This window comes from Brevibacterium sediminis, from assembly GCF_024895295.1.
Lineage (GTDB): Bacteria > Actinomycetota > Actinomycetes > Actinomycetales > Brevibacteriaceae > Brevibacterium > Brevibacterium sediminis.
On record NZ_JAHQRN010000007.1, the window covers coordinates 1 to 115,343 of the forward strand.

A 115,343-nucleotide genomic window follows, 5' to 3' on the forward strand; every position below is an offset into this window, starting at 1 on the left:
CAGTCCAACTATTGGGGACCACTCCAGCGCGAGGTTGCTGCGCCGCCGTCAGGTAGTAATTAGGGGGTTGGGCGGAGGGTTCTTGCCAGCTCGCGGCGCTTCGCCTGCTCCTTCGGGTCCGGGACCGGCAGTGAGGCGATGAGGCGTTTCGTGTAGTCCTCCTGCGGCGCACCGAGCACCTGCTCACCCGTGCCCTCTTCGAGCAGCTCGCCGTGGAAGAGCACCCCGATGCGGTCGGAGAGCATATCGACCACGGCGAGGTCGTGGCTGATAAACAGGGCCGCGAAGTCGAAGCGGTTCTGCAGCTCGACGAAGAGCTCGAGCACCTTCGCCTGCACGGACACATCGAGCGCCGAGGTCGGCTCGTCGGCGATGAGCAGCTCCGGATCGAGCGCCAGTCCGCGCGCCAGGGACGCCCTCTGCCGCTGACCGCCGGAGAGCTCATGCGGATACCGCGCCGCATACGCCTTCGGCAGCTGCACAGAATCGAGGAGTTCGGCCACTCGCTGCGACCGGTCGTTCGCACTCATCTCCCGGCGATGGATCGCGAACGGTTCGGCGATGCACTCCCCGATCGACAGATGAGGATTGAACGAGGCCGCCGGGTCCTGGAACACGAACCCGATCCGTCGCCGGATCTTCGAGAACTCACGCTCCTTGAACCCGACCATCTCGTGCCCGAGGACGGAGAGGCTGCCGCCGCTGGCCCTGGTCAGGCCCGCAATCGCGCGTCCGATCGTCGTCTTGCCCGACCCCGACTCACCGACGAGCCCGTAGACTTCGCCGGCCTTGATATCGAAGCTCACCTTCTTCACCGCGTGGAAGTCCGACTTGCCGATCCCGCCCGGATAGACGATATCGAGCTCGCGCGCGGTCACGATCGATTCGCGTGCGTCCCCGTCCTTCGCCGAGGCGGCTCCCTCCTTCGCCGAGGCACCCCCGTCCGACGTCTCCCCCGCCGAGGCACCCCCGTCCGACGTCTCCCCCGCCGAGGCGACCCCACCCGAGGCCTCCCCCGTCGAGTCAGTGCGCGCTGAGGCGGCGGCCGCCTTGCGGCTTCCGGCCACGGTCGACCCGATCCGCGGCACCGCGGCGAGGAGTTCGCGCGTGTACTGCTCCTGCGGATCGTTGAAGAGCTGCTCGACGGTCGAGACTTCGACGAGGTCGCCGCGCAGCATCACGGCCACTCGATCGGCGAGGTCGGCGACGACGCCCATGTTGTGGGTGATGAGAACGATGGCAGTGCCCGTCTCGTCTCGCAGATCGCGCAGCAGGTCGAGGATCTCTGCCTGCACGGTGACGTCGAGTGCGGTGGTGGGCTCGTCGGCGACGATGAGCTTCGCCCCGAGAGCGAGGGCCATGGCGATGACGATGCGCTGCTTCTGCCCGCCCGAGAACTGGTGCGGGTAGTAGTCGAAACGGCTTTCGGCATCGGGGATCCCGACCTGCCGCATGGCCTTGACTACGCGCGCCTTGAGGTCGGCCTTGTTCGCCTTCCTATCGTGCGCGCGCAGACCTTCGGCAATCTGCCACCCGACCGTGAAGACGGGGTTGAGCGCCGTCGACGGCTCCTGGAAGACCATCGCCACATCCCGGCCGCGCATGGCCCGCAGCTCATCGGCGGAGACGCTGAGCACGTTCGCGCCGGAGATGACGATGGCCCCGGTTCGCTGCGCCGTCTCGGGAAGCAGACCGAGGATGGATCGGGCGGTCACGGTCTTGCCGGACCCCGACTCACCCACAATCGCCAGCACCTCACCGGGCGAGACGCTCAGCGACACGTCCTTGACCGCGTGGACGTCCCCGCCGTCGGTGGAGAAGGTGACGTCGAGCCTGTCGACATCGAGGATGCTGCCCGTCGCCGAGGCGGTCCGCTCGTGTTTCTGCTTGCTCATGCCGTGACCTCCGCGGGCTTGACGTTCTTGACCTTGGCTTTGCGTCGCACGCGCAGACGCGGGTCGTTGAGGTCGTTCATCGACTCACCGACCAAGGTGATTCCCAGCACCGTGAGCACGATGGCCACGCCCGGGAACACCGCCGTCCACCACACACCGGAGGTGACGTCCGGCAGTGCCTTGTTGAGGTCGTATCCCCATTCCGACGCCGAAGTGGGTTCGATTCCGAAGCCCAGGAACCCGAGTCCGGCCAAGGTCAGAATCGCCTCGGACGAGTTGAGTGTGAAGATCAGCGGCAGGGTCCGAGTAGCATTGCGGAAGATGTGCTTGGAGATGATCCGCGTCTTCGAGGCGCCGAGGACGATCGCCGATTCGACGAACGGTTCGGCCTTCAGCCGCAGCGTCTCGGCACGGACGACGCGGAAGTACTGCGGGATGAAGACGACCGTGATCGAGAATGCGGCCGCGGCGATGCCGCCCCACGCACTCGACTGACCGCCGGAGATCGCAATCGACATGACCAGCGCCAGCAGCAGGGTCGGGAAGGCGTAGACGGCATCGGCGATGACGACGAGGATGCGGTCGAGCCATCCGCCGATGTAGCCGGAGACGAGACCGAGGATGACACCGGCGAAGATCGACATGACCACGGCCACGACGATGACGGCCACTGCGGTCTGGGCGCCCCAGACGACACGGGAGAAGACATCGTAGCCGCCGACGGTCGTGCCCCAGATATGGGTGCCGCCGGGTGGCAGCTTCGACCCGAAGTTGCCCTCGGAGGTGCCCAGCTGGTTGAAACCGTACGGGGCGATGAGCGGAGCGAAGATCGCGCAGATGAGCACGATTCCGCACAGCACGAGGCCGGTGATGAGCATTCCGCGCTGCAGCCCCACGGACTGGCGCAGATGCGAGATGATCGGCAGGCGGGAGAACCAGGACTTCTTGGCCCGGTCGTCGAACGCCACTGCCGGTATTCCGGAGCCGGGAGCCTCCTCGGCGAAGGTCTGGGCCTCTTCAGCCGGGCCCTGGTTCTGCGGGTTGTCTGGAGTGGACATCAGTACCTCACTCTCGGGTCGATGAACGCGGCGATGACGTCGACGAGGAAGTTCGTGACCGCGACGATGACGGCGAGGAACACGACGATTCCCTGCACTGCCACGAAGTCACGGGCGGTCAGGTACTCGGCGAGTTTGAAACCGAGTCCCTTCCACTCGAACGTCGTCTCGGTGAGCACGGCGCCGGCGAGCATGAGCGCGATCTGCATACCCATGACCGTGATGATCGGGATCAGCGCTGGACGGTACGCATGCTTGGTGACCAGGCGGTATTCGGAGATTCCGCGGGATCGACCGGAGTCGACGTACTGCTGCTCGAGCGTGCCGATGAGGTTCGTGCGCACGAGCCGGAGGAACACTCCGGCGGTGAGCACGCCGAGGGCGATCGCCGGCAGCACCGCATGGGCGAGCACATCGCCGAGGACCGAGAAGTTGCCGATGCGCAGGGCGTCGATGAGGTAGAACCTCGTCGGGCCGACGACACCGGACATGATGTATTCGGTCTCTGTGGTGCCGCGGCCGGCGACGGGCAGGATCGGCAGGAAGACGCCGAAGACGAGCTTGAGGATCATGCCCGCGAAGAACACCGGGGTCGCATAGCCGAGGATCGCGAGCACACGCAGTGCCGCGTCGGGGGCCTTGTCGCGGTGGTAGGCGGCGAGCATGCCCAGCGGGATGCCGAGGATGAACGCGACGATGAGCGCGTAGAAGACGAGTTCGACGGTCGCTGCTCCGTAGTTGAGCAGGATCGACGAGACCGGCTGCCCGTCGGAGACCGCTGTGCCGAAGTCGCCCTTGAGCAGATTGCCCAAGTATTCGAAGTACTGGACGAGGATGGGCCGGTCGTAGCCGGCGGCGTGGACGCGCTCGGCCAGTTGGGCCTTCGTCAGGCGTCCTCCCAACGCTGCGGTGATCGGGTCACCGGTGATGCGCATGAGGAAGAACACCAGAGTGGTGAGAATGAAGATGGTGGGAATGATGAGCAGGAAGCGGATGAGGACATAACGTCCCAGACCGCCTCCCGAGGGCTTCTTGACCGCGACCGAAGTCTCGGCGGCCTCAGCCCCTGGTTCGCTGATGGCAGCAGACATGTGTTCCTTATGGGATGTGTTTCGATGCGCGAGCGGCAAGAGACAGCTCGGCGAGGTTCACTGCAGGTGTACGGATCTCACCGCGGACGCGCCACGAGGTGCAGGCGGCCTGATCGGCTCACCTGCACCTCGTGTGGGTGATCACTTGCTCAGCAGTGCCAGACGGAACTGGAAAGCGGGGTCGAGGGTGTCGTCGACGCCCTTGACGTCCTTGCCGGACACGGCGATCTGGTTGCCCTGCAGCAGCGGCAGGGTCGGCAGTTCGTCGGCCAGCTCACCCTGGATCTTCTTCAGGGCATCTTCGCGCTTGCCCTTATCAGCGATCGAGGACTGAGCGTTGAGCTCCTTGTTCATCGCCTCGTCACGGTAGTGGTTGGCGAGGAACGACGGAGTCTCATCCGTGTCATAGAAGAACGGCATGAGGTAGTTGTCGGCATCCGAGTAGTCCGGGAACCAGCCCAGCTGGTACATCGGGTAGACGTCGTCGGTGCGGTCCTTCGAGTACTGGACCCACTCGGTCGACTGCAGCTTGACGTTGAACAGCCCGGTCTTGTCCAGCTGGTCCTTGACCAGGGCGTACTCATCGCCTGAGGAGGGGCCGTAGTGGTCAGGGTTGTACTGGAGCTTGAGCTCGACCGGGGTCTTGACTCCGGCGTCCTTGAGCGCCTTCTTCGCCTTCTCGACGTCGGCGCCGCCCTTGCCGTCGCCGTATTCGGACTTCAGCGGTTCGTCGGAGCCGGGAAGCCCGTCGGGCACGTGCGAGTACAGCGGAGTGAAGGTGTCCTTGTAGACCTGGCTGGCGATCGCCTGACGGTCGACGGAGTCGGCCATGGCCTGGCGGACAGCGAGCGCCTTCTTCTCGTCGGCGTCATCGGTCTTCGCGCCGAAGGGCATCGTGTCGTAGTTGAACACGATGTACCGGATCTCGCCACCGGGACCCTTGTGGACCTTGAGGTCCTCGTTCTTGCCGAGGTCCTCGACGTCGGTGGCCGAGAGCGAACGCCACGCGACGTCGATGGTGTTCTCCTGGACGTCGAGCTTCATGTTGTTCGCGTCCGAGTAGTACTTCATCTGCACGGTCTCGGTCTTCGCCGGCTCGATGAAGCCCTTGTAGTCCGGGTTCGCCTTGTAGGTGATCAGCTCGTTGAACTTGAAGCCGTCGATCGTGTACGGGCCGGCGAAGGCCTTGCCGTCGACGATCTCCTGGTCCTTCGTGACCTTGTCGGCCGAGAATACGTCTTTATCGACGATCGGGCCGGCGGCGCTGGCCAGGACTCCGGGCCAGGTCTGGTCGTTCTTGCGCTTGAGGTTGAAGACGACGGTCTTCTCATCCGGGGTCTCCACGGACTTCAGGCCGCCGAGCAGCGAAGAGGGCCCGTTGGGATCCTGGATCTTCAGCTGACGATCGAAGGAGAACTTCACGTCCGAGGAGGTCAGTTCGTTGCCGTTGGCGTACTTGAGTCCGTCCTTGAGCTTGACCTCGTACTTCGTCGGCTCGGTGAAGTCAGCGGACTCGGCGATCGAAGGGTTGAGCTCGGCCGTACCCGGCTTGTAGGCGAGGATGTACGGGTAGATCTGCTGCTCGACGAGGGAGCTTCCGTTGTCGTACGCGGCGGCCGGATCCAACGCCACAACCTTGTCCGTGGTTCCGACCGTGAGCATTCCGCCTTTGTCGTCCCCGCCGCCGCCTCCGGTCGTCGAGGTCGAGCAGGCGGAGAGGAGCAGAGCGCCGGCCGCAGCGATGGCCACGGCCTTTGCGCCAGTTCGTCGTTTCATGGTGTTCCTGTCTTTCACAAGTGCTCTTCGTGTCTTCTTTGCTCGAAGAGATCCGCACCACATCTTACGGTTCCCGTCCCAAATAGTGAACTGACGCACATGAAGTGATCCAGTTCGCAACGACTTCGCAACAATTCGCCGAGGCGGCCCTGCTCGCCACAGCGAAACTTCCCTTGCCGGGACAGCCGGGGCACTCCCCGCCGTCACCCCACATCACGCCCACAACCGCCGCGAACCGCTCCCAGCCGCAGCCCATCCAACGGCCGCGACTTCGGCGGCGCACCGGGGAGCCGCCTCGGCGAATTCGATTTGCGTCACCGATGACAATCGGTTTCACTTATGAGGTGCATCACAGAGAAAACACAGGTCCTTCACTGTTTCGATGCTCAGAAACCCCTGCCCCCCTCTGATTGGAAAAGCGTGTCCGCAGTCCTTGATTGGCTCAACGGAATCATCTGGTCCTCCGCCCTCGTGTACCTCTGCCTCGGTGCCGGCGTGTACTTCACGATCCGCTCCCGAGCCGTCCAGATCCGACAGATCAAAGCGATCTTCACGCAGATGTTCCGCGGGAAGAGCTCGAACGAGGGCGTCTCCTCCTTCCAAGCTCTCGCGATGTCGTTGGCCGGTCGCGTCGGCGTGGGCAACATCGCCGGTGTCGCCACCGCAATCGGCTTCGGCGGACCTGGCGCGGTGGTGTGGATGTGGATCTCCGCGCTGCTAGGAGCCTCAACGTCCTATGTCGAGTCGACTCTCGGCCAGGTCTTCAAGGAACAGGACCCCAAGAGCGGCGAATACCGCGGCGGACCGGCTTTCTACATCGAGAAGGCCTACCGGCACACGAAGGCCAAGGGCCTGTTCAAGGTCTACGGTCTCGTCTTCGCCGCTGTCACGGTTCTCGCGATGAGCTTCATGCTCCCGGGCATCCAGTCGAACGCGATCTCCGGTGCGGTCGAGAACGCGTGGGGAACTCCGACATGGATCACCGCGGTCATCCTCGCGGTCATCATGGGCTTCATCGTCATCGGCGGAGTCAAGCGCATCGCCCACTTCGCCTCACTCGCGGTGCCCTTCATGGCCGTCATCTACATCATTGCGGCGATCGCTGTCACACTCGTCAACGCCGACCAGATCATCCCCGTCTTCCAGCTCGTCTTCACCTCCGCATTCGGCGTCGACGCAGGACCGGACGCGGCCTTCGGCGGCATTCTCGGCATGGCTGTTCAGTGGGGCGTCCAGCGCGGGATCTACTCGAACGAGGCCGGACAGGGCACCGGCCCGCACGCTGCCGCTGCCGCCGAGGTCTCGCACCCGTCGAAGCAGGGACTCGTGCAGGCCGGTTCGATCTACATCGACACCCTCTTCGTGTGCTCAGCGACTGCTTTCATGATCCTCTCCACCGGTATGTACAAGGTCTTCGATGCCGACGGCGAGACCATCATCGGCACAGGACGCGGTCAGATGGCCGAAGCCATCGCTGCAACACCCGGTGAGAAGTGGCCTCAGGCCGGACTCGACACGATGATCTCCGGCTTCGGTGCTGGCTTCATCGCGATCTCGATCTTCCTCTTCGCCCTGACGACGATCGTCGCCTACTACTACATGGCGGAGACGAACCTCGTCTACCTGCTCGGCAAGGCCAAGAGCACATTGGCCCTGACGATCGGCACTCGTGTGCTGCAGGTAGTCATCGTCATCGCGGTGGCCGTGGGCGCGATGTCGACCTCGGGCAGCGCCTGGGCGCTCGGCGACATCGGAGTGGGCCTCATGGCCTGGCTGAATGTGATCGCGATCCTCATCCTCCAGCAGCCGGCGTTCAAGCTCCTGCGCGACTTCGAACGCCAGACCAAGCTCGGCCTGGATCCGGTGTTCGAGCCCGAGAAGATCGGCGTGCGCAATGCCGACTTCTGGGATCAGCGCGTGGCTCGCCTCAAGGCCGGCGAGGCGGTGCCGGAAGGCTGATGCCCCTCCCGATCGGGCTGCCGGCCGTACGGCAAGCAGCCCGATCGGGAGGCAGATCGTTCGGCTGACGCCTCGTCCGCCGAACCGAGGGACAGACTGCGAGGCCCGGGACAATGGCGTCCCGGGCCTCGTGCCATTCACAGTGGAATCTCGCCGAGAAACGGGCTGAGTGTCGAGACACGGGTGTGCGCGTGCGTTTCTCGACACTCAGCCCGTTTCTCGACGGTTCAGCATGCGCAGCACCCCCACAAAGCGGCCGCCGCCCTGAATCGGGCGACGGCCGCTGTCGGTTCGCGGGGCAGACTCTGTTGCCCTCCGGCTCACCAGCCGAGCTGGCCGCGCTGGCTAAGCTGGCTGCGCTGGCCCAGCCGACTGAGCCGGCTCACTTCTTCAGGCTGGTGCCTGCCGAGCCGAGGTTCTGGCAGGCTTCGACGATGCGTTCGGCCATGCCCTTCTCTGCGGCCTTGCCGTAGGAGCGCGGGTCGTAGAGCTTCTTGTCGCCGACCTCGCCGTCGATCTTGAGCACTCCGTCGTAGTTGCGGAACATGTGCTCGACGACGGGGCGGGTGAAGGCGTACTGGGTATCCGTGTCGATGTTCATCTTCACGACTCCGTGGCGGACCGCCTCGGCGATCTCTTCTGCACTCGAACCCGAGCCGCCGTGGAAGACAAGGTCGAAGGGAGCCTTCTTGCCGACCTCGGCCCCGACCTTCTCCTGGATCTCACCGAGGAGTTCGGGACGCAGCTTCACATTGCCGGGCTTGTACACGCCGTGGACGTTTCCGAAGGTCAGAGCCGTGAGGTAGCGGCCCTTCTCGCCGGTACCCAGCGCTCGTGCGGTGGCCAGCCCGTCCTCGACGGTGGTGTAGAGCTTGTCGTTGATCTCGTTCTCGACGCCGTCCTCTTCGCCGCCGACGACGCCGACCTCGATCTCGAGGATCGAGTGCGCTGCCGTCGAGAGCTCGAGCAGCTCCTCGGCGAGAGTGAGGTTCTCGTCGAGCGGAACGGCGGAACCGTCCCACATATGCGACTGGAAGTAGGGATCGCCGCCGTTCTTCACGCGCTCGGTCGACGCGGCCAGCAGGGGCTTGACCCAGGCTTCGACGGCGTCCTTCGGGGCGTGGTCGGTGTGCAGCGCGATGTTGACGTCGTAGCTCTTGGCCACTTCGGCGGCGAAGACGGAGAACGCGATGGCGCCCCGCACGCGGTCCTTGACCGTCGGGCCGGACATGTATTCGGCACCGCCCGTGGAGATCTGCACGATGCCGTCGGATCCGGCCTCGGCGAACCCGCGGATGGCGGCGTTGATCGTCTGCGAGGAGGTGCAGTTGATCGCGGGGTAGGCGAAGCCCTGGGTCTTCGCGCGGTCGATCATCTCGGCATACACTTCGGGGCTGGCGATGGGCATACATGCTCCTTGGTCGGGGTCGGCCGTTTCTGCTGCCACCAGCCTACTCGTTCCGCCCCGCCCATGGCAGGAGGTCCCAACGGCGGCCTCACCGAGGATGCTCTCTCCTGGCACCGATCGTGGACGAATCCGGGAACGCAATTTCGGATCCTGCTGCCGAGGAGGCCCGACCCTAGCTCAGACCTCGCTTCGGACGCTGCATTCAGTACAGTGGCCTCATGGCCTCGACGCTGACTCCGCCCGGTTCGGGCAATCGCCTGCGCATCTTCAATTGGGCTCTGTGGGACTGGGGCTCGGCGTCCTTCAACGCCGTGATCATCACCTTCGTCTTCGCCCCGTATCTGACGAAGTCCGTCGCCGCCACCGAGGAGGCCGGATCCTCGGCATTGGGCTGGTCGATGGCTGCGGCCGGCTTCGTCATCGCTGTCGTCGCCCCGGCCGCCGGCACCCGGGCCGACGCCGGGGGTCGGCATCGCCTGTGGCTGGGCGTGCACACCGCGATCGTCGTGCTCACGATGTTCGGACTGTTCTTCGTCCGCGACTCCCCCGACTATCTGTGGCTGGGTCTTCTGCTCTTGGCCGTCGGCAGCGTCTTCTTCGAATTCGCCGAGGTGTCCTACAACGGTATCATGGTCCGGATCACCAACCCCGACAACGTCGGCAAGGTCTCCGGATTCGGCTGGGGCATGGGATACGTCGGAGGGCTGGTCCTCCTCGTCATCCTCCTCGTCCTCGTCATCCAACCCGAGGTCGGCTTCCTCGGCGCCAGCGACAAGGAGGGACTCCGGTTCCGCATCGTCGCGGTCCTGTCCGCCGTGTGGTTTGCGATCTTCGCGATCCCCGCTCTGTTCTCGGCACCAGGCGCGAAGGTCAAGGGCACTTCGGGTGGGCACCCAATCCGAGCATTCATCGCCGACTACGCCGCACTCGTGCGCCGTCTGATCCGGATGTGGTCGACCGAGCATCAGACGCTGCGGTTCTTCATCGCCTCGGCGGTCTTCCGGGACGGTCTGGCCGCGATCTTCTCGTTCGCGGGCGTCCTCGCCGCCGGCAGCTACGGGTTCTCCGCCTCCCAGATCATCATCCTCGGCGTGGCCGCGAACGTCGCCGCCGGTGCCGGGGCGATGATCGCCGGGTGGTTCGATGATCGGCTCGGACCGAAACCCGTCATCATCGCCGGTCTCATCGTCATCATCCTCGGCGGACTGCCGATCCTCTTCAGCGCCGAGGCGGCCGTGTTCTGGGTCTGTGCCCTGATACTCAGCTTCTGCGTCGGTCCGGTCCAGGCCTCGAGCCGGTCGTTCCTCGCCCGCATCACTCCGCCGGAGTCGGCCGGGGAGAACTTCGGCCTCTACGCCACGACCGGAAGGGCCGTGAGCTTCCTGGGCCCGGCGATGTTCGCCCTGGCGATCACGGTCTTCGGCTTCCAGCGGGCAGGAACGCTGGGCATCCTCATTGTTCTGGCGGTCGGCCTGGCGCTCATCATTCCCGTCCGACCCGACGCCCCGGCCCACTCCATGCAGGCCCGCGAGGAAAGCTGAAGCATTGCGGAGAGGCCGGGCGCCGGCCGCACCGGCTCACTGCCGAGCGAGCAGATCGTCGATCTGGTTGATCGCTCCGGTCGAGCCTTCGATGACACCCATCTCCAACACGGTGCGCAGTCCCTCAGCCGAGTCGAAGACCGATTCGTAGGTGGCACGAGTCCCGGTCTCGGTCGCTTCGAAGCGGTAGATGCAGCTGCTTCCCGGCATCGATTCGACGACGCTGAAGTCCTCATCGGCGAAGTAGTCGCGGAACTCCAGGCGCGCGGGACGGTCGACGGCGGTCAGTTCCCACAATCCGCAGAACTTCTCGCCCTCCGGGCTCGTCATGAAGTATGTGACTCTGCCGCCGGGCTCGAGCGAATGGTCGACGACCGTGGCCGGATACGTCGGCGGACCCCAAATCTGCTCGAGCTGGCGGGGATCGGCATAAACTTCCCACACCCGTTCGCGCGGCGCCGCGAACTCGGCGACGATCGTCAGCGTCAGTGTCTCTTCGTCATGAAATGTGTCGATGACCGGCATGGCTGCTCCTTAAGCATTGCGGTGGTTTGCTTCACGACCCGGCCTGTTCGTCCCCGGCCAGAAGGTCGTCGATTCTGTGCACTCGGTCGACCCACTGGTCTTCGAGTTCGGCGAGCATGCTCCTGATGGTGCGAAGCGGACCCACCTCTGCGTGAGCGATCTGCTGCTTTCCGACTCGTCGCTTCGTCACCAGTCCTGCACGTTCGAGGACCGCGACGTGCTTCTGCACTGCGGCGAAGCTCATGTCGTAGTCGGCGGCCAGATCGGTCACCGAAAGCCCTTCTCCTGCGACTCGGCGTACGATATCGCGCCGGGTGCGGTCGGCCAATGCTTGGAACAGCGCATCCGCCTCGTCATCGAGAAGTCCTTTCATGCGATCAATCATACAACCAAATGGTTGTATGTAAATAGGTGCAGGCAAAGATTCTCGCGACCCGTTGACATTCGACATTGAACACGCGTTTAATATTAAACATGCGTTCAACGAACCCCGATTCCAACTCGCGCCGCTCTCCCAACACCTCTCCGGAGACTGCCGAGAAGATCCTCTCTGCCGCCGTCGCGGAGTTCGCCCGCCGCGGGTTCACGAAGACGACGGTCCGCGGCATCGCCGCTGCCGCCGAGGTCTCCCCCGGCCTGGTCATCCACCATTTCGGGTCGAAGGACGCGTTGCGCAGTGCGTGTGATGAACACGTATTCGAGCGAATCGCTGAGTCGAAGGCGGCGAACGCCGGCTACGCCACCATGGCAGTGCAGATGATGTTCGACGACCCCGAGATGTCCACTGCTGTGGACTACCTCGTCAAGTCCCTGCTCGACCCCAGCGAGCATGGCCAGCGCTACTTCGACCACTACGTCGACCTCGTCGAGTCCTATATCACCGAAGGATTCGCCGGCTACACCTTTCGACAGAGCGAGGATTCTCGTGGACAGGCGGCGACCATCGCGGTCATGGCCCTGGCCCCCTCCCTGCTCGAGCACCGCCTGCATTCGGTCCTCGGCACCGATGACACCACCGCAATGATGACCCGACTCGCCCCGCATCTGCTCGACCTCTACCTGCACGGTGCCCTCGAGTCAGTCCCCGACAACTCTCAACCAGGAGATGAGGAACCATGAGCACATTGACCCGTCCCCGCCGCACCGACGACGGCCGCGCATCCGCCTCGGCGGCGATCTCGATGCGGGACGTCGTGAAATCGTACGGACGCGTCCGCGCCCTCGATGGTCTCGACCTCGAGGTCGCCCGCGGCGAGGTCCACGGCTTCCTCGGCCCCAACGGCGCCGGCAAGTCGACGACGATCCGGATTCTGCTCGGAATCCTGCGACACAACTCGGGTACGGTGCGCCTCCTCGGCGAGGATCCCTGGTCGAAGGCGGTGACCCTGCACCGCCGCCTGGCCTATGTTCCCGGCGATGTGGAGCTGTGGCCGGGACTGACCGGCGGTGAGGCGATCGACCTGTTCGCCCGGTTGCGCGGAGGGGTGGACAGGCGTCGTCGCGATGAGCTCATCGAGCGGTTCGACCTCGACCCGCGGAAGAAGGGCCGGACCTATTCGAAGGGCAACCGGCAGAAGGTCGCACTCATCTCAGCTCTGGCCTCGGACGTCGAACTGCTGCTCCTCGACGAGCCGACGGCCGGACTCGACCCGCTTATGGAAGCGGTGTTCCAGGACTGCATCCGTGAGGCGAAGGACGCCGGTCGCACGGTGCTGCTCTCCAGCCACATCCTCGCCCAGGTCGAAGCCCTGGCCGATCGGGTGTCGATCATCCGCTCGGGTCGCATCGTCGAGACGGGGACCCTGTCCGAGCTGCGGCACCTGTCGCGGACGACGATCACCGTCGGGCTCGAACACGATGTGCCCGCCCTGTCCGAGATGACCGGAGTCCACGACCTCGTCCGCGAAGGTTCGCGACTGCATTTCAGCGCCGATACGGCGCAGCTGCCCCGTATCATGCGGGCGCTCGGCGAACACGATGTCGAATCGCTCACCGCGACCCCGCCGACCCTCGAGCAGCTGCTACTGCGTCACTACGGCAAGGAGGAGTCATGAATCTGCTGGCCGCATACACGGACGACGGGGATCGCACTGTCCACGGAGGCCACGGGAACTCACCGCGAACCGGGCATCATCATGGTGCACATGAACGTGTTCGGCGTGGCCGCCTCGGCGAGGGAAACCTGGCAGGGTTGGGGAATCTGCTGAGATTCATGCTGCGGCGGGACCGCCTGTGGCTGCCGGTCTGGGTGCTTGCTCTCTCTGCGCTCACCGCGTACTTCGCTAATGCGATCGCCGTGGTCATGGATTCGGATTCGCTGCAGGCGATGACGGCGTTCGCGAAGAATCCGGTGATGGCGCTCATCACGGGGCCAGGTTACGGGCTCGACCAGGTGACGATTCCGCGGTTCATCGTCGGCATGTACGGGGTGTTCCTCATGATCGGGGCGGCTCTGATGTCGATCCTCACCATCTCCCGCCACACGCGCGCCGAGGAGCAGACGGGGCGGGCCGAACTCGTTCGCGCCGGCGTCACCGGTCGGCACACTCAGCTCATCGCCGCCCTTGCGCTCACGGTGTTCATGAATCTCTTGCTCAGCGCGGGCATGGCTGCGGCGTTCGGATTCTCTCAGGCCGAACCGGATTCGTGGTCGGCGACGATGCTGTTCACGGTCGGAATCGGCGCGGTGGGCTGTGTCTTCGCCGCCGTCACCGCGGTCACTGTGCAGCTGAGCGCGTTCGCCAGGGCCGCCTCGTCGATGGCCGGAGCGGTGCTCGCACTCAGCTTCGTCCTCCGCGGGATCGGTGATATGTCGCACGTGTCCGGGGGTGGCCTCGATTGGCTGTCGTGGCTCTCGCCCTTGGGGTGGGCGCAGCAGACGGCACCGTTCACCCTCGACCGCTGGTGGCCGCTGCTGTACTCGGCTGGTCTGTTCACGGTCCTCGTCGTCGCGGCCGCGATGCTGCAGTCTCGTCGTGACCTGGGTGCCGGAATCGTCGCAGAACGGCTGGGCCGGTCGCAGGCGGGACCGCTGCTGTCGACGCCGCTGGGTCTGGCGCTGCGCCTGCAGGCCTCGAGCCTGATCTGGTGGTCGATGAGCATGCTGGTCATGGGTGTGGTGTTCGGATCGTTCACCGGGCCCATGGACGAAGGAGCGGCGGGGATGCCGCCGGAGATCCTGTCGATCATGGGCGGTCGGTCCGGAATCGTCGACGGCTACCTCGGATACATGGCCCTGTACTTCGCCATCATCGTCGCCGCGTATGCGGTCATCGCCGCTGGTGGGCTGCGGTCGGAGGAGTCCTCTTTCCACACCGAACCGGTGCTCGCGACCGCGGTCTCCCGCAGCGGATGGTTGGCTTCCTGGGCAATGGTGACTCTGGTCGGGGCCGGTTGGCTGATGGGCATGGCCGGCCTCGGTGAAGGGGTGGGTGCCGCGATGTCGATGGACGATTGGTCCCTGGTGTGGCCGACCTTGCTCGGGCATCTCGCGCAGGCGCCGTCGATCTGGGCGCTGCTCGGATTCGCCTACCTGCTCTACGGCCTCGCCCCGCGGCTGATGAGCCTGAGCTGGATCGTCTTCGGCGCCTCGGCGGTGCTCGCCCTCTTCGGCGGGCTGATGCAGCTCGACGACGCGGTCCTCGATCTGTCCTTGTTCACCCATATCGGCCAGTATCCGGCCCAGGATCTCTCCGCCGAGGCGGTGCTGTGGTTGGCAGGGATCGCTGTGGTCCTCGTCGGGGCTGGGATCCTCGGATTCCGAAGGCGGGACCTCGTCACGGCGTGAGGTACCCCAAGGACCGGGCGCGGCTGAGGACGTCCGCCCGGTTCGAAACTCCGAATTTGCGGTAGAGAGCCGAAAGACGGTTCTTCACGGTTCCGGGCACCTGCTGCAGTTCGCCGGCGATCTCGGCAACGGACAGGCCACGTGCCAGCAGGTCGATGAGTTGGGCTTCGCCGACGTTGAGCTGCGGCGCTTCTGCCAGCTCCACGGAGACCGAGCCGATGCGGCGCAGCCGCTCCATAAGCTGCTCCGGTGAAGCGAAGGTCGCGGCGAACTCGTTCGCGGCTTCCGCCCATACGGGCGAGTCGGCTGTGAGGTCGACGAGTCGGCTGCGATCGGTCAGCGGCAGCAGTGCAAGCGGCAGCAGTGAGCTCACCCAGGTCGAGAGACTCACAGCCGTCGTGAAATCACTCTGCGCTGCGGCCTGGTCCCCTGTACGCAGTTTGGCTGCTGCTCGGATGGCGGCGAGTTCTGCGCGGCTGCGCGGGCTGAGCGAACGGTGATAGAACCAGGTATCGGCGCACGCGATCGCCTCGGCGTTGCGACCGGCCACGAGCTTTGAGCGGACGTCGAGGACGATGCGCGCATCACACGCCGGCGAAAGCCTTTCTCGGTCGAGCTCGGCCCACCGCAGCTGACCGAGCGCGATGAAGACCATGCTGCGTCCGAACGCAAGCAGATCCTTCTCAGCGGCGGATAGAACTCCGGAATCGCGATACCGCTCGGCATCATCGTTGACGAAGAGCAACCCGGATTCGGACTTTGCGGACAGCACTGCCAAGGTCCGAGCGATGAGAGGCAGATAGACCCACAATGTTCGCAGCTCGGGGTAAGCGGACAACGCGTCGAATTCCGTCCGAGCGCGTTGCACGTCGAGACGGTCGAGAGCCCGCAGCGCCGCCGCGATACGCAGCGGCGGAGTGACGAGCTCGTCGACGATGCCGCTCGGCCGTGTTGCTGAACGACCTGCGACAGAGCCGGTTCCATCACAGGCTCGGCTGAGCTCGGACGACTCTGCTGCCAATGCGAGATGGATATCGGCTCGTTCACAGTCGCCGCTGACGGCCGAGATGAGAGCTGTCCACGCGATGATTGCCGGCAGCAGGAAGTCGCCGTCGATGTGACCGGCCCGAGCTGGCCCCTCGATCTCATGGAGCAGGGACAGTGCCCGGCGAGACTCGGCTGCATGGTGGAGTGCGATCGCAGTGAGGAGTCGGACGACGGAACGCCCACGCACACTGGGCATCTTCGCCGCGGCACGGATGCCCAATTCTGCGGCATCACGGTGCCGGCCGGAATCGGCGAGACCGATCAGTTGACGAACGGTGTCGATGACATCCACCGGCAATCCGTCCGGCCGGATTTCTCCGCTCCCATCTTCTCCCGGTGCCGAGTCGCCGAGAATCGCCGGCAGTCGTGACCTCAGCAGTCCGGGCCCGGTATGCCTGATCACGGCGGCACGGATGCGTGCCGGATCGGCGGCAGCGGAATCAGCGTCGATGTCCTCGGCGAGTGTTCCGAAGAATTCGAGTCCGGGCCAGTTCGCACGAGTCTTGGGCGGCAGAAGACGAAACGCGGTGCAGGCGGTCCGCGGAGTGAGCAGGAACATCGGTATGCCCACTGCCTCGGTCACTCGCAGCAGCTGGGGCCAGCAGCCGCCGTGTCGGGCCAAGAGCAGCACGTCGCTGAGGAGTTCGGGCTCAATGGCGCCTGCCGATTCCATATGTTCGATGAGCACTTCGAGAAGTGAGGCGACCACCGGCCCCGCATCGGGTGTGGTGGTGAGGTCATATCGCAGCTTGGCCGCGATGAGGGTAGGAACCTGCAGCAGTGAGCCCCGCACCGAATCCTCAACACGAGTGAGCATCCCGCTGGAGTGGAGTCGGATCAGCACTCCTTCGGGGTCGTTGACCCCGATTCCGCCGAGGAGGTCATCAGCCACCGCGGTCAGCGCCCGCACGGCGGTCGGCTCTGACACAGCGCTGAGTTGAGCGAGCACCGAGGCTGCCGCCGTGTCACCGGGTCCCAGCTCCAGGGACAGCCGTGGACACAGTTCGACGACCCAATCGGCGAAGGCAGCAGACTCGGGCTCCACTGTGACGCCGGCGGTGGCTGCGGCACGGAGGACCGCCTCGGCGAAGAGAGCACGACCGGCGCATTCAGTCCACAGCAGGTGGCAGAGCTCGGTGTCGACCGGGCCCACGCCTGAAGATTCGAGTTCGATGATGAAGTCTCCCAGACTGCGGCGAGGATCTTGCGCTTTCCCTTCAGCATTCGAGCTCATGGTCGCCCATCCTTCATCTCGGCGGATCGCACCCGCGTCACGCTCATCGACGTACACGTGAGCTCCCCTCTCAGACGTCCCGCTGTCAACAATCGGATGACCGGCACGCAGCTTGCTGACCTGTCCGGACTCCCAATGTGCCTGTCATCCGTCGGCGATTGTCGACCGACGGGAGCGATATGCGGTCATCCGCCAATGGAGTGCGGATGCACGAAAGCTGCATCGTGATCTCCGGTTGCCCCCTCCGTACCTCCCTACCCTGATTCCATGCATACGGTTGAAACCCTTGAAAGCGCCGATTACCACCGGTTCCTCGAAAATTTCGAGACCGCAAGCTACCAGCAGACTCCGCAATGGGGAGACGCACGCGGCCAGATCTGGGACTATGAGCTGCTGGGTATCCGAGACAATACGGGAGCACTGGTCGCTGCGACGCTCGTCAAGTACAAGAATCTGCCTGGGACTGGGCTCCGATTTGCATATATTCCGCAGGGGCCACTGATCGACTGGGCCGCCCCGGATGCGGTTGAGCAGCTGCACGCCCTGACCTCTCATCTGCGCGCAAAGAACATCTTCGCCGTCAGAATTGCTCCGCCGTTGAAGCTGCGAAGCTGGCATGCCGACACTGTGAAGAAGGGTCTCACGGATCCCGGCGTCGCACGATTCGACGATCTCGCCCCCGACGACACCAATCCTGTCGGAAGTGACATCGTGCGACAGTTGTCACGACTCGGCTGGAAGGAAGTCCGTGGCAACAAGGAAGCCGAAGCCAGCCAGCCCAGATTCAATTTCCATCTCTCGCTGGAAGGCGGCTCAGAGCAGGCCGTCTCTTCACGGATGTCGAAGACGTGGCGAAAGAATATCCGCAAGGCCGACCGCGCGGGAGTGCAAGCGCAGACCGGCGAACTGGCAGATCTCGATGAAGTGCTCGGAATATTGGCGGAGACAGCCGACCGCAACCGTTTCAATGCAAAGCCTCGAAGCTACATAGAGGCAGTCCTGACAACATTGACTGTTGACTTTCCTGGTCGCATCGCATTTGACGTCGCCAGGCACAATGGCGAGGTTCTCGCCGCCGAGGCGACAGCGCAGCTCGGTCGAAGGGTGCAGGGCATCTTTGCCGCAACAAGCACTCTCCGGCCCGAGGTGAGGCCGTCGAATGCCCTCTATTGGGAGATCATCCGTCGTGCCGTCGCAGACGGAGTCGAAGTCATCGATATCGGCGGGGTCCAAGATACCTTGGATCCCGATGTTCCGACTGCGGGTCTGATTCACTTCAAGGCCGGCATGGGAGCCGATGCGCACGAATACATCGGAGTCTGGGATCTGCCGCTGCGACCGCGGATCTACACCGCATTCTCTTCCCTGCTGGCGCTTCGGGACCTGGTCCGATCGGATGCCACGCACAAGATGCGTGACTTCGCCACCCGCCTCGGCGAAAATTCGCACCGGAACGTGAAAGTCGGCAGCTGAGGGCGACGTCATCTCAACCTCACCGAATTCACGTCTGGGTCCTCTTCGTCAACCCGTGACGCGGATGCTCTCATATTTCGCGGAGACGACGTCCAATTCGTATCGGTTCCAGCTCTCACCGATATCAACCCCGAGGACCTGTGCAAGATAGTAGAGAGGCACATCTGCACCGGCGAGGTGGACGAATGGATATCCACCGCCGAATCGAGGGTTGATGTCGATCACGGAAGCCCCACCGAAGTCATCGACGAACACGTCAACGTCGATGAGGCCTGTCAGGTCTGACGCTTCGGCGATCCGCTCAGCGATTCGAGTGAATGGTGCGGGGTCGACGGTCACGGCTTTGTCCGTCTCTCCAGCCCTCATGCGAACCTTGCGGCGCGCCAGCACGCCGCTGAGCATTCCACTGCATGTGAGGCTCCCGATGATGTCGACACCGTATTCGGTTCCCGGGAGCTTCGGCTGCACTGCAACATCATCCCGCGTACCCGAATGCCCACCTGCCGACGGGGCAGAAAGCGCGGCTTCTGTCACCGCCTGGCGGACGTGATCTGCTGAGACCACCCGCAGGCCCGAGGACCCGCTGCCGAATCTGTGCTTGACGACGAACTCGTCGGTCTGGGCACTCAGCTCATCGATTCCTTGGTCATCCGCGCCGCTGACGGTCGCCGGCGTCGGAACCTCGATGGAGGCGAGCATCTTCGCCATCTGCAGCTTGTCTGCGCAGCCGGCCTGCCATGCTGCCGATACTCCCGGCACAAGCACGCCCCTGTCCCGAAGAGAGTTCGCAAGTCTACTATTCACATGGACATGCATGAGCTCGTAGTCGTTCGCCGAAACGAAGATCCTGGGGTCGAATTCGACAACCAGGCGCATCAGCTCTGGACCATAGTCCGGATCATCGTATTTCGGCAGACTCCGGCTGACGTCGCCGTAGGAAGCGGAGGAGCTTGTCGGATCGTTTTCGGCAACGATCACTCGCCCTTCGACGCCAAGTGCGTCGAAAGCCTCGCGAAACCAGTCGATGAGGTACAGACGCCTCCCGGCTGAGCTGATGATGATCGCCTCTGGCTTAGCTGTCATACCGTCCTCCTCGGTCTGGTCTGAGTCTCCCCGGTCACATCAGACGATCTCTGTACGGATGGAGTTCACCCAGACCGAATTCGTCAATTGCATTTTCTTGCACATCGGGGCGCAGGATATTACTGCGAAATTCCGATTCCATTCTGCCCAAGTCAGTTTGATTCTATTTCTATCGTCAGACACCCCGATGGCAGCATGCGGTTCTCCGCAATAATCAGTGAAACGACTCCGCACCCCAACTGCTCTCCGTAGACTGCTTGAATACACGACATGAAGCACAGAAGAGAGTGATTGAAGTGGCGCAGCACGGGACCCGGCAGCACGAGCCCCAAACGCCGGCTTTTGTCTTGGACTCATCAGTCCTCGAAGAATTCATCGATAGATTTCGCCAAGCACTTCTGAATCAATGGCCGAATTCAGTGCTGTCGTATTCTTTCAAAACGAATGCACTGCCATGGCTTCTGTCTTTCATGAATACGCAAGGCGTCTGGGCAGAGGTGGTATCGGATGCCGAGTACCAACTTGCGCTGTCCGTGGGGTATCGCCCGGATCGCATCGTATTCAATGGCCCGGTCAAGAGTCGGCAGCGCTTGCGCCAAGCCCTCGCCCACGGGTCAGTCGTCAACCTGGATTCAAAGCGAGAGGTCAGGTGGGCCGCCGAGTTTGCCAAGGAGCAGCCCGAGCAGACGCTTTCAGTGGGATTGCGTGTCAATTGGAACCTCGAAGAGAGATGTCCCGGGGAGAGCACGACGTCGGGACAGCACAGCCGTTTCGGGTTCAATGCGGAGAACGGTGAACTCGGCGCAGCGATGTCCACGCTGAAGGCCGCAGGGGTGAGGGTGGTTGGTCTCCATATGCACCGGAATTCGCTCACACAGAGCTTGGGAGTCTACACGGCGTCGGCAGAGCTCGCTGCCGAGCTCATCTCCGAGTTCGACCTCGATCTCGAATGGATCGATATCGGCGGCGGGTTCTTCGGCAGCCCTGTCGGAACTCCGACATTCGACCAATATGTGTCGACGATTCGCAGAGGACTCGAGGGAGCGGTCGACATCGATCGAACTCAATTGATCGTCGAACCGGGCGGTTCGCTGATCGCAGTGCCTGTGGAATTTCATTCACAAGTAGTCGACGTCAAATTCGTCGGAGATCACCGGTACGTGGTCACTGATGCCAGTCGCACCAATATCGATCCCCTCTTTCGGAGACAGAGGGAGTTCGATGTGCGAATCGATGCCGCTTCTGAGGAATCGATTCCCGAACAGGTGATCTGCGGCTTCACCTGTATGGAGGACGATCGCCTGACAGTCCTGAGAGACGCGCCGCAGCTGTCGGAAGGTGACCGGATCGTCTTCTACCGGGTCGGTGCCTACACGATGTCCTACCAGTCTTCCTTCATCGAATTCCCTCCAGCTGTCTTCGTCCGGGACGACGATTCTCTGAAATTGGTGAGGCGGAGGGGCTCGGTGGACGACTATCTGGGCGGACATTCGTGGCTCCATGCCACGGCATCTGTACCTGCCTCGGTCGCAGCTGGTTCATGACAGAACCTGAAGCAGGATCCTGACGCTCCGAGGCGGCTCATGCCGGCTGTTGGCCGGCACTATCGACGGAGAACGGAGAATTCGTCTCTTCTCGCCGTCGTCACCCCGACTTCATAGTCCAACAGTGATGGGGCATCGGCCAGTCCCGCCAACTCACGGACCAGATAGGCGGGAACATTCGCTCCCGCAAGGTGACAGAACGGGTACCCTCCACCGAACCGCGGATTGATATCGATGATCTGGGGAGAGCCTTCGGTGTCTTCTTTGAAGTCGACGTCGATCGGACCCACCGGTTTGAGGAGGTCCCCAAGTTCGGCCAGCGCCTGGGTGAAGCCCTTCGCCGCGACAGTTGTGGCGACATCGGTGTCTCCGCCTCTCATCCTGTCCTTGCGTCGCGCAAGTGCCCCATTCAGACGGCCGGTTCCATCGAGGGCAAACACTCCATCGACGCCGAACTCCGTTCCGGGTAAGTGGGTCTGGATGATGACGGCGTCTTCGCCGTGAGTTGTCGGTCGTCCGCCTGCGTCTCTTGCCGTCTTCGCCGATTCGATGACCATTTCCTGCAGAGTCTCACCTGTGGCAATGCGAAGCCCGTCTGATCCGCTTCCGAAACGGTGTTTGACGATGAAGCTGCCGCCCGAGTTCGTCGCCTGCGCCATGTCAGCCTCACTGCCGAGCCAAGTTGCAGGGGTGGGAAGTCCTCGGTCACGCAGTCTCGCAGCCATCAGGTGTTTGTCGAGGACGATGTTCTGCGCATCGGCGTCGAGTGCTGCGACCGTGCAGCCGCCCCTGCGCAGCTCTTCTGCCAAGCCACCGGCCAGCACCTGAAGCTCGTAGTCATTCACTGAGACAAACAGGTCAGGCGATTCTCTCCGAACCCAGTTCAATACCTCTTCGCGGTACTCAGGAGAGTTGTATGCCGGCATCACCACGCCACGGTCTGCCAGGGACAGGGTCGGGGCCGTGTCTCGATACTCGAACGCGATGACTTCGCCGTGGATTCCCTCGGTTCGCAAGGCCCTCTTGAACCACTCCACATAGTGCGCCCGGTGCGCGGCAGAGGCAATGACAACAGTGAGCCCGTTCGAATTCTTCATCCGGAATCCTCCTTCGAGTGCGTTTCGACATTCACACCGACCGCTCAGATCACGGTATCTGAACAGACAGTACTGGCTGAGCACGGAGACAGCAGCAAGCGCCGACGCACTTGGGCATTGCCCTGTGCAGCCGAGGTCGGGCCGATGTCGAGAATCATTGCGGTTCCGAGACGGCTGAGAACTTCACGTATTGGGCCGTTCGCCGGCGTCGGTGGTCGAGGGAGTCGGCGGATGAGTCTACATTGTCAGCACAGCGGTCCGGCTCCCCCTGCTGGAAGGAGACGAATTGCGGAATGATTCGGCGCGGAAGGTAGAAGGTGAGCAGCCAGAGGACGACGAGTGCTGCAATTCGTGCGTACATTCGCACTATCCATGTGTGGAATCCGGACCAGACTATGTCCCCGACCCCGCCCAATAGGGCTGCGAAGAACACCAAGAGCAGAAGGTCGCGTGGCCCCTGGACAGCACGTCGGTAGATGCGGAGCGTCCATGAGTCGATGCGATCAAGCATCACGGCGAGAAGCGGAACCCCGATCACCAAGCCCAGCGCTCCGAAATTCCACCAGAGGTCGCCATAGACGGTTGCCACCGTGGAGAACCCGGTTCCGTACAGCTGCGGATCTGTCAGAGCAGCGAGTTGGTAGCCGATAGCGTCGGGTATCCAGTCAGGCGCGAAGCCATCGGGCAGCGCTGCCCGCAATGGTGACAGAAGCGATGCTCCGAGAGTCGGGAGACCTCCGAGGTCGAAGTCATGTATCAGAGACCCGAAGTTGCCGATGCCGACGAACATCGACGAGAGGCCTGTGTCGTTGCCGTGCTCGCCGCTCAACGAGGCTTCGTATTCCCTGCGCCATACACCCAACACCGCAAGAATCATCGGGGCGAGGAAGACTCCGACCACTTTCAGCCATTGACGCCCGTACCTGAGGAAGAAGATGTAGACAGCGGCCAAGATGAGCGCAATGGCTCGCAAACGGCCTGTCCCCGAGATGATGGCGGTCGGATACACCAGAAGTGCACCGGCGATGGTCACGGTACTCCAGGGGTTCTTCAGACCGCGCGGGCTGAGCAGAATCGCAATGCAGATGAGCAGAATCGCCGCTGACCCGAATCCGTCCGCCAGCACGCCCAGCCGATCTCCCAGAAGAACTGTGGCCGCGATCGTGATGACTCCGGCGCCGAGGGCCCACCGCACGCAGCGGATAGGCAGCACCACCTCATGAGGACGTCCTATTGAATCGGATCTCAGACAGAGCATTCCGATCCCGATCTGAGTCAGCGTACTGCCGAACAAAGCCGTATTGAGGTAGGCCTCGGGATGGGAGCCGACGATGAAAGACGGATCCGGGATGACGAGCAATCCGCTTACTCCGACGATTGCTGCACTCGATGCCATGAACAGTCCCGGCATAGTGATCCGATCACGTCCGAGGATCACGAAAAGGGTCATGCCGTGGGCAAAGGAGATTGCGGCGATGACCCCGCTCGAGAATGCGGCTGCTTCGACGTCCGTGGAGAAGCATATGCGAGCAATGACGACGATCAGCGCACAGACTGCGGTCAGTGATGCCACAAAGATCGGAGAATGAGCAGGGTCCATGAGGGCACCCGTCCGGGCCCCGGACGGGCTCTGCTGAGTGCGGACAGATGACGGCACAGTCATTCACCTTCTGCGGAGCTGACCGGACTCCAGATCGCGCGCAGAACCGGCCCTTCGAACCTCCTCGGCGATTCACCACTTCGATCAGTTCGATCCCTGTGCAAGAACTCAATCATTGCTGGTCACCCTTGTCCCGGGGAATACAGATCTGCAACCCAGATCCGGACGACGCGAGCTGTCAGAGGCTGAGAGGGGGACCTCACGGTCGGAATCTGGAGGAGCCTCCGCCTGCCGGACCGCCAGCTGCTTCGAATAGATGTTCTCCGGCTCGGCGCGGTGCGCCCAAGTGTCGGGATCTTTCCGAGTTGAATGCGCGGCATAGCTGCTGCCATAACTCTGCGAATATGTTGTGCCTGTGGTCCGGGGTACCCCATTGAGCACGAGTCCGAGAAGGCGCGCCCGCACGAGTTGGATCTTTCGCAGCGCCTGAGTGATCTGCGTTCGACGCACAACCCCGTTTCGAGCGACGAAGACGGTTCCAGACACTCGAGTAGCCATCGCTATTGCGTCTGTCGCAGCAAGCACTGGCGCAGAGTCCAGGACAACGGCGTCGTACTGCTTGGTGGCTTCTTCGAGGAAGACTGTCATCTGCTCGCTGTCCAGCAGTTCAGCCGGGTTCGGAGGTATCGGCCCGCTCGCAAGAACGGCGAGGTTGACGAGTTCCATAGGTTGGACGACGTCTTTCAACTCGGTATCCCCGATCAGCACTGTCGACAGACCTGCGCCCCCTTCTATTCCGAGATACCGGTGCACAGAGGGATCGCGTAGGTCAGCATCGACAAGAAGCACGCGGTCCCCGCCGCGGGCGAGGGCGGAAGCGAGGTTGATGGAGGTCACCGATTTTCCTTCGCCTTTCACGGAAGAAGTCACGAGCAGAGATCGGCTCCTGCCCCGCGGCTCAAGGAAGCGGAGGTTCGATCGCAGCTCCCTGTACGGTTCAGCCTGAACGTTCTGCGATCCGTGCTCTGAAACGAAGACGTGGTTCTCTCCTGCAGTGATCAGCGGGACCGTCCCGATCACCGCGGCGTCGGTCAGCTGCTCAATGTGATCTGCTTTGCGCACTTTGTTGTCCAGTCGATCTCTGAGCACGGCGGACAACATCCCTGCGAGTATCGCGGCGATCAATCCGAGCACGAGGTTCTGTGTGAGGTTCGGCGAGGACGGCGCTTTCGGCGCCGTCGCCGGAGTGACGACCGTCAGTTGGACTGTCGCCTTTCCGCTGGTGGTTTCGAGGTCTGCGACCTGCTCTCGCAGGCTTTCAGCCACCGCATTCGCAAGTTTCGCCGACACTTCGGAACCGTCTGCTCTTGCGGTGATCGAGATGAGAAGAGTGTCTTCGGGGACATCTGCTGAGACCCTGTCAGAGATCTGTCCTGCGTCGGCATCCAAGTCGAGGGATCTGATGGCGGGATCAAGCACGATAGGAGTGGTAACGAGATCCGCATAGGTGTCGATCTGCTGCCGAGCGTAATCAGCCGCGGCCGAACGGTCGGTGACCGAATTGCCGGGATCGGTACGGACGAAGACGTTTGCGGACGACTCGTACACAGGGGGCTGCAGCGCCGTGATCCCGGCTACCGCAGCTATCACGACGAAGGCGGTCGACAGTGCGTAGACCCACCGTTCGCGGAGGATCGTCAGATAGTGCTGAACAATCATGATCGTTCACTTCCTACGCGGCAGTGTTCAGTTGGCTGAGAGGTGTGAGAAAGAAGTGCACGGCATTGCCCCTGTGGGTGGACATGACCACTCAGGGAGCCTCCACGATCAATGTGCATCGAGGACCACCCCTCCGAGGCGTTCGTACGTCTTTGACCGGTCGAAGTGGTCTTCGGCCATTCGTCTGGATCCTCGGCCGCGCTCTGCCAGTCGACGGTCATCGGCCATCTTCTTGAGGGCCTCTGCGAATGCGGCCGGAGTCGATTCGCAATTGATACCCGCTCCATACTCGGTGAGGAGATCTTGGTACTCGGCGCACTGCTGAGAGTTGACGACAGGGAGTCCTGCGGCTGCATAATCGCAGACTTTGTTGATGATGCTCGCCGCCGAGTTCGCAACAATGGGATTGATGGCGATATCGCACCCGCGCAGACGCGAAACCATCTCCGGGTATTCGAGCTTGCCGTAGAACACCACGTCCTCATCCAGATCCCCTGCTTCCTCACGCCAGCGATCTTCGAAGGGACCCGTACCCATGACGTGCAGGCGCATGCGGATGCCTTTCCTTCTCAGTTCGCGAAGAGCCCCGAACACCGACGGCAGGTCGTAGCTGTGTCCCAGAGTTCCGATATATGCGAGCTCCGCGATTCCTGTTCGAGGAGGACGCAGAACCGGATAGGAGTCGAATCTCGTCAGATCCGACCCGAGGTACACGGTGGAGACAGTCGAGCCGTCCCTGCGTGCCGAACTCACTCGTTCTGAATAGGTTTCGGAGACGGTCACCACTGCATCCGCAGCTCGGTAGATCGCCTCGGCACGCCTGCGGATGGGGATCAGAGCCTGGCGCACCATCCAGCGTGGTCGCAAGACCATTTCAAAGGCCTCTGGCCATAGGTCCTGCACGTCGAGGATGAATCTCACATCGTTCTTCTCCGCGAATTCGGCTGCGGCATGCGCCACCTCGAGAGAAGGCATGGAACAGTAGATGATGTCCGGGACCTTCCTCCGCCGCAGGTATTCAGCAAGGTTCCTCCCGAGGGCCCGGTGGCTGCGCAGACGACCGGCAGAGACGTTGCTCCGATACGACGGTTCATGCACATAGGTGGTCGAGTACAGCGGGTTCCGTTCCACCGAAGTGTCACGTTGCGTCTTGAACGCGTGCTGGAACGAGGATGTGACCAGCTCGACTTCTGCACCGCGGCGAGCAAGAATGCTCGCCAAGCTGTCGAAGCGATCGTTCGGCAGCCATCCAGTTGCTGTGTAATGGGCGATCATCAATACGTCCATGACTTCACTTCCTTGTCCGGTCCGGATATCGGTCTATGAGCTCGGCAGCAGATCCTGCAGGCTCTGCTGCCGACGGTGCGATGTCTGACAAGTCCGCGCCACCATCGGCAACGTCAGCGCTCGGCCCATCTGCATACGACTGCTTTGCTTTGCGCCTGATCACCCGCGCGAGCGTGAAGGCTCCGGCAGCGGCGCAGACGGCATATCCGATGATCGACCCGTAGGCCGCGCCGAACATTCCGTAGTGCGGAATCAGAGTGATGTATGCAATGAGCGAGGCCACGGTGCCGATGATTTCGACGACCGACACCGTTCCCGGGGAGTCCGCAGCGATGAGGAGGCCCTGTTGGACGCGTGTAACTCCGAAGATGACGGCGGATACAGCCAATGGGATGATAGCGGCTGCTGCCGGCGCATAGGAGTCCGGCAGAACAATGACGATCATGGCGTATGCTGCGGCTGCGAGTACCGCGGCAGAAGCCACCAGCAGCAGAACGCTTCGGGCGATTATTCGCACCACTGGGAAAGAATGGGAAGAGAAGCCCTGAGACCAATTCCGCAATGAAGCATCAACCCACTGCTGCACCGGCCAGGTGGCCATCTCGAGAACAGTGGCTACTGTGACGTACAGGCCCAGCGCGGCCGAACTGCTCAAGATCGGCAGAAGCAGACGATCGGATCGAAGCATGGCGGAATTGCTGAATTCGGATGGGAGAAGCACCCAGCCCCGCCGGCGGAGTCCTCGCTTCTCGGTTCGGGTGGGTTCCAAGTGCTTCGAGGGGCGGGGTGCGACGAACAGGAGGACCGCTGTCGGTACCGCAGAAGCCGCATAGGCCCACATCCACACCACCGGATCATTGACACCGATCAGCACCAGCAATACCGCTCCGACGACGATGATCAGCTGGGTGACGATCGCATTGACGGCAAACCATTTCCACTCACGGCTGCACACATAGGCGACGCGCAGAGCATGCACCAATGAATTGAGCGCAACGTAGGCGGCGATCGCGATCACACCCATCCACATCCATCTGGTGCTGAACGGCGACAGCGCTGCTGCGATGAAGGCGATGGGCAGAACGCAGAGCGTGCCGGGCGTCACCATGCGCGCAAAGACACGATATTCGGTGCCGAATCCTCCAGAACGCGAAGCGATGAAGGGCCGTTCGAGCCCCATGACCGCGAACACGGAAAGAAAGTATGCCAACTGCAGTGCAAAAGCCAGGTCTCCGCGCCCCGCCGGACTCAACACGACAGCGGCCAGCAGATTGACTGCCACTGCACCACCGGCCGCCAAGATCTGGGCTGCCACCAAGACTGCTGCGGCGATCTTCGTGCCCTTCTGACTGTCACTGGCTGACATCACAGGAGTTCTCCCGTCCAGTGAACACAGGCATGGTGTCGTGTCCGTGTTTGCTGATTCCCCGCCGACCGACGACTGTTCGCACCGTCTGCAGAAGAATGGAGGAGTCGATTCGCAGACACCTGCCGTCGACGTATTCGACGTCGAGACGGAAACGGTCTGCCCACTCAAGATCGTTGCGGCCCCTGACCTGTGCCAATCCGGTGATTCCAGGACGAACCTCATGCCGTCGAGCCTGCTCAGGCGTATAGAGATCGAGATATTCGACGATCAATGGTCGAGGACCGACAAAGCTCATATCACCGCATACGACATTCCACAGCGAAGGGAGTTCGTCGAGGCTCGAAGCGCGTAGGAACCGGCCGAGTCGCGTCAGGCGCTGTCCGTCAGTCACACGCTCTCCGTCGGGCTCCACCATGGTTCGGAACTTCAGAATGTCGAAGACCTTGCCACCCAGCCCTGGCCGAGACTGCCGGAAAAGCACCGGTCGACCGTGGACGGCCAGGACGACCAGGGCCACTCCGGCGATCACAGGGGACGCCAAGATGAGTCCGATCACGCTGAAACAGATATCGGCAATGCGTTTCACATTGTCATAAGAGATCCGTCCGTCCGAAGGGTGCGCACGTCGCGTACTCATTGCCGCCGGCCGTCGTCTGCCTTTCAACATCATTCCCCCTCGCCGAGGTTCAGCGCTCTTTGAAACAGAACCGATACCCCTTCGACAGCAGGGGCGAGCTGGAGGGCCGAAAGTGCATAGATGTCCCGAGAGCAGCCGTAGGGGTCAACGACATCGTCGTGCGCCGGAAGCGTGAGGTTCCGCCTCCTGCTCCGGCGCCGACCGGCTGCTTCGACTGCAGCACGCAAGCGGGTTGCGCGGTCAGCTGTCGGAACTGCACCTTCAGTCACAATGTCCTCATCTCGGGTGACTGCGGCGAGACTCGAAATCTCTCTGATGGTGAAGGTTCTGCGAACGATGCGAGGGTTGAGCTCGACGACCTCACGCCTTTGATCGCGTGTCATCGTAAGCACGAGGTCAGCAGCGCCGAGCAGATCTTCGTCCACTTGCCGAGCGTGTACGGCCCGCCCCTCGATGACCCCCATGAACCCGGCGATCTCCCACACTTCTTCCGGCGTCCGATGCCCCAAGGCCGCACGAGTGCCGGCTGAATGAACGCGGATCTCGCAGACCTCGGCAAATCGCTGCGCAAGCGCGAGCTCTGCCAGGGGCGACCGGCAGAGATTGCCCGTGCACACCGTGAGGACATTGAATTCTTCCGACATCAGTTCTTGACCGTCCGCCTGCAACTTAAATACACGACCGCAGGTTCCACCCGATCGGTGTTCTCCATGCCTGTACCCTCCTTGACCATGGAATCCGTGCGACAGATCCGAACTGAAGCGCGCGATTCCCTTGCGGCGGCTCACAGAACGACGCCGCACTGCCCGCCCAGTGTTCGAAGCCCGGAGGCGAGTTCGAACTCACGCTATCTTCGATATTTCCTGCCCGGCCCATTCCGGTCCGTGCCCTGCGGAGGCCCGCATAGGGAGTGCGGATATCCACTCTCGCTATGCCGTCTACGCAGGAAGTGGGCGTTGAACTGTTGGCTCGGCAGTTCGACACTCATCGCGGGGCTCAACGAGCTCGCCGGTCGAGGAACACGTCGACGGTCGCGATGACCCGCTCGACATCGTCATCACTCATCGTCGATCCGCTCGGCAACGCCAGACCCGTGCTGAAAATGCCTTCGGAGATCTCACCGCCGTACATCTGTGCTCCTGCGAATACCGGCTGCAGATGCATCGGGTTCCACAGCGGCCGCGTCTCGATATCGTGCTCGGCCAGCCATGCACCGAGCTCACCGGCGGTGAAGCCCGTACGACTCTCATCGACGAGGACCGCCGACAGCCAGGCGTTGTCATGGTGCTCGTTGTCGTCACCGAAGAGAGTGACCCCGTCAGTCGCCGCGACGATCGAGTCGCGATAGCGGCGGCGGATCTCTCGACGCCGTTCGACCAGACCATCGAGTCTCGCCAGCTGCGCCCGCCCGAGCGCAGCAAGCAGATTGCTCAGACGGTAGTTGAAGCCGATCTCCCTGTGTTCATAATGTGCCACCGACTCTCTGGCCTGAGTCGAAAGATACCTGGCGTACTCAGCCAAATGCTCATCATCCGTGAGCAGCGCTCCCCCACCCGAGGTGGTCATGATCTTGTTCCCGTTGAAAGACACCGCCGCGCCTTCGCCGAGGCTGCCGCAGGCTCGGTCTCGATAACGGGATCCCAGCGATTCCGCCGCATCGACGAGGACGGGGACGTCGAATTCAGCAGCGATCGGAAGAATCCGGTCATAGTCCGCAGGCCGACCCAGCAGATCGACAGGGACGATAGCTGCAGGCTTCGTTCCACTCAAGATCGAGTCTTTCAGCGCCCGATGGAGCTCAATCGGATCCATGTTCCCGTCGTCGACACAGTCGACGAACACGGGTTCGGCCCCGCAGTAGGCAATGGCATTCGCCGTCGCTGCAAACGTCATCGTCGACGTGATCACCTGGTCTCCCGGATTCACTCCGAGACCCAGCAGACCGAGATGCAGAGCGGCTGTGCCAGACGACAGTCCGACCGCGTAGGCGACTCCGACCTTTTCTGCCAGTTCCTTCTCAAAGGCTTCGAGGTCGGGGCCGACGGGAGCGATCCATCCGCTGCGGAAGGCACGGAGCAGGTATTCTTCTTCGAGATCTCCGACGTCCGGCCCCGACAGCAGAATCCGTTTGGCAGCCGGGATGATCTGAGTCGGAGCTGCCATCTGAGGCTTCGTCGGCACCGCATCCGAAATCGTCATGGCCTGACCTCATCCTTCACCAGCTTGACCGGCGCCGGCAGGTAGGCGGGTCCACCGACGGGTTCTCGGCGGCCGACTTCCGGATGAGGGCGACAGGAGCGGTCACAGAAGGTGTCGATGATGCCGCGGTCAGCCGTGAATTCCGGGAGATCGACGGGTGAGAGAACCGGTGCCTCAACACGGCTGATCTTGTCGTGGATGCGGATGACGGTGCCTTCGTAGTCACCGAAGAGCTCCTCGTCGAGCTTCTCACCCTCGCGCAGGCCGGTATAGACGATCTCGGTATTCTGATTCGACATCGCAACCAGACTCCGGGCGATGTCGACGATGCGCACCGGTTCGCCCATATCGAGGACCATGACGTAGCCGTCCTCGCCGATCGTCGCCGCCTGCAGCACCAGCTGGCATGCCTCCGGGATCGTCATGAAGAAGCGTCGGACCTCCGGATCGGTGACCGTGATCGGACCGCCCTGTCTGATCTGTTCCTGGAAGGACAGGAGCACCGATCCGCGGGAGCCCAGAACATTGCCGAAGCGAACCGAGAGGTAGGTGCCTGGCGACTTCGCTGCGAATCCGCTGACGAGTCTTTCGGCGATCCGTTTGCTCCGGCCGAGCTCGCTCGTCGGTGCGGCGGCCTTGTCCGTCGAGATGTTGACGAAAGTTTCGACTCCGACTGCGCGTGCTGCTTCGAGGACGTTGAGGGTGCCGTGGACATTCGTCTTCCACGCCTCCTCGGGGAACCGCTGCAGCATCGGCAGATGTTTGAGCGCCGCCGCGTGGAAGACGATCTGCGGCTTCGCCTCGGCGAAGATGTGGTCGAGGGCGCTCCTGTCGCGGATATCGGCGAGCACTGTGTTCTGCGACATCAGCAGCGCCGAGCCGTAGAGCGTGAGTTCGACTCCGTGCAGCGCGGTCTCATCGCGATCGAGCATGACGAGGCTCTCCGGATGGAGGGCGAACAGCTGCCGGCAGAGTTCGCTGCCGATCGATCCTCCGGCTCCCGTGACGAGTACCCTCTTGCCGGCCACCTTCTTCGCGATCTCTGCCAGATCGGTGTGCACCGGAGCACGGCCGATGAGGTCTTCGACCTTGATATCGCGGATGTCGCCGATCTCGACCTTTCGATTGACCATCTCTGCCAGCGGCGGGATCGTCCTCAGCCATTTCCCTGTCGGCTGCAGACGATCACGGCAGATCTGCAGAAAATCCGCTTCGGAATCGGCGATTGCAACGATGACTCCGGAGACGTTGAGCCATCCGGCCACCTCGGCGATGTCCTCACTTGTCCCCCGAACACGAACCCCATGGATGCTCAGTTGCCGTTTGTGCGGATCGTCGTCGATGAGCCCGACGGGAAGATAGGCGCCGTCAGGGTCGGAGAGCATCTGCCGAATGAGGGACTCGGCTGCGGCACCGGCGCCGACGACGAGCACTCGCTCCCCCTGCAGCGGACGGGTCGCGATCTGGTGGGACCAGCGGACGAGGTAACGGCTGCCGGTCATGAAGATGACAGCGGAGAACACGGTGAGCAGAACGAATGGGGAATCCCCCAAGGTGACAGCCATCAGTCCGCACGCGCTGATCAGTGCGATGATCGCGATGCCGCCGTATTCGGCGAAGCTGCCGTAGTGGTAGCGACTGCGATAGAGCCCGATGAGCAGACCGAGAAGCAGCTGCAGGACCGCTGCGGCTGTGACCGCGGAGACGAGTTCGGCTGCGCCGACGACACCCGCACCCATGACCACCGATGCGAGCAGTCCGGCAACAGCCCATGCGCCCACGTCGAAGACCAGCTGGAATCTGGTCTTGTTCCTCCAGATCCGCATCGCCAGCCGCGCTGACCAGAGTGCACCTGCGGGCACCGGAGCCGGCGAAGCCACACCGCCGGCCCTCCCCCGGGTGAGTGGATTCGGATGTTCTGACACAGTCATCGTGATCTCCCATGTTCGACTCTCCCGGCCCCGTCACTGTGGCGGCCGGGCATCGTCGGTGAGAGCCGACGATGCTGCGATTCCAACTGCGGAATGCGTCGACTTCACGCTATGAGTGCGATGACTCCGTTCTGGTGCTTGCGGAGGGGAGACTGCGGTCATCCGCGACTGCGGTGCGGGTCTCCGCGGGGCATTCTGCCGCAGACGGCGCGAACCGTCTGCGGCTCATGTTCACCAAGGTTGTCGGTTCAGACCGCAGCGAGACGCGGGTTGCCCGCGAGCCTGGATACGAGCTCTGTGCGTGACCCGACATCGAGCTTGCGATAGACAGCGGTGAGGCGGAGTTCGACGGTGCGCAGGGAGACGAAGATCCGTTCGGAGATCTCCCGGTTCTTCATTCCCGCACGAACCAGTTCGACGACCTTGAGCTCCTCGTCGCTGAGTTCGCCGAGGCGCGGCAGCTCAGGCATCGTTGGCACCTTCGGCTCTTCGACGATCTGCCCGGTGCGGAGATGGTCGGCGAGACGACCGGCCCCGACTTCGCGAAACAGCGCCGCAGCGGCGAGTCTCTGTTCACGTGCTCTCAGGTTCGAACCGTTGTCGGTCAGGCGAGAGGCGAACGCCGCATGAGTGACCGCCTTCTCGAAGACGAACTCTGAGGTGCTGGACTGCCGCAGCACTCGTCCGAACAGGTCGGTGGCAGTCTCGCCAGCGGCCAGAAGCGCTTCACTCCGGCTGACGGACAGATCGGTCCACCGAGAAGGGCATGCCTTCGCGCGGTCACGCAGCTTCTGAAGCAGAAGAGTCGCATGCTCTCTTCTGCCGATACCCACCAAGGCTTCGATGAGGTCGCCCTCGAAACGACGCACGTTCGGGTTGGTCTCGTCCGCGGACAGCTGTTCGCAGCGCCGAAGGTGTCCGATCGCTTCGGCCGCGCAGTCGGTGCGCAGCAGGTATCTGCCCTGGAGCGCATTCAGCTCGGCCAGCAGACGGTGGTTGTTCGTCGCCGAAGCTCGGACCGCGGCCTGTTCCTCGACGAGCCCCGCTTCACCGGCGCGTCCGGTCAGCAGCAGCTTCCAGGCGTGCAGCAGCAGGATCCGATCCTGCCGGACGGCGACGAGCCCTCTGCGCTTGTCGGCCTCAGATTCCGCGATGAGCCTGTCGATGACGTCGACGGCCTGGCTGACTCGGCCGAGGCGCATTTCCAGATCAGCACGGACACAGTCCACCTGCCGCTTCCAGACCTTGGTCGCGGCACAGGTCTCACCGATGTGGTCGAGCACAGCCGAGGCGGCTTCATAATGCTCGGTGAGCACCAGTCCCTGGGCGACGGCGAGTCCGAAGCTCGGCCTGATCGCATCCTGGTGTTCCTGCAGGCTCGCGAATCCGGCGAGCGCCGACCCGTCCTTTCCGCAGTTGACGTCAAGCAGGATGCGAACGGCATGGACAAGCTGTGCCTCGCTGTCGCGAAAATGCTCATCGGCGGCTTCGGCAAGTGCCAGAAGCTCCTGCGCTCGAGCGAATTCGCCTCGTTCACAATGGCAGAGCGCCAGCGTCAGCTGCAGGCGCGCCACTTCGGTGGGTGCCTGCTCCGATTCGCCCCTGCTCCACGACGTGAACAGTGAGGACGGCAGCGTCTGCGTCTCGAGGAAGACATTGCGGACTTCGAGAGTCCGAGCGCGGACCACGACCGCGGCCCGGTTCGACCGAGAGGCGATCTGCACATAGCGGCGGGAGAAGGCGAATTGCCCGTGATCGGACAGCGTCTCGGCGATCTCGACCAGCTGACCGCGCAGCTCCTCGAGATCGTTGCAGACCCGGATGGCCCGCTCGGCGAATTCGGCCCCTCCGGCGGTGAGTCCGCGTCGCACCAGTCCGAGAGCGTGTGCCGCCAGCTGCTGTGCGGTCTCCTCACCCGGGTTGATGAACGAGACGTGCCAGGCTTCGACCTGCGGCCACGTGTCGGCGCAGTCTTCGGCCAGGACGAGGTGGGTTCGGCGTCTCTCGCTCGCCCCCATCGACTGCTGCACCATGGCACGGACGAATCCGTGGGGTATCCGCAGAAAGGCCCCTCGACGTTCGATCGTCCCGCGCGATTCGAGTTCGTCGACGGCTTCCCAGAATCCGGGCAGCCTCCTGGCCAGAGGCCGCAGCGGTGTCAGTGGGGACAGAGACAGACATCTGAGCAGCGCTTCGGCATTGGGCGTCAGCCCTTCGACATAGTCGGCGATCATCGGCCGGCTGGCCGGTCCCACTCTGACCGGGATCGACAGCGCGATCTCCCCGCGCATCTCACTGGGTGCCATCTCCTCGAGGATATGGCTGACCGCCAAGGGACGACCCGCGGCGGCATGGGCGGCGACCTGGGCTGCCTCCTCGGCGATCCTCGTGTGTCCGAAGCGGGCCAAGGCGAGGTCCCGGGCGAGCTCGATGAGCTCGGCGATGCTGAGATCCGCAAGTTCGATCTCCGGCACCGAGGCGAACGGACCGTCATCGTCGATCGACCGAACCGTGATGACGATGTGCAGACGTCCTGACTTCAACCGGCGCAGCGCCTGACCGAGCACCCGCTGCGAGTCCATGTCCATCTCGTCGGCATTGGGCACGAGGATGAGCGTGTCCTCGTCTCCTGGAATCGATCGGAGAGCCGTCATCATGTTCGGCACGATCTCATCATCGGCGAGCTCCGCCGGATCGGAGGGGCCGTTCACGGATGCGCTGACTGCGGCGAGCAGACCGCCTATCCCGGACCAGGGCGTGTCCTCATCGAGCGGACTCGATGCGACCCTGATCACCGTTCCATCCCACTCCGACTCGAGTGCCGACAGGATCGATCGCCGCCCGGACCCGAAGCCGCCGGTGAGGGCTGCGGCACGGTGCCGCGAGAGGAGGGAGCGGAGCTCGCCGACTTCCTTGCGGCGAATCACCTGACGCATGGTCCGCCTCCCGTCGTCGAGTCCGGGGAACTCGTTCGGAGAAGGATTTCCGGCCCGGAGACGGACGCCGCCGTTCGCACGGCGCGGGGGTCGGTTCGATGAGGAGACTGAGGAGGCTGAGGAGGCTGAGGCGTGATGTCCATACTCAGATACTGCTCGCCGGCAGCCGTCTCGGACCAGGTGGTCGATACTGGAGTCGCCTTCGGGTCACTACTCAGTCACCACCAGGTCACCACCGGAGCACCGCAGTGAGTACTCACCCGAGCCCGAAATCCCGCAGTCGGTGATACTCGGCTCACGCTCAGGCGCGCAGTCGGCCTTCGGCATCCCGCATCGCCTCGGCGACCTGGTCCCTGCGTTCGACACCGAGCTTGCGGAACAGCCGGTACGTATGGCCCTCGACCGTTCGCACCCGCACTCCCAGTTCCAGCGCGATCTCCGCATTCGATCGGCCCGCGACGATGAGCGCGCTGATCTGCTTCTCCCGGGCGGTCAGTCCTATGTTCTGCCTGCCCGGTCCGTTGCTCTGACCAGCTCCGAATCGCGCGGCCAGAGCGATGCACTTACCCGCCAGGTCAGGCATAGACGCTCCGTATTCCTCCGCAAGAGACGTCAAGGCTGCACGATCATGATCACGCAGTGCAGCGCCGAGGCGGCCGACGATGACGAACTCACGCCCGGTTCCGTGCGCGGCCGCTTCACACATCGCCTCAGGTGCGATCTCGTCGAAGTGCAGGAAGAGGTGCAGGCGGATGAGCACGACGATCGCCGCTGCCCCATCGGCTTCGGCTTCGTCCAACATCCGACGCAGCTCGCGCTCGTACCGGGTCTCACCGGTGCGTATGGCCCGCGCGGTGGTTCGCAGAACGAGAGCTCGACGATATTCGTGGTAGAGGGCTGTGACGGGCAGCTCGTCGAAGCGGGCGTGCAGCTCGTCGGCGTCAGCAGCGGTCCCGACACGAGAGACCGCATATTCGGCCTCCCCCAATGCGATGGCCAGCTGCGTGCCCAAGTTCCAATAGGTGAGCGATTCTATCGCGGCGCGAAGCGCCTTCATCGCTCCCGGCAGATTGCCCTCGAGCAGGTGAGTCTGCGCCCACAGCAGGTCGATCGGCCCGGACCGGGCTGACAGGTACGCAATGTCATGCGTCGACAGTGTCGTCATCAGCTCTCTCGCCTCAGCGATTCGTCCCAGCTGCAGAAGTGTGCGCCCCTGCAGCATGGTCAGGTGAAGTGACCCTGTGCTTTCGTTGCTGAAATCGGCTTGAGCGGATTCGAGGAGTGCGAGTGCTTCCAAGGCGCATCCTGAGTCGAGCATGTCGGTCGCGTGCAGCATCGTGTCGAGCAGATGGAAGCTGCCCGTGGCCCCGCTCTCGGGCGTGAGTCCGTCGAAGACGTCCACGGTGATCGGTCGTTCTTCGGCCACAACGGCAGCGACTCGGTCGAGGAATTCGAGTCCGAACGCTGCGTCCACTCCCCCTCCGGGGTGTCCGTCACCTTCCTCGTGCAGCCGATTGAGAGCGGTGCGGAAGTCCGCAAGCCGCAGGGCCGGAGACATGGAGGCGGAAGAGCGGTTCATCCAGACCACGAGCGCATCGACGACCAGCGGAGCACAGCATGCGGTGCGAACCGCATGGGCCAAGATGTCGAGTCCGAGGGGAATCTTATTGCAGCCGCAATAGAGCAGAGCGACCGAGAGCAGCTCGTGTGGGCTCAACTTCTCCGTCGGGATCTCCGCGATCAGCCGCATGGCCCGATGCCAGTCTCCGAGGCGAGCGGCGATGAGTGCGGCGTCGATGGTCCTCGACTCGCCGACTTCCGCTCCGCAGATCAGTCCCCACTCGGCCCTGACCACCTGCGACCACTCCGCAGGTGCATCTCCGCTGGAGTCGATGAAGTCGAACCACTCTCGACTCCGACCGGTCGGGGTCGTGTACCTGATCGTGTCCGAGGTGTGGTTCTCCACTGCCTCATAGATATGGGGTCTCTGCGCGTCGATCTTCAGTTCACCGGCGGCCACGAGGGCATCCGCGGCTTCCCCGAGCCCCGCCTCGAGCAGTGTCGCCAGCTCCACCTCCCCCGCGAGGACGACCAACTCGAGGGCCTCCGTCTCCTGCGGCGAGTGGTCGGCGAGACCGATCCGTGCGTAGTCGCGGGCACGCGCATCATAGTCGGTGTCATGTCCGTCGAGGATCCACACACCTCGGCGCAGGAGGAAGCGCGACCGTCGTGCGGTGTATTCGAGGAGTTCGATGAGCTTTCCCGGATTGCGCTTCGAATGGAAGTCGACGATGTCGACCACTGCTTGGGACACGATGTGACCGAGGCGGTGTTCGATCATCGACCGATAGTCCTCACGCGGCAGAGGACCGAGGACGAGATGCTGGAGCACACGGTCTTCGACCAGAGTCGAGAACGGCATGACCCCACTCTCGGGGTTGGACCGCGACATCGCGATGAGCCTGATCGAGCCAACGCTGGCCAAGTCGGTCAGGACCTCCTGCGAACGGGAATCGAGCAGGTGGGCATCGTCGACGAAGACCGCCTGCGAGGTTCGAGTCGAGGTGAGCCGGGACACGATTCGTCCCAGCAGTGTGGACGGGTCACCGTCGAGGTCGATGAGCAGACCGAAGACGCCGAACTCGGTGTTCTGGTGCACGCGGTCCCCGCGGATCCAGATTCCGTCGTTTCCGTCCTCGAAGGCTGTTCTCGCCAGAAGGGTCTTGCCGACGCCGATCTCACCTTCGATGAGGATGCCGGAGCATTCCGAGCAGCGCAGCGACTGACGAATCAGTTCGAGTTCGCCCTTGCGCCCGAAGATCGTCGTGCCGTCCTGGATGCTCTCGCCCGATGATGTGGTCAGCTCTTCAGCCATTCCGTCACCACCTCTCGCAGCTCCTGCCGATTGGCCACATGCACTCGGCGGTAGAGACGTCCGAGGTGCCATTCGACGGTTCGGGCCGAAAGGTGCAGCTCTTCTCCGATCTCTGCGCTCGTTCGACCCTCGACGATGCCCGTGATGATCGAGTGCTCGAGCTCGCCCAGATTCGCGTGGAACCGTTTGCCGTCGGCATCGAAGTCGAGCACGCGCCGGCTCCGGCCCAGCAGGATCCGGGCTTCCTTGGTGGCGGCAGCATTGCCTGAGGCAACGGCGCGTTTGCGGGCCTCGCCGGACAGCTGGGCGCAGAGCACGACCGCGCCGAAGATCAGCGCCTCACGGGCCGCGGTGATGAGCGCCTGCAGATCGTCAGTGCTGAAGGCATGTGCCACGGCGCGCAGCAGGCGACCGAGGGAGCCGTCGACCCTGCCGGCCGACGCGGACAATCCACCGATGGCCTGTTCGTGCCCGAGTCGACCGGCTTCGAGCCAGGCCAGGCAGGCAAGGGTGTGCGCACCGTGTTTTTCTGCCCAGGCCCCGAGCTCATAGAGTTGCGGGGCTGCCGGCTCCGGCGACGTCTGCGCCAGTGCCTGCAGATCGAAGAGTCTGGCTTCGAATGAAGCCCACCACGAATGCCGACTGGCTTCGGCCTCCTCGTCGACAGCGATCGAGACGACCTCCGTCCGCTGGTCTGTCAGCACAGCGGAGAGAGACAGTGCCGACCTGGCCATCCCAGCGATATCGACGATGTCGCAGGGGTCGGCACCGAGATTGAGTTCGCCGAGGATGCAGTGGGCTTTCGCCGCGTTTCCGGTGCGCAGGTCGATGAGCGCGTTCGTCAGCCTGGTCAGCCGCCGACTGGAGGTCAGTTCATCCATTGCCGTTCGTGCCTGGGCCCAGTTGCCGGCGATGAAATTCGCCACGAAGAACTGCGGGATGGCATCTTCCCGTTCGAACGATTCGGGCCCGGGAAGTCCGAACATCAGCCCGGCCTGCGCGATATAACTCAGTCCCAGTTCGATCCGCCCGGACATCACTTCTGCCACGCCGAGGAACGCACACGCGCGCAGCCGGTGGCGCACCGAGCTCGCATGGTTGAGATAGACGCTCTCCGCCAGCGCACAGGCAGCGGCGATACGACCTCCTTTGAGGTCGAACCTGGCGCGCGTCGCATCGAGCCGACCGACGTCGATCGGCAGCGAAAGCGTGTCCCGGACCCAGTCCAGCCGCAGATCCTCGGGCTTCCTTGGGTCTATCAGCCTCAGTTCCATCGAGGCGAGGCGGGACAGATACTCCTGTGCTGAGGTGTCCGGATTCAGACACGCCTCGGAGACAAGCGGGTCGACGATCTCCCGGGCCTGGCGGAGCCTACCGGCTCCCCATTCGCTGCGGGCGTGCTCGAGGTCGAGTTCGGGACCGCGATAGCCGCTGGTGCGGATGATCTCTGCGGCTTCGCGGTATCTGCCCCGCGCGTTTGCCCAACCGGCGGCATCCAGAACCTGTTTGGGAGTCGGCACCCGGCCCAAGGAGATCGACCACGCGGCGTAGCCGAAGAGCGTCCTGCCGTGAAGTGCCGAAAGATCCGCTCCGGCATCGAATCGGGTGAGCAGCTCGAGGCTGCGAGAGGGAGTGACCATGGCTCGGACGTTCTCAGCCGTGACGGGTTCGTGCATGCTCACCGTTCCCCCTCGGCCCTTCGAGATCGAGAGCAGACCGTCCTCCGCCAAACAGTCGATCGTCTGCGGACTGGTGAACCCGACGAGCACGTCATAGGGCACCGCTTCGATGAGAGCGACGGTTTCGATGACCTCGCGGCTGGACTGATTGACCCGGGCGATCGCGGTTTCGACCCCGCTGGTCCGGCTCCGCCCGAACAGCAGCCTCTCGAGCAGCCGCGGATTGCCGTGGGCGAGTGCAGTCAGCTCCGAGACCGATCTCGTCTCGGTCTCCGAGAGTCCGATGCTGTTGATCATCGCAGCCGCATCCGCCTCGTCGATACCGTCCAGATCGATCCTGACAATGCTTCCGGACAGCCACAGTCCGGCGATGAGATCGACCGGCGGACGCGCCGATTCGGCGGCGATGACAAGTTTGATCCTGCGCGCATCCGTCAGCTGGGCCAGCACTGCGAGGGAATGATCGTCCACGAGATCGGCATTGTCGACGACGACCAGAGAGCGACCTCCCTCAGCTCTGCGCTCGAACAGATCACCGATCACCGACAGCGCCCGACCGGGCGGAAGGTCTGTGTCGATGCCCTCCCTCGACAGCAGGATTTCGAAGATTCCGAGGTTCCGGACACGCGCGTTCTCCGAGCCGCGCAGGCGGGTGACCGCAAGATCGGGGTCGAGACGAGAGAGCGCAGCATTCACCAGCGCGGTCTTCCCGATGCCCGCCGCGCCGATGATGAGAGCGCCCAGATGCCCCTGCCCGGAGATCGCGCCGACGACCGTCGAGAGCTCGGACTCATAGCCGAAGAGCCGACGCGACGGTGCGACCGGGGGGATATGCGTGGTCCTGCCTGACACGTCACTCAGCTTTCCGTACCCCTGGGGATCTTCTGCAGCGGGGAATGCGGAGCCCAGCGGCGCGGGGTTCAATCCGGAGAAGCTCACGTCTCGGAATCACCATTGGAATTCCTGGATCAGTATTACCACTTGGGATAGGTGTAGTAATACATCTCTGAAATAAAGTTAGGCGATTGTGACATCAACATCCGATCCCACCGGAGGGCCGCCTCGGCGAGGATCTTCGCCGTCTCCCACTTGTGAGCCCGAACACCGAACCGTACCATTGGAGGAAAGTTACTGAACGATCTATAAGGAGTTCGCATGGACACCCTACTGAATGCAGAAGAGCGCGAGTTCGCGCAGCAGATGCGTCAGTTCTACCGCACGGAGATCCCCGAGGAACTCCGCTTCAAGGTCGCCACCGGCCAGGAGCTGAGCAAGGAAGACATGGTCACCTCGCAGCGGATCCTCAACCAGCACGGCTACGCCGTGCCGAACTGGCCGGTCGAATGGGGCGGCCAGGACTGGACCCCCGTGCAGCGTCACATCTGGCTCGAAGAGATGCAGCTGGCCTGCGTTCCGCAGCCGCTGCCGTTCAACGTGTCCATGGTCGGACCCGTCATCGCCACCTTCGGCTCGCAGGAGATCAAGGAACGTTTCCTGCCCGCCACCGCGAACATCGACATCTGGTGGTCGCAGGGATTCTCCGAACCCAACGCCGGCTCGGACCTCGCCTCGCTCAAGACCACCGCGGTGCGCCAGGGCGACAAGTACATCGTCAACGGCCAGAAGACCTGGACGACCCTGGGCCAGTACGGCGACTGGATCTTCAACCTCGTGCGCACCGACCCTGACGTGAAGAAGCAGGCAGGCATCTCCTTCCTGCTCATCGACATGAAGACCCCCGGCGTCACCGTCCGTCCGATCCAGCTCATCGACGGCGGCCACGAGGTCAACGAAGTGTTCTTCGACAATGTCGAGGTGCCCGTCGAAAACCTCGTCGGCGAAGAGAACAAGGGCTGGACCTACGCGAAGTTCCTGCTCGGCAACGAGCGCACCGGAATCGCCCGCATCGGCGGTTCGAAGGTCAACCTCGCCCGTGCCAAGGCCTACGCCGCGGTGACGAAGACCGCTCGCGGCACTCTGTTGGATGACCCCCTGTTCTCCGCTCGTCTGACGAAGATCGAAGCCGAACTCACCGCGCTCGAGATGACCCAGCTGCGGATCCTCTCGACCCAGGCCGCCGGGTCCGACAAGCCGGATCCACGCTCCTCGGTGCTCAAGCTCAAGGGCTCCCAGCTGCAGGAGGACATCTCCGAACTCCTCGTCGACGTACTCGGTCCGCAGGGTCTCGACTTCGTCTCCGACCGCGTGCAGGGCCAGGGTCTGTCCGACCTGCCCAACGGCGCTGTCGATGCTCTGCCCGGCTACTTCAACACCCGCAAGGTCACCATCTACGGCGGTTCGTCCGAGGTGCAGCGCGGAATCATCTCGAAGGCACTGCTCGGTCTCTGAGATACCGACGCTCACTCGATCTCCCAAGAAGGACAACAATGGATCTTGAACTCAACGACATTCAGCAAGAACTCGCCAGCACACTGAACAAGTACCTGCGCAGCGAGTACGACATCGCCAAGCGCGAAGAGATCCTTCGCAGCGACGAGGGTATCTCCCGCGAGAAGTGGCAGGCCTTCGCCGAGATGGGACTGCTCGGACTTGCGATTCCCGAGTCCTACGGCGGCGCGGACATGACCTTCAACGAGGTGGCCGTGGTCGCCGAGGCGTTCGGACGCTCGCTCGTCCTCGAACCGTTCCTGGCTACCGCAGTCCTCGGTGCCAACGCCGTTCTGCTCGGCGGCAGCGAGGAGCAGAAGCAGGCCATCCTGCCCGGTGTGGCAGAGGGTCAGACCTTCCTCGCCCTCGCGGCACTCGAGCCCGGGCTGCGCTACGCAGTCGACGCTCCGCAGACCCAGGTCTCCGGTGCAGACGGCAGCTTCACCCTCACCGGTGAGAAGAACAACGTGCTCGGCGGAGATGTGGCAGACCACTTCGTCGTCACCGCCACGCAGAACGGCGAACTGGGTCTCTACCTCGTCGCCGCCGATGCCGAGGGTCTGAGCCGTGTGGCTCAGCGCCAGGCCGATGGTCTGGGCAGCGCGAACCTCAAGCTCGAAGGTGTCGCCGCCCAGCGCCTCGACGCCGCCGATGCCAACGCCGTGCTGTCCGAAGTCCTCGACCTGGGCAACGCCGCAATCATGGCTGAGGCCGTCGGTGCGCTCGAAGCCTCGCTGACGATGACTGCCGACTACCTGAAGACCCGCGAGCAGTTCGGTGCACCGATCGGTGCGAACCAGGCTCTGCAGCACCGCGCCGCCGACCTCTACGCCGAACTCGAGTACGCGCGCAGCATGGCTCTGTACTCTCGCCTGGCCGTGACCTCCGAGGTCCCCGGGGCTGAGAAGGACCGTCACCGCGACGTCATCGCCGCGAAGATCATCGTCGACCGGGCTGCTCGCAACATCAGCCAGGAGTCGATCCAGATGCACGGCGGCATCGGCATGACCATGGAGTACCCTATCGGTCACTACGCCAAGCGCCTGACGGTCATGACCCGCACGTTCGACGACTCGGATTCGCTGACCGCAGAGCTCGCCGAACTCGGCGGACTCATCGAACCCCACGCCGCCGACCTCAGCTGAGGCACCGGCACTTCAGCGCCGCACGTTCGACCCCGAGCGTGCGGCGCTGCGTCGTCGGGGCCTATCAACGCCCACCGAGGAGGACGGGGTTTCCTCAGGGAGACCAAGTCCTCCGCTGCGAGGCCTGCGCTGCCGGCAGCGAACTCAGCTCACGGGCTGGTCGTACACGTGCCGGCGGATCCACGAATGCATGGTGATCGCGGCGGCTGCTGCGGCGTTCATCGACCGTGTCGAACCGTACTGCGCGATCGAGAGCACGTCGCGGCTCGCCTGGTGCGCTTCCTCGCTCAGTCCCGGTCCTTCCTGGCCGAACAGCAGCAGGCAGCGCTTGGGCAGGTCGTAGGTCTCCAGCGGCACGGAATCCGGGAAGTTGTCGATGCCCAGCAGGGGCACGTCGTTCTCGGCGCACCAGCTGAGCAGGTCGTCCACGCTCGGATGGTGGATGACGTGCTGGTACTTGTCGGTGACCATCGCTCCGCGCCGGTTCCAGCGGCGTTTGCCGACGATGTGCACGGCTGCGGCGTTGAAGGCGTTGGCGGTGCGCACGACCGAACCGATGTTGAGGTCGTGCTGCCAGTTCTCGACTCCGACGTGGAAATCGTGCCGCGAGGCATCGAGGTCGGCCACGATCGCATCGTGCTTCCAGTACCGATACTGATCGACCACATTGCGCCGATCACCCTCAGCCAGCAGCTCCGGATCGAAGTGCTCGCCCACAGGCCAGGGGCCGGTCCACGGACCGACCCCCACCTGCGGTTCAGCGCTTTCGGTCACTTGTCGTCGCGGGAATCATCCGCCGACTTCGCGTCCTCTTCGTCTTCTCCGCCGGACTTCACGTCCGACTTCTTCGTGCCGGATTCCTTCGCCGAGGCGGCCGCCGACTTCTCGTCGTCCGCCGACTTCGTGTCCTTGTCCGCGTCCACGTCGTCCGTGTCGTCCGAATCGGCATCATCCGCGTCGTCAGCGCTCGAGCCCGACTTCGCGGCGTCCTTCGCCGAGGTGGCGGCACCGACCTTCTGCGCGCGCTTGCTCATCTTCACGGTCCTGCCGCCGCGACCGCCACCGGACAGCACCGAGCGCACGTACGCGCCCGAGGCCAGAGCATGGAGGACGACGGCGAGGACCAGGGCGATGCCGGCGGCGACGAGGCCTTCCCACCACTCGGCCTGACCGGCGAAGGAGCGGCCGGCGATGCCCAGCGGCGATGTGAACGGCGTCCACGACAGCACCTTCGCGACGGTGCCCGTGGGTCCGATGATGACCGGAGCGAAGAAGCCCGCCACGGTGATGACGCTGATGATCGTGAGGAAGGTGGCGCGTGCCTTGGAGCCGACGACGGTCGACGCCCAGACGAGCAGGGCGAACACCGACCAGGCGGTGAGGAGCAGGGCCAGCGCGAACCAGCCCAGGCCCGGCAGCATGGCGAATGCCAGGGACGTCTTGCCCGACAGCGAGAGTCCGAGCTCGGTGATGACGGCGGCCGCAACGAGGTGGACGACGACCAGGGTCAGCATGCCCGTCACTCGCCCCGAGGCCGAGGCGCGCGGCGGAATCGTGGCTGCGATGATCTCGGTGATCCGGTTTCGCTTCTCCAGGCGCAGGTTCTGGTACAGCGCAGTGCCCAGTGTGGCGACGACGAGCAGCGACAGCGCGACCATGCCCCACAGCAGCGGGGTGGCTACGGCACCGTCGACGGCCGGGGTCTCGAGCAGCGTCGCCTCGGTCTTCGGTGCGAGCTTCTCGAGCAGGGCATCGGGCTGCTTGTCGAGGGCGATGATCGTCGGCTGTCCCTGACCGCTCGGGTCCTGGATGAATGCGGCGTCGACCTTGCCCTCACGCACGAGCTTCTCGGCGGCGGGGGCGTCCTTGGCGTCGGTGATCTTCACACCCAGCTGCTGCTCATACATCGCCGCCTGCTCGCCGACTCCGACCATCGCCATGGTCGGGGTGCCCGAGTCCTTCTGCACGTCGGCGACGATTCCAGAGATGATCGCGGCCAGCACGCCGAGGATGATCACGGCGGCCGTGACCAGGAAGTAGGGGCTGCGCATGGCCGTGGTGGACTCACGATTCGACACGAGCCACGCGGCCTGGCGGTTGCCGACATCGACGAACTCCGAGACCAGTCCGGTCTCCGGCAGTTCGTCGGGGTCGGGGGTGTCCTCGGCGAGTTCGAAGGGAACGTCGTCGAGGCCGGCGGTGGCGCCGGACTCGTCCGTCTCCTTCGCGTCGGTGCCCTTCGCGGCTGGATCCTTCGCGTCCGCGCCCTTCTTCGCCGAGGCGGCCGATCCCGTGGTCGCACCGGCGGCGGTCGCCTCGTCGTCCGAGTCGACCTCCTCGGCGGCGGTCTCGTCTTCGATCACATCGTCTTCGACAGGCACACCGAGGTCGTCGATGCCTTCGCCGGCCGTGCCCTTGGACACGAGCGGTTCCGGGGACTCGTCATTCGCACCATTGTCTTTGCGCGCCATTACAGAGCCTCCTTGTACTGCTCGGCCAGTGTCGGGCGGACACTTTCGAAGTTCTTCACATTCTTCAGCTCGGCCACGGCAGCGGCGGCTGACTTCGCATCATTCGCGCGGAAGCTCACGCCCTCGCGTCCGACGGTCTTCACATCGCTGATTCCAGTTCGGGATTTCAGCGCCGAGGCGGCCGCCTCGGTGTCCGTCGTCTCGACGCGATAGTGCGGATCACCGAGCAGCTTCTCGACGCTGCCCGAGGTGGTCACCTTGCCCTGGTTCAGGATGACGACGTCATCGGCGAACGTCTGTGCGGCCTCCCAGTCGTCGGTGGCCAGGATGACAGGCACTCCCGAGGATGCATGGGCCCGCAGCAGGGACGTGACCAGGCGCAGCGAGGCGGCGTCGAGGCCGGCGAAGGCGTCGTCGATGACGACGACGTCCGGGTCCGCGGCCAGGGTCGCGGCGATGTCGACGCGGGCGATCTCGGCGCCGGAGAGGTTCTTCAGCGGTGCGTAGCCGCGGTCGGCGAGCTCGAGATGGCCGAGCAGGGTCAGCGCATTCCGTTCGGCCGCACCCAGGGTGATCCCGTGCAGGCGGGCGAGGTAGACGATCTGGTCGAGCACGCGCATGTTCGGGTATCCGCCGCGCTCGGCGGGCAGATAGCCGAAATTCTGCCGGTCGCCGAAGTCGAGTTCGAAGTCCTCGAGTTCGATGGTGCCCTCATCAGCGGCGATGAGGCCCATGATGATGCGCACCAATTCGGTGCGGCCCGCCGAGCGGGTTCCCACGATTGCGGTGATCCGGCCCGCCTCGGCGGTGAAACTCACCTCGTCCAGATATGTCCGCTTCCCTTTGCGCAGGGAAACCTCTTTCAGTGTGAGCACGCGTCATCCTTTACATCAAACAGTTCTTGGGGAGTGTCTCATCTATCGTGTTGAAATAGGAGACTTGTTTCAAACCACGTCCTCGATTTCGACAGAATTGCCAGTCGAGTCCCAGGTCGTGATCGGTGAGCCGAGTTCGCCGAGGCGGCACCTCGCAGGCCCACTTCGCCGAGGCGGGCCTCAGTCGAGGCCGAGATCCGCGGTCGTCAGCGCGGTCAGGTACGGAATTCCCGTGGCTTCGACCCGTTCCTTGGCGCCGGTGTCGCGGTCCATGACCACGGCCACGGCGACCACCTCGGCGCCGGCTTCCTTGAGCGCTTCGACAGCGGTGAGCACGGAACCGCCCGTGGTCGACGTGTCCTCGACGGCGACGACGCGCTTGCCGGCGACGTCGGGGCCTTCGACACGACGGGACATTCCGTGCTTCTTCGCCTCTTTGCGCACGACGAAGGAGTCGAGCGGGGTGCCGCGCACCACCGACCGGTGCATGACTGCGGTGCCGACCGGGTCGGCGCCCATCGTCAGGCCGCCGACGGCATCGACTTTGTCGAGCAGATCATGAGCCTCGAGGAGGTCGAGGACGACATCGCCGACGAGCGGTGCCGAGCGGTGATCGAGGGTGACCCGACGCAGATCGAGGTAGTAGTCGGCCTCCTTGCCGGAGGAGAGGGTCACCCTGCCGCGCACCACGGCGAGTTCGTCGATGAGGTCGAGCAGTTGTCGGCGAGTGTCAGCGCTGTCGGTCATGAACTCCAGTCTACTGGGCGGTCGGACCACGCCCGTTCAGCCCCGTCTCAGTGACCAGGCGCCCTCCCTTTCAGCGTCCAGAAGGCCTCCCTCAGGCCTCCCGCCTCAGAGCCCAGCTGCCCTTTTGCCGCGGCCCGCTGACATCGGATGTGAGGATCCGCGTGAGGATCCGGCTGGTCGTGCTGACACCGGGCGTGAGGATACGGCTGGCTCTGCGTCTGTATAGATGTCATAAAGGATCAACAAGACTTGGCACTTACCTTGCGTTTCGGTTGTACAGTGGCAACAGCACCGTGCAACCCGGCCGGTCAACTGTCTCAGAAGGGACGTGAGCAACATGGGTTTCATCGCATACCTCATCCTCGGACTCATCGCCGGAGCCATCGCTAAAGCGATCCTGCCCGGCAAACAGGGCGGCGGCTTCTTCGCCACGCTCATCCTCGGCGTCATCGGAGCCATGCTGGGCGGCTGGCTCGGCGGCATGATCTTCGGCGCCCAGATGGATAAGTTCTTCTCACTGTCGTCCTGGCTGTGCGCGATCGGCGGCTCGCTGATCGTGCTCATCATCTGGGGCCTCATCACCGGACGCTCGAAGAGCAAGGCCGACTGAGGGACTGCAGCCATCTAGAGAGCCACTGCCCGGCGGCACCCCGTTGCGGCCAAACACAGCCGCAGACGGCAGCGTCGGCAACAGCCCAGAAAAAGGTGGACAGCCCAAGTTTGAAACTGGGCTATCCACCTTTTTCTGTGCCGTTCGCGTCTTGGGTGCCGCCCGCCGCACGACCTCAGCGGCTGCGGCTGACGATGTGCACGTCGATGTCGATCTCCCCAATGGGCCCGTCGACCGCCGCCTGCAGGTCGACGGCGATGACGGCGAAGAGCTCGTCGACGATCTCGGTCACGGGCCGACTGTCATCGAGATGCGCATCGATCCGGACGCCGAGATCCTCGCCAGTGCGCCAGACCTCGACGCGCAGCGGTTCGGACCCGGTTCGGCGCATCACTCGAGCGGCCGCGTTGGCGATCATGTCGCGCAGCCCCGGTGCCAGGCCGGTGACGCCGTCGACTCCGGTGACGGATTCGGTCAGGCGGGCCGAGACCGCCGCCTCGTCGAATCCGCGTGAGGTCCCGCTTTCAAACCTCGGCTTTTCAACTCTCGCCTTCTCAACTCTCGCCTTCTCAACCCTCGGCTTCTCAGTCATCGGCGGCCTCCTCATCGACGAAGACGTCCTCGACGGTGACGTCGACTCGCATTGCGGGGATCCCCACCTGCGCGATCAGGGCACCGGCGACGCTGCGGCGGACATCCTCGGCGGCGGAGACGAAGGCCGTCCCCGCGCTCATCGTCACGGTCAGCGAAACTTCGACGGCGCTGCCCTCCGGCTCGCCCGCGGGGGTCAGATTCACGCTGCGGGCGCGGATCCCGGGCACGGAGTCGACGGCCTCGCGGATGATTCCGCGCACTTCTGCCGTCGCCATCCGGAAAGGGTTGCCGCGCTCGGTCGTCAGCTTCGTGGCCGGCGCCAGGGCCGCGTCCTCGCGCACGATCTGGAGTATGCGTTCGCGCAGGCCGACGGATTCGGCGGGGTCCGGTTCGAAGGCCCCCATGTATTCGTCGATGATGCCGCGCAGGTGAGCGTCCGTGGCGTCGACGGACTCGTCGCTCATACCCATCCTTCCATGCCCTCGGCGATGGCGGTTCGGGCGCGGTGGATGCGTCCGCGCACACTGCCTTCGCTGATTCCCAAGGTCTCGGCGACCTCGGCGTAGCTGAGACCTTCCATCTGGTGGAGCACCCACGTTACACGCTGCTCGGAGGACAGAGTCTGCAGAATCTCGGAGAAATGCTCAAGCGCCGTGCGTGCCTCGACGGACCGTTCGACCGAGGCGGCACCGTCGACGTGATGGCCAAGGTCCTCCGGATCCGATGCGTCGGAGGGCCGGGATGTGCGTCGGCGCAGCACATCGGTGCAGCGGTTCGAGGCCATCCGGTAGATCCACGTGCCGAAGGCCGCGGGTTCGGCCAGGGCGTCGAGCGACCTCCAGGCCTTGACGAGCGTATCCTGAACGACGTCCTCGGCATCCTGTCGATCCCCGAGCGCACGCCAGGCGAAACGCAGCAGCTTCCGCTCGTATTCGTCGACGAGGGCCTCGAACGAGGCGATGTCGCCCTCGCGAGCGCGCACAACCAGGGTGACGATGTCGAAACGATCATCTCCCCTTGTCATATTCCCATCGTAGGCCACGCGGCCGCGGAACCGGCTTGCCGCCTCGGCGAAAAATTCGCTCCGGCGAAAAATTTCTGCGAACACCGCGTGAGGATTCTCGTCAGGCTGCGTCTGTACCTGTGTAAGCATCCTTCAGACGAAGGACTTGCGAACCGCATGCACCTCCAACGAAAAGGAAGAACGATGCCGGAACCCAAGCAGTCCGATTCGAACCAGAAGGCCCAGACCACCCAGAACGATGACGTGCGCAGCCCGCTCGTCACCGAGATGGGCACCACCACCATCGCCGAGAACGTCGTCGCCAAGCTCACCGGAATCGCCGCCCGCGAGGTCCCCGGCGTCTACGGAATGGGCAATGCCGCACGCCGCGCCTTCGACACCCTCACCGACCGCATCCCCGGCTCGCAGACCAACGTCTCGGGCGGAGTGTCCGTGGAGAAGGGTGAGAAGCAGACCGCCATCGACCTCACCATCGTCGTCGAATACGGCACCTCCATCGTCGACGTCGCCGAGGCGATCCGCCGCAACGTCGTGCGCGCCGTCGAACAGGGCACCGGACTCCAGGTCGTCGAGGTCAACATCGACGTCACCGACGTCCACCTGCCCGAGGACGACGAAGAGGCTCCGGCCAAGGATTCGCCGGAACTCAACTGACCCTCATCCGCTGCACCACCTCGGCAGAAGGAATGCCATGTCGAAAACTCTCATCGGACTCCTCGTCGGCCTGACGCTGGGAATCGTCGCCTACTTCGGCGGTTTCCTCGCGTTCCTCGTCGTCGCCATCTGCGGCGGGCTCGGCCTGGTCGTCGGCCTCGTCCTCGACGGACGCCTCGACCTGTCCGCGCTGAGCTCACGCTCGACCACGCGGAGGTAGCGCCGTGGCCCCGATACTCGACGACGCTCCAGCTCGCCGAGGCGGCCTGACGATCGCGGACAAGGTCGTGGAGCGCACCGCCGGGCAGGTGCTGAAAGACCTGCCCGGCGTCGGCGGCACGAGCTCGGGTCTCTTCGGAATCGGAGCGAGTTCCAGCCTGGACACGCGCCCGTCCGTGGATGTCACCCTGTCCGGGCGCAGCTGCACGCTCGCCGTCCAGCTGGGCCTGGCCTACCCCACCCCCATCGTCGAGGCGACCGAACACGTCCGCTCCACCCTGAGTCACGAAGTCGAACGCCTCACCGGTGTCACCGTCCGTCAGGTCGACATCAGCGTGCGGTGGCTCGCCCCGGAGTCCTCCGGTGCGAATCGAGGAAGGAATCGCCTGCAATGAGCACACGCCTGCTGCGCAAGCGGCCCTCCCGCATCGGTCCGGCCGTGGTCGTCGCCCTCATCCTGCTGCTCCTCGCCGTGGGACTCGGTTGGGCCGGCATCGCCGCATTCGTGAGCTTCGGATCCGTCGCAGCCGCACTGATCGAGGCGCCGGATTCCGCCATCGCCGAGGCGGCCGGGAACCTGCATTGGAATTCCGCGGTCGTCATCGCGGTCGGCATCGTCCTGGCTCTGCTCGGACTCATCGCCTTCATCCTCGGCATCTCTCCCGGAGCGCGCCGGATCCTCGGCGTGAGCGCCGCTGGGTCAGAACACATCGGTGATTTCGAGGTCGCCCTGCCCACCTCGGCGCTGTCGCAGATCGCGGCCGCGGCCGCCGATGGGGTCGACGGCGTCAGCGGGGTCAAGGCCTCGTCGAACGCGAGGTCGACGATCGTGACGTTCTCGACGCCGATCCGCGACGTTGAGCCGATCCGTGCCGAAGTCGAAGCCGCCGTCAGGGAACGCTTCGCCTCGATCTCATTCGACCGCACCCCCACGGTGAAGGTCCAGGCCAGAAGGAGTCAGTCATGAGACGCACGGCCGCCGCCGCCAACCGCACGGGACTGATCATCCTCGGCCTCATCGCGCTGATCATCGGATTGGCAGTGCTCGCCATCGGGTTCGGTCTCACCGCCCCGGTCGACCCTGCCCTGGAGGCGGGAGCGGATCTCGGTCCGGTCGCCTCGGTGCTGGCGCTGCCCTATTCGGCGCTCATCGCCGTGGTCGTGGCCCTCATCCTGGCGATCATCGGGCTCCGCTGGCTGAGCGTGCAGGTCCCGCGCAAGGACTTCGCGAAGCCCTTCCGGATGCAGGCCGATGCCCGCACGGGTCTGACCACGGTGAATGCGGAGGTCATCGCCGAGGCGGTCGCCGCCGACCTCGAATCCACCGACGGAGTCTCCGACGCCACGGTGATTCTGCGCGGCACCGCGCGGAGTCCGGAGCTGCTCATCCACGTCGACGCCGATGAACGCGCCGACATCGATGCGATCATCGCCGAAGTCGCCGAGCGCGCCGCCGGCAATGCGGCAATGGCACTCGGTGCTCCGCTGAGCGCGGTGGCCCTGGAGATCGGCATCGCCCGCACTCGCTCGCGCCGCCAGCGCAGCGTCAGCGTCCAGTAGCGCCGCCATCCAAGAGCGCCGCAGTCGGCAGAAGCCGGCAGCTTCTGCTTCAGCAGCAGGCAGCGGCGAGGTCACTATCGGATGCGGCCACCGAATCCAGGTCACTATCGGATACTTTCGCACGCAGAAGCATCCGATAGTGACCTGAAGACAGGCAGGCGGTCGCGAAACACTGCTGTGAATGACAAGAACCCCGGGGCGCGTAATCGCGACATCCCGGGGTCCTCGCAGCACTCCCCTCGAGTACCCGGACGCATCCCCATACGTCCGTTATGTCCACCCGATCCCCACCGGGCGAACACATTAATTTGACCACACTTTCGTGTCGCTTGTAAAGAATCTCACGCTCCGTCTTGAATCCTGTCGGGCTCTATAGCACAGAAGCGATCAGAATAAAACCCCTGGTCACAGGCTCACCCCCCCGGTAGTTCAATCCTCAACTCAGTTGTGCCGCCCCTGCCGAAAATTGCATATAGGTCACATCCCGCGGCGAGCACACGACCACAGTTCGATGACCGCCGGCGCATCTCGCGAATCCCGACTCAGCGATCGCGGGTGCGGGCGAAGGAGAATCCGGCCGACCCCCATCGCATGAGTGGACGCGGCACCACAGGGGCAACGAGCGCGGCAATGCGATATCCCCACCCCGGCACAGAGACGACCTTCCCCGCCCGCGCATCACGCAGCGACTCCCGCACCACCTGATCGACGCTGAGCCAGATCAGGCCGGGCCCCGGACGCTCCACGCCGAGGCGGCTGTGGAATTCCGTCCGGATGAAGCCAGGCAGAACGGCGGTGACCGTCACCGGGTCGCCCCTGAGTTCCCCGGCGAGCGCCTCGGTGAAGACCAGAGTCGAGGCTTTCGACGCGGCATACTGTCCCATCGTCGTCACCGCCGCCAGCGAGGAGACATTGATGATTCCTCCGCGACCGCGGGCCCGCATGCACCGGGCCGCTGCCAGCGACAGCTCTCTCACCGCCCCGGCCAGCACCCGATCGAGCACCTCTAGCTCAGCAGCATCGGTACCCAGCAGTGTCCCGGACAGACCGAAGCCGGCATTGTTGATGGGCACATCGATCGGCTGCGTCGCGATGATCTCGTTGACCGCGTCGATACCGTCACGGGTCGACAGATCGGCCACGGCCGCCTCGGCGTGGATATTCTGCGTGGTTCGCAGCTGCTCGGCCAGCTGATTCAGCCGGTCCTCGTCCCTGGCGACCAGGACGAGGTCGTAGCCCTCGGCGGCCAGGGTGCGGGCATAGCCGCGCCCCAGCCCGGAGCTCGCCCCGGTGATGAGGGCACGCGGCCGCGGATTCATACCGCGCCTTGACCTCGACGAACGGTCAGGGACTGCACTGCTGTGCCGATGGGTCCGTCGACGTCGCTGAGCACGCTCGTCGTCTGCCCCAGTCCGGTCGGCCCGAAGGCCACCTTGGTGTCGAAGCCGACCCAGCCGGCTTCGGGCACGCGAGTGAGGTGGATGGAGAGGTCGACGTTCGGGAAGAACGTCGTCTTCGGATCCTCACGGACGGCCAGACCGTTGGCGGTGTCGACGAACTTGACGAAGGCCGCGGTCGGCGGGTCGATCTCACCGTCGACGAGAGGATAGGGACTGCGCACCCAGGACCGTGCGTAGCCGGGGTGGGCGTCCGCTCCCTGGCGCCCCTCGAGGGACGCAATGTAACCGCCGCCCCAACGGTTGGTGAAAGGAATCTCGGGCACTTCGGACACGGGCGGCATCGCCGACCATTCGTCGCCTGCGACCGCCTCGGTGTCGGAGGCCTGCAGTCTCCACACCCGAGCGGTCACGCTGGTGCGCTCACCGTGGCGCATATGCGCTTCGACGAGTTCGATGGTGCGGCCGGGGCGGACGACGTCGACATCGATGGTGAACTCGCCGGAGTGGATGACGCCGAGGACGTCGAAGGTCACCCGGGAGATGAGCTTGTCGCTGGGCAGTCGACGTTTGATCTCGGCAAGCACCATCCCCGAGGCAGGCGCGAGGTGCTGCTCGCCGGGCTGCCAAGCGCCCTGGCTGTGCAGAGTCGAGACGAGGCGGCCCTCGGACAGCCGCACATAGTAGGAGTCCGGGTAGGCGGCACCGTCATGGCCGAGGTGTTCATTGGGAGCTTCAGGCATGGTCCCAATCCTATCGACCCGTCGAGACCCCGCTTTCTCCTCCGGCGCGGACGGCTTAGGGTGGGAGGGTGAGAATCGCTACGTGGAATGTGAACTCGATCCGTGCCCGCCATGACCGCATCGGGGCCTGGCTGGATCGTTCGGATGTCGATGTCCTGGCCATCCAGGAACTCAAGTGCAAGGACTCGCAGTTCCCCGAGGAGCTGTTCACCGAGCGCGGCTACGAGGTCAGCTATCACGGCCTCAACCAGTGGAACGGTGTCGCCATCGCCTCGCGCGTCGGACTGGCCGACGCCGAGATCGGGTTCAAGGACATCCCTGCCTTCGGTTCGGAAGAACCCGTCGTCGAAGCCCGGTCGCTGTCGGTGACCTGCAACGATGTACGCGTCTACTCGCTCTATGTGCCCAACGGCCGCGAACTCGACCACCCGCACTACGGCTACAAGTTGGAGTGGTACAAGGCGCTGACGGCCGATATCGCCGCCCAGCTGAGCGCCGAACCGGAGAAGAAGCTCGTCCTCTGCGGTGACTTCAACGTCGCTCCGCTCGACGAGGACGTCTGGGACATGGCCGAGTTCGACGGCGCCACCCACGTCTCCGATGCCGAACGTGCCGCTTTCGATGATCTCCTCGGCGCGGGCCTGAGCGAAGTCACCCGCCAGTTCACGCCCGGACCCGGCGTCTACACCTTCTGGGACTACCAGAAGCTGCGCTTCCCGAAGAAGCAGGGAATGCGCATCGACTTCCAGCTCGCCTCGCAGGCGCTGGCGAAGACCGCGACCGCGGGCGAGATCGACCGTGAGGAGCGCAAGGGCAAAGGCGCGTCCGATCACGCTCCCGTCGTCGTCGACTACGACCTCTGAGGCACCTTCGTCTCACCTTTCGGCACCCCGGCGCAACTTCAGCGTCGAAGCCATAGACATCTCCCCTCTCTTCTGGTGAAGTTGAATCAGGAGCTAGGAAGGTGACGAGGATGTCAGCAACTGTCCGCGAATTGGTCGACGAAGCCTACGACCGGCGTGAGTCCACCTGGAGGGCCGCCCTCGAGACGGTCAATGACTGGGTCGAGTCCGTCCGCGCTCCATCCGCACTGCTCTCCGGAGATCGAGTGCGCGTCGTCGACGGTCGGATCAAGGATCGACTGCGCACCGGCGAGAAGCTGCGCCGCAAGCTCGCCGATGCCAACGACGAGATCCACGAATCCGTCGAGGTCGAGAACCAGGTCATCGATGTCGTCGGCGCCCGCGTCATCTGCCGCACCGAACGCGAACAGTCGGCCCTGTGGGACCTGCTCACCGAGGTGAGCGACGATACGAACCTCTCCATCGCCGAGGTGCGCGACTATTCCGCGACCCCGAAGCCCTCTGGATACCGCGGCCGCCACCTCATCGTCGAGGTTCCCTTCGATTCCGAGCCTTCCGTCCTCGTCGAACTCCAGCTGCGCACAATCATGCAGGACGCGTGGTGCGTGCTCGCCGAGGAGCACCTCTTCAAACCCGGGCAGGCCCTGAAATCCGATGCCCAGCAGGAACGGCTGTCGGTGATCCTCGCAGGTCTGATGGCGCAGGCCGACTCCGTGGCCGGCTACATCGCCGATGACGTCGGCGCGTATCTGGGCATGGGCAATTCCGCCCCGCCCCGCGCCTTCGCCGAGGCGGACGAACCGACCGATCCGGCCATCGAGGTCACGATCCGCGAACTCAACCACTCCTATGTCCTCGCCGCCGACGAGGTGGGCCGCCACGGCATCATCCGCTTGGAGACGCTCGGGCTGACCCCCGACAACCCGGAGCGCTCCGCGTTCCCCCATCCGGGCGACAAGCTGCAGGTGCGCATGGACGAGTCGAACAACACGCGCTACTTCATCCCCGTCGGCCACGACCGCTGAGTCGAGCACGTCAGCTGAGTCAGCCACGTCAGCTGAGCTGCCTGCGACAGGCAGTGGCGGCTGTTCGGTCAGTCGCGTTTGACGCGCTTGAGCCCGTCAAGGGTCCAGGCGAAGGAATCCGGCCCGTCCCAGATCAACACCAGCCATTCGTCAGCGGTCAGATCATAGCCGATATCGAGCTGATGCGACTGCGTGTTCTTGCTGAGTTCGGACTTCACTTCATCGTGCAGAGCGGCCACGTCGACAGCTGGGATCTCGGCGGGTCTGAGCCATTTGTCTGACGGACTCTGGCTCGTGTCGGTGTCGACCGTCGGACGAAAGCCCTTCCGGAAGCGGACCGTGATCCACTCGTCGTTCTCGTTCGACCCCTTGACCGTGACGTCGTCTCCTCCGCCCTGAATCCGCCCGACCATGGTCAGCCCGAGTGCCGTCGCATGTTCGATTGCTGAGGGCACAGTGTCCTTGCGCCAGTTCAGCACCTGCACGAGATCAGTGGGAACGGTCTCCTCATAGTCGTCCTCAGACTCGGAAGAATCAGACTCAGAGGACGCCGAGTTCGACCCCACTTCGCCTCCACCGCCTCGGACAGTCGCCTCGGCGCCGTCTCCGCTCTTCACCCACGCTCGGGTGCCGACCCACGATGCGGCAGTGATGCCGACCAATGCCCCGATGCCGAGCACGAATCGCCGGCGGTCGGTCGTCTGCGTCCGTTCGAACTTCTCGTCATGCCATTCGAAGGGCAGATCGGCGACGAGGCCGTCGAGGGTGGTGAAACGGGTGGCCGCCTCGGCGGAAGCGATCCGCTCGTCGTGTTCGTCGGCGCTGAGCCGTTCGTCGGCGAGCGCCTCATTGAGCGCTGAGATATAAGGCGCGCGTTCGTCACGGGAGGGACGCCAGTCATCTCTCTTCCTCGTCTCGGCCATATCGATCCCCTTCAGTCCTCGCCCGTGCGATGGATGGAGATGAGCTCTTTCCCGTCAGCAGTCCAGCGCAGTTCTCCTCGGCCATCGCCGTAGTCGCCGCCTGCCACCATCACAGAGATCACCGGTTCCGCTTTGCTGTTAGACGCGTCGCTCTCGGTCCGCAGCTCCACTCGCAGGCCCTGCCCGCTGCCGAGTTTCTTCGCTGCCGCCTGGGCCATCGCCGGGATGAGGCCGAGAGCGAAGTCGTCGAGTGTGAAGAGCCTGTCGCCTTCGCCCAAGCGACTGCTGGGGGTGATGTCCGGCTCTGCACGCCCGTAGACGATGACGCTGTCGATGCCGCGAGACGATTTCAGACTGCGGGCACCGGCCTGGAACACATCCGGATCGATAGAGATCTCACGGAAATGCGTGTACCCCTTGTCCTTCACCCTTGTCAGCACATCTTCGAGGGCAGCAGGGTCAGTGATGAAGTCGACCTCAGGCGAGTCCGAGCCCGAAGTTTCGACTGCCTTTGAGTCCGCGCCGAAGAGCCGAGAGGCTCCGCCGGCGACGACGAAGCCCAAGGCAGCGGCACCACCGGCGAGCAGGAGGCGGCGGCTGACCGCCGGGGCGCCGCAAGTCCGCAGCGAACGGCGCCGCTTGAGCGCCTCGGCGCGGGTGAGGGTGGTCGGGAACTCGACCTCGGGTCGGGGCAGATCGGCCAGGGCTCGCTGCAGGTCCGCGGCATGGTTCCCGGTTTCGATGAGAGTGGAGCGGCGCTCGAACTCTTCATCGTCGATGCGCCCGTCGGCATAGGCCGACGACAGAGCTGTGCGAAAGGCGTCGCGTTCGACGAATGAAGGGCGCAATTCTTTCCGGGCGGCTCCGGCTGTATCGGACCGGTCGTCTGGGTTCCCGGTCGACGTCTGCAGAATAGCCACGGATAAATGATGCCACCGTTGCCAAGCGTGGGCCACTTCAACTCACCGTGCTGCGCGGGCCGTCGCACTGGATGATGCACCGATGACTCCACCGACTAGACTTGCGTCCCATGGGAAAGAAGTCGAAGCGCTCCAAGGAAGAACTCATCGCCAAACGCCTCGCCAGGGCGCAGGCCACGGCATTCGTCGCGCGTCCGTTCGCGGACCTGCCGTTCGAAGCCGACCTCATCTGCCTGCGTGAACTCGTGCCCGCGGCCACCGCGACCGCGAAGCTCACCGAGGAATACGGCGGCCACGAGGTGACCATCACGTCCCTGCTGCCCGCCGCATGGCAGGCCTGGCGCCGCGACGACGGTGAGATCCTGGCCGGAATGCAGGTGCCCGTATCCTCGACCGACGCCTCCCGCGACGTCGCCCGCGGTCTGCTGGCCGCCGTCGACGCCGAACCCGGCACCTCCATCGAGGCGACCACCGAACCCGGTGAGGGCCCGCGTCTGCAGGACATCCTCGACACCTCGCACCCGTTCGACGTCCGCGTGCTCGAGAACTTCGACTACTGGGCCCTGCCCGAAGCCGAGTCCGATGCCGACGTCGCCGCCGCCCTTCAGCAGGCCAACGACTCCGTGGCCCCGACCGAGAAGCTCGCCTCCGTCGCCTCCGCCTACTGGACCGAGATGTCCGGCCGCACCTACGTCCGCTGGGCCCGCCCCGAAGGTGAGGACCGCGTCGTCGATGCGATGGCCCGCCTGCAGGCCGAGAACGCCAACGACCTCGGCGGAATCGGCACCTTCCTCGGCTACTTCCGCGCCCACGGCATCATCGTCCCCGTCTGGGAACTCGAGTTCGGCACCCAGGTCGACGACGTCGAAGAGCCCATCGCCGCGTTCGGCAAGCGCCTCGACGATGCGCTGAACACGACCGAGCCGATGAGCACCGAGGCCCGCCGCGTCCGCTCGGGCATCGTGTCCCGCCAGCTGACCATCCACTGATATCCGTCACCACTCCATCACCGAGGCGGGACCCGAAAAGGGTGCCCAGCCTCGGTGCCGGTGACGGACAGGAGAACCGACATGAGCGTACAGCCGCACCCCGCCCCCGAGGCAGTCGCCGCCATCATCCCCGCGATGAACGAATCCCAGCGGATCGGTGCCACCGTCGCTGCGGCCAAGCAGATCCCCGGGGTCGACATGGTCCTCGTCGTCGACGACGGATCGGCTGACGACACGGGAACCCTGGCCCGCCGGGCCGGCGCCGAGGTCATCACCCACCCGAAGAACAAGGGCAAGGCTGCGGCCATGATGACCGGAGCCTTCGCTCTGCGCAATCGGGAGATCTCCGACGCCGATCCGGGCGTCGACCCGCACCACCGGGCGCTGCTGTTCATCGACGGCGACCTCGAGGACTCAGCGATGAACACCGCTCCCCTGGCCGAGCCTGTACTCGCTGGTCGGGCCGACATGACGATCGCGATCGTGCCCGCGCAGAAGCGCAAGGGCGGGGGCTTCGGCTTCGTCGTCGGACTGGCGAAGAAAGGCATCGCCGAACTCTCCGGATTCGACGCCACCCAGCCCCTGTCGGGCATGCGCTGCCTGTCGCGGGAGGCCTTCGACGCGGCCCTGCCGTTCGCCGCCGGATGGGGCGTCGAAGCGGCCATGACCATCGATGTCGTCAACGCCGGACTGCGCGTGGAAGAGGTCGCATGCGACCTCCACCACCGCGTCACCGGTCGCGATCTGAAAGCCCAGCTGCACCGTGCCGCCCAGTACCGCGACGTCGCCCGCGCGATCCTCGTCCGCCGCCTCCGTGCGAAGCGGAATGGCGGGACGCCGGCCGGCGGCGTCTCCTCCACCCCTGCCGATTCCGGGTCGTCCGAATCCACGCAGAATTCCTCCGATCCACACAAGGAGACCGGCAAGTGAGCCTCAACCGTTTCGCGTACCTCGGCCCTGAGGCCACTTTCACCGAGGCGGCCCTGCTCAGCTTCCTCGACTCCCGGAACCTGCGCGCCGAGGCCACGACTCATCCGATGCGCAATGCCCCCTCGGCACTCGACGCGGTGCTCGAGGGTGACTGCGATGCCGCGGTCGTGCCGATCGAGAACTCACTGGAAGGCGGAGTGCCCGCCACGATCGATGCGCTCACCGAGAACGGGCGTCTGCAGATCATCGCCGAGGTGGTCGTGCCCGTCCGCTTCGTCCTCGCCGTCAAGCCCGGCACCACCAGGGAGGAGATCTCCTCCTTCGGTTCGCACCCGCACGGCGAGGCGCAGGTGCGGGCGTTCATGAACGAGAACTTCCCCGAAGCCGTCTACCTGCCGACGTCCTCGACTGCCGCGGCCGCCAGGGACCTGGCCAATGACGCCGGCGACCATATGGCCGCCGTCTGCCCGGCCCTGGCCGCGCAACGGTACGGACTCGAGATCGTCGCCGAGGACATCGGCGACCGCAAAGACGCCGTCACCCGATTCGTCGTGGTCACCCGCCCGGGTCCTCTGCCCGCCCCGACCGGCGCGGACAAGACGACCGTCGTGGCGGCCCTGCGCTCAGACCGGGCGGGTTCGCTGCTCGAACTGCTCGAACAGTTCTCCAGCCGTGGGATCAATATGTCCCGCATCGAATCCCGGCCAACCGGTGACGGGCTGGGCCTCTACCAGTTCTCCATCGACCTGCTCGGACACATCCACGAGGCACGCATGGCCGAGGCTCTGCAGGGTGTCCACCGGGCGGCCCTCAAGCTGCACTTCCTCGGCAGCTACCCGAGCTCCGACGGAGCAGTGGTGCCGGTCGACCCGACGACGACGGACGAGTCCTTCGCCGCAGCCGCCGACTGGCTGGAACGCACCCTCGAAGGCTGATGGACACCGACCGAAATTGCGCGTGACTACGGACCGCCTGCGCCTCTTCACACCGGGAAAATCTGCAATACTGAACCCTACTGGTAGGTAAGTGTGTCCAGATTGTCAGAATCCGGCCGGTTTTGGGCAATCTGCGCACACTTGACGTCGGTTCACTAGCCGACAGAGACGACAGAGGAGTCGACGATGAGTTCTTTCGACAGCACGGGCTCGTCCCACGCACCTGGTGACGGCGGAGACATTTCCGAACCCGGTGATCGTTCCACCCCGGATCGCCGCTCTCCCGATGCGATCGTCGTCGGGGCCGGGCTCGCCGGTCTCGTCGCCGCCCACGAACTCACCCAGGCCGGCAAACGCGTGCTCATCCTCGACCAGGAGAACCGCGCGAACCTCGGCGGACAGGCGTTCTGGTCCCTCGGCGGACTCTTCCTCATCGACTCCCCCGAACAGCGGCGACTGCGCATCCACGATTCGCTCGAGCTCGCCAAAGACGACTGGGCCACCTCGGCGGGCTTCGACCGAGATGAGGATCATTGGCCGCGGAAGTGGGCGGAGGCGTACCTCGAGTTCGCGGCCGGGGAGAAGCGCCGGTACCTGCGTGACCTCGGCTTACGCCTGACCCCGATCGTCGGTTGGGCCGAACGCGGTGGGTCCGGTGCGGCTGATCACGGCAATTCCGTGCCCCGTTTCCACCTCACCTGGGGCACCGGCCCCGAGGTGGTCCGGGTCTTCCGTGAACCCGTCGAGACCGCGGAGGCCGCCGGACTCGTCGAGTTCGCCTTCCGTCACCGCGTCGACGAACTCATCACCGAGGATGGGACCGTCGTCGGCGTCCGCGGGCGGACGCTCGCCCCCAGTCACACGGCCCGCGGAGTCGAATCGAACCGCGACGAACTCGCCGACTTCGAACTCCGGGCACCCGCCGTCATCGTCACCACCGGCGGCATCGGACACAATTTCGAACTGATGAAGAAGTACTGGCCGGTCGACCGCCTCGGCGAGTTCCCGGACACGATGCTCGCCGGAGTGCCCGCTCATGTGGACGGGCGGATGCTGCAGATCGCCGAGGATGCCGGAGCCAGCCTCATCAACCGGGACCGGATCTGGGCGTATACGGAGGGCATCGAGAACTGGAATCCGATCTGGCCGGGGCACGGGATCCGCATCATTCCGGGGCCGTCGTCGATGTGGTTCGATGCCGAGGGCAATCGTTTCCCGGCGCCGAACTATCCGGGCTTCGATACGAATCGGACGATGCGCACGATCCTTGAGACCGGGCACGACTATTCATGGTTCGTACTCAACGAGTCGATCATCCGCAAGGAATTCGCGCTCTCCGGTTCGGAGCAGAACCCGGACCTCACGGAGAAGGACATCCGGATCACGCTCGATCGGGTGCGCTCCTCCGATGCGCCGGGACCGATCGAGGCCTTCAAGAAGTACGGCTCCGACTTCGTCGTGGCCGAGACCACCGAGGAACTGGTGGCGGGAATGAACGAACGCTCCCGCGGACCGGTCATCGAACACGACCACCTCGTTGAGCAGATCCGGCAGCGGGACCGGCAGACCGAGCACGCTTTTTCGAAGGACGCGCAGGTCCAGGCCATCCACAATGCGCGGTCCTATCTGGGCGATAAGATCGTGCGCGCGGTCAAACCGCACAAGATCCTCGACCCGGCACACGGTCCGCTCATCGCGGTGCGTCTGAGCCTGCTGTCACGCAAGACCCTCGGCGGGCTGGAGACGAACCTCGACGGGCAGGTGCTGGCGGGATCCGGCGCTGGTGAGGAGCGAGGTCGCGAGGCTGAGCGCACACCGATCCCGGGCCTCTACGCCGCCGGCGAGGTCACCGGTTTCGGGGGCGGCGGAATGCACGGGTACAACGCGCTCGAGGGAACGTTCCTCGGCGGGTGCATCTTCTCCGGCCTCCGCGCCGGACGCGCTGCCGCCGAGCAGGCCGGCCGTGCGGTGACCTCTCTGCGACCGGAAAGCGGGTCTGCTAGAGGCGAAGCAGCGCACTCGTGACCGGTGGTATGCAGCGCACTGAACTCACAGTCTTGGTCACCGGCGGCACCTCGGGAATCGGTCGAGCCGTCGCCGAGGCGCTGGCGGCGAAAGGCTGCACGGTGCTGGCAACCAGCCGGAACCCGGACCGCATCTCCCCTGCCGACCGGATCCCCGGTGTCAGGTATCTTCCGCTGGACCTCGCCGACCCGGATGGTCCGGACCGACTGGCCACAGAGCTCGAGGAACTCGGCCCGCTCGACGGCATCGACGTGCTCATCAACAATGCCGGTGAGAGCCAGTCGGGTCCGTTCGAAGAGCTGCCGGCCGATGCCGTCGAACGGCTCTTCCGTACGAACGTGTTCGGACCGGTTCGACTGAGCCAACTCGTCCTGCCCGGGATGCGTGCGCGGCGTGCGGGACGCATCATCATGGTCGGGTCGATGCTCGCCAGCTTCCCTTTGGCCCACCGCAGTTCGTACTCTGCGGCGAAGGCGGCTCTGCGCGCTTTCGCCACGGCGGCTCGGCAGGAGCTCTCCCCCTTCGGCGTATGGGTGAGCACCGTCGAACCGGGATCGATCGCCACGGGTATCGGGCTGCGGCGGACGAAGTACCTCGAAGAGGGGTCGCCCTATACGCAGGACGTGACGACGATGCTCGAGCACCTCGACGCCAACGAGCGCGGCGGCATTCCGGCCGCCAAGGTTGCGGCCACGATCGTCGATGCGATCATCGCGCCGAGGCCGCGGGAGTTCTACGCCGTCGGCAGCAGAGCACCGCTGCCGTTCCTGCTGGGGCGTGCGCTTCCCCGCGAACTCGTGTCGAAGATCGTCGCCGCCCAGCACGGGCTCAAGCGGTAGGCGTCTCAGTCGCCGGGTCCGGCGGATTGCTGTACCGCTGATGTCCGGCTGAAGCGCTGAACCTGGTCGCTGGGCCCCAGCGCCCTACTGCAGGCGGGACGGGATGAGGTGTTGGGTGGTCGAGATGCCGAGCACCCGCTGCTGCCGGGACAGATTGTACGTCCGATCCGACTGCAGGTATCTGACGAGGAAGAGCTTCGCTCGGTCCCCGCGCTTGAACACGCCCTTGATCTTGAGTCCGAGCTTCGCCGACACCAGCGCCTTGTCCTTCGCGACCCCCTCGATGACGACCTGGTCATAGCCCATCCGAGCGAAGTGAGTGACCACAGCCTCTTTGAGCCGGTACGGAATCGGATCACCGATATTGAAGGGACCCGCCGCCGAAGGCACGTCGAGGCAGGCGAGCGCGGCCCGCACCACATTGTCGACATGCGTCAGGGTGATCTTCTGCCTGCCGCCGCCGGGCAGCCGCAGCACACCCTTCTTCGACATCCGCGACAGGAACGGCATGAGCATCGTCTCCCCCGGACCGTAGACGGCCGCGGGACGCAGGATCGCAGCATCGGGACGGAGCCTCATGACGAGCTGCTCGGCGAGAGCATGGGTGCGAGAGTACGCGTCGGCGAAGTCGTTGGGGTCCTTCGGACCGGCTTCCTCCCACAGCTCGGCGTGGGGTTCGGACTCGGAGTACACCGTCGTCGAGGACACGTGCACGATGCGGGCCTTCGGAAACGCATCGAGGACATGACGTGTGCCCGTCACCTTCACGTTGTAGAGAGCGTCGTCATCGGCGCTGACGGAGGCGATTCCGGCACAGTGGAAGACCGCGGTCACATTCTTGGCCAGGGAGGTCACCGACGCGGACGCAGGTTCGGTGATGTCCCAGTGTTGGAAGTTCACCCCGGGGATCTCGGGATCTCGCCGGGACAGCGCGTAGACCGTTTCGTCCCTTTCGGCGAGCGCCCGTGCAATGGCACCACCGATGAAGCCGCTGGCTCCGGTCACTATCACCGCCACGACGTTCCCTCTCTCATCTTCACGCCCACCGCCTCAGCGGCGGTGCTGCCACTGCGGCTCCCTCTTCGTCAGGAAGGCGTCGATCCCTTCCTGCGCATCGGCCGCGACGGCATTGTCCGCCATCACCTGCGACATCCGCGCGTAGGCGTCGGCCACAGGCAGCTCCCGCTGTTCGTAGAACGCGGCCTTTCCTAGGGCAACTGTAGCCGACGAGGCGGACGCGACTTTGAGAGCCAATTCCAAGGTGGCGGACTCGAGGTCGGCGTCGGCGACGACATCGGAGACGAGACCGAACTTCAGCGCATCCTGTGCACTCACGAAATCACCGGTCAGCAGCATCCGCATCGCCTGCTTCGCCGGCACCGCCCGGGAGAGGGCCACCATCGGGGTCGAACAGAACAGACCGATCTTCACTCCCGGAGTTGCGAATCTGGCGGACTCGGCGGCAACGGCCAGATCGCAGGTCGCCACCAGCTGGCAGCCGGCCGCCGTGGCCACACCCTGCACCTGTGCGATGACCGGCTGTGGGATGGATCGGATGAGCTGCATCAGTCGGGCACAGGCGTCGAACGTGGTCTGCTGCGTCTCCAGATCTGCCCCGCGGATCTCGGTGAGGTCATGACCGGAGCTGAACACATGACCGGCGGTGATGAGGATGACCGCGCGCACATCGGTGCGGTCGGCCACCTCGGTGAGGGTGTCGATGAGGTCTTCCATGACCTCACGCGACAGTGCGTTGCGCGTGGACGGCCGGTTGATCGTCACGGAGGCGACTCCGTCGTCGAGCTGCGCGAATACAATTGATTCCGACATAGCCTCATTCTGCCAAAGGTCGCCGGGCCCGGCGCGGAATCTGCGCAGACGATTTCCGCCCGCCTCCGGACACATCTGCCCCGGTGGGAGCGATTCGGAGGGACTGGCATGACCACACTGCTGATGATCATCGGATTCGGTGCCGCCACCTCGGTGGTGGTCGGATTGGGGCAGAAGCTCAAGCTCCCGTGGCCGGCGCTCATGGTCCTCATCGGCATCGCCGGTGCGTTCATCCCCACCTTCGCCGAGGTGGCCATCGATCCGGAGCTCGTCCTCCCTCTCTTCCTGCCGCCCCTGCTCTTCGCCGCCGCACAGAAGACATCGTGGGCGCTGTTCGCGATCCGGTGGCGCACGATCCTCGGCATGTCCGTGGCTCTCGTCGGTGTGACCGTGGCCGCCGTCGCCGGGTCCGCGGTCTTCCTCGTCCCCGGAATCACCATCGCCGCGGCCATCGCGCTCGGCGCCATGCTCGCCCCACCCGACCCGGTCGCTGTCGAAGCCGTGGCCAGCACCGTGTCGATCCCCCGCCGCATCATGTCGACCCTGCAGAGCGAAGGTCTGTTCAACGATGCCGCCTCCCTGGTCATCTTCCAGACCGCAATGGCCGCAGTATTGGCCGGCACCGAGGTGGACTACGCAGATCTGGCCGTGTCGTTCGTCGTCTCCGCCGTCGTGGCGATCATCGTCGGCCTGGTGCTGTCCTTCGCCGCCTGGTGGGTGATGGAGAAGATCGATCACACGATCGCTCGGTCCTCCCTCATGCTCGTCCTGCCCTTCGGCGTCTACCTCGTGGCCGAGCACTTCCACGCCAGCGGGGTCATCGCCGTCGTCGTGGCCGCCCTCGAAGTGCGGCGCCGCGATGTCGAGGGGAACTCGGCGGAGCGGGTGACGCAGAACTCGACGTGGCAGGTCCTCGAGATGCTCATCACCGGAATCGCCTTCGGACTCATCGGCCTCGATCTGCGTCTCATCGTCGAATCCGAACACGCCGACCTCGGGCGAGCGCTGCTCGTCGGCGCGCTCATCGCTCTCATCGTCGTCGCCGTCCGCTTCGTCTGGCTGCTGCTCGGCACTGTCATCGAACGCAAGAGACGCGAGGAGGATCCGGATGCCGCACCTTTGAGCGTCCGCGATGCCACGCTGATGACCTGGGGCGGGATGCGCGGCCTCGCCACGGTCGCCTTGGCGCTGTCGATCCCGGCCACGACGAGTTCCGGTGCCCCGTTCCCCGGGCGGTCCTATGTCGTCGTCGCGGCCGCGGTGGTCCTGCTGCTCACTCTGGTGCTGGCGGGCCTGAGCTTTCCGACCGTCGTCGCTCTCCTCGGCATCGACGACGAGGCGGAGAAGGAACATCAGGCGACCAGGGACATCGCTCTGCGTGCCTACAAGGCTGCGATGCGCGAGATCAAGAACGATGACAGTCTGCCCGACGACGTCATCGAACCCCTGCGGGCGAGGTTCAAAGTCCTGCACGATCAGCTCAGCGGAACCACCGATGACCAGGCGAGCTCGGAGCAGGCGATGGCGTTCAAGGAACACCGGGAGCAGATGCTGGCCGTGCAGAAGAAGGCCATGCAGTCCGCGCGCGCCGAGGTGCTCAAGGCCCGGCGCGAACGCGGCACCGATCCGGAGATCGCCGACCGCGTGCTCCACCGCTTCGACCTCCAATCGGTCATCACGAGGTAGGGGCGGGCCGGTCCCGGCCGGGCAGGTTTCCGGGCCGGTCCCGGCTGGACAGGGACACGTATCCGGGCGGGCCGCCTCGGCGAAGTTCTTCTCGATTTTCAAAGTTGAGCGGAATAGACTCAACTTTGTCGGTGTTGTTCTTTTCGAGAGCTGAAATCAGCACAGAATTTGAGAAGGAGATGCGTACATGGACGCACAGATGACAACCAAATCCCGGGAGGCGCTGCAGACTGCGGTCAACGACGTCGTCGCCCGGAAGAACAATCAGATCGAACCGGCCCACCTCGTCGCGGCCCTGCTCGGCCAGCCCGATTCGCTCGCCGCGACCCTGCTGACGAAGGTCGGTGCCGACCCGCAGACCGTGCTGCGGTCCATCGAGTCCGTGATCAGCGGATTCCCCACCGTCAGCGGTTCCACCGTCAGCCAGCCGGGACTCTCCCGCGCCGGCCTGGAGATGATGAACCTCGCACAGGAGGAGATGACGGCCCTCGGCGACCAGTTCGTCTCGACCGAACACCTGCTGCTCGCCGCTGCGGCCGGCAAGGACGGCGCCGGTGAGGCGCTGCGCGCGAATGGGGCCAACAGGGACGCACTGCTCGCGGCCCTGCCCGAACTGCGTGCCGGAAAGAAGGTCACTTCGGAGAACCCCGAGGAGACGATGCAGTCGCTGGAGAAGTTCGGCATCGATCTCACCGCCGTCGCCCGGGAAGGCAAGCTCGACCCGGTGATCGGCCGCGACAAAGAGGTTCGCCGCGTCGTCCAGGTGCTCTCGCGGAGGACGAAGAACAACCCCGTTCTCATCGGTGAACCCGGCGTCGGCAAGACCTCCGTCGTCGAAGGCCTGGCCCAGCGGATCGTGGCCGGAGACGTGCCCGAATCGCTGCGCGACAAGACGCTCATCAGCCTCGACCTGTCCGCCATGGTCGCCGGCGCGAAGTACCGCGGTGAGTTCGAGGAGCGGTTCAAGGCCGTGCTCGAGGAGATCAAGAACGCCGACGGTCGGATCATCACCTTCATCGACGAGCTCCACACGATCGTCGGTGCCGGTGCCGGCGGAGACTCCTCGATGGACGCAGGCAATATGCTCAAGCCGATGCTCGCCCGCGGTGAGCTGCGGATGATCGGTGCCACCACGTTGGACGAATACCGCGAGAACATCGAGAAGGATCCCGCTCTGGAGCGCCGGTTCCAGCAGGTCTTCGTCGGTGAGCCCAGCGTCGAGGACACGATCGCGATTCTGCGCGGGCTCAAGGAACGCTACGAAGCTCACCACAAGGTCTCGATCAACGACGGCGCCCTGGTCGCGGCCGCAACGATGTCGAACCGGTACATCACCGGCAGGCAGCTGCCGGACAAGGCCATCGACCTCGTCGACGAGGCGGCTTCCCGCCTGCGGATGGAGATCGATTCGGCTCCGGTCGAGATCGATGAGCTCCGCCGCGCCGTGGACCGCCTGAAGATGGAGGACATGGCCCTGGCTAAGGAGACCGACTCCGCGTCGATCGAGCGGTTGAGCGCCCTGCGTGCCGATCTCGCCGACAAGGAGGAGGAGCTGCGCGGACTCGAGGCGACCTGGGAGTCCCAGCGTGCCGGCCTCAACCGGGTCGGTGAGTTGAAGACGAAGCTCGACGAGCTGCGTTCGGCCGCCGAGAAAGCTCAGCGCGACACGGACCTCGAGACCGCATCCCGTCTGCTCTACGGCGAGATCCCTGCCGTGCAGAAGGAGATCGCCGAGGCCGAAGCCGCCGAGGCCCAGGCCGAGGCGGGAGCGAATTCCGATCAGATGGTCTCGGACAAGGTCTCGAGCAACGACATCGCCGAGGTGGTCTCCTCGTGGACGGGCATCCCCGCCGGACGCCTCGTCCAGGGCGAGGTCGAGAAGCTGCTGGGAGCCGAGGGCATCCTCGGTGAGCGTCTCATCGGGCAGAAGAACGCCGTCGCCGCGGTCTCCGACGCCATCCGCCGTTCGCGGGCCGGGGTCGCCGACCCGGATCGCCCGACCGGTTCGTTCCTGTTCCTCGGACCCACCGGCGTCGGCAAGACGGAGCTCGCGAAATCTCTCGCGGACTTCCTCTTCGACGACGAGAAAGCCCTGATCAGGATCGATATGAGCGAATACGGTGAGAAGCACACCGTGTCCCGCCTCGTCGGTGCACCTCCGGGTTACGTCGGATACGACGAGGGCGGCCAACTCACCGAGGCGGTCCGCCGTCGCCCGTACTCTGTCGTGCTGCTCGACGAGGTCGAGAAGGCGCACCCGTCCGTGTTCGACATCCTGCTGCAGGTCCTCGATGACGGTCGGCTCACCGACGGTCAGGGACGCACGGTCGACTTCAGGAACACCATCCTGATCCTGACCTCGAACCTCGGTTCACAGTTCCTCGTCGACAAGAGCCTGTCGACCGAGGAGCAGCGGAGCAAGGTGCTCGATGTCGTGCATGCGACGTTCAAGCCCGAGTTCCTCAACCGTCTCGATGACATCGTGCTCTTCGACGCGCTCAGCCAGACCGAGCTCGCGTCGATCGTCGATCTGCAGATCTCGCACATGTCGCGCCGGCTCTCCGACCGTCGTGTCTCGCTCGAGGTCACTCAGGGAGCCGAGGACTGGTTGGCGCTCGAAGGCTACGATCCGGCGTTCGGTGCCCGGCCGCTGCGCAGGCTGGTCCAGCGCGAGATCGGCGACAAGCTGGCCCGCGCTCTGCTCGCCGGCGACATCGTCGACGGGGACACCGTGGTCGTCGACCTGCCCGAAGACCCCGAGGCCACCGGCCTGGAGCTGCGCCCCAAGCGGTAAGGCTCCCGGCTGGGGCGTGCTGCGCGGATTCGGCCCAGTTTGAGTTGAATAGCACCTATTCGAACATGGGCTATTCAACTCAAACTGGGCTGTTTCGCTGACCGCAGGGTCTCCCATTTCAGCATCTGCCGGTTGCTGAGCGCTATGCGCGACGGTTACTTGCCGCGAGAGCCTGCGGACGACCGCGTACGAGTCTTCGCAGACCCGCCCTTGGCAGCACCCGAACCACCGCGAGCACCCGAACCGCCGCGGCCACCGGCGGAACCGCCACCAGCCCCACCAGCACCCCGCGGAGCCGATGACGTCCACCAATGCCGCAGGTAGGCGCTGACCTTCGCGAATGAACGATCGCGGATGAAGATCGCATCGACGGCGATCATCGTCAGCGAGAACCACGGCAGGCCCATGAGCAGCGCGATGCCCAAGTGGAAGGACAGGATGCCCAGCAGCGCGATGATGCGGGTGTAGCGGTTGAAGAGCATGAACGGGAAGGCGCACTGGAAGAGGATCGATCCCCACGAGATCGCTACGACCATCGGCCCCCACGCCGTCATCAGGTCCGACAGCACCGGCCACGTGCCGAACTGCTGAGTGTGCAGCGGGTTGTACACGGCGAATCCGTGCTGCCAGGCCTCGCCTCCGGCCTTGTACAGACCGCCGGACATGTAGATTGCGCACACCTGGAACGCGAGTACGACGATCGCGAGGTTGTTGGCCATGATGAGCGCCCAGCGCCACGAGCCGCCGTCGTTGTCCGGGAATTCCGGGTTCCGCGCGCGCCGCCTGGCGTCGAGGGACCATCTGCGGGTCGTATCGGCGAAGAGCATGGCGATCATGAACATCCGGTAGGCGTTGTCGCCCTGATCCCCTGCCCCGTCGTTGAGCTCGATGAAGCTCACCCACAGCACGAGGTAGATCGGCAGGACGATCCTTGTGCGCCACCCGAGGATGATGACGATCGCCAGCAGCGCGAGCCCGATCATCATCGCCGTGAACAGCGGCGGCGTCGTCACCGCTCGGTGGAAGAGGGAGAAGAGCCAGATGGTCGGGAAATCGCTCTTGGGTTCGGCGATCTCCCCGTTCCAGGCCGATCCCACACCGAAGGTGTAATGCCGAGCGCTGAAGTTCGTGAGGATGAGGCCGAGACCGGCGAATCCGATGAGGATCCGTGTCACCGCCAGCCCGTATGTCGCGTGGTACCGGCCGGTGAGCATCTCCTCGAGCCAGTTCCACCCCTGCGCGAGCTTCGTCCGCACGAGGGTCGTCACCGGGACCAGCCCGAATTCAGGAGCCGAATCACTCGCCGAGGCGGTCCCATCGTTTCCGCGGCCGGCGGAGTCCGAACCGTGGTCCTTCTCCGGTTTCCGCGCCGAGGCGGTGCCGGCGTTCGCGTGGCCCGCGGAGTCCTTCACCCGGCCCTGCGCCGAGGCGGCCGTGCCGGTCCGCTGGTCAGTGACCTCTGCATCGTGGTCGTCCCCGCCTGTGCGGGTCGTGTCATCACTGTTCACCGACGCACCTCACTTCGTCCGAGGCACAGAAGTACTTCGTGAATTCCTCTTGGGACTGATGGTCTTCGACGACGAGTGCGCGCCATCCCACGGGGACGGGTTGGATGTTCGGACGCTTCGCGTCTTTGTCGTTGCGTTCGGCGAAAGGCACGACGTTCTGACGGGCGGCCTGGTATTGGACGCGCTGGACGTCGTCGCCCCAGATGGCCTTCGCCACCTGCGTCGCATACGCGGTGGCCAGATGTTCGCTCTCCAGGTAGGCGGGAATCGCGTTCTCCGGGTCGTCGTATTCCCCCAGCTTCGTCTCCAGCCGGTCGACGGAATCGTCGCCCTTGAAGTAGTCGAGTTTGACGATCGCCTTCTGATCGTCGGGCAGATCTTCCCACGAACCTTTGATGTCCGAGGCCACTCCGATGCCCAGCCCCGCCGACCGCGGCGGGAACAGCTTGTATGTCGAGTGGTCGAGTTCGACATCGGTGGCCCGCACCCATTGAGTGATCTCTTCGCCGCTGTCGGTCTTGATCACCGCGCGCACATCGAAGTAGTAGTCGCCGTTGATCGGCTCGGGGGCGAACACGCTCCACGACTGTCCCCACAGCGGGATCATGTATTTGGAGAGCAGGTCACCGGGAATCACCTCCCTCGCCGTCGAGGCAGGGGCGATCCACAGGAAGCTGGCGAAGATATGGAACCCTGTGATCGCCATCGCGATGACCATCAGGGTCCATTTCACCGCCGAACGTCTCCGAGGTGTGACCTCGGTCGACTCATTGTCCATCTCGGTTCCGGAATTCTCTTGGGAATACGACTGCCGTCACCGGAGGTCCCGCGCCTCATCGGTCGCTTGGCAGATCTCTCGGTGACAACACACAGTCAATAGGGTACTTCAGCTGTGGCACTGCCCGCCCGGGCAGCGGCAGAATCATTCGCGGTCATCAGGCGCAAGATGACTTCCTCACGATGACTTGCCGATTCGCGGCGCACGCCCGAAGTCTATTCGGCCGCCCTCAGCCACGCCTTGACCGCTTCCGTGGAATCGCCGAGCGTCGGCGGAGCCAGTTCGTAGCTCGGCGGGGTCTCGGACAACCGGATCGGGTTGCGGACGGTGGGGATGACGCGATCGCCCTGACCCGCCTCGGCGACGGGCTCGAGTCCCAGCGACGATGCCAGGTCCACACCTTGGGCGATCGAGTTGATCGGCGCGCAGGGCAGCCCCGCCTCGGTGAGGATGTCGAACCATTCCTGGTTCGTCTTCTCGCTCAACGCGGCGATGAGCTCGGGCTCGAGGTCATCGCGGTTGACGTTGCGGTCGGCGAAGTTCGCGAACCGTTCATCGGTCGCCCATTCGGGGTGGCCGAGCACCTCGGCGAGCCGGGCGAACTGCTTGTCGTTGCCGCACGCGATGATGATCTGGCCCTCCGCCGTGGGCATCGGCTGGTACGGGTAGAGGCTCGGGTGCTTGTTGCCCATCGCCTGCGGAGTCACGCCGCCGGCCACATATGCCGAGGTCTGGTTCGCCAGCCCGGACAGCGCCGAGGACAGCAGATTCGTCTCGACCAGCTGACCGGTCCCGGTGTCCTTGCGGTGGTTGAGCGCGCCGAGGATGCCGAGCGCCGTATGCAGTCCCGTGATCACGTCGACGACAGCGACACCCGCCTTGACCGGGCCCGACTCTTCGGAGCCGGTGACCGACATGAATCCGGACAGACCCTGGATGAGCAGATCGTAGCCCGGCTGAGGATTGTCGCGACCGAAACCCGTCACCGAGGCGTAGACGATGCCCGGATTGACCGCGCTGACCGACTCATAGTCGAGGCCGTACTTCGCCAGTCCCCCGGCCTTGAAGTTCTCCACGAGCACATCCGCGCGAGCAGCGAGCTGCTGGGCGAAGGAGAGGTCGTCGGAGTCCTTGAAATCGAGGACGACGGAGTGCTTGTTCCGGTTCGCCGTGAGGAAATACGTCGCATCATCCCCTCGCCGAGGCGGCGCCCAGTGACGTGTATCGTCCCCGGTTCGCCCCTCCACCTTGATGACCGTGGCACCCAGATCCGCAAGCATCATCGTCGCGTAGGGGCCGGCGAGGACTCGGGAGAAATCGGCCACGATGGTTCCGGCCAGAGGCCCCGTCCCTCGCCTGCCGAACATCTCCTGCAGATCCTGATCTTCCACTTCCTGCCTCCTTCGCCCGCGATCGAATGCTGGTTCCGTGTCCGGTGTCGTGCGTCCGGTTTCGGGCCAGCTCTGTGACTCCCTGCCAGACTATACGGACTCCCGTGGCCGCCGACTGTCCCAGATGGCTACGTGGACTCCTTCGGCTGGCCGGTGTGCAGATGCGGCGACGGACCTGCGAAATCCGTCGACCGCCTCGGCGAGATTCTGGCTACACTCGGCTCAGCGACAGTCCACCAGCGAAGGGACGAACGATGACGTTGCACATGCCGGCGGAGACCGCCGCCCAGGACCGAGTCTGGATGGCGTTCCCATCTTCTGGCTACGCGCTCGGCGACACCGAAGCCGAGGCCGACGCGGCACGCGCCACGTGGGCCGCCGTTGCCCGCGCCACCAGCGAATTCACCCCAGTCACGGTCGTCGTGACCAGCGCACAGACAGATCATGCCAAGCGCCACCTCGGCGAGGGGATCAACCACGAGATCACGATCGTCAACGCCGAACTCGACGATGCGTGGATGCGCGATATCGGACCGAGCTTCGTCGTCGACGAGGCGGGTGCGCTGCACGCGGTGGACTGGGTGTTCAACGGGTGGGGCGCGCAGGAGTGGGCGAGCTGGGATCACGATGAGCACATCGGAGAATTCGTCGCGGGCCTCGCCGGGACTCCCGTGGTGTCCTCCGATCTGCGCAACGAAGGCGGCGGATTCCACGTCGACGGTCAGGGCACGGTGCTCGCCACGCGCAGCGTCCAGCTCGACCCCGGCCGCAATCCGGGACTGACCGAAGCCGATGTGGAAGCCGAATTCGCGCGCACGATCGGGGCCAAGAAGGTCATCTGGCTCGACCGCGGACTCCACCGGGACAATCAGACCTTCGGCACCCGTGGACACGTCGACATCGTCGCCGCGATGCCCAGCCCCGGCGTCGTCCTCGTCCACGATCAGCGCAATCCCGAACATCCGGACTTCGAATTCAGTCGCGCACTCAAGGAGCAGTTCGCGGCCGAGACCACCGCCGACGGCACACCCTTCGAGGTGGTGCCGATCCCGGCTCCGGAGGTGCTGCGCGACGAAGAAGGGTGGGTCGACTATTCGTATGTCAATCACCTCGTCACCAACGGCGGGGTCATCGCCTGCACCTTCGACGATCCGATGGACGCCGAGGCGGCAGCCGTGCTCGAGCGCGTCTACCCGGGGCGGAAGGTCGTCGGGGTCGATGCACGCGAACTCTTCGCCCGCGGCGGCGGAATCCACTGCATCACCCAGCAACAGCCGAGCCTCGGCTGAGTCGAGCCGGAACCTGCTGCAGGTCCCGGCTTCCAACCCCCGGGCCGCGCGTGCCGAGCCGGGATCCCGCGTGCCGAACCCGGGATCGTCGAGAATCTGCGATGACGGCGCGGGTGAATCCATACCCGTACGAGCACGACTCGGTATAAGCTGGATCTTGAGGGCACAGTGCCCGTGCGCTGCCACATCGTTGCCCGGACCTGTGTCGCACAGCAGAGCCGAATACGGTGACGTCAAGTTGCGAAGAGGAGCACGACCATGAAGAAGAGATTGATTCTCCTGGCCGGTCTCGGAGTCGGATTCATTCTGGGATCACGCACCGGGCGCCAGAGCTACGAACGGCTGAAGGCCCAGGCTCAGGATCTGTGGACCGACCCGCGCGTCCAAGACACCGTCGAGAAGGCCAACCAGTCTATCCGCGAGAAGTCGCCGGCAGTCGCCGATGCCGTTCAGACCGCGGCCGACAAGGTCAACGCCGCCGCTGCCACGAACACTCCCGTCTCCGAATTCGACGGCGACGAGGACTCGACTGGCGCGAAGGCAGACACTGCGGCGAAGAGCACCACGGCCGCGCAGGAAACAGCGAAGTCGAACACCACGGCGAAGCACAAGCCGTCGCCGAAGGCCCAGGACTCGATCACCGATCCCGAGCGTCACCTCGACGACGAAGGACCGGCCGGAGTCGCCGACGACGACTGAGCAACGGCAGACTGGCTGAGTCAGTCGGCAACAGCCCAGGAAAAGGTGAACAGCCCATGTTTGAAACAGGGCTGTTCACCTTTTTCTGGGCTGTTCGCAGAATCCGCCGCTGGTGGGCCGGCGCCTACAGCAGCGAGCTCGTCAGGCGGGCCACGTTCTCCAGATACTTCTTCAGCAGCGGCCGCGCCTGCCATTCCTCGGCATTGAGCTCGACCGAATTCGGTGCATAGCGTTCGGCCTCGAGGTCGTACATGCGCTGCGTGAATTCCTTGTTGACGATGAAGAGCGTGACCTCGAGGTTCATTGCGAAGGACCTCTCGTCCATATTCGACGAGCCGATGATCGAGACCTCGTCGTCGATCATGAGGAACTTCGAGTGCAGCACCGTCGGAGCGTGGTACATGAAGATCCGCACCCCGGCGCGCACCAACTCGTCATAGTACGACTGCTGCGCCTTGTGGGTCAGCCAGTGGTCGCTCGTCTCACCGACGTACAGACGCACATCGACTCCCGATCTGGCCTCGGTCGTCAGCGCGTGCAGCAGGGACTCGTCGGGCACGAAATACGGTGAGCAGACGACGACGCGACGATTCGCGTTGTAGATGAGGTGGTTGAACAGGCGCAGATTGTTCTCGTCCTCGAAGCCGGGACCCGACGGCACGATCTGCGCCTGGACGCCGCCGAATTCGGGGGCCTCGAGCTCGAAGCTGTCGGGTTCGTCGAGGATCTCGTCGGTCTCCGAATACCAGTCGGTGATGAACACGGCATCGAGCTCTTCGACGACCGGCCCACGGCATTCCACCGACAGGTCCTTCCACTGGAAGCCCTTCCTGCGGTTGCGGGCCTTGTTGTAGGTGCGGTCGATGATGTTCTGCGAACCGGTGAACGCGACCTCCCCGTCGACGACGAGGATCTTGCGGTGATTGCGCAGGTCGGGCCGCTGGTATTCGCCCCTCCAGGGGCGGATCGGCAGGGCACGGCGCCAGCTGATGCCCGAACCGTCGAGCTTCTTCACCAGTTCCGAGTAGCCCGGGTAGCCCAGCGATCCCACATGGTCGATGAGGACCCGCACACTCACACCGCGCCGGTGCGCGGCCAGCAGCGATTCGAGCAGCCGCCTCGTCGTGTCATCGATGGCGACGATGTAGAACTCGAAGTGGACGAACCGCTGTGCTCGGTCGACGGCATCGGCCATCGCCTCCATGCAGGCGTGGTTGTCGACGTGGAGGTCGAAGGAGTTGCCGTGGGTCATCGGCAGGGCACCGAGATCGAAGTTGAGCTGCGCTGCGGTGCTCAGCGGTTCGGGCATATGGTCCTGGCGTCCGACGATCGCCTGGTGGCGGATCTGATCGCGGAAGAGGTCATTCATCTTCGACTGTTTGTCCCGCCGCCGCTTCGGCAGCTTCGACGATCCCAGCAGCAGGAACGCCGCAATGCCCACATACGGGATGAGGAAGATCGCAAGCAGCCAGCCCAGCGCGACCGACGGCCTGCGATTGTGCGGAATCCACCCGAGCGCGATGATGCGGATGATCATGTCGACCAACAGCAGGATGACGATCAGCCAGTTCGGCCAAGCCTGATTGATGTTGAAGAACGGATAGATCCCGAAACTGCTCATATAGTGCCCGTTCAGCCCCGCCCTGTTCGTCACCGGTTGGGTTATCGGCCTCAGATGGAGGATGTCAGATTGCCATCCATCGTATCCTGCCCGCCCCGCGCGCACTCGCCCCACCCCGCCGTCGGCCCTCTGCCCGAGCCCGGGCATACTGGAAGCAGACATCAATTGCTGAGAGCGAAGGTGCTGAATGTGATTCGAGACATCAACCCCGAGGGTTCCGACCGTTCGGATACCGCCGACAGCGCGAGCCGCGGTCCCGATATCGCCGACGCCGAGGCGGTCCCGATCAGGCCCGCCGTCAGCGTGCTCATGCTCCGCGACGGGGAAGAGGGTGTCGAGGTGTTCGTCCAGCACCGGGTGTCGACGATGGATTTCGCCGCCGGCGTCGTCGTCTTCCCCGGCGGTCGCGTCGACCCTGTCGATGCGACGATCGCACCGACCATCGCCGTCCCCGATCCGCAGGTGCACACCTCCGCATGGTCCGATTCGACCATCGCCGAGGATGCCGAAGGTTGGCGCGTCCTGCTGGCCACCGCTGTGCGCGAGGTCGAGGAGGAGACGGGCGCGGTCCTCGACCCGGCCGGGCTCAAGCCTTGGGCGAACTGGGTGACTCCCTTGGGGCGGCCCAAACGCTTCGATACGTACTTCTATACGATCGCGGCTCCCGAGCTCGCCGCCGCCCAGCATCAGACGACGGAGGCGCACACGAGCGAGTGGCGCTCGGTGACCGGGATCCTCGCAGATGAGGGAGCCGGACGGCTGAAGCTCATGCGTCCGACGTTCGTGCTGCTGCGTGAGCTCGCGGAGTTCTCCACCGTCGCCGAGGCGATCACCGCAGAGAGGCTCATCGATCCAGTCCGCCCGGAGTTCCCCTCCAACCGCGGGTCCTGACTCAGCCCTTGGCGCGGGCCTTCATCGCGGCCAGGCGAGTGGCGACGACCTGCTTCTGCTCGTCGGTGCCCAACAGCGCGGCGAGCGCTTCCTGTTCGGCGTCGAGTCCGGTGCTGAAGTCGGAGTCATAGGACAGGTCAACGAGCCGCTTCGCCCACACCAGCGCCGACCGTGACTGGCCCGCGATCTGCCTTGCCAGTTCGAGAGCACGAGCCAGAGGGTCCTCGGCGATCTCTTCGACGAGGCCGATGCGCAGAGCTTCTTCGGCACCGATCGTGACGGCGGTGACGATGAGCTTCTTCGCCTGAGCGGGTCCCACGAGTCGCGGCAACAGCTGGGTGCCGCACATATCGGGGATGATTCCCCAATTGAGTTCCATGAGTGAGAGCTTCGCGTCTGGTCCGGCCACACGCATGTCCGCACCGAGAGCGATCTGCAGCCCGCCGCCGAGCGCCGGTCCGCGCACGGCAGCGATGACCGGAACCTCGACGAGTGACCACACGTGCACGGCTTTCTGCGCCAGGGCCCGGGCCGAACCGAGCCGCTCGCCGATATCGACGGCGGTGGCCACGGAGTCCGCCGCTTCCGATTCACCGGCACCGGCGGCCTGCTCGGCTGCTTCCTCAGCGGATGAGCGGGTCGCTGCTCCGGCCTCGGCGATCCGGGCCATCTCGGTGAAGTCGAGACCGGCGCTGAAGGCACGACCGCGACCGGACAGGACCACGGCCTTGACTTCGCTCGAACCTTTAAGTGCCAGCCCCGCCTCGACGAGGTCTTCGAAGACCTCGCGGGTGAGCGAATTGAGCTTGTCGGCACGGTCGATCTCGACGTGGGCGACGCCGTCGGTGATCGCGTAGACGACGGTCGAGTTGGTGGTCTCGGACATGATCTGGCCTTTCGACGACGATGCCGGCGCGGAAGCCACCGGCGGATAGGGAACATGACGCAGCCGCAGGCGACAGGCCACCGACGCCGGCGACACTGAACGAGCGATCAGCTGCGTTTCCTGAAGCCTATCGGAGCACCGGTCAGGGTCAAGACGAAGACCACGATGAGGGAGCTCGCGCACATGGCGACGACTCCCGGCCAAGCGAAGTCGGCGAAGAGGACCGCCGAGAGCCAGGCGCCGAGGCTCGTGCCCAGGTAGTAGACGGTGAGGTAGATGGCCGCAGAACGGGTCGAGTCGACTCCCGGCCGGGCGGCGCTGGCCGCCGCGGAGGCACCCGTATGCCCAAGGAAGAATCCGGCGGTGAGCAGCGACATGCCGATGATGATCGCTACGAGCGAATCGACCAGAGTCAGCCCCGCACCGGCGAGCGCGATGACCATTCCCGCCAGGGTGATCCGAGTGCGTGAGTACTTCGTGGCCAAGCGGCCGTAATACGTGGTGACGACGGTGCCGACGAGGTAGATGAGGAAGAACAGCGCGACTGCGCCCTCGCTCAGGTGCCACGGATCCTGCTGGAGGCGGGTGCCGAGCATCGTGAACGATCCGCCGAAGACGATCATGCACAGGAACCCGGTGAGGTAGATCCTCCACAGACCTCCGCGCAGCGGAATCGCTCGCCGAGGCGGCTGCGCGCTCCCAGCCCCACCGTCGTCGGCGGCGTCGCCGGAAGAGTCGGCATCGCCGTCGACGGACCCATCGGTGGCGGCCGGGACGCCGTCACCGTCGGCGAGAGCATTGCTGGCGCTGTCGTCACCTGCGGTGACAGCGTCAGGGTCGGCCGCCTCGGCGAGGGCGGGATTCGTGTCGGACGGAATGGAGTCGTCCGTGTCGAGAACGGCCCGGCTGCGGGCGGTGGAGAAGAGATCGTGGCGCAGCAGCCAGACGACGATGAGCCCGAAGATCAGCGACACGACCGCGGTGAACGCAAGCCCACCGTGCCAGCCGAGGAATTCCGACGCCAGCCCGGTGAGCAACCTCGAGCAGAGCCCGCCGATCGTGTTGCCGGCGATGTAGACCCCGATCGCCCCGGGCAGCGCGGCCGGCGGCAGACGAAGCGACAGATAGGCCATGGCCGTGGCCGGCACCGAGGCGATCGCCAGTCCCTGGAGGAACCGGACGACGATGAGCAGCTCCGGGGTCGGAGTGAAGGGAAGGACGAGCGCGAGGATCGCCGCGACGATCACTCCAGCACCGATCTGGCGGGCGTGGCCGATCCGCGGGGCGAGCATGGAGAAGGGAATGAGGAAACAGGCCATGGCCACGTTCGTCGCGGACACGGTCAGGCTCGCCGTCGGACCGTCGATTCCGTAGGCGTCGCGGATCGCCGGCAGCAGGCCCTGGGTCTCGTAGAGGACGAGGAAGACGGAGACTCCCGCGAGGAAGACCGCGGCTACGGTACGCCGAGTGCTCGTCGGACTCGGCTCACCTGTGCTCATGAGCCCTACGCTATGCCTCCGGCATTCGCGGCTCAAACGATTCCGGGTCCCGGACCGTGTGAGTCCGGACACCGCGGGTGGCTGTGGGCACCCGACGCCGGTGTGCCCCGCGTGTACCTGCGGGATCGCACAGCACCGCGGGGATGCGGAGGATAACCCCATCGCGGAGGCGGCCCTGCGACTTCTAGGCTGAAGACCATAAGTTCGACGAGCAGTGAATGGACGTGCCAGCGATGACGGCGACCAGCGAGATTCCCGCACTCAGCGCAGACCCCGCGAACCGCTCTGCCGCACCCTCTGACTCACCCTTTGCTCCACAGAACCCAGCCGCGCCCTCCCCCTGTGTCCCCACCTCGTCCCTGGAATCGCTTGCGCCTTCCGAAAGCCAGCCCGCGGACGTGCCCGGCAACCGCTCCTTCGTCATCACCTGGCTGCTGTCGATGCTCTTCGGGGTCCTCGGTCTTGATCGGTTCTACACCGGCCGATACCTCACGGGCGCGCTCAAGCTGCTCAGCCTCGGCGGGTTGGGGATCTGGTGGCTCATCGATCTCGGCATCGTTCTCGCCGGCGGCCTGCGTTATCGGCGGGAGCCGCTGCGCGGTTACGCGCAGGACAAGGAGATAGCGTGGATCGCCACCGGATTCACCCTCATCGTCGCCTATTCGATGCAGGTCGACGAGCTCGTGACAACGCTGCTCGGCAGCCTCTTCTGAGACGATCCAGCCTCCGGTTCTGATGCGTCTCGGCAGCCTGTTCTGAGACGGTTCGCCGACAGTTCACGACTGTCTCAGGTCTGCCTTTCCTGAAAACTGCACGTTCTCGGTCTAGGCTCGAGATCAGGACAGTTCAAGGAGGCACAATGAAACGGCAATTCCCCATTGTCCGGATGGTCACCGGCGAATCGGCAGGCAAGCAGATCGCCGGAGCGGCGGCGGCCGCCTCGGCGCTCGGACTCGGCGCACTCGCCGCATGGGATCTCACGCAGAAGAAGCACTCGATCCTGCGCAACTATCCGATCGCCGGGCACGCCCGGTTCCTGTTGGAGTCGATCCGACCGGAGATCCAGCAGTACTTCATCGAACGCAATTGGGACGGGCGCCCGTTCAATCGCGACACCCGCACCACCATCTACGAACGAGCCAAAGGCACCCACTCGGAACACGCGTTCGGCACCGAGCACGATGTCGACCGCGCCGGCTACGAGGCGCTCATGCACTCGAACATGCCGATCCCCAATCCGCCCAGGCCACCACGCGTGCGCATCGGCGGTGACGAGTGCACTCAGCCCTACGACATCTCGCTGCTCAACGTCTCGGCGATGAGCTTCGGCTCGCTGAGCAACAACGCCATCCGGGCCCTGAACAAGGGTGCGGCGCTGGGCGGATTCGCCCACGACACCGGTGAGGGATCGATCTCGCCGTATCACCGTGAGCACGGCGGCGACCTCATCTGGGAGCTCGGCACCGGATACTTCGGCGCCCGCACCCCCGAAGGAGAATTCTCCCCCGAGATCTTCGCCGAGAAAGCGCAGGACCCGCAGGTGAAGATGGTCTCGCTCAAGCTCTCCCAGGGTGCGAAGCCGGGCATCGGCGGCGTGCTGCCAGGGCCGAAGGTCACCGAGGAGATCTCCGAGATCCGCGGCATCCCCGTCGGCCAGACCTGCATCAGCCCTCCCGGACACACGGTGTTCTCGACTCCGATCGAGCTGCTCGAGTTCATCCGGCAGATGCGTGAGCTCTCCGGCGGCAAACCCGCCGGATTCAAACTGTGCATCGGCTCGCGCACGGAGTTCCTCTCGATCGTCAAGGCCATGGTGGAGACGAACATCCTGCCGGACTTCATCATCGTCGACGGCTCCGAGGGCGGCACGGGTGCTGCACCATTGGAGTTCGAGGACAATGTCGGTCTGCCTCTGACCCAGGGGCTGATGATCGTCCACAACGCACTCGTCGGCGCGGGCCTGCGGAAGCAGATCAAGGTCGGCGCCTCGGGCAAGATCGCCACCGGCACCGATATCGTCAAACGCCTCATCCAGGGTGCGGACTTCACGAACTCCGCCCGCGCGATGATGATGGCAGTCGGCTGCATCCAGGCCCAGGCCTGCCACACGGGCAAATGCCCCGTCGGCGTCGCCACACAGGATCCGCGGCGAGCGCGCGCCATCGACGTGCCCACCAAGGCCGATCGTGTGCGCAACTACCACGACGGAGTCGTCGCCGAGGCGGTCCGCCTCATGGCGTCGATGGGTGCGGCCGCACCCGACGAGCTGGAGCCGACGATGCTGCGACGCAATGTCTCGGCCTCCGAATCCTGGTCCTATGCTCGCCTCTACGACTGGCTGAAGCCCGGCGAACTCCTTGATGACACCCCATCGGAGTGGGCCGACGACTGGGCCACGGCCCGCGCGGACACGTTCTCGATCCCCCGCGGACACAGCCGCTGAGCGAGAGGATTCCTATGACCACGCTTGTCCTCCTCCACTCGGCGCTGGGGCGGACGTCCGGGATGGACGCCATCGCCGAACGCTTCGCCCTCGCCGGGCATGCCGTCCACACTCCCGACGTCTACGCAGGCAGGACCTTCGACGACGCAGAATCGGGAGTCGCCCACTCCCAGGAGCTCGGGTTCTCGACCCTCGTCGACCGGGTGAAGGACGCCTGCGAGGACCTCGGCGACGATCTCGTCTTCGGCGGATTCTCGCTGGGGGCCGCCCTCGCTCAGCAGATGGGCAAGAACGATCCGCGCGCCCGCGGCGTCCTGCTCTTCCACGGCGGCGGCTTCCCGAAGCCGACGCGCTGGCAGGCCGGGGTTCCGGTGCAGGCTCATTTCGCCGTCGATGACTCCTGGCGCAGCCCGGGAAGGATTGAGACGCTGATGGAGTCCGCGACGAAGGCGGGTGCGCAGGCGGAGTACTTCCTCTACCCGGGCAGCACCCACCTGTTCAGCGACCCGACCACCCCGGACTACCGCGAAGACAGCGCAGAAATGCTCTACGAACGGGCTTTGGCTTTCCTCGACCGTTTCTGAAGTCCACTTCCCGGCTCCGGGACGCCCTTACACGCAGACCATCGGTTGTCCAGCCTCGTCCACGCTGGCGGGCGCGGCCCGCCCATGTCACAGTCGGCCGCCTCACCCCATGACGAGGCCGTTGTCGACGATGAGGTTCTGGCCGGTCACCGCACGCGAGGCGGGAGAGGCGAAGAACACCACCGCCGAGGCGAAGTCCTCCGGAGTCGTCACCCGTCGCAGCGCACTGGCGGCGGCGATCTGGTCGAAGACCTCTTCGGGTGTCGCCGAGGACGCATCGGTGGTGCGCAGCAGTCCGCCGGAGACCATGTTCACCCGCACCCCGGCCGGGCCGAGATCCTTCGCGAACGTCCTGGTCAGCGACAGCAGCGCCGCCTTGCCTGCCGTGTAGTCGTGGTACGGCACGACCGGGTCCTGGAACAGGTTGGTGCCGATGTTGATGACGCGGCCGGAACCGAGCTCACGGAAACCGTGCATCGCGGCTTGGATCGTGTTGACCGCACCCTCGACCGAACCGCGGAACTGGTCGGCGAAATCCGAATAGTCGATCTCGTCGGCCGGTTGGCGCTCATCTCCGTTGAACGAGAAGTCTGCGAGAGCGTTGTTGACCACAGTGGATACGGGAGTACCGAACTCGGCGACCGCGGTTTCGAACATGGCATCGACGGCGCGGGAGTCCGTGACATCGGCCTCGATGGCCACGGCACGTCCACCGCGAGCGCGGACCGCCTCGGCGAGCTCTTCTGCAGTCTCGGCAGAGTACCGGTAATTGATGACCAGGGCCGCACCTTCCGGAGCGAAGGCCTTCGCGATCGCAGCGCCCAGGCCGCGTCCGGACCCGGTGACGAGCACGACCTGCTCATCGAGTGGCAGAGCCTCGGAGGTGAATGCCTGTGGGTTGCTCATCGCGTGTCTCCTTCGGACGTCGGTGGGCGGATCCTGACCCCACCATACCCAGGAACCGCCAGCACCGAGGCCGAGCGCCGCGAGACGGTCTGCAGCGCGACAGATGTTGGGTCGAGCCACGGTGATGTCGCGGCTCAGAACACCGTGGATCGACCAGCAAATCGCTGCGAACCGCGCGCACATGGGCCACGGAACGTGCTCTGAGCGGCATGAGTCCATAGACTGAAAAGAAGACCACCGTTGTCCATCCCCAGGAAGTCACCCTTATGAACGAGCTCGGCGCCGGCATCTCCATCGGAGTCCTCGCGGCTCTCGTCGTCTTCGTCATCTACTTCATCGGAGCGAAGCTCGGACGATGGCAGCCCAGGAACCCCGCCAGTGGAGGCGGCGCCCAGGGCGGCTACCCGCAGACTCAGGGATACGGCCAAAACCCCTACGGCCAGCCCGGCTACAACCAGTCCGGTCGCCCGTGGAGCAGCGAGGATGAGACCCGCGTTCTTCCCAGCAACGCGCAGGGCTACAACGCACAGGGCTACGACGACGCCGATCTGCCGCGAGCGACGAAGAACGAACTCGCCGCCAACGTCCAGCACTCCGGCCAGATGATCGAGGCCAACCGACGGGCTGCCACCGCGGCCAACGGCGACACCGTCGCAGTGTTCACCTACATACTCGGCGCCGCTCTCATCGCCGTCGTCGCCTTCGTGTTCTTCAACAACCTGCTGCTGCCGGCCACCATCGGCGCGCTGACAGGCGCGATCATCTGCGTGGCTCTCTCGGCGACCTACACGATCAAGCACCTGGACTTCTGGCCGGACAATGCGACGATCTCGATCATCAACCTGCTCGTCGCCCTGGCCGCGTCGATCTTCATGTACATCGGGTCCGTGCAGACGGTGCGCGACAACATCAGCCTGTCCACGATCACCGACTCGTTCGACGCCCTGCCCTTCGGCGACGGCTTCTCCGCCTTCGCCGTGGCCATCGGCGACCGGGTGGTGACGTTCTTCAAGGACTTCGGCTTCTTCGGCTTCGTGTTCCTGCTGTTCATGGGCATCGGCTGCATCATCGTCTTCACCCTCGCCGCTAAGTCGCTCGTCGACGTCATGGATTGGCGGATCTTCGCCCAGTTCGGCCACAACGTCACCGATCGTCCTATGTCGTATTCGCGTGCCGTGCGCTTCCAGACGTCGAAGGTCTCGCACACTGTGACCTCGCTCGTTCTCGCCGTCATCGCTGTGCTCGCCGCCACAGGATTGCTCTATGACGGCTTCACCTGGTTCACACGCTGATGAACATCTCAGAAACCGGGCGGTAAGATAGGTCCGGAATTCCCCCGTCGTGACGCGTTACGAGCGCGCCTCTGCGGCCGATATCGACACCGACGAACGACCCGAAAAGGGATGAGTACTTCAATTGGCGAATGGCAATGCAACATTTCGGCACTCGAACGTGGCCCTGCTCGGCCTGACCGAGACCCTGGCCCCGAACGAAGTGACCTCGCAGGAATTCGACGACCGCCTCGCCGATACGCTGTCATCTCTCAAACTGCCGCAGGGTCTGCTCCAACGCGTCGCCGGTGTGTACGCCCGCCGCAACTGGGATGAGCCCCACCAGTTCGCCGATGGGGCGATCGCGGCCGGAAAGAGAGCCCTCGCCGAGGCGGGGGTCCCTCCCGACGCCATCGGACTGATGGTCAACACCTCGGTGACCCGTGAGCACCTGGAACCGTCCGTGGCCGTCGGCGTCCACGCCGGCATCGGGCTCGGCCCGCAGGCGATGAACTTCGACATCGCCAACGCCTGCCTCGGATTCGTCAACGGAATGACCCTGGCCGCGAACATGATCGACGCCGGGCAGATCGAATACGCCCTCATCGTCGCCGGCGAAGACGCCTCCCGCGTCCAAGACGCGACGCTCCGCCGCCTCAACCGTCCGGAGATCACCCGCGAGGAGTACCTCAACGAATTCGCGTCCCTGACCCTGGGTTCCGGCGCTGCCGCCGCCGTCCTCGGCCCGGCCGACAAACATCCGGAGGGCCACCGCATCCTCGGCGGCATCACCCGGGCGGCCACCCAGCATCACGAGCTGTGCGTCGGTGACCACAACGGAATGTTCACCGACACGAAGGGGTTGCTCTCCGGCGGCATGGAACTCGTCGTCGCCGCGTGGGAGGAAGCCCACGAGACCGGTTGGAACTGGCGGGAGATGGACCGCTACGTCATGCACCAGGTCTCCGATGTGCACACGAATTCGATCACGAAGGCCGCGAACCTCGACCCCGACCGGATCCCTGTGAGCTACCCGGAGCTGGGCAACGTCGGCCCCGCCTCCCTTCCCATCACCCTGTCCCGTGAGGCCGAGAACCTCAAACCCGGCGACCGCATCCTGTGCATGGGCGTCGGCTCCGGCCTCAACACCGCCATGACCGAGATCGAGTGGTAGAGACTTCATGAGATTTCCTGCACGGCCGGCCACGACTCCCCCGCAGCTGCCCGAGTGGGACCCCGCCTGGTCCCGAATCGTCGAGGCGGAAACCTCGGATGGGACGCACGCGTTCCATGTGCTCGACACACTGCCCGCCCTGACCGCTGCCGGGGTGGAGCCGGCGGGCACGATCGTCGCCCTCCACGGCAACCCGACCTGGTCGTATCTGTGGCGCAGGCTGGCGCAGGCCACCATCGATGCCGCGCAGTCCGGCGGACGCGCCTGGCGGCTCATCGCCCCCGACCAGCTCGAGATGGGCTTCTCCGAACGGTTCGCCCACGAGTCGATGCCGACCCCGAAATCCGATGAGGTGCGCCGCATCGCCGATCGCATCAACGATTTCGATGCGGTCGTCTCAAACCTGTTCGCCGAGGTGGCCGCCACCGGATCCGCCACCCACCCGATCGTGACGATCGGTCACGACTGGGGCGGAGTCCTCTCACTCGGCTGGGCCGCCAGGAACACCGAACTGGTGTCCGCGGCGATCAGCCTCAACACGGCCGTCCACCAGCCCGAGGACGCCCCGGTGCCCGCACCGCTGCGCGCGACCCTGGCCGGGCCCATGCTGCCTGCGGCCACCGTTCTCACCGACGGTTTCCTGCGCGTCACCCTCGCTTTGGGTGACCTCGATGCCGAGATCAAGGACGCCTTCCACGCCCCGTACCGGAGGGCAGAGGACCGGTGGGCGATCGGCAACTTCGTCGCCGATATCCCCGTCGATGACACTCATGCCTCCGATCCCGAACTCCAGCGCATCGGCCAGGACATCGCTGCCTTCGACAAGCCGGCGCTGCTCGTCTGGGGCCCGAAGGATCCGGTGTTCCTCGAACGCTATCTGCGCGACCTGCGCCAGCGCCTGCCGCAGGCCGATGTCCACCGGTTCGAAACGGCCTCCCACCTCGTCAGCGAAGACCACGATGTGCCCGGTCTCGTCCTCGACTGGCTGAGCGCCCAGTTCGATGCGCCCACCACCGCGAACACCCCCACCGAGGCGGCCCCCGCGAAGGGATCGTCCGAGCGGAAGGGCACGGCCGCCTCGGCGACGGGATCGATCCCTGCCGCCGCCGGCTCAGCGTCCGAGGCTGATATCCGCGCGGTGACGGCGATCCTCGATGCCCGCCGTGACGACGAGGCGATCGCCTCGGTCGACTTCGCGCAGAATCCGGCGCAGCAGATCACGTGGCGCCACCTGTGGCACGTCACCACGTCGATCGCGAACGGGCTGCTCGACCTCGGGGTGAAGCCCGGGGACCGGGTGTCCATGCTTGTGCCTCCGGGCAACAATCTCACCGCCGCCCTCTATGCGTGCCTGAAGATCGGTGCGGTCGCCGTCGTCGCCGATGCCGGACTCGGCCCGAGGGGAATGACTCGGGCGATCACCTCGGCCGATCCGCAGTGGATCATCGGCGAACTTCCCGGACTCGCTCTGGCCCGCGCCTTCGGCTGGCCGGGACGACGCATCTCCGTGCGTCCGCTCGGGCCTGTGCGTTCCCGGATGTTCAAGGCGGAGACGAGCCTGACCGAGCTCTCCCGCACCCCGCACCGGGCCGAGCTGCCGACCCCGGAACCGGATGCCGATGCGGCGATCCTCTTCACCTCCGGGTCGACGGGACCGGCGAAGGGCGTGCGCTATACGCATGCGGACATCTCCGCGCTGGCGGCCGTGCTGACCAGGACCTTCAACGTCACCGAAGGCACCGGTCTGGTGGCCGGATTCCCACCGTTCGCCCTGTTGGGACCGGCCATCGGGGCCACCTCGGTGACACCGGACATGTCGGTGACGAAACCGAAGACGCTCACGGCCACTGCGATCGCCGATGCGATCATCGCCGGACGGGCCACCATGGTCTTCGCCTCCCCGGCCGCATACACGAATGTCGCCGCGACCGCCGGCGAGCTCGACAAGCAGCAGCGGGAAGCGTGCGCCGGGGTCGAACTCGTGCTCTCGGCGGGTGCGCCCGTGCCGCTGGAGCTCATGGATGCCATCGCCGAGGTGTTCCCGAACGCGTCCATCCACTCCCCCTATGGCATGACCGAGGGGCTCCTGCTCACCGACATCGACCGTGACGGCGTGGCCGCCGCCGATGCCACCGGTAGCCTCGGGGTCTGCGTGGGGCAGCCGATCGACGGCGTCGAACTCGCTCTGGCCCCCATCGATGAGTCGGGACGTTCGGCCGATGAGCTGCTCCAAGGTGCGGCCGCGCAGGGCCGCCTCGGCGAATTCGTCGTCAGTGCCGCCCATATCAAATCCGGCTACGACAATCTGTGGCGCACCACTGCGGATTCGGCGCGTGATGATCTGAACGGTCTGGCCTGGCACCGCACGAACGACATCGGCCACATCGATGAGAACGGTCGTGTGTGGCTCGAGGGACGTCTGCAGCATGTCGTCACGACCCCGCGCGGGCCGGTCGGGCCCGGAGGCCTTGAAGCGCTCATCGACGCCGATGCGCAAGTCAGCCGCAGCTCGGTCGTCGGCATCGGTCCCGTCGGCACCCAGGCGCTTGTGGCCGTGCTCGATGCCGAGGGCACCTCGCTGTCTCCCGGTCTGGCGCCCTTGGACCTGACGGCGCGCCTGCGGGAGAAGGTCGCCGAGGCGGTCGGTCATGATCTGACCGCTGTGCTCGTGGCACCCGAGTTCCCCACCGACATCCGCCACAATTCGAAGATCGACCGCTCCCGCCTCGCCGCCTGGGCCGACAGCGTCCTGGCTGGTGGGCCGGTGCGGGGAAGCGTCTGAGGCTGAAATGAGAATCACCGTCACCGGAGCCTCTGGGCTGCTCGGTTCGTCCGTCGCGCGTGCGCTCGTCACCGCCGGTCACGAGGTCACCACTCTGCAGCGTCGCCCCTCAGGGGTCGACGGTGCCGTCGATGTCATCGGTTCGGTGACCGATGCGGCCGCCGTCGATCAGGCCGTCACCGGCGCCGAGGCGGTCGTGCACTTGGCCGCGAAGGTGTCCATGATGGGTGATCCCAAGGATTTCGAGGCCGTGAACATCGGCGGCACCCGCACTCTCGTCGATGCGGCGCGGGCCGCCGGCGTGCAGCGGCTGGTCCATATCTCGTCGCCGTCGGTGGCTCATACCGGTGAGTCGATCGTCGGCGACGGTGCCGAACCGGCATCTCCGGAGTCTGCGCGCGGCGAGTATGCGCGGACGAAGGGGGCCGGCGAGCGGATTGCTCTGGGCGCGGACTCGTCCGACTTCCGGGTGCTCGTCCTGCGTCCGCACCTCATGTGGGGTCCGGGTGATACCCAGCTCACTGAACGGGTCATCGACCGTGCCCGATCGGGGCGAATGCCGGTGCTCGGTTCGGGAGCGGCGCTGGTCGACACCCTGTTCGTCGACAATGCGGTGGAGGCGATCGCCGCTGCGGTGACCGCGGTCGATTCCACCCATGGTGAGGCACTGGTGGTGACGAACGGTCAGCCGCGACCCATCGGCGAGCTGATGTCACGCATCGCGATCGCCGGCGGTGCGGCGGAGCCGAAGCTGCGCATTCCGGTGGCGCCGGCGCTGGCAGCAGGGTCTGTGGTCGAAAAGGTGTGGGAGCTCGGAGAGCATGACGACGAACCGCCGTTGACGAGGTTCCTCGCCGAACAGCTGTCGACCGCGCATTGGTTCGATCAGCGGCGGACGCAGGAAGTCCTCGGGTGGACTCCCCGCGTCAGCATCGAAGAGGGCCTGCAGATCCTCGCCGCGCACTACGCCTGAGGATTTGCTCGCCTGAGGGGCCGGTGACCTGAGGGCGTGTCTGTCCGAAGGCGACGCCGGCTCAGAGCCGGTACTGGTTGTTCTCCTCGGCCGACGGTTCCTCGCGTTCAGGAGCCTGGGCTTCCTCGGTTTCGTCTTCGGCAGGCTCTTCCTCGGCCGATTCTGCGGACTCCTCGGCCTCGTCCGGCATCTTGCCGGAGAGCGCGTCGGCCGACATTCCAGGTTCACCGGTCGGCGGTGCCTCGAGCGAGGAACCGCTGGCGGATTCGTCGAATTCCTCGGGGTCGAGCGTCGCCGGGTCTTCGGCAGGTCCCTCGAGTTCGGGGTCGGACGCCGAGGCGGATCCGCTGTCACTGACATCGTCCTTGTTCAGCGACGGAGCCGCGGACATGGTCTCGTTCGTCGCACCCGCGGCCTGTGGCGCAGCCGTATCTGCAGCCTGTGGTGCGGCGGTGGGCTGAGCCGGGAACGCCGGCGGCATCGGCGGAGGCGGCGGCAGTTCGGACGAATCGCCTGACTGCGCGGCTGGCTTCTCAGCGGGCCGAGCCGGTTCATCATCGACAGCGGCTGTGCCGCCGGTTTCGGCGTCACCGACGCGGGTGCTTCCCGCTTCGGTGTCTGCGACGCTGGCGTCGGCGGCTTCGGAGCCACCGGACGGCGCAGAGGCGGATGGCTGTGCGGGAGCGACGGGTGCTGCCGGCTGTGCGGGCTTCACCACCACTGCGGGCTTCGCAGAATCCGTGGGTCGCTCCTCATCTTTCGAGGCCTCGCCGCCTTCGGTTCCGTCCGACTCCAGGGACGAGTCCGTCTCACTGTTCTGCTCAGCCGCGTGCTCGGTCGCGTCGGTCTCAGGCGCCTCGTCCGACCCAACGGTCGTCGCCTCGTTCGGCGAAGCGGTCGCCGCACCGTCGGCAGCGGCGCTGGTCCCAGCCGATTCCTCGCCTTCGGTCGTCGCCTCGGCCCCAGCCGCGTCCGAGCCTTCAGCTGTCGCACTGCCGGCGGACTCGCTCGCAGTCGGAACCGTTTCGGTGGGTGTCGACTGAGCCGATGCACCCTCGGCGGGTGTCGCTTCCCCCGACGCAGCCTCGGCGGAATCGTCGGCTGCTGCCTTCCCCTCGGTGGAAGCCTCCTCGGCTGACCCATCGGACGAGGCCGCTTCCGACGATTGGGCGGTCGACCCCGGCAGGGCACCGTCGATGCCTTCGAGGCTCACTCCCGCCTCGGCGGCGAGTCGGGCACGTCGTTCGGCACGGGCCTTCGCCCGCTCGTCTTCGCTCTTCTGCGCCTTCGCCTTGGCCTTCGCCGATTCGCCCTTCGGCTGGGTCGGGCGCACGGCCTCCCAGATGAGCAGGACGACGAGCATTGTCAGCCCGACGATGACGCCCATGAGGATCGAACCCCACGGTCGCGCCATCGCGAAGAAGTCGAAGATGGCGTTCAGACCGAACATGACGGCGAGGCCGAGGATCAGTGCAACCAGGAATCTCATATCCCCATTGTGCCCTCTCCTGGTCCGAGTGCAGGGAAATGGGTCCACTTTCGTGCCGGTGGCGATCCCCGAGGATGTGCCCCACCTCGGCACACAACTGTGCCATGCGTCACAATGGGAGCATGAATACCACCATCGAGAACTCCGCTGAAAGCTACGACGACGTCGTGGCCCGCATCGCCGAGGACCCAGAGGTCTTCTGGCTCGAGCAGGCCAAGAACCACATCGACTGGGTCACCGAACCGACGAAGGCCGTCGACGATTCGAATGCGCCGATCTATCGCTGGTTCCCCGACGGCGAGCTCAACGTCTGTTACAACGCGCTCGACCGACATGTCGCGAACGGCCGCGGCGACCAGGCCGCCATCATCTACGATTCGCCGGTCACCGACACCGTCCGTTCGATCACCTACACCGAGCTTCTCGACGAGGTCTCCCGCTTCGCTCGGGCCCTGGCGGACAGAGGGGTGACCAAGGGCGATCGCGTCGTCATCTACATGCCGATGATCCCCGAGGCGGCCGTGGCCATGCTCGCGTGCGCCCGCCTCGGCGCGATCCACTCGGTCGTCTTCGGCGGCTTTGCTCCGAACGAGCTCGCCGTGCGCATCGACGACACCGCCCCGAAAGCCGTCATCTCCACTTCCTGCGGAGTCGAGAAGAGCCGAGTCCTCGAATACAAACCGATGCTCGATGAGGCCATCGAGATCGCCGAGAACAAACCGGACTTCACCGTCATCGTCCAGCACGACGAACATCGCTGCGAACTCGGCGAGAACGACCTCGACTACGCCGAACTGCTCGCCCAGACGCCCGAGGGCATCGACCCGGTGACCGTGAAGGCCACCGACGAGCTCTACGTCCTCTACACCTCGGGCACCACCGGCAAACCGAAGGGAATCGTCCGCGATTCCGGCGGATATGCGGTGGCCGGAGCGTTCTCGATGCCGACCGTCTTCGGCCTCCACCCGGGCGACACGATGTTCACCGCCTCCGACGTCGGGTGGGTCGTCGGGCACACGTACATCATCTACGCGCCCCTGTTGGCCGGCGTCACCTCGGTGCTCTATGAGGGCAAACCCGTGGGCACACCCGATGCCGGAGCCTTCTTCCGCGCCATCGAGCAGCACAAGGTCAACGTCCACTTCACCGCCCCGACCGCCATGCGCGTGGTGCGCAAGGAGGACCCGAACGGCGAGCTGATGAAGAAGTACGATCTGTCGAGTCTGCGTGCGGAATTCCTCGCCGGCGAGCGCCTCGATCCCGACACATATGAGTGGACGACGAAGATCCTCGCCGAGGCGACCGGACGCGACGTCCCCGTCGTCGACAATTGGTGGCAGACGGAGACCGGCTGGCCGATCACGGCGAATCCGCTGGGACTGACCCGGTTCCCGCTCAAGGCGGGATCCTCGACGAAGCCGACTCCCGGCTTCCACGTCGAGGTCGTCGACCCCGGCGGTCAGCCAGTTCCGGCCGGGGAGGAAGGACTCATCGTCATCCGGCTGCCGCTGCCTCCGGGCACCATGGCCACGGTGTGGGGTGACGACGAGCGGTTCATCTCCTCCTACCTCGCCGCCTTCGACGGCTATTACCTCACCGGCGATTCCGGCTATCTCGATGAGGATGGGTACGTCTTCGTCATGGGTCGCACCGACGATGTCATCAACGTCGCCGGCCACCGCCTGTCCACCGGCATCATCGAGGCGGTCGTCGCCTCCCACCCGGCCGTGGCCGAGGCCGCTGTCATCGGCGTCCACGATGATATGAAGGGACAGATCCCACGTGCGCTGGTCGTGCTCGGGGATTCCGCCGAGGCGTCCGACCCGGACACCGTCATCGACGAACTCGTGGCGCTCGTCCGCAAAGAGATCGGACCGGTCGCCGCATTCAAACGCGTCGACATCGTCGCGGGTCTGCCGAAGACCCGGTCGGGCAAGATCCTGCGCAAGACGATGCGGCAGATCGCCGATGGCGCCGACGACCCGGCAGTGCCGTCGACGATCGAGGATCGCAGCGTGCTCGATGACCTCGGGGCGGTGCTCTCCCGCAGCTGAGCGTTCAGCGGCCCGTGCTGCCGCATGATCGCTGCGCCGGCAGAAGTGCCGTGGATACGCCTGTGCACCGCGCGGGGAGTCTCGGCGCACAGACGCAGACGCGATCCGGTGCGAACCGTGGAGGTTCGCACCGGATCGCGTCGATGTTTCACGGTGCCGTTCTGTTGATGGACAGCGCGGATGTGCGGGCCGGCATCGCGTTCTCGGGTGGTCGGGAGAGTGTCTTCGCACGACCCAACGGTCGGCCGCCGGCGGAGAGCACTCCACCGGCGGCGTCGCTTACGAGTTGCGTCCCTGTTCGAAGCCCGCGGCGAATCCGCGCTCGAAGGCCTCTTGGACCTCCTGTTCGCGGCTGCGGCGCTCATCGGCCCAGCCGAAGGGGTCGAATCCTCGTCGGCCCGGACCGAAGCCGGGACCGAAGTTCGGGCCGAATCCGCGCCGTCCGCGGCCTCCCCCGCGGCGGCGGTCGTGGTCGCCGTTCCCACCACGGGGTCCATGAGCCTCGTGACGGTCAGGGCCGCCTCGGTGATCGTCATGGTCGTGGGGGTGTTCGCGGTCGTACGGTCCGTTATGGCGGGCCGAGTCGTCGCCGCAGCGATCGGGGCCGAAGTTGTCGACGATCTTCGCCAGCGAGGCCTTGAGGTTCTCGAATTCTTCGGAGGTGAGCACCTCTTCGATGCGATCGCCGACTCCGTCGCGCATATCGCGGAAGCGCTGGCGCAGCTCTTCGGGATCGATGTTCTTCGATGGCCCCCATCCACCTCGGCCGCGCGGCGGACCGTAGGTCACAGGCTCTTCCGGGTAGGCGGCACCGTCGGCGACGACCTCATCGGAGTCCCAGCGGCGACGTCCTCGCCGCATACGCCCGAAGTCGCGAGGGTCGAATCCGGAGTCGACCGCAGCCGAGCGGAATTCGCGACGCAGCACGTGGCTGAACTCGCGCAGCAGCTGCGGCAGATCGGTGTCGGTGTCATCGCCCTTGCCGTCGCCGGAATCGGCACCGTTCACGGGCTCAGTGCGTGCGGCCGAATCATTCTCCGCCGCATCGGTCTTGCCCGCTTCGCCCGGCTGTTCGCGATCGGAGCCGAGACTCGAGGCGCTGCCGGCGACGGTGTTCTCGTCGGTGTTCGGCGAGTCTGTCCGGCCATCGGCACCTGTTGCGCCGGCTCCTCCGGTCGGGGTGGTGAAGTCGTCGTTGTCATCGTTGAAGTCTTTGTTTTCAGTCATGTCATCTCCTTAGTTGTCATCTGACATGTACATGCAGAATGACATGCAATTCGATTGCATGTCAAGTGGCATGTAAAATCGAATCATGAGCACGAACGATGACATTCAGGCGATCGCCGAGGCGCTCACCCGCCTGCAGTGGCGGCGCGGGCCCGGCGGTCCGCGTGGATTCGGCCCCTTCGGCGGGCTCGGTGAGCACGGCGGCCCTGGCCAGCGCGGGGGCTTCGGTGAACGCGGTGGATTCGGAGACCGTGGTGGATTCGGCAGCGGCCGGAACTCAGACGATTTCCCCTTCGGCGGCAAGCGTCATCCCGGTGGGCCGTTCTCCGCACACGGCCGCGGGCGTGCACTCATCCGTCTGCTCGTCTCCCTCGTCCAGGCAGGCACGGCGCTGGGAGTCAGCGCACTCGGCGATGCGATCGGCGTCGATCAGCCGCGCGCGTCCAGGCTCGTATCCCAAGGCGTCGAGCTCGGACTACTGCGTCGCGAAGCAGACCCGGACGATGCCCGACGAACCCTCATCGCGCTGACGGACAAGGGCCGCGCGATCACCAACAGATTCCGCGGCGCCCAGCGTGACAACGTCGATCAGGCATTGAGCACATTCACCGAGGACGAACGGGCACAGCTGGCATCGCTGCTCACGCGCCTCGCCGACGCCTGGCCGAAATGAGTGCCTCTATCCGTCTGTTCTGACCGGACTGCTGTCCCGGCGGGACGGCCACTCGGATGCGGTGAGCAGTCAGGCCTCGGCCGCGGCTGTCTGCCAGGCGCCTGATCTCAGCCTTCGGCGAGCTGCTTGAGTCTCTTGAGCGAGGCGAGCAGATTCGCCGCGGTCGTCGACTGCGCCCGCGACAGACGCTTCGGATCGCGCAGCTCGGTCCAGTCATAGGTGTGACGAACCAAGACCGAGTCATCCCCGGTCGATTCGATCTCCCACACCCACTTCTGACCGAACGGCTCTCCACCCACTTCGGAGGGCTTCCAGGCGATGAGCCTGCCCTCGGCGAAGTCGACGATGTGGTTCTCCCGGTCCACGCCCTTGGTCAGAGTCGTGACGAACGAGCTCCCGGCCCCCTGCACTCGCTGGCCCTCGACGGCCGAGCCGAGGTTGTCATTGCCGTCCCATTCCGGCTGACGCTGCGGGTCGGCGATGAGTTCGAAGACCGCCTCGGCGGGAGCTGAGATCTCGATCTCGGCGGTGACGACCTTGAGGACCGGATCGATCGAATCGAAGACGGAAGCATCGGGGGTCTGGTCGGTCATGGAGCCCTGCCTTCGTGTGTGGTCCAGCCTCGGCGTCGAGCTGAAGTGCGGAGTCCGGAGTGGATCGGACACGGTCAGAATACACGGACCCGCCACCCCGGGCCCTGCGGGCGGGAACCCGCCGCCCCATTCCTCACGGGTGGGAACCCGCCGAGTCAGTCCTCGAGGGCGCGGTCCTGTCGTTCGGCACGCAGGGCTGCGGTGCTGAAGCGGGTGAACATCCGGGAGGAGTCGCTCGACAGCGCCAGCAGCACCGCCACCTGCATGGCGATGGTCGTCAGCGCATACATGTTCGTCGCCAGGTCGCGGTCTCCGGTGAAGTAGTTCGTCATCGACACGATCACGGAGATCGTCGAGAGCGTGAGGATCCACAGCCTGGCCCGGTTGCTGCCGCGGAACACCGACGTCGAGGCGATGACCTGCAGACACCCGATGAGGAGGCTGACACCGACGAGGACTCCCGCGACGATGCGCGTGGCCGTGTCATCGCTGATGGCCGCGATGTCCGAGCTGTAGCCGACGACTTCGGAGCGCAATCCGTTCCAATCGAGAAGCATACTGATCACATCCCACGCCTGGAAGAGCAGCAGGACGAGCACGAGGGCGGCCCCGACGACGGTCTGCAGCGGGCGCTGTCGCCACAGCGTCTTCGTCACTTCGGACACGCTGCGTGAATCGGAGTAGATGCGGGTGGCGTCGAGCGCCAGCTCCAGGCGTTCGGGATGGTCGGCTTCGTCGGCGACCACCTCGGTGACGTCCACGATCGGCAGGTGCCCGTCGGTGATGATCGCATCGCCGCCGCCGTTGCGGGAGTGGTATCCGGTGGAGAAGTCCTTGATCCGATCGACCGCGATCACTTCATTGGCACGGGTGACTGTATCGACGATGTGGTCTCGTTCGACGTCGGTGTTCTCTTCGATCTTGTGGGTGAACTGGAGGGTGAACAGGGAGATGCCGACGGCTTTGTCATAGGTTCCGGCGGCCAGCCAATCGGCCTGATGTCCGCCGGGCAGCAGCCATCCGCGCGGGCATTTCCAGAACCGCACATGGTGGCGCTGGCCCGGATCTCCATCGACTTCCTGCTGGTAGGCGAAGTCCTGACGGCGGCCGAACAGCAGCAACGGGGACACCGGCGCCTGCGGGTAGCTGCGCTTCGTCACCGTCGACCGGATGATCTCCCACGTCGATGCGGGAGTGATGCTGTCGGCGAGGATCCATCCGGCTTCGCGCATCGCATGGTGGATCTGCGCTTCCTCACCACGCCAGGCGAGATTGACCGGATCGCCGAGCAGACCGTCAGAGGTGCGTGTGCGGCCGATGAAGTAGTTCGGCACATAGATCTGGGACAGGATGCGGTGCAGCCTGGGCAGAGCCAGATAGGACACGACTCCCCAGAACACGAGCAGCGTGAGCACCTGCCACCAGCCGAGGCTGAATCCCTTGAGCAGGATGAGCAGCGCCAGCCAAGTCGAGGCCGCACCGGCGAACAGGAAGAACAGGTAGTCGAGCACTCCGGTGGGCGTGAAGTGGTGTCGCCGATAGACGAACGGCTGCCTCAGCCGCCGCTTCTGCCCGACCGCCGCACCGGCCGCATCCGTTCCGTCCGTCGTCCCGCCCGTTGTCATGAGGGCCAGTTTAGTGATCCGGCAACAGCCACCGGAATGAGGAAGACCCGACATCCCTTCGCCGAGGCGGCCGGAACGCAGATTCCCACCGCCCCTTCACCGAGGCGGTCGGAACGCGGATTCCCGTCTTCCCCTCACCGAGGCGGCCCGACCGAAATCGGCCAGGTTCACTCCTTGTCCGATGTCTGCTCCCGTCGTCGGCGATCGAGTGCGGCGAGCGCGGTGGCTGCGAGCTCCGGGCTGTCATCGTCGCTGAGCTCGGCAATGAGGTCACTGCTGCGGTTGCCGGAGATCTCGAGGAGGACTTGGAGCACCCGGAACCGTATCTGGGGATCGTGCGAGTCCGCTTGTCGGTGCAGTTCGATGAGAACCTTTTCGCCGATGTCGGCAGTCGGTCCGGTCGCGTCGACGATGAAGCCGAGGGTCTCGGCTGCCTCGATGTCCCTCGGTCCATTCATCGCCATGTCGAGCAGCACAGGAACAGCTTTCTCGTCACCTGAGCGGCCGAGGGTGAGCGCGGCGATGCTGCGGATATCAGAGTCGACATCGTCGAGTCCCTTGTCCAGTGCCTGACGGATCATCGATATCGAGCGTGAGTCGAGTTTCTCGTCCGGTGTGGTTCTGCGGATCTCGTCGAGGGCGAGCAGGGCATTGCGACGCACTTGGGCCGATGCGTCGTCCATTCCGACCACCACATGGGGCACGGCCTCGGCACCGGCTTGGGCGAGCGCCCACCGCATGGCCCCGGCCGCGTTGAGCACGGTCTCCTGCAGGACCGCCTGCGCCAAGGCCTCGATCGGCATTCCTCCGTCGACTCCGCTGCCGAGTGCGGCTTTGTGCCGTTGGATGACATCGCCGGATTCGAGAGAGCGCATGAGATCGATGGTGTGCAGGAGAGACTCGCCGTCGGCTCGACCGAGCCGAGCGACGGACTGGAGGTGGTCGAGCAGACGCTGCTCGGCCGCGATCCGCTCACGTGCCTGGTCGATGAGGTCCCCGAGCACTGTGCCGGGGTCGAAGTCCGGCTCGGACAGCACCCGACCGACTTCGGTCAGAGACATCCCGAGTTTGCGCAGACCTTCGATGTGGAAGATGCGCCCGATGTCGGCGTCGGAGTACTCCCGGTAGCCGCCGGGCGTCCGCTGGCTGGGCGAGACGAGGCCCAATGATTCGTAGTGGCGCAGCATGCGTGCGCTCACACCGGAGCGCCGGGCCACTTCGCCGATGAGCATTGCCACCTCTTCTCTGCTGTCAGCCACTCTATGCCGTAACTGCCGCTCGTTGAAGGAAGGGATCCGAGACCTCGGCCGTGCGCCGGCGGGCTTGCCCCACCCGTCGGCACACGCACGATCAGACCTTCCCTGTGCCGATCTAGACCGTGGCCTCGGACCCCAGTGCGACCACCCGCTTGGCTGCGTCCAAGGCGTGGGCGAAGCCGGCATCCGGGTCATCGAACATGTCCCGAGTCGCCATGGCGTGAGCCCGCACTGTGTCGTCCTCTGCATGAAGCCTCTCATCGACCACTGACACGAGATCCTCGCCGAGGGACACAATCGCTCGACTGAGGCTCTTCTGCATCTCGAGATCCCCTCGACCCAACTGTGTCACCAGGGCGGATGCCAGTTCTTCACGATCTTCACCGGGCACAAGGGCAACGGCGGCTCTCCACGCACTGCGGGCCACCTCGGTGTCGGTATGGGCGATGAGCGCGGTGCCGATCCGGGCCGGGTCCATGGGCGGCCAGGCACGCACGTCACCGATCTTCGACAGGGTGTGCAGGGATTGGCTGATCGCCTGCGACAGCGGCGAGTCGAGTTCGGCGACGAGGCGGGGAACGGTGTCGCCGGCGGGCAGCCGAGTGAGCGCCCAGGTGAGCATGTCGCGGACGAAGAAGTCCGGTTCGATGCGGCACCGGGCGATGAGCGCGTCGAGGTCACGGGGCTCGGCTCGTGTGCCGATGGCCATCGCCGCCTGCAGGCGCTGCTGCGGGGTCGACGCACTCAGCGCTTCGATCATGGGGTCGCCGGTGTCGGTCCGGTGGTGTTTGAGTGGATGTGTCATGGTCTCCACCTCCTTGCCACCCAGTGAAGACCCTGACATCGTGTCAAGGTCAAGCAGATCAGACCCATCCCTTTCCCAACCCACGGAGCGGAGCCTCGTATGGACAAGATCGATTTCAAGAGATCGCTGCCGAGTTTCCGCGCGAAGCAGGGGCGATTCGACCTCATCGAGGTGCCGGAATCGCAGTACATCATGATCGATGGCCACGGGGACCCGAACACCTCGCCGGATTTCGCATCGGCGCTGACGAGCCTCTATCCGATCGCCTATGGGCTGAAGTTCCTCAGCAAGCTCGAACTCGGTCGCGACTATGTCGTGCCACCGCTCGAGGGGCTGTGGTGGGCCGATGATATGGCGGCGTTCACGAGCGCTCGGGACAAGTCAGCGTGGGACTTCACCCTCATGCTGTTCGTCCCGGACTGGCTGGACGCAGGCCACGTCGACGGCGTCATCGACACGGTCCGGGCGAAGGGATCGGCGCCCCGCCTCGGCGAGATCCGATTCGACACGCTGCGGGAGGGAACGTGCGTCCAGACCCTGCATGTCGGACCCTTCGACGACGAAGGGCCCGTCCTCGAGCGCATGCACACCGATGCCATTCCCGAGGCAGGGATGACGATGGCGGGGAAACATCACGAGATCTACCTCAGCGACGTTCGCCGGACCGCGCCGGAGAAGCTGCGCACGATCCTCCGCCAGCCGGTGATCCCGCTGGGCGACTAAGGCTGATTCGGATCGGTGATCTGGACGGATGCCGACGATGCTGCTCGCCCGTCCTACCAGGGACTCAGCCGCGGCCCGACACTCAGCCTCCGCTCGTCCAGCCTCCGGACACCGGGGCAGTGGTGCTCGGACCGGGGCCGCCGTCCGAATCGGAATCGGAGGATGAGGATCCGATCGACGAGGAGTCCGAGGTCGGCGATGAACCTGTCGACGATGACTCCGCGGAGAGGAAGATGATGGCGACGAGGATGCCGGCAACGGTCAGGATGCCGACAGCGACGAAGGAGAAGACCACAATGAGACAGGTCATCAGAGGTGGGCGGTTGTTGCGCCGAACGATTCTCACCATGGTTCAAGCCTAAGCTGTGCGGGGCCTTCCGAAACCGGTCCGCGATCGGCTCCGCTCACACTCTCACCGCCGCCCGGCCGTGACCTTCCTGTGATAAAAACCTCGGCGTTGCCCCATGCACTCTTAAGTTTGTTGCATTATCGTTATATTCATGCCTCGTCTGACCTCATCTCGCAAGGGCCGCCGGTCCGTGCTCACTGGTGCCCTCATCGGGCTCGGGGCAGCAGTGATGGCACTGGTCGTGGGCGCCGTCATCATCCTCAATTCCCCCATTTCATTCGGTTCCACGAAGATCAGGCAGATGCAGATGGCTTCGGTCAACCAGCTCAGTCAGCAGCAGATCGACAATGCTCGGCTCATCATCGGCGTCGGCCGCGGCGGCAACTTCGACGACCATGCGATCAGGATCGCCCTGATGACAGCGCTGCAGGAGTCCTCGCTGCGCAATCTGGATTCCGGCGACCGCGATTCGGTCGGCCTGTTCCAGCAGCGCCCGTCACAAGGCTGGGGCGAACCCCATCAGCTCACCGATCCCATCTACGCGGCCAAGGCGTTCTATGGGATCAACCCCGAGGTCGAGAACCCCGGCCTCAACCAGATCGACGGCTGGGATTCGATGTCACCGACCGAAGCGGCACAGTCCGTGCAGCGGTCGGCACTGCCGGACGCCTACGGTCAGTGGGAGTCCTTGGCCGATGACCTCCTCGGCTCGCAGGCCGACGTCGAGGCCCTCGACTGAGGCGCTGGCGGTCCCGACCGCCCGAACCCCGCGACTGCCGCGACCGCCTCACGGTGCCGGATATCGCATGACCACGCCGGTTGTCCGGTAATCTGCACTCATGGCTTCCATTCCCGATTCCGTCCCCGTCAATGACGATGTCGAGCAGCTCCTGCTCAACCCCGAGGACCATCTCGAAGCCATCACCGAGACCGCCGACCTCTTCAAGGCACTCGCCACACCCTCCCGGCTGAAGATGCTGCTCGTCCTCACCCACGGCGAGGCCACTGTCACCCACATCGTCGAGGCGACCGGACTGTCCCAGCCGCTGGTGTCCCAGCACCTGAAGTTCCTCCGCGGACTCCACCTCGTCGGAGTCAATCGGATCGGCCGCGAAGCCTACTATTCGCTCAAGGACGACCACGTCGCCCACATCATCGTCGACGCCATCGCCCACACGATCGAGGCCCACGAACACTGAGTTCCACCCGGGGCGCTGCTTCCGCAGCGATTCCTTCGCCGAGGCGGCCCACCGTTCCCAGCCCACAGCAGCGATCCTTCGCCGAGGCAGCCCATCCCTACCGACGTCGACGACGCGTGAGGGCCTCGGGTCCTCCACCGACGACCCAGACGATGAGAGCCACGAGGACAGCACCGATCCACTGACCTGCCTGCAGCCGTTCCCCGGCGATGAGGGATCCGAGCACCACTGCGGACAGCGGTTGGAGCAGCATGAGCGCCGCGGTCATCGGCACCGGCACCAGCGGGCTGGAGATGCTCAGCAGCACCCACGACAGCGCCTGACCGCAGACGGCCAGGGCGATCATCCAGCCCCAACCGGCCCAGCCGAGGTCGAAATCGAGGCCGCCGAGGGTCAGCCCGGCGACGGCGGTCATCACGCCGGCCGCGATCGTGCCCACCTGGACCGGGGCGACGACGAAGTCTCCGGCGACCTTCCGGCTGTGGTGGATGCCGAAGATGTAGACGCCGTAGAGCACACCGGACAGGACCCCGAAGATCGCTCCCCGCATCGGATTCGCCGCCGTCTCGTCGGCGCCGAACACTCCCCCGGTCAGCAGCATGCCGATGATCATGATCGGCACGCAGCCGATGAACAGCCATCCCGGCCGGGAACCGCCGAACGCCCACACCAGCGCCGGGAACACGATCACTTGAACGCTGATGAGGACCGTGGACACGCCCAGACCGGCGTCGAGCACGCTCTGCGCCCACAGCACATAGTCGATTCCGAGCGCCGCTCCGGAGACCGCGGCGATGAGGATCGCCTTCGGCGGGAAACGACCGTGCCTGCGCAGCTCGAGCCACGCCAACGGGGCGAGCACAATGATCGCTATCCAACACCGCAGGAAGGCAGCTGTGGGGGCGGTCGCCTCGGCGAGGATGACGAACAGTCCGGCCGATCCGAGCAGGACTGCGGCCAGGATGATGCCGAGCACCGGCAGGGCCTTCGGGGGCGGAGGCGGCCCGCCCGCTCGCACATCTTCGGCGCTCATCGGATCCCCTCGGAAGGGCTCATCTCACGACGTTCAGGGCTCATCCCATGTAGTCGAGGATGCGGTCGATGGCTTCGGCCGTGCGGTCCGCTCCGACGGCCAGCGACAGGCGCACCGAACGGGAGCCGTCGACTGAGTCGAAGTCATCACCGGGTGCGAGCGCGACACCGGTGGCCTCGAGCACCTGCGCGCACCACTGGCCGGCAGTGGCAATTCCCGCGCGGTCGAGGATGTCGTCGACTCCGGCGTACATGTAGAAGGCACCGTCGGGTGGGGCCATCTCGCCGAAGCCGAGGTCCGCGCGGGCGCCCAGGACATGTTCGCGTGCACCGGCGAACGAGGCCACTGCGGCCTCGCATTCGGCATAGGACTCGTCTGCAAAGGCCGCGACCGCCGCGTACTGCGCCGGCACCGGGGCGCACAGGGAGAGGTTGCCCGTGACGTTCTGGGCCGGCGCGACGAGCGCTTCGGGCAGGATCGCCCAGCCGAGTCGCCACCCGGTCATGCCCCAGTATTTGGAGAACGAGGAGATGACGACGGCAGAGTCGTCGTGGGCGAGTGCGCATTCGCCGCGGGTGCCGATATAGCTGATGCCGTGGTAGATCTCATCGGAGATCACCTGCACTCCGTTGGCCCGGCACCAGTCGACGATCCGGCCGAGCGCCTCGGGGCCGATCATCGTGCCGGTCGGGTTCGCAGGCGACGCGAGCATGAGCCCCTTGAGCGGGGCCTCCGCATGGGCGGCGGCCAAGAGGTCGACGGTGGGCTGGAACCCTTCATCGACACCACAGTCGAGTTCGACGACCTCACAGCCGAGTGCCGCGAGGATGTTCTTGTACGCCCCATACCCGGGTCGGGCCAGAGCCACCCGGTCACCGACGTCGAAGCAGGTGAGGAACGTCGTCTGGAAGGCGCCGGAGGATCCGGTCGTCACGGCGATGCGGTCGGGTGCGATGTCGAGTCCGTACCAGTCGCGGTAGTGGGAGGCGATGGCTTCGCGCAGTTCGGGGATGCCGAAGATCGGCGAGTATCCGAGTCCAGTGCCGTCGCTCATGACCTCTGCGGCACGGGCGAGCACGGGACCGGGCGCACCCTGGGTCGGTTCGCCCAGGCACATGGCGATGGTGTCACGACCGGCGCGCTGCATCTGCCCGACGGTGGCCACGATGCCCATCGCGGCGAACGGTTTGACGAGCCCGGATCGGGCGGAGGCGGCCGGGAGGGTTTCGGCGGGGGTGGATGAGGTCATCGGTTCACTTCTTCTCACGCGGGAGGCGGCCGAGGGTGTAGAACTCCGGGTTCGGGAGCATTCCGGAGATGTGGGCCATGCGGTTGGACAGGCCGAAGAAGCCGGTGATCGCGGCGATGTCCCAGGCGTCTTCGGCGTCGAATCCGTGGTCGGCAAGCCTCTGGTGGTCGGCGTCTCCTACGGCCCACGGCTCTTCGCAGACCTTGACGGCGAAGTCGAGCATAGCCATCTGACGTGGGCTGATATCGGCTTGGCGATAGTTCGTGGCGACGACATCGGCGATGAGCGCGTCTTTCTGGAAGATCCGCAGCATCGCTCCGTGCGCGACGACGCAGTAGAGGCAGTGATTGATCGCCGAGGTGGCCACGACGATCATCTCCCGATCGGCCTTGGTCAGGTTCCCCGTCTCCTTCTCCATGAGCGCGTCGTAGTAGGCGAAGAAGGCGCGGAATTCGTCCGGTCGGCGGGCCAGTGCGAGGAAGACATTGGGCACGAACCCCGACTTCTCGGCGACCTCGAGGATCTGGGCGCGAATGTCATCGTCGACGTTGTCGATGTCAGCAAGTGGGTATCGCATATCCCTCATGCTAGCCCGGGTGGATCGGTTCAAGTCGAGCCCGCTCAGGGCGATACAGTGAGGGCGTCAGGTCCGTCCCGGCTTCTGCCGCAGGCCGCTCGCGTATCGAAGGAGATCACCATGACCGCAGACAATACAGAAGACACCGGTTCGACCGGCGAGGTCCAGCTCGACAACGGAGTGTTCCGGGTGACGAAGTGGACGATCCGCCCCGACGGCGTCATCCCGATGCACAAGCACGAGTACGAATACGTCGTCGTGCCGATGGTCACGGACACGATGCTCGTGCGCAATTCGGATGGCACCGAGATCCGCGCCGAACTCGAGGCCGGCGTCTCCTACACGCGTCCGGCAGGATCCGAGCATGAGGTCTCGAACCCCGGAGGCAGCGCCGACGTCGTCTTCGTCGAGGTCGAACGTCTCTGAACCAAGTAGTTCATAAAGCACGTTCCCTATGGGTGGATCCACCTCGATTTCTGCCGCGATATCGGTGTGGATCCACCCACAGGAGACATTTCAGCTCGCGTCACATCACTCGAGCGCCTCAGAGGCGACGAGAAATCAGCCTCAGCGGGTGGGGATCTCCCAGGTGTGGACGGGCTTCCCTGTCGCCTGGTTCGCGAGGTAGGCATCCATCATCGCCGTGATGCCCTCGGCGCGTTCGGGTGAGTCCTGGCGGCTGCCTGGTGTGAGGCTCTCGAGGGCCTTCAGCTGCCAGGTCGCACCGTTGACGCGGCTTTCGGCACGGCCTTCGATGATCGACATGTATTCGTCGATGACGTCCTTGTCGATGTTCAGTCGTGAGAGTCCGCGCCTGGCCTGCGGTGCGAGCACATCGGTGACGAGGTCGGCCACGCCGATGCGTCCGATCTTCGGCCAGGTCACCCGAGCCTCGATCCCGTCTTTGGCGCAGGCGTTGAAGTTCTCCTCCGCCTCGGCGAATGACATCCGCGACCACACGGGACGGTTCTCCCCGACGAGGAACTCGGCCAGGCCGTAGTAGAAGGCGGCGTCGGCAACCATGTCGACCGGGGTCGGACCGGCCGGAAGCAGGCGGTTCTCGACACGGATGTGCGCGCCGCCGTCGCCGGAGTTGTAGATGGGGCGGTTCCAACGCCACACCGTGCCGTTGTGCAGATTGAGTTCGAAGAGCTTCGGAGCGTCGGCGGCACGGAATTCGACGAAGTCCTTGATCTCGGGCAGCAGCGGCGGGAAGTAGCGGACGTTCTCCTCGAAGAGGTCGAAGACGCTGGTGATCCACCGTTCGCCGAACCATACGCGGGGACGCACACCCTGGTTGACGAGTTCGGGCGTGCGGGTGTCGATGGACTGCGCGAAGATCGGGATCCGGGATTCGTGCCACAGCTTGCGGCCGACGAACAGCGGTGAGTTCGCTGCCATCGCCACCTGCGCCCCGGCGATCGCCTGCGAGGCGTTCCACGCGTCGGCGAACCGGTTCGGCGCCACCTGCAGGTGCAGCTGCATCGACGTGCAGGAGGATTCCGGAGCGATATCGGCGAACTCCGCCTTGTACCGCTCTTCACGACCGAGTTCGATGCGGACGTACTCGCCGCGGGCGTCGATGACCGAATTGCTCAGCGCCTCGTAGCGGTTCTCCTCCGTCATCCACTTCTCATCGGTGAGGAATTCGGTGGTCAGGGTCGGCAGGGTGCCGATCGACACCACCTTGAGTCCGTCCTCCTCGGCGGCCTTCTGCGCTTTCTCCAAGCGATGGGCGACACCGGCTTCCAAGGTCTTCAGCCCCCGCCCGGCCACTTGGAGCACCGGATGGTTGAGTTCGAGGTTGAAGCCGCCGATCTCGGACTGGTACTCGTCATCGAGTCGATCGAGCACCTCCTTGTTGCGCAGGCTCGGCTGATTGCCCTCGCCGACGAGGTTGAGCTCGAGTTCGAGCCCGATCGTGCCCGCCGATTTGAAATCCGCATGACGAAGGTAGGTATCGAAGAGCTCGAGATTCTCCGCGAGCTTCTCCCGATACAGTGTGCGTTCCTCCGGCGTGTACCGCTTCGAGCTGACTGCCTCACCCATAGGACTAGCAAACCACAGACGGCCGGGTTTGTGCGCGGCCGCGGTCCACAGGCCATTCCGCACGGAGACCGCGATCCTTCCCACGGCGCACCGCACACCGATTCGGCCGCGGTGCGGACAAGCTGCGCATCGGGTCCGTCCTGCATCATTCGGACACCTGCGATGTCGGCAACCGGCCTTCCGTAGACTCGCCCTATGACTTCGACCACATCATCTGCGCCCCAGCCCGCTGACTTCGTCGAACAGGCGAAGCGACGTCTGCCCGACATGCTCGCCGACATCGAACGGGTCATCTCCATCGAGACCCCCTCACACGACAAGGCGGCCGTGGCCGCAGGAGCACGGGACTTCGCCGCGCTCCTGGGGGACCGCCTCGGCGCCGAGGCGGAACTGCTCGAGGTCGACGGCACCGCCCACCTGCGTCTGCGCTTCGGCACCGGGCCGGCCCGCGTCGTCCTGCTCAACCACCAGGACACGGTGTGGCCGCACGGCACCCTCGACCGCATCCCGTTCTCCACCGAGGACGGCATCCTCCGTGGTCCCGGCAGCTTCGACATGCTCACCGGGGCGATCATGAGCGTGCACGCGACCGCGATGGTGGCCGACCACCTCGGCGAGGGCGGGCTGGACGGTCTGTCGATCCTCGTCACCGGCGATGAGGAGATCGGATCCGTGTCCTCGTCGGACCTCATCCGCGCCGAGGCAGCCGAGGCGAAGGCTGTGTTCGTCATGGAGGCGAGCGCGGGCGGGGCGCTCAAACTCGAGCGGAAGGGCACGAGCAACTACGTGCTGAAGTTCACCGGCAAGGCCTCGCACGCGGGGCTCGAACCGGAGAAGGGCATCAACGCGGGAATGGCCCTGGCTCTGACTCTGCCGTTGGTGGCTGACCTGGCCGACGCCGAGGCGGGGACGACGGTGGTGCCGACCGTGATCAGCGCGGGGACCACGTCGAACACCGTGCCGGCCGAGGCCCGGGTGGACATCGATGTGCGAGCCCGGACTGCGGCTGAGCTCGAACGCGTGGATGCGCAGATCCGTGAACTGGCTGCGAAGCCGCAGGTGGAGGGCTCGATGACGGAGGTGCTCGGCGGAATCAACCGGCCTCCTTTCGAACGGGAGCAGTCGGCTGCGCTCTTCGAGCGGGCGACGGCTCTCGCCGGCGAACTCGACCTGCCCGCGCCGCAGGGAGTGTCTGTGGGCGGCGCCTCGGACGGGAACTTCACTGCCGGTGACGGCATCGCCACTCTCGACGGGCTGGGCGCCGTCGGCGATGGGGCGCACGCTGAACACGAACACGCCGTCATCGATGAGATCGCACCCCGCACGGCACTGCTCGCCGCCCTCATCGCCGACCAGCTGAAGGGCTGAAGCGGAGCGGCGAGCTGCTGCCTTTCGCTGCCGCCGTCCGCAGCCGTAGTTCCCAGACGCCGACAGTGCGCCGGGGCCTTCCCTCCGTAGTTAAGTGTGCGCAGATTGCCAGTTTCGAGCCGAAAATGTGCAATCTGCGCACAGTTGACTGTCGGCAGCAGGACTTCAGTCGACCGGGTAACCCGCCGCGCGCATCTGATCCGGTGATTTCAGCGTGAACAGCCAGTCACGCAGTCGCGGATCCGGCCGAATCGCCGTCCGCGCGTACAGCCGATCTTCACCGACGAGGTAGTAGTGGTAGCCGTGCTCGCCGAGGTGGCCCATGAGCTCCCGCGGTTTCGCGCGGTCGTCGAGGACTTCGCACAGAATGTCCGGGTGCAACGCGGCGAGGAAGTCCTGTCCGTGCGCGAAGACGTCGTTCTCACCGCCTTCGACATCGATCTTCACCGTCACGCGCGGTGCCTCTCCCCGACCTGAAACGTCGGTGACGTCTTCGCCCGACTGTGGTTGCGAGTCCCGCTCCGACGTCTCTGCCAGCACCTCGGGCAGGAGTGCGTCGAGGGAAGTGAAGCGCACCTCGGCGTCGGAATCGAAATGCATATCGGAGGAGTAGAACGACGGCAGCGCCGACCCTCCGTCCCCGATGGGCACCTTCATCCAGGTGTCGGGGCTGCCGACCCCGGTCGGGTGGACGGTCACGCGGCTGTTGAAGCCGTTGCGTTCGACGTTCTTCTCCACACCTGCGACGACGGCGGGGATGATCTCGAAGACGTGAGCGCGCACATGCTCGTTCGCGGCGAGGACGGCCATGGTGAAGACCCCGGTGTAGGCGCCGATGTCGAGGAATACATCGGCATCGGCGCTGAGCGCGACCATGAGGTCGAGGGCGAACGCGTCTTCGGGTTCGGTGCGTCTGCCCCTTCCCCAGTAGAACTCCTTGGCGATCTCGCAACGGAAGGGCTCGACGAGGATGAAGTCCGCTCCGCCCGCTCTCCCGCGGATTTCGGTGAGTTCGATGGGGGCGGGGAGGCGACCGATCTTCAGCCCTCTGATCCGGGGCGCGATCGTTCGCAGCAGCGGGTGGAGCGCCGGTTGCGCGAGAGCGGTCTTGACCGGCAGCTTGAGGCCGAACCAGGACTGTCTGCGCGCGGTGAAAGTGCGCAGGTGGTCATTCACGACGGTGGCCCCCTTGCTGACAGGAAGACTTTTGTTCACACTATCAATCGCCGGCCCGCCGCTCCAGGGTTCTTCCGGACCTGATTCGCGATACTCGCCGCCTCTTCGCGGACCGCTGGCATAAGGTGGAAGCGAAGACCCATCCGCCCCGTTGCAAAGCAGGAGCCCGGCATATGAAGCTCAAGTCAGTCACCCTCCACCAAGTCTCGATTCCTCTCGTCACCCCGTTCGAGACCTCGTTCATGCGGGAGACGGAGAAGGACTGCTACCTCGTCGAGGCTGTCTTCGACACCCCGCAAGGTGAGATCACCGGGTGGGGAGAGTCCGTGGCGATGATCTCTCCGCTCTACTCCTCCGAATATGTGGCCGCCGGCATCGATGTCACTCGCCGCTGGCTGGCACCGCTGCTCTTCGACGTCGACAACCTCACTGCGGAGACCGTCGGCTGGCACCTGCGTCATGTCATCGGCCACCCGATGGCGAAGTCGGCTCTGGAGATGGCCGTCATCGAGGCCCAGCTCAAGCTCAACAACCAGTCGTTCAAGGACTACCTCGGCGGAGTGGTCAACTCCGTGCCTTCAGGAGTTTCGGTGGGCATTCAGGATTCCGTCGAGGAGACCGTCAAGGTCATCGGCGGCTACCTCGAAGAGGGCTACGCCCGGATCAAGCTGAAGATCAAACCCGGCAAGGACATCGCCCCGGTGGCCGCCGTGCGCAAGGCCTTCGGCGACGATTTCGGCTTCCAGGTCGACGCGAACGCCGCCTACACCCTCGTCGATGCCGCACACCTGCGTCGCCTCGACGACTACGGTCTCCTGCTCATCGAACAGCCCCTCGGCGAAGCCGACATCCGCCAGCACGCCGAGCTCGCCAAGCTCATGGACACTCCGATGTGCCTCGACGAGTCGATCGTCTCCGCCGAGGCTGCCGCGGACGCGATCATGCTCGGCGCCACCTCGGTGATCAACATCAAGCCAGGACGGGTCGGCGGGTTCGTCGAGGCGAAGAAGATCCATGATCTCGCCGCCGCCCACGGCGTCGCCGTCTGGCACGGCGGAATGGTCGAGACCGGTCTGGGGCGGGCGGCGAATGCGGCGCTGGCATCACTGCCGGGCTTCACCCTGCCCGGCGACATCTCCGGCTCGAATCGGTTCTTCCACGAGGACATCACCGAGGAGATCGTCATGTACGACGGCAAGGTCGATGTGCCCACCGGCATCGGCTTCGGCGTCTCCATCGACCCGGCCAAGCTCGAACGCTTCCGCACCGAATCCGTGGAGATCCTGCCCGCCTAGTAGGACAAGATCCGCCGAGGCGGCCCTCCCCTCACCGGTCACCGACCGGCAGGTTGGGCCGCCTTCACTGCAGGATCCCGCCGGCGCGACCTCACTGACCGAGGCCGACGACCCCGATCATCACCGGTACCAGTGCCACGATGAGGATGGCTCCGGCGATGTCGAAGGAGAATCCGGTACGGATCATCTTCGTGATCGGCACGGCTCCGGTGCCGTAGACGATCGCGTTCTGCGGCGTCGAGACCGGGAGCATGAAACCGAACGACGCTGCGAAGGTCGCGGCCATCGCCGGCACGAACGGATCGATGCCCGCCGCCTGGCACAGCGGGATGACGATCGGCACGATCACGGCCGCCGCTGCGGTGTTCGACGTCGTCTCCGAGATGAGGATCGCCAGCACAACGGACACTGCGGTGATGGCGAGCAGACTCGTCACGCCCAGACCGTCGGCGAATCCGGTGCCGATCGTCTCGGCCAGACCGGTGTCGGCCAGCAGGGCTCCGAAGATGATGCCGCAGCCGAAGAGGATGATCGTGCCCCAGTCGATCTTCGCCGCCTGGGTCCAGGTCAGCGTGGGCTCGCGACGCTTCCAGTCGACGGGGAGGATGAAGAGCAGCGAGGCGCCGATGACGGCGACGATCCCTTCGTCGAGGCGGGAGTCGAGGAACTCGTAGATCGCCGAATCGGTGCCTGTGAACAGGGCCGCGAATGCCGGCAGCAGCCACAGCACCACGGTGACTCCGAAAGCGAAGAGGGTGTTCTTCTCCGCACGGGACACGGGACCGAGGTCGGCGAGCTCCTTCTTCACATACTCTTCGACTCCTTCGATCTTCCGGATCTCCGGCTTGTTGAGCAGGAACAGCACGACGGCGAGGATGATGAACATCGCCACGCAGATCGGCAGGGCCACAGCCATCCACTGGCCGAAGGAGATCTTCGTCCCCGTCGCCTCCTCGATGAGTCCGCGTCCGATGAGGTTCGGAGGCGAACCGACGGGAGTGAGCAGCCCGCCGACGCTCGCACCGTAGGCCAGCATGAGCAGCAGTGCCGCACCGACCCGGAGCCGCAGCGGGTCGAAGTCCTTCTTCACGATGCCGCGCTCCTGCATGAGCTCGGCGATCACGGCGAGGATGCCCAACGCCGTGGGCATGAGCATCGCCACAGTCGCCGTGTTCGACACGAAGGCGGAGAGCACACAGGTGATGAGGCCGAAGGCGAGGATCACGCGGTAGACCGACTTCCCGACACCAGGCAGTGCGAGAACGGTCAATGCCAGCCTTTGGGCGATTCCGTGGTGGAGCATCGCTTGGGCGAGGATGAACGCACCGATGAAGGTGAAGATCGTCGAAGAGCCGAAGGGCCCGACCGCATCTGCGGCCGGCACGATCCCGAGGACGACGACTGCGCCGACACCGATGAGACCGCCGATGGGGATCGGCACCGGTTCGGTGATCCAGAGGACGATGACGCCGAGGAGGATCGCCGCCAGCATGTGCTGCTGATAGCTCAGCCCCATCGGGATGAGTGCGAAGACGATCGTCACAAGCGGAGCAAGGATGAAACCCGAAGTCATCCGAGCCCGTTCGAACTTCTCCTCCCGCGGAGAGAGCTTCTGCTCGCTCAGACTTCGAAATGTCTTGCCGCCCAGCAGGGCCTCACGCACATCGGTCATCAGCCCTGACGAACCGTTGCTGCCGTATTTCTGCGAAGTACTCACCGTCATTGGTCCTTTCATCGCCGTCGTTTCAGCCTGACGGACCGGGCTCGAATAGTCCAAGGCTATTTTTCGATGCAATCGATAGTCTTGACCTATGGATATTCGTCAGATCCGCCATTTCCTCGCCGTCGTCGACACCGGCAGCTTCACGAAAGCTGCGGAGTCACTCCTCGTCGCCCAGCCCTCTCTGTCGCAGACGATCAAAGGGCTCGAGAGGGAGCTCGGCGTGACACTCTTCCACCGGGTCGGACGTCGCATCACGCTCAGCGAAGCGGGCAGGGAACTCGAGGGACCGGCCAGGCTCGTCATCCGCGACCTCGAGACGGCGGAAGCGCACGTGCGAGGCCTGCGCGGACTGCGGTCGGGTCGAATCCAGATCGCGGCGATGCCCACCCCGAGCATCGAGCCGCTGACCTCTCTGCTGTCGACTTTCACGCGTGAACACCCACAGGTCTCGTTCGATCTCAACGGCACGTTCACCGTCGACGAGACGGTTGAAGCCGTCCGCTACGGTCGCGCCGAGATCGGATTCCTCGGCGGACGCGGCCCTCTGCTGGTCAGCGACCTTCAGGTCGTCCCGTTGGCGGACCAGCCCCTCATGCTCGCCACCGGCCCGTCCATGTCCGCTTCATTCGATGCCGAGGCGTTCACCCCGGAATCCCTCGCCGGCACACGACTCATCGTCTCCCACAGGGGCTCGCTCATGCGCGCATACGTCGACGAGCTCATCGGGCGCGGCATCGATATCGACATCGTCGCCGAGGTGACTCACCGCAATTCGATCCTCCCCCTCGTCAGGGCCGGCATCGGCCAAGCGGTGCTGCCCGCCTCTTGGCAGAGCTTTGCCGCCGAAGGCCAGGTGCGCCTGGCCCCGATCTCCGGCGCACCGTCTCTGCACGTCTCGGCCATCGCACGTCAAGAAGGTCTGACGCCCGCGGCAGCTCGACTGCTGCAGCTGGCGATCGATCTTCAGCTATAGGCACCACCTATCTGAATCATCACAATCCGATCTTGGACTTATCAACGGATCGAGTGCTCAATGGAGTCAGAGCGATACGCCCGGGCGCCGCAGGCGCCACGAGCTCTCCACTCCCTTCGACCAAGGACGAAAGAATCATGACGGAATCACAGACCTTCTCGATCGCCTCCATCCCCGGTGACGGCATCGGCGGCGAGGTCGTCGCCGCCGGACTGCGCGTGCTCGACACCATCGCCAAACAGTCCGAAGGGACAGTCGAGTTCGAGGTCACCGAGT

At 64.9% G+C, this 115,343-nt stretch carries 98 protein-coding genes and 1 pseudogene (1 of these 99 running past the window's edge); 44 read left to right on the forward strand and 55 right to left on the reverse strand.

The genetic code is table 11. The features are described from left to right. Nucleotides 1-59: 59 nt before the first annotated feature. From KTJ89_RS15315 to KTJ89_RS15330, 4 genes are all read right to left on the reverse strand, one after another. Nucleotides 60-1,895, reverse strand: a complete 1,836-nt coding sequence (locus KTJ89_RS15315; RefSeq protein ID WP_259358359.1) for a dipeptide ABC transporter ATP-binding protein — start codon at nt 1,893-1,895, stop codon at nt 60-62. Continuing rightward, nucleotides 1,892-2,953 carry an ABC transporter permease gene (locus tag KTJ89_RS15320; RefSeq protein ID WP_259358360.1) on the reverse strand — a complete coding sequence of 354 codons (1,062 nt, stop codon included), beginning with the start codon at nt 2,951-2,953 and terminating at the stop codon, nt 1,892-1,894. Before KTJ89_RS15320 ends, KTJ89_RS15315 begins: the two co-directional genes overlap by 4 nt. After that, on the reverse strand, nt 2,953-4,044 hold the full coding sequence (locus tag KTJ89_RS15325; protein WP_139469086.1) for an ABC transporter permease: 1,092 nt from the start codon (nt 4,042-4,044) through the stop codon (nt 2,953-2,955). Before KTJ89_RS15325 ends, KTJ89_RS15320 begins: the two co-directional genes overlap by 1 nt. Nucleotides 4,045-4,185: 141 nt before the next feature. After that, nucleotides 4,186-5,820, reverse strand: a complete 1,635-nt coding sequence (locus KTJ89_RS15330) for an ABC transporter substrate-binding protein (RefSeq protein WP_259358361.1) — start codon at nt 5,818-5,820, stop codon at nt 4,186-4,188. A 420-nt stretch (nt 5,821-6,240) separates the two neighbouring features. Here KTJ89_RS15330 and KTJ89_RS15335 point away from each other — a divergent pair, with 420 nt between their 5' ends. Beyond that, on the forward strand, nt 6,241-7,779 hold the full coding sequence (locus tag KTJ89_RS15335) for an alanine/glycine:cation symporter family protein (protein ID WP_139469084.1): 1,539 nt from the start codon (nt 6,241-6,243) through the stop codon (nt 7,777-7,779). 382 nt (nt 7,780-8,161) lie between these two features. On the opposite strand, the gene fbaA is transcribed toward KTJ89_RS15335, so the two are convergent. Continuing rightward, entirely contained in the window at nt 8,162-9,187 is a 1,026-nt protein-coding gene (gene fbaA / locus KTJ89_RS15340) for a class II fructose-bisphosphate aldolase (RefSeq protein WP_139469083.1), read from the reverse strand. Nucleotides 9,188-9,405: 218 nt separating this feature from the next. On the opposite strand from fbaA, the gene KTJ89_RS15345 reads away from it, so the two are divergent. Next, entirely contained in the window at nt 9,406-10,728 is a 1,323-nt protein-coding gene (locus KTJ89_RS15345) for an MFS transporter (protein ID WP_259358362.1), read from the forward strand. 36 nt (nt 10,729-10,764) lie between these two features. Here KTJ89_RS15345 and KTJ89_RS15350 read toward each other — a convergent pair whose 3' ends face one another. Together KTJ89_RS15350 and KTJ89_RS15355 are read right to left on the reverse strand one after the other, a co-directional pair. Then, nucleotides 10,765-11,253 carry an SRPBCC family protein gene (locus KTJ89_RS15350; protein ID WP_172171885.1) on the reverse strand — a complete coding sequence of 163 codons (489 nt, stop codon included), beginning with the start codon at nt 11,251-11,253 and terminating at the stop codon, nt 10,765-10,767. A gap of 31 nt (nt 11,254-11,284) precedes the next feature. Further along, nucleotides 11,285-11,626, reverse strand: coding sequence for an ArsR/SmtB family transcription factor (locus KTJ89_RS15355; protein ID WP_259358363.1), 342 nt, complete (start codon nt 11,624-11,626; stop codon nt 11,285-11,287). A gap of 101 nt (nt 11,627-11,727) precedes the next feature. On the opposite strand from KTJ89_RS15355, the gene KTJ89_RS15360 reads away from it, so the two are divergent. The 3 genes from KTJ89_RS15360 to KTJ89_RS15370 are packed head-to-tail and all read left to right on the forward strand — an operon-like array spanning nt 11,728 to nt 15,040. Then, entirely contained in the window at nt 11,728-12,372 is a 645-nt protein-coding gene (locus KTJ89_RS15360) for a TetR/AcrR family transcriptional regulator (RefSeq protein ID WP_172171889.1), read from the forward strand. Next, the gene (locus tag KTJ89_RS15365; RefSeq protein ID WP_259358364.1) at nt 12,369-13,307 is read left to right on the forward strand and encodes an ABC transporter ATP-binding protein; all 939 of its coding nucleotides are present in this window, start codon (nt 12,369-12,371) and stop codon (nt 13,305-13,307) included. Before KTJ89_RS15360 ends, KTJ89_RS15365 begins: the two co-directional genes overlap by 4 nt. Then, nucleotides 13,304-15,040: an ABC transporter permease gene (locus KTJ89_RS15370; RefSeq protein ID WP_259358365.1), complete on the forward strand. Its 1,737-nt coding sequence runs from the start codon at nt 13,304-13,306 to the stop codon at nt 15,038-15,040. Before KTJ89_RS15365 ends, KTJ89_RS15370 begins: the two co-directional genes overlap by 4 nt. On the opposite strand, the gene KTJ89_RS15375 is transcribed toward KTJ89_RS15370, so the two are convergent. Next, nucleotides 15,030-17,321: a helix-turn-helix transcriptional regulator gene (locus tag KTJ89_RS15375; RefSeq protein ID WP_259358366.1), complete on the reverse strand. Its 2,292-nt coding sequence runs from the start codon at nt 17,319-17,321 to the stop codon at nt 15,030-15,032. The two genes, KTJ89_RS15370 and KTJ89_RS15375, sit on opposite strands and share 11 nt — an antisense overlap. Before the next feature lie 267 nt (nt 17,322-17,588). Between KTJ89_RS15375 and KTJ89_RS15380 the strand changes: the two genes are divergently transcribed. Further along, entirely contained in the window at nt 17,589-18,794 is a 1,206-nt protein-coding gene (locus KTJ89_RS15380) for a lipid II:glycine glycyltransferase FemX (protein ID WP_259358367.1), read from the forward strand. A 48-nt stretch (nt 18,795-18,842) separates the two neighbouring features. Here KTJ89_RS15380 and KTJ89_RS15385 read toward each other — a convergent pair whose 3' ends face one another. Then, nucleotides 18,843-19,877: an ATP-grasp domain-containing protein gene (locus tag KTJ89_RS15385; RefSeq protein WP_259358368.1), complete on the reverse strand. Its 1,035-nt coding sequence runs from the start codon at nt 19,875-19,877 to the stop codon at nt 18,843-18,845. 347 nt (nt 19,878-20,224) lie between these two features. Here KTJ89_RS15385 and KTJ89_RS15390 point away from each other — a divergent pair, with 347 nt between their 5' ends. Then, nucleotides 20,225-21,421 (forward strand): type III PLP-dependent enzyme domain-containing protein, encoded by a 1,197-nt coding sequence (locus KTJ89_RS15390; protein WP_259358369.1) that lies wholly within the window; start codon nt 20,225-20,227, stop codon nt 21,419-21,421. A gap of 59 nt (nt 21,422-21,480) precedes the next feature. On the opposite strand, the gene KTJ89_RS15395 is transcribed toward KTJ89_RS15390, so the two are convergent. The 13 genes and pseudogenes from KTJ89_RS15395 to KTJ89_RS19390 form a co-directional block, all read right to left on the reverse strand. Then, nucleotides 21,481-22,518: an ATP-grasp domain-containing protein gene (locus tag KTJ89_RS15395; RefSeq protein ID WP_259358370.1), complete on the reverse strand. Its 1,038-nt coding sequence runs from the start codon at nt 22,516-22,518 to the stop codon at nt 21,481-21,483. 154 nt (nt 22,519-22,672) lie between these two features. Continuing rightward, a complete protein-coding gene (locus KTJ89_RS15400) occupies nt 22,673-24,091 on the reverse strand; it encodes a hypothetical protein (RefSeq protein ID WP_259358371.1) in 1,419 nt (472 codons plus the stop codon). A gap of 195 nt (nt 24,092-24,286) precedes the next feature. Then, the gene (locus KTJ89_RS15405) at nt 24,287-25,837 is read right to left on the reverse strand and encodes a tyrosine-protein kinase domain-containing protein (protein WP_374990289.1); all 1,551 of its coding nucleotides are present in this window, start codon (nt 25,835-25,837) and stop codon (nt 24,287-24,289) included. 108 nt (nt 25,838-25,945) lie between these two features. Then, nucleotides 25,946-27,124, reverse strand: coding sequence for a glycosyltransferase family 4 protein (locus tag KTJ89_RS15410; RefSeq protein ID WP_172171905.1), 1,179 nt, complete (start codon nt 27,122-27,124; stop codon nt 25,946-25,948). Between the two features lie 4 nt (nt 27,125-27,128). Next, the gene (locus KTJ89_RS15415; RefSeq protein ID WP_259358373.1) at nt 27,129-28,490 is read right to left on the reverse strand and encodes a lipopolysaccharide biosynthesis protein; all 1,362 of its coding nucleotides are present in this window, start codon (nt 28,488-28,490) and stop codon (nt 27,129-27,131) included. Next, nucleotides 28,477-29,079 (reverse strand): sugar transferase, encoded by a 603-nt coding sequence (locus tag KTJ89_RS15420; protein ID WP_310650303.1) that lies wholly within the window; start codon nt 29,077-29,079, stop codon nt 28,477-28,479. Before KTJ89_RS15420 ends, KTJ89_RS15415 begins: the two co-directional genes overlap by 14 nt. Before the next feature lie 80 nt (nt 29,080-29,159). After that, a complete protein-coding gene (locus tag KTJ89_RS15425; RefSeq protein WP_139909264.1) occupies nt 29,160-29,774 on the reverse strand; it encodes an arsenate reductase/protein-tyrosine-phosphatase family protein in 615 nt (204 codons plus the stop codon). Between the two features lie 352 nt (nt 29,775-30,126). Further along, nucleotides 30,127-31,329 carry a DegT/DnrJ/EryC1/StrS family aminotransferase gene (locus KTJ89_RS15430; protein ID WP_259358375.1) on the reverse strand — a complete coding sequence of 401 codons (1,203 nt, stop codon included), beginning with the start codon at nt 31,327-31,329 and terminating at the stop codon, nt 30,127-30,129. Next, entirely contained in the window at nt 31,326-33,260 is a 1,935-nt protein-coding gene (locus KTJ89_RS15435) for a nucleoside-diphosphate sugar epimerase/dehydratase (RefSeq protein ID WP_259358376.1), read from the reverse strand. The genes KTJ89_RS15430 and KTJ89_RS15435 overlap by 4 nt, the downstream gene beginning before the upstream one ends. A gap of 248 nt (nt 33,261-33,508) precedes the next feature. Continuing rightward, nucleotides 33,509-36,196 (reverse strand): LuxR C-terminal-related transcriptional regulator, encoded by a 2,688-nt coding sequence (locus KTJ89_RS15440; RefSeq protein ID WP_259358377.1) that lies wholly within the window; start codon nt 36,194-36,196, stop codon nt 33,509-33,511. Between the two features lie 301 nt (nt 36,197-36,497). Next, nucleotides 36,498-39,071, reverse strand: a complete 2,574-nt coding sequence (locus tag KTJ89_RS15445; RefSeq protein ID WP_259358378.1) for a LuxR C-terminal-related transcriptional regulator — start codon at nt 39,069-39,071, stop codon at nt 36,498-36,500. After that, nucleotides 39,056-39,805 (reverse strand): helix-turn-helix transcriptional regulator, encoded by a 750-nt coding sequence (locus KTJ89_RS19385; protein ID WP_374990291.1) that lies wholly within the window; start codon nt 39,803-39,805, stop codon nt 39,056-39,058. The genes KTJ89_RS15445 and KTJ89_RS19385 overlap by 16 nt, the downstream gene beginning before the upstream one ends. Before the next feature lie 1,380 nt (nt 39,806-41,185). Further along, nucleotides 41,186-41,689 (reverse strand): annotated as a pseudogene (locus tag KTJ89_RS19390) (ATP-binding protein); the annotation flags it as partial. A gap of 216 nt (nt 41,690-41,905) precedes the next feature. Here KTJ89_RS19390 and KTJ89_RS15455 point away from each other — a divergent pair. Both KTJ89_RS15455 and KTJ89_RS15460 read left to right on the forward strand, forming a co-directional pair. Then, complete coding sequence (locus KTJ89_RS15455) at nt 41,906-43,099, forward strand: acyl-CoA dehydrogenase family protein (RefSeq protein ID WP_139909269.1); 1,194 nt, start codon at nt 41,906-41,908, stop codon at nt 43,097-43,099. 38 nt (nt 43,100-43,137) lie between these two features. Next, nucleotides 43,138-44,283, forward strand: coding sequence for an acyl-CoA dehydrogenase family protein (locus KTJ89_RS15460; RefSeq protein ID WP_259358380.1), 1,146 nt, complete (start codon nt 43,138-43,140; stop codon nt 44,281-44,283). Between the two features lie 144 nt (nt 44,284-44,427). Here the strand turns inward: KTJ89_RS15460 and KTJ89_RS15465 are convergent, their stop codons facing one another. The 4 genes from KTJ89_RS15465 to pyrE all read right to left on the reverse strand — a co-directional run bounded on the left by KTJ89_RS15465 (nt 44,428) and on the right by pyrE (nt 48,376). Then, entirely contained in the window at nt 44,428-45,057 is a 630-nt protein-coding gene (locus KTJ89_RS15465) for a TrmH family RNA methyltransferase (protein WP_259358381.1), read from the reverse strand. After that, a complete protein-coding gene (locus tag KTJ89_RS15470; RefSeq protein WP_259358382.1) occupies nt 45,054-46,754 on the reverse strand; it encodes an ABC transporter permease in 1,701 nt (566 codons plus the stop codon). Before KTJ89_RS15470 ends, KTJ89_RS15465 begins: the two co-directional genes overlap by 4 nt. Next, nucleotides 46,754-47,629: an ABC transporter ATP-binding protein gene (locus KTJ89_RS15475; RefSeq protein WP_259358383.1), complete on the reverse strand. Its 876-nt coding sequence runs from the start codon at nt 47,627-47,629 to the stop codon at nt 46,754-46,756. The genes KTJ89_RS15470 and KTJ89_RS15475 overlap by 1 nt, the downstream gene beginning before the upstream one ends. Nucleotides 47,630-47,809: 180 nt before the next feature. Continuing rightward, complete coding sequence (pyrE, locus tag KTJ89_RS15480; protein WP_062862586.1) at nt 47,810-48,376, reverse strand: orotate phosphoribosyltransferase; 567 nt, start codon at nt 48,374-48,376, stop codon at nt 47,810-47,812. A gap of 337 nt (nt 48,377-48,713) precedes the next feature. Between pyrE and KTJ89_RS15485 the strand changes: the two genes are divergently transcribed. Continuing rightward, nucleotides 48,714-48,986, forward strand: coding sequence for a GlsB/YeaQ/YmgE family stress response membrane protein (locus KTJ89_RS15485; protein WP_101547170.1), 273 nt, complete (start codon nt 48,714-48,716; stop codon nt 48,984-48,986). 175 nt (nt 48,987-49,161) lie between these two features. Here the strand turns inward: KTJ89_RS15485 and KTJ89_RS15490 are convergent, their stop codons facing one another. The 3 genes from KTJ89_RS15490 to KTJ89_RS15500 are packed head-to-tail and all read right to left on the reverse strand — an operon-like array spanning nt 49,162 to nt 50,604. Beyond that, nucleotides 49,162-49,578: a hypothetical protein gene (locus KTJ89_RS15490; RefSeq protein WP_259358384.1), complete on the reverse strand. Its 417-nt coding sequence runs from the start codon at nt 49,576-49,578 to the stop codon at nt 49,162-49,164. Further along, nucleotides 49,571-50,044 (reverse strand): Asp23/Gls24 family envelope stress response protein, encoded by a 474-nt coding sequence (locus tag KTJ89_RS15495; protein WP_253903885.1) that lies wholly within the window; start codon nt 50,042-50,044, stop codon nt 49,571-49,573. Before KTJ89_RS15495 ends, KTJ89_RS15490 begins: the two co-directional genes overlap by 8 nt. After that, complete coding sequence (locus tag KTJ89_RS15500) at nt 50,041-50,604, reverse strand: RNA polymerase sigma factor (protein ID WP_259358385.1); 564 nt, start codon at nt 50,602-50,604, stop codon at nt 50,041-50,043. The genes KTJ89_RS15495 and KTJ89_RS15500 overlap by 4 nt, the downstream gene beginning before the upstream one ends. 183 nt (nt 50,605-50,787) lie before the next feature. Between KTJ89_RS15500 and KTJ89_RS15505 the strand changes: the two genes are divergently transcribed. Genes KTJ89_RS15505 through KTJ89_RS15525 form a run of 5 tightly spaced genes read left to right on the forward strand, consistent with a single transcriptional unit; the run spans nt 50,788 to nt 53,037 of the window. Continuing rightward, nucleotides 50,788-51,258 carry an Asp23/Gls24 family envelope stress response protein gene (locus KTJ89_RS15505; RefSeq protein ID WP_139469056.1) on the forward strand — a complete coding sequence of 157 codons (471 nt, stop codon included), beginning with the start codon at nt 50,788-50,790 and terminating at the stop codon, nt 51,256-51,258. 37 nt (nt 51,259-51,295) lie between these two features. Beyond that, nucleotides 51,296-51,478, forward strand: coding sequence for a hypothetical protein (locus KTJ89_RS15510; protein WP_062862592.1), 183 nt, complete (start codon nt 51,296-51,298; stop codon nt 51,476-51,478). 4 nt (nt 51,479-51,482) lie between these two features. Continuing rightward, complete coding sequence (locus tag KTJ89_RS15515) at nt 51,483-51,872, forward strand: Asp23/Gls24 family envelope stress response protein (RefSeq protein WP_229664069.1); 390 nt, start codon at nt 51,483-51,485, stop codon at nt 51,870-51,872. Then, nucleotides 51,869-52,444, forward strand: a complete 576-nt coding sequence (locus KTJ89_RS15520; RefSeq protein WP_139469055.1) for a DUF6286 domain-containing protein — start codon at nt 51,869-51,871, stop codon at nt 52,442-52,444. The genes KTJ89_RS15515 and KTJ89_RS15520 overlap by 4 nt, the downstream gene beginning before the upstream one ends. After that, entirely contained in the window at nt 52,441-53,037 is a 597-nt protein-coding gene (locus KTJ89_RS15525; RefSeq protein ID WP_139469054.1) for an alkaline shock response membrane anchor protein AmaP, read from the forward strand. Before KTJ89_RS15520 ends, KTJ89_RS15525 begins: the two co-directional genes overlap by 4 nt. 542 nt (nt 53,038-53,579) lie before the next feature. Here the strand turns inward: KTJ89_RS15525 and KTJ89_RS15530 are convergent. Next, the gene (locus KTJ89_RS15530; protein WP_259358386.1) at nt 53,580-54,356 is read right to left on the reverse strand and encodes an SDR family NAD(P)-dependent oxidoreductase; all 777 of its coding nucleotides are present in this window, start codon (nt 54,354-54,356) and stop codon (nt 53,580-53,582) included. Beyond that, nucleotides 54,353-55,177, reverse strand: coding sequence for a thioesterase family protein (locus KTJ89_RS15535; protein WP_259358387.1), 825 nt, complete (start codon nt 55,175-55,177; stop codon nt 54,353-54,355). The genes KTJ89_RS15530 and KTJ89_RS15535 overlap by 4 nt, the downstream gene beginning before the upstream one ends. 68 nt (nt 55,178-55,245) lie before the next feature. Between KTJ89_RS15535 and KTJ89_RS15540 the strand changes: the two genes are divergently transcribed. Both KTJ89_RS15540 and KTJ89_RS15545 read left to right on the forward strand, forming a co-directional pair. Further along, nucleotides 55,246-56,040 (forward strand): exodeoxyribonuclease III, encoded by a 795-nt coding sequence (locus tag KTJ89_RS15540; RefSeq protein WP_139909275.1) that lies wholly within the window; start codon nt 55,246-55,248, stop codon nt 56,038-56,040. A gap of 110 nt (nt 56,041-56,150) precedes the next feature. Next, nucleotides 56,151-57,065, forward strand: a complete 915-nt coding sequence (locus KTJ89_RS15545; protein WP_139909276.1) for a GTP pyrophosphokinase — start codon at nt 56,151-56,153, stop codon at nt 57,063-57,065. A 68-nt stretch (nt 57,066-57,133) separates the two neighbouring features. Here KTJ89_RS15545 and KTJ89_RS15550 read toward each other — a convergent pair whose 3' ends face one another. Together KTJ89_RS15550 and KTJ89_RS15555 are read right to left on the reverse strand one after the other, a co-directional pair. Next, nucleotides 57,134-57,988, reverse strand: coding sequence for a DUF1707 SHOCT-like domain-containing protein (locus KTJ89_RS15550; RefSeq protein WP_259358388.1), 855 nt, complete (start codon nt 57,986-57,988; stop codon nt 57,134-57,136). 11 nt (nt 57,989-57,999) lie between these two features. Beyond that, nucleotides 58,000-58,908, reverse strand: coding sequence for a DUF1707 SHOCT-like domain-containing protein (locus tag KTJ89_RS15555; RefSeq protein ID WP_259358389.1), 909 nt, complete (start codon nt 58,906-58,908; stop codon nt 58,000-58,002). A gap of 110 nt (nt 58,909-59,018) precedes the next feature. On the opposite strand from KTJ89_RS15555, the gene KTJ89_RS15560 reads away from it, so the two are divergent. The 5 genes from KTJ89_RS15560 (at nt 59,019) to KTJ89_RS15580 (ending at nt 64,626) form a co-directional block, all read left to right on the forward strand. Next, a complete protein-coding gene (locus tag KTJ89_RS15560; protein WP_259358390.1) occupies nt 59,019-59,897 on the forward strand; it encodes a DUF5926 family protein in 879 nt (292 codons plus the stop codon). 81 nt (nt 59,898-59,978) lie between these two features. Further along, nucleotides 59,979-60,827, forward strand: a complete 849-nt coding sequence (locus KTJ89_RS15565) for a glycosyltransferase family 2 protein (RefSeq protein WP_259358391.1) — start codon at nt 59,979-59,981, stop codon at nt 60,825-60,827. Beyond that, a complete protein-coding gene (gene pheA, locus KTJ89_RS15570) occupies nt 60,824-61,762 on the forward strand; it encodes a prephenate dehydratase (RefSeq protein WP_181271482.1) in 939 nt (312 codons plus the stop codon). The genes KTJ89_RS15565 and pheA overlap by 4 nt, the downstream gene beginning before the upstream one ends. A 186-nt stretch (nt 61,763-61,948) precedes the next feature. Continuing rightward, nucleotides 61,949-63,787 carry an FAD-binding dehydrogenase gene (locus KTJ89_RS15575; protein WP_259358392.1) on the forward strand — a complete coding sequence of 613 codons (1,839 nt, stop codon included), beginning with the start codon at nt 61,949-61,951 and terminating at the stop codon, nt 63,785-63,787. Further along, nucleotides 63,784-64,626, forward strand: a complete 843-nt coding sequence (locus KTJ89_RS15580) for an SDR family oxidoreductase (RefSeq protein ID WP_259358393.1) — start codon at nt 63,784-63,786, stop codon at nt 64,624-64,626. Before KTJ89_RS15575 ends, KTJ89_RS15580 begins: the two co-directional genes overlap by 4 nt. Nucleotides 64,627-64,710: 84 nt before the next feature. Here KTJ89_RS15580 and KTJ89_RS15585 read toward each other — a convergent pair whose 3' ends face one another. After that, complete coding sequence (locus KTJ89_RS15585) at nt 64,711-65,643, reverse strand: NAD-dependent epimerase/dehydratase family protein (RefSeq protein ID WP_139469044.1); 933 nt, start codon at nt 65,641-65,643, stop codon at nt 64,711-64,713. Between the two features lie 33 nt (nt 65,644-65,676). Then, nucleotides 65,677-66,456, reverse strand: a complete 780-nt coding sequence (locus KTJ89_RS15590) for an enoyl-CoA hydratase (RefSeq protein ID WP_259358394.1) — start codon at nt 66,454-66,456, stop codon at nt 65,677-65,679. Nucleotides 66,457-66,564: 108 nt separating this feature from the next. On the opposite strand from KTJ89_RS15590, the gene KTJ89_RS15595 reads away from it, so the two are divergent. Next, a complete protein-coding gene (locus KTJ89_RS15595; RefSeq protein WP_139469042.1) occupies nt 66,565-68,142 on the forward strand; it encodes a Na+/H+ antiporter in 1,578 nt (525 codons plus the stop codon). A 187-nt stretch (nt 68,143-68,329) separates the two neighbouring features. Beyond that, the gene (clpB, locus tag KTJ89_RS15600; protein WP_172171951.1) at nt 68,330-70,936 is read left to right on the forward strand and encodes an ATP-dependent chaperone ClpB; all 2,607 of its coding nucleotides are present in this window, start codon (nt 68,330-68,332) and stop codon (nt 70,934-70,936) included. 155 nt (nt 70,937-71,091) lie between these two features. Here the strand turns inward: clpB and KTJ89_RS15605 are convergent, their stop codons facing one another. From KTJ89_RS15605 to KTJ89_RS15615, 3 genes are all read right to left on the reverse strand, one after another. Beyond that, nucleotides 71,092-72,444: an HTTM domain-containing protein gene (locus tag KTJ89_RS15605; RefSeq protein ID WP_259358395.1), complete on the reverse strand. Its 1,353-nt coding sequence runs from the start codon at nt 72,442-72,444 to the stop codon at nt 71,092-71,094. Next, nucleotides 72,434-73,222: a DUF5819 family protein gene (locus tag KTJ89_RS15610; RefSeq protein ID WP_259358396.1), complete on the reverse strand. Its 789-nt coding sequence runs from the start codon at nt 73,220-73,222 to the stop codon at nt 72,434-72,436. Before KTJ89_RS15610 ends, KTJ89_RS15605 begins: the two co-directional genes overlap by 11 nt. A gap of 215 nt (nt 73,223-73,437) precedes the next feature. Then, entirely contained in the window at nt 73,438-74,613 is a 1,176-nt protein-coding gene (locus KTJ89_RS15615; protein WP_259358397.1) for a CaiB/BaiF CoA transferase family protein, read from the reverse strand. A 254-nt stretch (nt 74,614-74,867) separates the two neighbouring features. On the opposite strand from KTJ89_RS15615, the gene KTJ89_RS15620 reads away from it, so the two are divergent. Further along, nucleotides 74,868-75,902 (forward strand): agmatine deiminase family protein, encoded by a 1,035-nt coding sequence (locus tag KTJ89_RS15620; protein ID WP_259358398.1) that lies wholly within the window; start codon nt 74,868-74,870, stop codon nt 75,900-75,902. Between the two features lie 258 nt (nt 75,903-76,160). Continuing rightward, a complete protein-coding gene (locus tag KTJ89_RS15625; protein ID WP_259358399.1) occupies nt 76,161-76,601 on the forward strand; it encodes a hypothetical protein in 441 nt (146 codons plus the stop codon). A gap of 124 nt (nt 76,602-76,725) precedes the next feature. Here KTJ89_RS15625 and cls read toward each other — a convergent pair whose 3' ends face one another. Beyond that, nucleotides 76,726-78,222, reverse strand: a complete 1,497-nt coding sequence (gene cls / locus KTJ89_RS15630; protein WP_139469036.1) for a cardiolipin synthase — start codon at nt 78,220-78,222, stop codon at nt 76,726-76,728. A gap of 189 nt (nt 78,223-78,411) precedes the next feature. On the opposite strand from cls, the gene KTJ89_RS15635 reads away from it, so the two are divergent. Continuing rightward, the gene (locus KTJ89_RS15635) at nt 78,412-79,113 is read left to right on the forward strand and encodes an NUDIX hydrolase (protein WP_259358400.1); all 702 of its coding nucleotides are present in this window, start codon (nt 78,412-78,414) and stop codon (nt 79,111-79,113) included. Between the two features lies 1 nt (nt 79,114). Here the strand turns inward: KTJ89_RS15635 and KTJ89_RS15640 are convergent, their stop codons facing one another. Then, a complete protein-coding gene (locus tag KTJ89_RS15640) occupies nt 79,115-79,999 on the reverse strand; it encodes an enoyl-CoA hydratase-related protein (protein WP_259358401.1) in 885 nt (294 codons plus the stop codon). Between the two features lie 107 nt (nt 80,000-80,106). After that, on the reverse strand, nt 80,107-81,498 hold the full coding sequence (locus KTJ89_RS15645) for an MFS transporter (RefSeq protein WP_259358402.1): 1,392 nt from the start codon (nt 81,496-81,498) through the stop codon (nt 80,107-80,109). Nucleotides 81,499-81,731: 233 nt separating this feature from the next. Between KTJ89_RS15645 and KTJ89_RS15650 the strand changes: the two genes are divergently transcribed. The 3 genes from KTJ89_RS15650 (at nt 81,732) to KTJ89_RS15660 (ending at nt 84,525) form a co-directional block, all read left to right on the forward strand. Next, nucleotides 81,732-82,211: a TM2 domain-containing protein gene (locus tag KTJ89_RS15650; protein WP_259358403.1), complete on the forward strand. Its 480-nt coding sequence runs from the start codon at nt 81,732-81,734 to the stop codon at nt 82,209-82,211. 146 nt (nt 82,212-82,357) lie between these two features. Then, the gene (locus KTJ89_RS15655; RefSeq protein ID WP_259358404.1) at nt 82,358-83,941 is read left to right on the forward strand and encodes an FMN-binding glutamate synthase family protein; all 1,584 of its coding nucleotides are present in this window, start codon (nt 82,358-82,360) and stop codon (nt 83,939-83,941) included. Between the two features lie 14 nt (nt 83,942-83,955). Further along, nucleotides 83,956-84,525: a dienelactone hydrolase family protein gene (locus KTJ89_RS15660; protein ID WP_259358405.1), complete on the forward strand. Its 570-nt coding sequence runs from the start codon at nt 83,956-83,958 to the stop codon at nt 84,523-84,525. A gap of 102 nt (nt 84,526-84,627) precedes the next feature. Here KTJ89_RS15660 and KTJ89_RS15665 read toward each other — a convergent pair whose 3' ends face one another. Further along, nucleotides 84,628-85,431 carry a 3-oxoacyl-ACP reductase gene (locus KTJ89_RS15665; RefSeq protein ID WP_259358406.1) on the reverse strand — a complete coding sequence of 268 codons (804 nt, stop codon included), beginning with the start codon at nt 85,429-85,431 and terminating at the stop codon, nt 84,628-84,630. A 266-nt stretch (nt 85,432-85,697) separates the two neighbouring features. Between KTJ89_RS15665 and KTJ89_RS15670 the strand changes: the two genes are divergently transcribed. The 4 genes from KTJ89_RS15670 to KTJ89_RS15685 all read left to right on the forward strand — a co-directional run bounded on the left by KTJ89_RS15670 (nt 85,698) and on the right by KTJ89_RS15685 (nt 91,631). Beyond that, on the forward strand, nt 85,698-86,723 hold the full coding sequence (locus KTJ89_RS15670) for a hypothetical protein (RefSeq protein WP_139909291.1): 1,026 nt from the start codon (nt 85,698-85,700) through the stop codon (nt 86,721-86,723). Between the two features lie 124 nt (nt 86,724-86,847). After that, nucleotides 86,848-87,876, forward strand: coding sequence for a 3-oxoacyl-ACP synthase III (locus KTJ89_RS15675; RefSeq protein WP_139469028.1), 1,029 nt, complete (start codon nt 86,848-86,850; stop codon nt 87,874-87,876). Nucleotides 87,877-87,883: 7 nt separating this feature from the next. Then, nucleotides 87,884-90,658 (forward strand): alpha/beta fold hydrolase, encoded by a 2,775-nt coding sequence (locus tag KTJ89_RS15680; RefSeq protein WP_259358407.1) that lies wholly within the window; start codon nt 87,884-87,886, stop codon nt 90,656-90,658. A gap of 7 nt (nt 90,659-90,665) precedes the next feature. Beyond that, entirely contained in the window at nt 90,666-91,631 is a 966-nt protein-coding gene (locus KTJ89_RS15685) for an NAD-dependent epimerase/dehydratase family protein (RefSeq protein WP_259358408.1), read from the forward strand. Nucleotides 91,632-91,692: 61 nt separating this feature from the next. Here KTJ89_RS15685 and KTJ89_RS15690 read toward each other — a convergent pair whose 3' ends face one another. Next, a complete protein-coding gene (locus KTJ89_RS15690) occupies nt 91,693-93,120 on the reverse strand; it encodes a prolipoprotein diacylglyceryl transferase (protein ID WP_259358409.1) in 1,428 nt (475 codons plus the stop codon). 122 nt (nt 93,121-93,242) lie between these two features. Between KTJ89_RS15690 and KTJ89_RS15695 the strand changes: the two genes are divergently transcribed. Then, nucleotides 93,243-95,174: an acetate--CoA ligase gene (locus KTJ89_RS15695; protein WP_259358410.1), complete on the forward strand. Its 1,932-nt coding sequence runs from the start codon at nt 93,243-93,245 to the stop codon at nt 95,172-95,174. Between the two features lie 279 nt (nt 95,175-95,453). Here the strand turns inward: KTJ89_RS15695 and KTJ89_RS15700 are convergent, their stop codons facing one another. After that, the gene (locus tag KTJ89_RS15700) at nt 95,454-96,401 is read right to left on the reverse strand and encodes a hypothetical protein (protein ID WP_181271503.1); all 948 of its coding nucleotides are present in this window, start codon (nt 96,399-96,401) and stop codon (nt 95,454-95,456) included. Between the two features lie 85 nt (nt 96,402-96,486). Here KTJ89_RS15700 and KTJ89_RS15705 point away from each other — a divergent pair, with 85 nt between their 5' ends. Then, nucleotides 96,487-97,074, forward strand: a complete 588-nt coding sequence (locus tag KTJ89_RS15705) for a MarR family winged helix-turn-helix transcriptional regulator (protein WP_259358411.1) — start codon at nt 96,487-96,489, stop codon at nt 97,072-97,074. Nucleotides 97,075-97,181: 107 nt separating this feature from the next. Here the strand turns inward: KTJ89_RS15705 and KTJ89_RS15710 are convergent, their stop codons facing one another. The 4 genes from KTJ89_RS15710 to KTJ89_RS15725 form a co-directional block, all read right to left on the reverse strand. Further along, on the reverse strand, nt 97,182-97,667 hold the full coding sequence (locus tag KTJ89_RS15710) for an SRPBCC family protein (protein ID WP_259358412.1): 486 nt from the start codon (nt 97,665-97,667) through the stop codon (nt 97,182-97,184). 155 nt (nt 97,668-97,822) lie between these two features. Further along, nucleotides 97,823-99,292: an LssY C-terminal domain-containing protein gene (locus KTJ89_RS15715; RefSeq protein WP_139469019.1), complete on the reverse strand. Its 1,470-nt coding sequence runs from the start codon at nt 99,290-99,292 to the stop codon at nt 97,823-97,825. A gap of 167 nt (nt 99,293-99,459) precedes the next feature. Further along, nucleotides 99,460-100,551: a MerR family transcriptional regulator gene (locus tag KTJ89_RS15720; protein ID WP_259358413.1), complete on the reverse strand. Its 1,092-nt coding sequence runs from the start codon at nt 100,549-100,551 to the stop codon at nt 99,460-99,462. Between the two features lie 112 nt (nt 100,552-100,663). Next, on the reverse strand, nt 100,664-101,353 hold the full coding sequence (locus KTJ89_RS15725) for a HEAT repeat domain-containing protein (RefSeq protein WP_180345626.1): 690 nt from the start codon (nt 101,351-101,353) through the stop codon (nt 100,664-100,666). Between the two features lie 99 nt (nt 101,354-101,452). Between KTJ89_RS15725 and KTJ89_RS15730 the strand changes: the two genes are divergently transcribed. Beyond that, nucleotides 101,453-102,076: a GyrI-like domain-containing protein gene (locus KTJ89_RS15730; protein WP_259358414.1), complete on the forward strand. Its 624-nt coding sequence runs from the start codon at nt 101,453-101,455 to the stop codon at nt 102,074-102,076. An 82-nt stretch (nt 102,077-102,158) separates the two neighbouring features. Here KTJ89_RS15730 and KTJ89_RS15735 read toward each other — a convergent pair whose 3' ends face one another. Then, on the reverse strand, nt 102,159-102,425 hold the full coding sequence (locus tag KTJ89_RS15735; protein ID WP_139469017.1) for a hypothetical protein: 267 nt from the start codon (nt 102,423-102,425) through the stop codon (nt 102,159-102,161). A 151-nt stretch (nt 102,426-102,576) separates the two neighbouring features. Between KTJ89_RS15735 and KTJ89_RS15740 the strand changes: the two genes are divergently transcribed. Together KTJ89_RS15740 and KTJ89_RS15745 are read left to right on the forward strand one after the other, a co-directional pair. Continuing rightward, the gene (locus KTJ89_RS15740) at nt 102,577-103,164 is read left to right on the forward strand and encodes a peptidoglycan-binding protein (protein ID WP_219922312.1); all 588 of its coding nucleotides are present in this window, start codon (nt 102,577-102,579) and stop codon (nt 103,162-103,164) included. Between the two features lie 100 nt (nt 103,165-103,264). Then, complete coding sequence (locus tag KTJ89_RS15745) at nt 103,265-103,624, forward strand: ArsR/SmtB family transcription factor (RefSeq protein WP_139909298.1); 360 nt, start codon at nt 103,265-103,267, stop codon at nt 103,622-103,624. Between the two features lie 97 nt (nt 103,625-103,721). Here KTJ89_RS15745 and KTJ89_RS15750 read toward each other — a convergent pair whose 3' ends face one another. Genes KTJ89_RS15750 through KTJ89_RS15760 form a run of 3 tightly spaced genes read right to left on the reverse strand, consistent with a single transcriptional unit; the run spans nt 103,722 to nt 106,483 of the window. Further along, nucleotides 103,722-104,657 carry a DMT family transporter gene (locus KTJ89_RS15750; RefSeq protein WP_259358415.1) on the reverse strand — a complete coding sequence of 312 codons (936 nt, stop codon included), beginning with the start codon at nt 104,655-104,657 and terminating at the stop codon, nt 103,722-103,724. Between the two features lie 40 nt (nt 104,658-104,697). Further along, nucleotides 104,698-105,906, reverse strand: coding sequence for a pyridoxal phosphate-dependent aminotransferase (locus KTJ89_RS15755; protein WP_259358416.1), 1,209 nt, complete (start codon nt 105,904-105,906; stop codon nt 104,698-104,700). Between the two features lie 4 nt (nt 105,907-105,910). Beyond that, entirely contained in the window at nt 105,911-106,483 is a 573-nt protein-coding gene (locus KTJ89_RS15760; RefSeq protein WP_216657062.1) for a peroxidase-related enzyme, read from the reverse strand. A gap of 120 nt (nt 106,484-106,603) precedes the next feature. On the opposite strand from KTJ89_RS15760, the gene KTJ89_RS15765 reads away from it, so the two are divergent. Further along, nucleotides 106,604-106,909 (forward strand): cupin domain-containing protein, encoded by a 306-nt coding sequence (locus tag KTJ89_RS15765; protein WP_139469013.1) that lies wholly within the window; start codon nt 106,604-106,606, stop codon nt 106,907-106,909. A gap of 141 nt (nt 106,910-107,050) precedes the next feature. Here KTJ89_RS15765 and KTJ89_RS15770 read toward each other — a convergent pair whose 3' ends face one another. Further along, entirely contained in the window at nt 107,051-108,532 is a 1,482-nt protein-coding gene (locus KTJ89_RS15770; RefSeq protein WP_259358417.1) for a glutamate-cysteine ligase family protein, read from the reverse strand. Nucleotides 108,533-108,727: 195 nt separating this feature from the next. On the opposite strand from KTJ89_RS15770, the gene KTJ89_RS15775 reads away from it, so the two are divergent. After that, nucleotides 108,728-109,900: a M20 family metallopeptidase gene (locus tag KTJ89_RS15775; protein WP_259358418.1), complete on the forward strand. Its 1,173-nt coding sequence runs from the start codon at nt 108,728-108,730 to the stop codon at nt 109,898-109,900. Between the two features lie 165 nt (nt 109,901-110,065). Here the strand turns inward: KTJ89_RS15775 and KTJ89_RS15780 are convergent, their stop codons facing one another. Beyond that, the gene (locus tag KTJ89_RS15780) at nt 110,066-111,076 is read right to left on the reverse strand and encodes a class I SAM-dependent methyltransferase (protein WP_259358419.1); all 1,011 of its coding nucleotides are present in this window, start codon (nt 111,074-111,076) and stop codon (nt 110,066-110,068) included. A 173-nt stretch (nt 111,077-111,249) separates the two neighbouring features. Between KTJ89_RS15780 and menC the strand changes: the two genes are divergently transcribed. Beyond that, on the forward strand, nt 111,250-112,371 hold the full coding sequence (menC, locus tag KTJ89_RS15785) for an o-succinylbenzoate synthase (protein ID WP_259358420.1): 1,122 nt from the start codon (nt 111,250-111,252) through the stop codon (nt 112,369-112,371). Between the two features lie 91 nt (nt 112,372-112,462). Here the strand turns inward: menC and KTJ89_RS15790 are convergent, their stop codons facing one another. Next, a complete protein-coding gene (locus KTJ89_RS15790; RefSeq protein ID WP_374990290.1) occupies nt 112,463-114,094 on the reverse strand; it encodes an SLC13 family permease in 1,632 nt (543 codons plus the stop codon). 88 nt (nt 114,095-114,182) lie between these two features. Here KTJ89_RS15790 and KTJ89_RS15795 point away from each other — a divergent pair, with 88 nt between their 5' ends. Together KTJ89_RS15795 and KTJ89_RS15800 are read left to right on the forward strand one after the other, a co-directional pair. After that, nucleotides 114,183-115,067, forward strand: a complete 885-nt coding sequence (locus KTJ89_RS15795; RefSeq protein ID WP_172172002.1) for a LysR family transcriptional regulator — start codon at nt 114,183-114,185, stop codon at nt 115,065-115,067. A gap of 137 nt (nt 115,068-115,204) precedes the next feature. After that, on the forward strand, nt 115,205-115,343 hold the 5' end (the start) of the coding sequence (locus tag KTJ89_RS15800; RefSeq protein ID WP_259358422.1) for a tartrate dehydrogenase. It continues 971 nt past the right edge of the window; 139 of the gene's 1,110 nt are visible here — the first part of the coding sequence; the start codon lies at nt 115,205-115,207; the stop codon falls past the right edge of the window.

Bases quoted from the DNA above. Each gene is read 5' to 3' on its own strand.
- KTJ89_RS15315 (WP_259358359.1), bottom strand. From the start codon at position 1,895: ATGAGCAAGCAGAAACACGAGCGGACCGCCTCGGCGACGGGCAGCATC.
- KTJ89_RS15320 (WP_259358360.1), bottom strand. From the start codon at position 2,953: ATGTCCACTCCAGACAACCCGCAGAACCAGGGCCCGGCTGAAGAGGCC.
- KTJ89_RS15325 (WP_139469086.1), bottom strand. From the start codon at position 4,044: ATGTCTGCTGCCATCAGCGAACCAGGGGCTGAGGCCGCCGAGACTTCG.
- KTJ89_RS15330 (WP_259358361.1), bottom strand. From the start codon at position 5,820: ATGAAACGACGAACTGGCGCAAAGGCCGTGGCCATCGCTGCGGCCGGC.
- fbaA (WP_139469083.1), bottom strand. From the start codon at position 9,187: ATGCCCATCGCCAGCCCCGAAGTGTATGCCGAGATGATCGACCGCGCG.
- KTJ89_RS15345 (WP_259358362.1), top strand. From the start codon at position 9,406: ATGGCCTCGACGCTGACTCCGCCCGGTTCGGGCAATCGCCTGCGCATC.
- KTJ89_RS15350 (WP_172171885.1), bottom strand. From the start codon at position 11,253: ATGCCGGTCATCGACACATTTCATGACGAAGAGACACTGACGCTGACG.
- KTJ89_RS15355 (WP_259358363.1), bottom strand. From the start codon at position 11,626: ATGAAAGGACTTCTCGATGACGAGGCGGATGCGCTGTTCCAAGCATTG.
- KTJ89_RS15360 (WP_172171889.1), top strand. From the start codon at position 11,728: ATGCGTTCAACGAACCCCGATTCCAACTCGCGCCGCTCTCCCAACACC.
- KTJ89_RS15365 (WP_259358364.1), top strand. From the start codon at position 12,369: ATGAGCACATTGACCCGTCCCCGCCGCACCGACGACGGCCGCGCATCC.
- KTJ89_RS15370 (WP_259358365.1), top strand. From the start codon at position 13,304: ATGAATCTGCTGGCCGCATACACGGACGACGGGGATCGCACTGTCCAC.
- KTJ89_RS15375 (WP_259358366.1), bottom strand. From the start codon at position 17,321: ATGAGCTCGAATGCTGAAGGGAAAGCGCAAGATCCTCGCCGCAGTCTG.
- KTJ89_RS15380 (WP_259358367.1), top strand. From the start codon at position 17,589: ATGCATACGGTTGAAACCCTTGAAAGCGCCGATTACCACCGGTTCCTC.
- KTJ89_RS15385 (WP_259358368.1), bottom strand. From the start codon at position 19,877: ATGACAGCTAAGCCAGAGGCGATCATCATCAGCTCAGCCGGGAGGCGT.
- KTJ89_RS15395 (WP_259358370.1), bottom strand. From the start codon at position 22,518: ATGAAGAATTCGAACGGGCTCACTGTTGTCATTGCCTCTGCCGCGCAC.
- KTJ89_RS15405 (WP_374990289.1), bottom strand. From the start codon at position 25,837: ATGATTGTTCAGCACTATCTGACGATCCTCCGCGAACGGTGGGTCTAC.
- KTJ89_RS15410 (WP_172171905.1), bottom strand. From the start codon at position 27,124: ATGGACGTATTGATGATCGCCCATTACACAGCAACTGGATGGCTGCCG.
- KTJ89_RS15415 (WP_259358373.1), bottom strand. From the start codon at position 28,490: ATGTCAGCCAGTGACAGTCAGAAGGGCACGAAGATCGCCGCAGCAGTC.
- KTJ89_RS15425 (WP_139909264.1), bottom strand. From the start codon at position 29,774: ATGTCGGAAGAATTCAATGTCCTCACGGTGTGCACGGGCAATCTCTGC.
- KTJ89_RS15430 (WP_259358375.1), bottom strand. From the start codon at position 31,329: ATGACGATTTCGGATGCGGTGCCGACGAAGCCTCAGATGGCAGCTCCG.
- KTJ89_RS15435 (WP_259358376.1), bottom strand. From the start codon at position 33,260: ATGACTGTGTCAGAACATCCGAATCCACTCACCCGGGGGAGGGCCGGC.
- KTJ89_RS15440 (WP_259358377.1), bottom strand. From the start codon at position 36,196: ATGCGTCAGGTGATTCGCCGCAAGGAAGTCGGCGAGCTCCGCTCCCTC.
- KTJ89_RS15445 (WP_259358378.1), bottom strand. From the start codon at position 39,071: ATGGCTGAAGAGCTGACCACATCATCGGGCGAGAGCATCCAGGACGGC.
- KTJ89_RS19385 (WP_374990291.1), bottom strand. From the start codon at position 39,805: ATGGCCAGGTCGGCACTGTCTCTCTCCGCTGTGCTGACAGACCAGCGG.
- KTJ89_RS15455 (WP_139909269.1), top strand. From the start codon at position 41,906: ATGGACACCCTACTGAATGCAGAAGAGCGCGAGTTCGCGCAGCAGATG.
- KTJ89_RS15460 (WP_259358380.1), top strand. From the start codon at position 43,138: ATGGATCTTGAACTCAACGACATTCAGCAAGAACTCGCCAGCACACTG.
- KTJ89_RS15470 (WP_259358382.1), bottom strand. From the start codon at position 46,754: ATGGCGCGCAAAGACAATGGTGCGAATGACGAGTCCCCGGAACCGCTC.
- pyrE (WP_062862586.1), bottom strand. From the start codon at position 48,376: ATGACCGACAGCGCTGACACTCGCCGACAACTGCTCGACCTCATCGAC.
- KTJ89_RS15485 (WP_101547170.1), top strand. From the start codon at position 48,714: ATGGGTTTCATCGCATACCTCATCCTCGGACTCATCGCCGGAGCCATC.
- KTJ89_RS15490 (WP_259358384.1), bottom strand. From the start codon at position 49,578: ATGACTGAGAAGCCGAGGGTTGAGAAGGCGAGAGTTGAGAAGGCGAGA.
- KTJ89_RS15495 (WP_253903885.1), bottom strand. From the start codon at position 50,044: ATGAGCGACGAGTCCGTCGACGCCACGGACGCTCACCTGCGCGGCATC.
- KTJ89_RS15500 (WP_259358385.1), bottom strand. From the start codon at position 50,604: ATGACAAGGGGAGATGATCGTTTCGACATCGTCACCCTGGTTGTGCGC.
- KTJ89_RS15505 (WP_139469056.1), top strand. From the start codon at position 50,788: ATGCCGGAACCCAAGCAGTCCGATTCGAACCAGAAGGCCCAGACCACC.
- KTJ89_RS15510 (WP_062862592.1), top strand. From the start codon at position 51,296: ATGTCGAAAACTCTCATCGGACTCCTCGTCGGCCTGACGCTGGGAATC.
- KTJ89_RS15520 (WP_139469055.1), top strand. From the start codon at position 51,869: ATGAGCACACGCCTGCTGCGCAAGCGGCCCTCCCGCATCGGTCCGGCC.
- KTJ89_RS15525 (WP_139469054.1), top strand. From the start codon at position 52,441: ATGAGACGCACGGCCGCCGCCGCCAACCGCACGGGACTGATCATCCTC.
- KTJ89_RS15530 (WP_259358386.1), bottom strand. From the start codon at position 54,356: ATGAATCCGCGGCCGCGTGCCCTCATCACCGGGGCGAGCTCCGGGCTG.
- KTJ89_RS15535 (WP_259358387.1), bottom strand. From the start codon at position 55,177: ATGCCTGAAGCTCCCAATGAACACCTCGGCCATGACGGTGCCGCCTAC.
- KTJ89_RS15545 (WP_139909276.1), top strand. From the start codon at position 56,151: ATGTCAGCAACTGTCCGCGAATTGGTCGACGAAGCCTACGACCGGCGT.
- KTJ89_RS15550 (WP_259358388.1), bottom strand. From the start codon at position 57,988: ATGGCCGAGACGAGGAAGAGAGATGACTGGCGTCCCTCCCGTGACGAA.
- KTJ89_RS15560 (WP_259358390.1), top strand. From the start codon at position 59,019: ATGGGAAAGAAGTCGAAGCGCTCCAAGGAAGAACTCATCGCCAAACGC.
- KTJ89_RS15565 (WP_259358391.1), top strand. From the start codon at position 59,979: ATGAGCGTACAGCCGCACCCCGCCCCCGAGGCAGTCGCCGCCATCATC.
- KTJ89_RS15575 (WP_259358392.1), top strand. From the start codon at position 61,949: ATGAGTTCTTTCGACAGCACGGGCTCGTCCCACGCACCTGGTGACGGC.
- KTJ89_RS15590 (WP_259358394.1), bottom strand. From the start codon at position 66,456: ATGTCGGAATCAATTGTATTCGCGCAGCTCGACGACGGAGTCGCCTCC.
- KTJ89_RS15595 (WP_139469042.1), top strand. From the start codon at position 66,565: ATGACCACACTGCTGATGATCATCGGATTCGGTGCCGCCACCTCGGTG.
- clpB (WP_172171951.1), top strand. From the start codon at position 68,330: ATGGACGCACAGATGACAACCAAATCCCGGGAGGCGCTGCAGACTGCG.
- KTJ89_RS15610 (WP_259358396.1), bottom strand. From the start codon at position 73,222: ATGGACAATGAGTCGACCGAGGTCACACCTCGGAGACGTTCGGCGGTG.
- KTJ89_RS15620 (WP_259358398.1), top strand. From the start codon at position 74,868: ATGACGTTGCACATGCCGGCGGAGACCGCCGCCCAGGACCGAGTCTGG.
- KTJ89_RS15625 (WP_259358399.1), top strand. From the start codon at position 76,161: ATGAAGAAGAGATTGATTCTCCTGGCCGGTCTCGGAGTCGGATTCATT.
- cls (WP_139469036.1), bottom strand. From the start codon at position 78,222: ATGAGCAGTTTCGGGATCTATCCGTTCTTCAACATCAATCAGGCTTGG.
- KTJ89_RS15640 (WP_259358401.1), bottom strand. From the start codon at position 79,999: ATGTCCGAGACCACCAACTCGACCGTCGTCTACGCGATCACCGACGGC.
- KTJ89_RS15645 (WP_259358402.1), bottom strand. From the start codon at position 81,498: ATGAGCACAGGTGAGCCGAGTCCGACGAGCACTCGGCGTACCGTAGCC.
- KTJ89_RS15650 (WP_259358403.1), top strand. From the start codon at position 81,732: ATGACGGCGACCAGCGAGATTCCCGCACTCAGCGCAGACCCCGCGAAC.
- KTJ89_RS15655 (WP_259358404.1), top strand. From the start codon at position 82,358: ATGAAACGGCAATTCCCCATTGTCCGGATGGTCACCGGCGAATCGGCA.
- KTJ89_RS15660 (WP_259358405.1), top strand. From the start codon at position 83,956: ATGACCACGCTTGTCCTCCTCCACTCGGCGCTGGGGCGGACGTCCGGG.
- KTJ89_RS15665 (WP_259358406.1), bottom strand. From the start codon at position 85,431: ATGAGCAACCCACAGGCATTCACCTCCGAGGCTCTGCCACTCGATGAG.
- KTJ89_RS15670 (WP_139909291.1), top strand. From the start codon at position 85,698: ATGAACGAGCTCGGCGCCGGCATCTCCATCGGAGTCCTCGCGGCTCTC.
- KTJ89_RS15680 (WP_259358407.1), top strand. From the start codon at position 87,884: ATGAGATTTCCTGCACGGCCGGCCACGACTCCCCCGCAGCTGCCCGAG.
- KTJ89_RS15685 (WP_259358408.1), top strand. From the start codon at position 90,666: ATGAGAATCACCGTCACCGGAGCCTCTGGGCTGCTCGGTTCGTCCGTC.
- KTJ89_RS15690 (WP_259358409.1), bottom strand. From the start codon at position 93,120: ATGAGATTCCTGGTTGCACTGATCCTCGGCCTCGCCGTCATGTTCGGT.
- KTJ89_RS15695 (WP_259358410.1), top strand. From the start codon at position 93,243: ATGAATACCACCATCGAGAACTCCGCTGAAAGCTACGACGACGTCGTG.
- KTJ89_RS15700 (WP_181271503.1), bottom strand. From the start codon at position 96,401: ATGACTGAAAACAAAGACTTCAACGATGACAACGACGACTTCACCACC.
- KTJ89_RS15705 (WP_259358411.1), top strand. From the start codon at position 96,487: ATGAGCACGAACGATGACATTCAGGCGATCGCCGAGGCGCTCACCCGC.
- KTJ89_RS15710 (WP_259358412.1), bottom strand. From the start codon at position 97,667: ATGACCGACCAGACCCCCGATGCTTCCGTCTTCGATTCGATCGATCCG.
- KTJ89_RS15715 (WP_139469019.1), bottom strand. From the start codon at position 99,292: ATGACAACGGGCGGGACGACGGACGGAACGGATGCGGCCGGTGCGGCG.
- KTJ89_RS15725 (WP_180345626.1), bottom strand. From the start codon at position 101,353: ATGACACATCCACTCAAACACCACCGGACCGACACCGGCGACCCCATG.
- KTJ89_RS15730 (WP_259358414.1), top strand. From the start codon at position 101,453: ATGGACAAGATCGATTTCAAGAGATCGCTGCCGAGTTTCCGCGCGAAG.
- KTJ89_RS15735 (WP_139469017.1), bottom strand. From the start codon at position 102,425: ATGGTGAGAATCGTTCGGCGCAACAACCGCCCACCTCTGATGACCTGT.
- KTJ89_RS15740 (WP_219922312.1), top strand. From the start codon at position 102,577: ATGCCTCGTCTGACCTCATCTCGCAAGGGCCGCCGGTCCGTGCTCACT.
- KTJ89_RS15745 (WP_139909298.1), top strand. From the start codon at position 103,265: ATGGCTTCCATTCCCGATTCCGTCCCCGTCAATGACGATGTCGAGCAG.
- KTJ89_RS15750 (WP_259358415.1), bottom strand. From the start codon at position 104,657: ATGAGCGCCGAAGATGTGCGAGCGGGCGGGCCGCCTCCGCCCCCGAAG.
- KTJ89_RS15755 (WP_259358416.1), bottom strand. From the start codon at position 105,906: ATGACCTCATCCACCCCCGCCGAAACCCTCCCGGCCGCCTCCGCCCGA.
- KTJ89_RS15760 (WP_216657062.1), bottom strand. From the start codon at position 106,483: ATGCGATACCCACTTGCTGACATCGACAACGTCGACGATGACATTCGC.
- KTJ89_RS15765 (WP_139469013.1), top strand. From the start codon at position 106,604: ATGACCGCAGACAATACAGAAGACACCGGTTCGACCGGCGAGGTCCAG.
- KTJ89_RS15770 (WP_259358417.1), bottom strand. From the start codon at position 108,532: ATGGGTGAGGCAGTCAGCTCGAAGCGGTACACGCCGGAGGAACGCACA.
- KTJ89_RS15775 (WP_259358418.1), top strand. From the start codon at position 108,728: ATGACTTCGACCACATCATCTGCGCCCCAGCCCGCTGACTTCGTCGAA.
- menC (WP_259358420.1), top strand. From the start codon at position 111,250: ATGAAGCTCAAGTCAGTCACCCTCCACCAAGTCTCGATTCCTCTCGTC.
- KTJ89_RS15790 (WP_374990290.1), bottom strand. From the start codon at position 114,094: ATGACGGTGAGTACTTCGCAGAAATACGGCAGCAACGGTTCGTCAGGG.
- KTJ89_RS15795 (WP_172172002.1), top strand. From the start codon at position 114,183: ATGGATATTCGTCAGATCCGCCATTTCCTCGCCGTCGTCGACACCGGC.